Origin of the sequence: Hanstruepera ponticola (genome assembly GCF_002940745.1) — a bacterium.
In the GTDB taxonomy this organism is placed as follows: Bacteria; Bacteroidota; Bacteroidia; order Flavobacteriales; family Flavobacteriaceae; genus Hanstruepera; species Hanstruepera ponticola.
On the sequence record NZ_POTB01000001.1, the window covers coordinates 1,211,102 to 1,326,444 of the forward strand.

Below are 115,343 nucleotides of genomic sequence, written 5' to 3' on the forward strand. Positions count from 1 at the left end.
AATATTAAAAATGAAATCCCATAAATAATAGCTGAAAACTTGACTATACTTTTATCTTTAAACAGAACATACAAAATACCTAACGAAATTAGAGTATTGAGCACAAAACGTAAGCTAGTAAAAGCGGTTAATTTAAAAACTTCACGCCTTGGCGAATCAATGTATAAATAATCGTTTTTAAAAAACATCAAAAAAGGATCGTAGAACAAACTGTTTTCAAAAATGCGTATCAAAATCAACAGGCCAAACAAGAAAAAAAGCAATAATATCTTTATCCTTTTTTTCATCGTATCTGTTTTACATTAGAAAACCTATTAACCCAAAACACCCATAGCAAGCAGACCATTCCATAAATTATACCAGGAAAAATAACTGTGTGCAAAATATCTTTTCTCCATGGGTAGTGATATAGCCCAACAGACAATATCACCACACGAACCAAATTAACCACATAAATCAAAACACTTCCAGCCAATATGTAAAAAAAAGTCGTTTTAAATTTTCCTGAAAACGCAATAATAAACGAGACAAATAGAATGATGACACTTACCGAATTACAACCTTCAATAATACGCGCCACATATTTCTCATTAATTATTAATTTCATAGAAGCCTCATCAGGATGCGGAATTACTTGCACTCTATAGTCTAAATCATGTAGCAAATATGCAGTTTGATTTGCTACTGCATGTGTTAGATAATCAGGATAATATTTTTCGCCTGTTGACCATTGCAAGTAAAATTTATATGATATAGAAAGCACAAAATATACTAACAAAAAAGTTAGAATGAATTTAATAACTGATTTATATTTTATGAATAATTTCTTCATTTTGTCTATAAAATATCTGATGTTAAATTTATACAAAATGACATACTAATATAACCGCATTTTAAATACTTTTACCAAAACTTTTAAACAATGACGCTCCAAGGGTTAAAACCAGAAATAACTAAAATAGTTTCAAAAAAAGACACATCAGTTGATGATAAGTTATTTCTTATTTGCCAACTTCTTGAAAAAGAAATCTCTTATTACAATTGGGTTGGTTTTTATTTTAAAAATGGTGATAAAAACGAATTGAAATTAGGCCCATATGTTGGTGAACCTACAGACCATACCATCATCCCATTTGGAAAAGGTATTTGTGGGCAAGTTGCCATAAGTAATAAAAATTTTGTAGTACCTGATGTTTCAGCTCAAGACAACTACATTGCTTGTAGTATAACGGTTAAGGCAGAAATTGTAGTTCCAATTTTTGTTAATAGCCAAAATATTGGTCAGATAGATATTGACTCTAATACTGCCGATCCTTTTACCGAAGCCGATGAACGTTTTTTAGAATTTGTCTGCAAAAAAGTAGCAACAATTTTGTAGTTGTTAACAACTTCCGTTTTAAGTTGAAAAAACAACCATTTTCGCAGCCTTTTTAGACACTGTTTTTTGATTGAATTAACTACTTTTGCAATCATTAAACAACACATCTAAAATGAGCAACAACAAAACCATTAAATCAGCATTAATATCTGTTTTTAGTAAAGATGGATTAGAGCCTATCGTTCGTGAATTAAACAAGCAAAATGTTACTATTTACTCAACTGGTGGTACTGAAAAATTTATCAAAGATTTAGGAATTAATGTCGTACCTGTTGAAGACGTAACCTCCTACCCATCCATTCTTGGCGGTCGCGTAAAAACATTACATCCAAAAGTGTTTGGCGGTATTTTAAATAGGCAAAACAATGATAGCGATGTAGCTGAATTGGTTGATTTTGATATTCCACAAATCGATTTGGTAATTGTTGACCTCTACCCTTTTGAAAAAACCGTAGCATCTGGCGCGAGTAATCAGGATATTATTGAAAAAATAGATATTGGTGGTATTTCTTTAATTAGAGCAGCTGCAAAAAATTATGCTGATGTTGTTTGTGTTTCATCAGTTGATGAATATTCAACATTTTTAGAATTATTGCAAACCAAAAATGGTGAAACATCGGAAGATGACCGTAAACAATTTGCAGCTAAAGCATTTAATGTTTCTTCACATTATGATTCAGCGATTTTCAATTATTTTAATAGCAATCACGAAATAGCTACTTTAAAAATAAGTGAAACAAATGGCAAGGTATTACGCTATGGCGAAAACCCTCACCAACGTGGTTTTTTCTTTGGAAATTTTGATGATATGTTTACCAAAGTTCATGGTAAAGAATTAAGTTATAACAACCTATTAGACGTGGATGCTGCTGTAAATTTGATGAACGAATTTAATGGTGAAGCGCCTGCTTTTGCTATTTTAAAACACAATAACGCTTGTGGTTTTGCACAACGCGAAACTGTTCATCAGGCATACGTTGATGCTTTAGCTGGTGATCCAGTTTCAGCATTTGGTGGTATTTTAATTGCTAATACTGAAATTGATAAAACAACTGCCAACGAAATTCATTCCCTATTCTGTGAAGTGGTTATTGCTCCTTCTTTTTCCAATGAGGCTCTAGAAATCTTAAAAGGAAAAAAGAATCGTATTTTATTGATTCTAAATGATGTCGAATTACCTCAAACAACTGTAAGAACCTGTTTAAATGGTGTTTTAGTTCAAGACAGAGATAATAAAACGGATAACGTCGAAAATTTATCTTACGCCACAAACAATAAACCGTCAGAAAGCGAGTTAGAAGATTTAATTTTTGCATCCAAAATTTGCAAACACACCAAATCTAACACCATCGTATTGGCAAAAAACAAACAACTATGCGCTAGCGGAACAGGTCAAACCAGTCGTGTTGATGCCTTAAACCAAGCAATTCATAAAGCAAAATCCTTTAATTTTGATTTGAATGGAGCCGTTATGGCTAGTGATGCTTTTTTCCCATTTCCAGATTGTGTAGAAATTGCAGATAATGCAGGAATTAATGCTGTTATTCAGCCAGGTGGTTCAATAAAAGACCAGTTAAGTATTGATTATTGTAATGATAATAATATTGCTATGGTATTTACTGGAACACGTCATTTTAAACATTAATTTTATTACATTTACGAGATAGACTTAATTAACCTCAAAAATTTACTTATAGCACATGGGATTTTTTGACTTCCTAACCGAAGAAATAGCAATAGATTTAGGAACTGCCAATACATTAATTATTCATAACGATAAGGTTGTTGTTGACAGCCCTTCTATTGTTGCTCGTGATAGAGTTTCAGGCAAAATCATTGCCGTTGGAAAGGAAGCTAGTATGATGCAAGGAAAAACGCATGAGAATATCAAAACCATTAGACCTTTGAAAGATGGTGTTATTGCCGATTTTGATGCTTCAGAACAAATGATCAGTATGTTCATTAAAAATATTCCGGCGCTTAAAAAGAAATTGTTTCCACCATCCTTAAGAATGGTTATTTGTATTCCTTCAGGAATAACAGAAGTTGAAATGCGTGCTGTAAAAGAAAGTGCTGAACGTGTAAATGGGAAAGAAGTCTATTTGATTCACGAACCTATGGCTGCTGCTATTGGTATTGGTGTAGATATTATGCAGCCTAAAGGAAACATGGTTGTTGATATAGGCGGTGGTACAACTGAAATTGCCGTTATTGCTCTTGGTGGAATTGTATGTGACAAATCAGTTAAAATTGCAGGTGATGTATTCACAAACGATATCATTTACTACATGAGAACTCAACATAATTTATATGTTGGTGAACGTACCGCAGAAAAGATTAAAATTCAAATTGGTGCAGCAACTGAAGATTTAGAATTACCTCCAGAAGATATGAGTGTTCAAGGACGAGATTTATTAACTGGGAAACCTAAACAGGTATCTATTTCGTATCGTGAAATTGCAAAAGCACTTGATAAATCAATCTTACGTATTGAAGATGCCGTTATGGAGACGTTATCACAAACACCTCCTGAATTGGCTGCTGATATTTATAATACTGGTATCTATTTAGCAGGTGGTGGTTCTATGTTACGTGGATTGGATAAACGTCTATCACAAAAAACCGATTTACCAGTATATATTGCTGAAGACCCACTACGAGCTGTTGTTCGTGGAACAGGCATTACACTTAAAAACTTATCAAAATACAAAAGCGTATTGATTAAATAGCTTTTAAATCATGCAACAAATAATCAACTTCTTTTTAAGAAACAAAGTCTTTTTGTTGTATTTGTTTTTGATGTTTTTAGCTACGGTTTTTACCATTCAGTCACATTCCTACCACAAAAGCCGTTTTATAAATTCAGCCAATTTTTTAACAGGTGGTATTTATAATTCTGTTAATGATGTCCAGTCTTTTTTCAATTTAAGACATCAGAACAAACTACTTCAGGAGGAAAACAATTATTTAAAATCCATCCTATATAATTCTCAAGGTGAATTAAAAAATGCCTATGATAGCACACAAGCCCTAGGCAATTATAAGTTTACGCCTGCTAGAATTATAAAAAACAGTTATGCTTTAAGCAACAATGTTTTAACACTTAACAAAGGAAGAAAAGACAGTATTAAACAAGATTTTGGTGTTATTACCTCAAAAGGTATTTTAGGAATTATTGATAAAACCAGTAAAAATTACGCAACTGTTTTATCCATATTGAACACTAATATTAAAATAAGTGCTCAATTAAAAAACACCAATCATTTTGGTTCCTTAATTTGGGACACCAAGTCACCTAACATCGTACAATTAACAGAAATCTCTAAAATAGCGCCACTAAAAAAAGGCGATACCATTATCACTTCTGGTCGTTCTATAATTTTCCCAAAAGGCATACGTATTGGGACAATTGAAAATTTTAAACTTGATGACGCAGAAAACTTTTATACAATTAACGTTAAACTGTTTAATGACATGACCAACATTGAACATGTTTATATTATAGAAAATAGAAGCAAAGAAGAAATCAATAGTCTGCTCAATAATGAATAATATTATTTTTTCATATAGTATAAGGTTCATTGTATTGGTTTTAGTACAAGTTTTAATTTTGAACCAAATCAATTTTTTGGGCAGTATTAACCCTTATCTGTATGTTATATTTATTTGTCTGTTTCAGGTGAATAATAACCGTATGGTATTTTTGTTTTTGAGTTTTCTTTTAGGACTTACCATAGATGTTTTTTCGGATTCTGGAGGTGTTCATGCTGCTGCATCAGTGACCATTGCTTTTATTAGACCAGTTGTTTTAAAATTTTGTTTTGGATCTGTTTATGAACACCAAACCATTAAATTCAAGAATGTAGATTTTGGAGCAAAAATTTTCTATTTCATAATCATGGTCCTAATACACCATCTCATTCTATTTTTATTTGAAATTTTTAACCTTTCTGAAATACTTTTAATACTCAAAAAAACGTTATTCTCTGGAATATTCACTATTTTACTGTGTGTCGTAACATCTATAATTTTCAGTAGAAAAACATAATGCGCCAATTTTTATTATTTATCATCATCATTTTAGTCGGCTTTACTTTTTTAGGGCGATTATTCTATCTTCAAGTCTATACATTTAACACTCAAAATCTATATGAAGATAATGCCATTAGAAAGGTATATGATTATCCAAAACGAGGATTTGTTTACGATAGAAATGGCAAACTTTTAGTTGGTAATCAGCCCTCTTATGATGTTATGGTTATACCAAGAGAAGTAAAACCATTGGACACAACAGAGTTTTGTGCTTTGTTAAAAATCACAAAAGAACAGTTTATCAAGACTTATAATAAAGCCTATAATTATTCTCCAAGATTACCTTATGTCTTTATTCCTCATTTATCAAAAGAAGATTATGCCGTTTTACAGGAAAAGATGCGTAAATATGAAGGTTTTTATATTCAAAAAAGATTGTTGCGTGATTACCAGACTACAGTTGGTGCCAATGTACTAGGTTTTATTGCCGAGGTCACACCAACTCAAATAGAAAAATCTCCTTATTATAAAATGGGCGATTTAATTGGGAAGCAAGGTGTAGAACTTTCTTATGAAGAAGAGTTAAGAGGTATTAAAGGTATCAAATTTATTCAAAAAGACCGATTTAATAGAGATATTGGTCCATATAAAGAAGGTAAATTTGACACCTTACCAAAGCAGGGTAAAGACATTACAATTACAATCGACACAAAATTACAAGAATACGGTGAGTTGTTGATGCAAAATAAACGCGGCGGAATTGTAGCTATCGAACCAAATTCAGGTGAAATCCTAGCGCTAGTTTCGGCACCTTCATATAACCCTAATTTATTAGTTGGAAGAAAACGTTCACGAAATTATACAAAACTCTACAACGACTCCATCAATTTACCATTGATTGATAAAAGTTTATTACGAGTACATGAACCTGGCTCACCATTCAAATCATTAGTGGCATTGACAGCATTACAGGAAGGTGTTATAAATACTGAAACTTCAATAAGCTGTTCAGGCGTTTACAGATATGGCCGACGCGGCACAATGGGTTGCCATTGTGGTGGTGGTAGACGCAGTTTAAATTTGGGTATTGCCAAATCATGTAACTCCTATTTTGCTAACGCCTTTAGAAAAACTATTGATAAATATGATAATGCCAGTCATTCTATGGACATTTGGAGTGGTCACATAAAAAGCTTTGGCTTAGGCCAATATTTAGGAACCGATTTACCAATAGGAAAAAAAGGAAATATTCCTGATGGCGCCTATTATGATAAGTGGTATCCAGATTTCAACTGGGGAGCTACTACGATTATTTCAAACGCAATTGGACAAGGTGAAGTACAAGTTACTCCAATCCATTTGGCTAATATGACTGCAGCAATTGCCAATCGTGGTTATTATTACACACCACATATAATCAAAGATATTGAAGGTCAAGAAATAGACAACAATTTTACCACTAAACACCAAACGAGTATTGACGAAAGGCATTTCGAACCAGTTGTCCAAGGCTTGTTTGATGTGTATAACAAAGGTACAGCGCATTTTTTACAAGTCCCAGGAATTGAAATTTGTGGCAAAACAGGAACAGCCGAAAACTTCACAATAATTGATGGGACTAGAACACAATTGACAGATCATTCTATTTTTATTGCGTTTGCACCAAAAGACAACCCAAAAATTGCTTTGGCTGTTTTTGTTGAGAATGGTTATTTTGGAGCACGTTTTGCTGGTAGAATTGCCAGTTTAATGATTGAAAAATATTTGAAGGATGAAATCACTAGAAAAGATTTAGAGCATTGGATTTTAACTCATAGTCTTGAAAATGAATATGCAAAACCGTATTCTGGTGGCCCTTTCAAAATAAATGCACAATCGCAATATCAAGTAATTGATTTGCCAAAGGAGACCGAAACCCAAAATCAATCAATAGTAATTCCAGCGAATGAGACAAACAGATAGATATTTTAAATTTGACTGGATAACCATTCTTCTCTTTTTACTATTAGTTGGTTTTGGCTGGATGAATATCCTTTCAGCTTCTCACATTGGTGAAACCATTGACTATTTTGACTTTTCTCAACCTTATGGCAAACAACTTGTCTTCATTCTACTTACTTTCTTATTAATAATTGTACTACTATCCATTGAAGCTAAATTTTATGAACGTTTTTCAAGTATTATTTATTTGATTGGAATTCTCTCTTTAGTGGGACTGTTTTTGTTCGGTAAAAATGTAAATGGCGCTACATCATGGTATGGTATTGGAGGTATGACCATTCAGCCTAGCGAGTTTGCCAAAGCAGCAACAGCACTTGCTGTCGCTAAATACATTAGCGATATGAATACAGATATTAAATCTTTTAAAGATCAAATTAGGCTTTTTATCATTATTGCTCTTCCTGCTATTTTAGTATTGCTTCAAAATGATGCAGGGAGTACGCTAGTTTACGGCTCATTTTTCTTTGTATTATATCGTGAAGGATTACCTAAAATCTATTTATGGATTATTGTTATACTCGGTTTAATATCTGTTGCAGCATTAAAGTTTGGTCCCTTAATTACAATAGCCGCAACAAGTATTATTGTTTTTGGATTTCATTTATTAAGAAAAAAGAAACCTTCAATAATTCAGCCAATAGCTATGCTTATAGCAGCTATTATTTTAACGTTTGGTGTTAATTTTTTCTACCAAAACATACTGCAACCACATCAGCAGGATAGGATAAGCTTATGGCTTCGATTAGAAAAAGATCCTGATAAAATTGAACAAATGCGTCGTGATATTTTGTATAATCTCTACGAATCTGAAAAAGCTATTAGCTCGGGTGGATTTAATGGAAAGGGGTTTTTAGAAGGCACTCGAACAACTGGTAAATTTGTCCCAGAACAGCACACTGATTATATTTTTAGCACAGTTGGTGAAGAATGGGGGTTTCTGGGTAGTGCGCTGGTAGTTATTGTTTTTGTGCTACTCTTATTACGTATATTAAGACTCGCCGAACTTCAAAAGTCGCAATTCAGTCGGGTTTATGGCTATGGTGTAGCCTCTATATTTTTCTTTCATTTTTTGATTAATATTGGGATGGTTATGGGATTAATTCCAACCATTGGAATCCCACTGCCCTTTTTTAGCTATGGTGGCTCCGGACTTTGGGGCTTTACAATTTTGCTCTTTATTTTTATCAAACTTGATTCCAACAAGATTAACGAGTGGTAATCATTTTTAATTATTTTTTTACTTCGTAAATATTATTGAGACGATATTATCTCATATTTATTTTAAACCATAATATTAAGATAATATTAATCTTCCGTGATTTCATTTGATAATTGTTTCATTTACAGGATTTTTTCTTACTTTTATTAGCCATATATAATTATGGTTTTTCCATTTAAAACTAAACAACCAAAAATCATGAAAACACATCTTTCATTATTATTTTTTTTAATATTTTCAGTTAATTCGTTTTCGCAAATCAACAAAGATCACGATTCTACAGCAATTTTTATTTTAGATAAAATGGCCGATGTTATAGGAGATTTGCAATCTGTAACATTTGAATTAGATAATTCAACAGATCAATTTGATAGCAACAACAATATTGAAAAGCAATATTCTACGAGTACCATTTCTTTTTCTGGACCTAATAAATTAAGAGTGAAAATTGAAGGTACTAATGGGACAAAAGGTTTTTGGTATGATGGTAGTTATTTATCATTTTACAACTTTGATGAAAACAATTATGTTTCACTCGAAGCTCCTGAAACTACTCTAGAAATGATTGATGAAATGCATGTTAATTATGATTTTCAATTTCCAGCAGCAGATTTTTTCTATCCCAATTTTACAGATGATATGATGGAACAATTTGATTCCATTAAGTTTTTAGGAAGAAAAACTATTGATAATGAAGAATGTTATCATATTATGGCGACGAATAGCGATTTAAATGTTCAGTTATGGATATCTAATAAAACCTATCTTCTACCAAAACATTTTGTCATGATTTATAAAAACAAATCGAATTTACAATACGAATCAACTTTTAAAAGTTGGAATCTAAATCCCGATATTCCAGATGCAGCATTTGATTTTTTACCGCCTCCAAGAGCAAGATTAATTAGTATTCTTAAAAAATCGTAACGTAGTTGTTTACCATTCAAAATTTTACATCATGACAAAAGAAAACATAAATTTCAAATACATATTAGCCACTGTTTTACTATTTATAGCACTTATATTACCATCTGAAATAATGGCTCAACGCATGGGACATGGAGCATCAAGAGGTGGTGGACGAACCATGTCAAGAGGCGGAGGTCATTCTATGTCAAGACCTACAAGCAGGCCTTCAACTAATAGGGCTGCTCCAAATAGAAGTTCAAGTAGAAACAAGGCAACTACACGACCATCGACCTCAAACAGAACGCCTTCAAGATCAATTAATGGAGGGCATACCAAAAACAAAAGTCGAGATTTTTCCAAAAATAAAACGCCTAATAGAAGTACTAATAGGGCAACAAATAACACGGCACGAGATCGGTCAACTACTGGCGATAGATCTGCACGTGACAAGTCTGCTCCAAAATTAGACACGCGTAATCGCAAAACCTCAAATGTTAAAGACAGAAGTGGAAATAGAGGTAATAATATTAACAGTGGCAATAGAAGAAACATTAACATAGATAATAGTCGGACTGTAAATGTCAATAGAAGAAACACTTATGTCAGACCTAGTCCTAGACGATATACGAGACCACCTTATGCTTATGGTGGCTATCGCTATTATTGTCATAGACCATATTTCTATCATCCTTTCGTACCTTTTTATTGGGGTCCTTATTATCATCCATGGGGATATTTTGTAACCTCTTTGGCAACAACAGCAATTATTGTAAGTATTGTTAACGATAATGATGACGACGATGATGAAGAATATCACTACGAAAATGGCAATTATTATCTTAAAACTGAAGATGGTTTCGTGGCAGTTCAAGCTCCTGTTGGTGCAGAAGTACCAGACTTACCAGATGAAGCTGAAAAAGTTGAAGTCAATAACACCACAAATTATTACTATGGCGGAGCTTTCTATGAACAAAACAAAGATGGTTACATTGTAGTACCTGCAACGGCTGGAACCATTGTTCCAGGCTTACCTGAAGGTGGAGAAGAAGTAAAAATAGGCGATGTAACTTATGTGCAATTTGGAGATACCTATTACCAACCCATTCAAGTTGACGGTAAGGATATGTATGAAATTGTGGAAGTAAAAAAAGAATAACTAAACCTAAAATTTAATTAAGCTATTAATTGTTAAACAAAAACTATATGAAAAAATTAAACATTATTTTATTGCTCGTATTAATTCCAATACTTGCTATTTCTCAAAACAATAAAAAACCCAATATTCTGGTAATTTGGGGAGACGATATCGGTACATGGAACATTAGTCACAATAATCGTGGGATGATGGGATACATGACTCCTAATATCGACCGAATTGCCAAAGAAGGTGTTGGCTTTACAGATTATTATGCACAGCAATCTTGTACAGCAGGACGAGCAGCATTTATTAGTGGTAGTGTTCCGGTGCGTTCAGGAATGACTAAAGTTGGTATGCCTGGTGCCAAAGAAGGTTGGCAAAAAACAGATGTTACCATGGCTACTGTTTTAAAAAGTCAAGGGTATAAAACTGGACAGTTTGGAAAAAACCACCAAGGGGATTTAGATGAGCATTTACCAACCATGCATGGGTTTGATGAATTCTTTGGGAATCTGTATCATCTTAATGCAGAAGAAGAACCTGAAAATTTTGACTATCCAGGAGACATGGTTTTAAAAAATGGTCAAACATTTAAAGAAAAATTTGGTCCTCGTGGAGTTATTCATAGTTGGTCTGATGGTAAAGGCGGTCAGCGTATAGAGGATACAGGCCCATTGACTAAAAAACGTATGGAAACTATAGATGATGAAAGTGTTGCTGCTACTAAAGATTTTATAAAAAGAACAGTAGATTCTGGAGAGCCATTTTTTGTTTGGTGGAATGGAACACGTATGCATTTTAGAACACACGTTAAAAAAGATAGACGTCATCCAGGAAATGATGAGTATACAGATGGTATGATTGAACATGACATGCATGTTGGTCAACTTCTTGACTTTTTAGATGAGTTAGGAATAACTGACAACACTCTTGTGATGTATTCAACAGATAATGGCCCACATTATAACACATGGCCTGATGCCGGTACAACACCATTCCACGGTGAAAAAAATTCTAATTGGGAAGGTGCTTATCGCGTACCAGCTTTTGTAAGATGGCCAGGTCAATTCCCAGCTAATGTTACATTAAACGGTATTGTAGCCCATGAAGATTGGTTACCAACGTTTGCTGCCATTGCTGGAAATCCAAACGTAAAGGATCAATTAAAAAAAGGAACTACATTAAATGGTCGATCATATAAAAATCATATTGATGGTTATAATCAGTTAGACTATTTAACAGGAAAAGTGAAAGAATCTCCAAGAGAAGGTTTTATATATGTTAATGATGGTGGTTCTATTGCTGCCTTAAGATATGGCGATTGGAAGGCTACATTTTTAGAAAATAGAGCACGACAATTACAAATTTGGCTGGAGCCATTTGTAGAATTAAGAGCTCCATTATTAACTAATTTACGTCGTGACCCATTTGAAAAAGCTTATCAAGGATCTAATACGTATTACGACTGGTATATTGATCGCGCCTATATTTTAATAGCTATTCAAAGTTATGCTTTTAATTTCCTTTCTACATTTAAAGAATACCCACCTAGTCAAACCGCAGGTGACTGGAGTTTAGGTAAAGTTGAAAAACAAATTGAAGCCATGGTTACAAAAAGTAATTAAATTATAATAAAAGGCAGACGATAATGTCTGCCTTTTTCTTTAAATTGGACTTTTAATGATAGTTTATTTTTTATTAGTTATATTTAAATACATCGATATTTAGATAACATTGAAAAAAATTGATATCACACTAAACGGATATTTACCTTCATTAATTGAAGGTCTTGAATATGATGGCATCAACACTTCTCAATATTTAAAACATCCTTTTTTAAAAAAATTAAACTTATTTGACCCCAATAGCTATATTCCGAACAAACTTCTAGAAGACATTTTAGTTAATATAAAAAAAGACTTAGGGATTAAGAGTTTAGCCAACGATTTAAATCATCATTTTAAATCTACGAAAATGGGAAAATACAGTCAGCATATTTTCCAAAGCCCAAGCTTTCTCACGTTTCTCACAGAAGTAGTTAAATATCAAAAACACATCCGATCTAATTATGAAGCTAGGCTTGATATAATGGGTCCATTTTCTAGATTTTCAGTAAAAATAATTGAAAGACCAAGCCAAGGAAAACTAATCTGTGAAGAAATTGATATTATGCGAATTCTGGACGCCTTTACTATTGTTGGCGGATCAAGTTTTGTTCCTGTTGAAATTGGCATTACAGGCAAATCTGCATATTCAATTGAGCCTATCTTACCACGAGGCTATTATAAATTAAAGCTAAACCAAGATAAAAGCTGGATATTGTTTAATACCGATTTATTAAACAAAAGAATCCCTAATGTTCTTGACAATGCTCCACTTGAAACTATTATTAAATCCAAAAATCCAGAGTCTTTTAAAGTTGAAATGCTTTTGAGAAGTTTTAAATCAGGTAATATTCCAAACATGGATGAAATAGCTTTAATGTTCGATGTTTCTAGGCGTACATTAGAACGAAATCTTAACAAGGAAATGTCGAGTTTTTCTATAATAAAGCAAAAATTCTTACAACAACGAAGCATTGAATTATTACAATCTCAATCCTTAACTATTAAAGAAATTTCAGAAAATTTAAATTATTCTAATAGTCAAAATTTCATTAGGAGTTTCAAAAAATGGACTGGAAAAACTCCCGAAGTCTATAGGTCTTTGACATAAAAATTGCATTATTTGTCGTAAAATGATTATTACTAAAAGGTCATATTTTTAGTAAGTTTACAACTTTAACATTCACTAATTCAATTTTTTATAATGAAAAAGTTTACAATAATTATGGCAATGCTTGCATTGCCCTTAATTTCGTTAGCCCAATCTGAAAAACCTAATATCCTCGTAATATGGGGAGATGACATTGGTTGGTCTAATACCAGTATTTACAACAGAGGTATTATGGGTTACAAAACACCTAATATAGACCAAATTGGTAAAGATGGTATTATGTTTACCGATTACTACTCACAACAATCGTGTACAGCAGGTAGAGCTGCTTTTATAACAGGTCAATCACCTTATCGTACTGGTCTAACAAAGGTTGGACTTCCAGGAGCTAAAGAAGGTTTAAGTGAAAAAGATCCAACTATAGCTGAACTACTTAAAAATCATGGTTATTCTACTGGGCAATTTGGTAAAAACCATTTAGGAGATCGTGATGAGCACTTACCAACCAATCATGGTTTTGACGAATTTTTCGGCAATTTATATCATTTAAATGCTGAAGAAGAACCTGAACATCCAGATTACCCAAAAGATCCAGAATTTAAGAAAAAATATGGCCCAAGAGGCGTAATTCATTCCTATGCTGATGGTAGAATTGAAGATACAGGACCGTTGACCAGAAAGCGTATGGAAACAGTCGATTATGAGACGAAAGATGCTGCAATAGCATTCATGAAAAAATCAGTTGATGATGGTAAACCATTTTTTACATGGTATAATTCTACTTTAACTCACGTATGGACACATTTAAATGAAGAAGATGAAGGCCAAACTGGGTTAGGAATATATGCAGATGGTATGGTAAAACTCGATAAAATTGTTGGGGAACTTACTAAAGCAGTTAAAGATTTAGGCATTGAAGAAAACACGATTATAATTTTTGGAACAGACAACGGAGCTGAAATCGTATTTTGGCCAGATGGTGGTATGACACCTTTTAGAGGTGAAAAAGCCACAACATGGGAAGGTGGATTTAGAGCGCCTTGTTTGGTAAAATGGCCTAACAAAATTAAACCTGGACAAGTAAGTAATGCTATTTTTTCTGGTGAAGATTGGTTACCTACCTTTCTAGCTGCAGCTGGAGAGCCAAATGTTAAGGAAAAATTACTTAATGGTCATTCAGCAAACGGAAGAACATTTAAAGTTCATTTAGATGGTTACAATCAATTACCATTGTTAACCGGGCAATCTGAAGATGGAGCAAGAGAAGAAATCTTTTATTTCGATGATGATGGATCTTTAAATGCTTTTAGATACAAACGATGGAAAATCCATTTCAAAATACAAGAAAATCATGGATGGAATGTTTGGCAAAAAGAATATACAACCTTAAGATTTCCAATGCTCATTGATTTATATGGTGATCCTTACGAAAGAGCTCCACATGATTCAGAAGATTATAGACATTGGTCAGCAGATCGCATGTTTGCTTTGGTGCCTGCTCAAGCATATGTAGCTAAATTTTTAGCAACATTTAAAGAATATCCTCAAAGACAGCCTGTAGGTAGTTTTAGTTTAGATCAAGTTATGGATGCCATGAATAGAGCACAAAGAAATTAATATAGAATAAGTTTTTATAAAAAACCGAATGGTCTCATTCGGTTTTTTTATTTTTATACAAATTAATATATTATGAATTCAAAAATTCTACTTGGCATTTTAACCATATCACTAATTACATTTGGATGCAAAAATGAAAATTCAGTAGTGAATGAAGTAATAGTTGAAGAAACTATAACAGAATCAGACCCACTACCTTCGTGGAATGAAGGAGCAACCAAAGAAGCCATTGTCGATTATGTTGAAGATGTTACGAATTCTAATAGCCAAAACTTTATCCCTATTGGAGACCGTATAGCCACTTTTGATAATGATGGTAACCTTTGGAGTGAACAACCTGCTTATTTTCAATTATTCTTTGCTATAGACAGAATTAAAGCTATGGCTTCAGATCATCCTGAATGGAAAGAACAGCAACCTTACAAAGCCATTTTAGAAAATGATATGAAATCATTAATGGATATAGGAATGAAAGGTATTGTTGAAATTATAATGGCTACACATGCAGGCGTTACTGTCGCGGAATTTGATTCCGCTGTGAAAGATTGGGTTAAAACAGCAAAACATCCCAGCAAAAATGTGGGGTATAATGAATTAGTTTATCAACCTATGCTCGAATTGCTGGAGTATTTAAGAGCTAACAACTTTAAAACATATATTGTTTCTGGTGGTGGTGTAGATTTTATGCGTGCTTTTGTTACAGAAGTTTATGGAATACCTACCGAGCAAATTATTGGAAGTCGCGTAAAAACAGAATATGATTACAATAATGGAAACCCAATAATTAAACGTTTACCAGAACTGGACTTTATAGATGATAAAGAGGGAAAACCTCTTAATATTCAAAAAATTATTGGTAAAAAACCGGTTTTTGCTTCAGGTAATTCTGATGGTGATTTACAAATGCTACAGTGGACAGATTCAAATTCGTATAAATCATTTCAATTATATCTTCATCATACCGATGCTGATCGTGAATGGGCTTATGATAGAGATTCTCATATTGGTAAGTTAGACAAAGGACTTGACGAAGCAACAGAAAAAGGCTGGACAATTATTGATATGAAAAACGACTGGAAAGTAATTTATCCATTTCAAGTAGAATGATACCAAGAGCAATTGCCCTCATTTTTTCATGAAATTTTTGTTTTACATTGTTTTTATTTTTTTTGTTAGTACAAGATTACATGCGCAAGACAGCTTAGTAAACCAAGACATTAAAGTAAACAGCCAAATATGGCTGGATTATAATTTCTATAATGCTGTAAAAACCGATTTGGTTTTGCAAACACAAGTGGGTTACAGAAAAATATTTCCTGATGTTTTTAATCGATTTGTAGTAGTTTCCACCTTAAATATTCCTCACAAAAAGAGCTTGAAATTTCTTAATTTGGAAAAACCAATTATACAATCGTTTCACCTTGGTGCAGGCTTAATTTACACACAAAACTATGATTTTAATGATAATTTAGAATTTCGATTATTTCAGGGATTTAAGTTTAATATCCCTACAGTTAAAGCCATTACTTTTGGTAATTATGTGAGATTAGAAGAACGATTTCAAAATAATTTTAGTAATTCTGGTTGGACTTCAGGATTTCGATTACGGTATAGACTTTCTACTATTCTTAATTATAAAAAACATATTACTGACTTTGTAGATGGTTTTTATATACCATTAAAAGCAGAAGTGTTTTTAAATCTTATTAAATCAGATAGATACAATGACTTAATACGTCTAGAGCCTGGTATTGGTTATAAGTTTAAAAACGATTGGAAATTTGAATTGTACTTTATTTTTAACGAAACAAAAAACAATACAGCTACTAATAATACTTCTAGCGATTTTATTTTGAGACTTCGTCTTTTTAATGGAAATATTAAAAATCGTAAACTAGATTAACTCTTTGTAATAGGTGGAGGCAAAAAAATAGATGCTAAAAATACTCCAAGAATACACATGTAAACCATTACACACATATACCTCTCATTTTTAGTTGCTTAATAAAAATAAAACCCCTAATTTTAAGTAACATTAGTACAATATTGGTATCTAAATTCTTTAACTAATTAAACTAAAAATTATGAAAAAACTTATTGCTGAATTTATTGGCACACTTTGGCTTGTGCTTGGTGGATGTGGCAGCGCTGTATTAGCTGCTGGAATTCCTGAATTAGGAATTGGATTTGCAGGTGTTGCCGCTGCATTTGGTTTAACGGTTTTAACGGGAGCCTACGCCGTTGGACATATTTCAGGCGCTCATTTTAATCCTGCTGTTTCAATAGGGTTATGGGTTGGAGGTCGCTTTGAGGGGAAAGAGCTACCAGGCTATATTATTTCCCAAGTTCTCGGCGGACTTGCCGGAGCAGCTATTTTGTATGCTATAGCAAGTGGTATTGATACATTTAGCCTATCTGATGGTTTTGCCGCTAATGGTTACGGCGAGCATTCTCCTATGGGTTATAGCATGACTTCGGCTTTGGTTACAGAAATTGTTATGACATTTATGTTTTTAATAATAATTTTAGGTGCTACTCATAAAAATGCATCGCCTGGAATTGGTGGTATTGCAATTGGCTTAGCACTTACTTTAATTCACCTAATCAGTATTCCTGTAACAAACACATCGGTTAATCCTGCAAGAAGTACTAGTCAGGCCTTGTTTGTTGGCGATTGGGCTACAGGTCAACTATGGTTGTTTTGGGTAGCTCCTATTATTGGCGCTATTTTAGCAGGTATTGTTTATAAATATTTGGCTCCTGATAAGGATTAAAGCTTACATATCTCAAAATAAAAGGACCTGTAGAACAGGTCTTTTTATTTTTTTAATTCTAATTTTTCAGCAAAATAATCACAGAAATCCTTCATTGTAGCTGTCATTTTTTCATCTTGTGTCGCTTTATGAAATGTATCACTCATAGCCACCAATGTTTGATGAAAAAAAACTTTCATTTCATCAACTGGCATATCCTTTGTCCACAAATCTATACGCAACGTCTCTTGTGTTTTATGATCCCAAACTGATAAGAGCATGGCTTTTGCCTCCTCATTATTAATACCGCCATCTTGAGCTGTCCAATTCAGTTTTTCCGGAACACGATTTTCATCTAACTCCACAGTCAATTCTATCGTCGATTTTATATTTGCCATTACTTTCTGGGTTTAAACTTAGCATTATTAAAAATTTCGGTCGCTTCTTTACCTAACATATCTTTCAATGTCACATCATTATTTTTCATATATGATTTTACAATTTGCCAACCTATGTACTGACCTATTCTTCCTGGTGATTCCTTATCAATCAATTCTAGATAAAACTTTGAAAAAGGTGCAGGATTTATAAATCGTGATGAGAGCTTAGGATCTGTACTATATAAAAGTTCTTTATCCATAAAATGATTCCATATAAAAAACTCATTTGCTTCAGCCCAATCCAGCTGCTCTTGAGTGTAGCCAATTTTTTCTGCATCAGTTTTAAAGGGAATCATGATATCTTTAAAATATAGTAGTTTTCCAAAATAAATCATTTCATCAAGCAACGTTTTTCTATTAGTTTGAAAACTATATTTTTCAGCATAAGCTTTGGCCATGTCAACGACGATTTGATCACTTTCAAAATTTTGTCGTAAATAATTCTGAATGCCTTGGTAAAACTTATGATCTTTCCCTAAATATGTGTCAATAGATATTAAAACAATAGTATCCGTAACAATTACTTTATTTCTATAATCAACAGATGACGTAGTTGTGATAACTCTCGGCGTTTCAAACTCTGGAAAATAGTATTTTAAGTGTTGGAAAAGCTGCGTGATATCATCTTTCTCTTTCGAAAAATCTTCAAAAGCCTCAATACTTTCGTTCACCAATTCTTGCTGTAATGAATCATTCATTCTATCAATCCAAAAGTTGTCATCATAATGTTTAGGAAACATAAATGGGTAAGCACCTTTTAATTGTGGTAAATCACTTGCATTGGCTTCACCAAAAGCTTTATCAAAACGTTCAACGACAAAATCAATATCAATAGCATTTATGGCTTCTTCATTTTTATTTCCTTCATTACAGGACACTAATAGTATTACCAAAATAACTATGTTTAAATACCTAATCATTTATTGAATGTTTTTTATTTTATTTACTTTAGGGATTTATTTTTGTAGGGCAAAGGTACATTACTTTGATTAAAAAATTCATTAAAATGCAAACGGAAAAAATTATTGATTATATAGTAAATTGGCTTAAAGATTATGCAACTAACGCAAAAGTCAATGGATTTGTTGTGGGAATATCTGGTGGAATTGACTCTGCCGTAACCTCAACGTTATGTGCTAAAACTGGTTTGGACGTATTATGTATTGAAATGCCAATACATCAAGCAGAGAGCCATGTAAGTCGCGCTCAAGAACATATACAACAATTGAAAACACGTTTTGATAACGTACGTGATATAAGAGCCGATTTGACACCTGTTTTTGAAGAATTTAAAACTGAAATTTCTCTAGAAGGCACTCAAGCGACCGTAGATATGGCTTTGGCCAATACGCGTGCACGTTTGCGAATGACAACTTTGTATTATTATGCTGGTCTACAGAAATTATTGGTGGCTGGAACAGGAAACAAAGTCGAAGATTTTGGAGTAGGCTTTTACACCAAATATGGTGATGGTGGTGTGGATTTAAGCCCAATAGCCGATTTGTTAAAATCTGAAGTTTACAAACTCGGTGATGTTTTAAAAGTACCTGATTCCATTATGAAGGCTGCACCAAGTGATGGGTTGTTTGGTGATGCAAGAAGCGATGAAGATCAAATTGGTGCTTCTTACCCTGAATTAGAATGGGCTATGAAAATGGCTGATTTAGGGCATACATCATCTGATTTTGAAGGGAGAAAAAAAGAAGTATTTGAAATTTATAAACGTTTTAATTCATCCAACAAACATAAGATGGTACCCATTCCTATTTGTGAAATACCAAAGAATTTAAAATAATTACACAAATTCATATTGAATTTCTTATCTTTACTAAAGTGTATTTGCTAAATACTCGTTTTGCCTCAACAGTGAAAAACGTCTAAAACTCTCAAGTTATGATTAAACTGTTGGTTGCCGATAGCCACCCAATTGTAAGAAAAGGTCTAGAATTACTTTTTGTTACTTCACCACATATTCAAGTTATTGGTGGTGTAGATAATGGCGAAGCTATTTTTGACTTTTTGAAAGAACATAGAATCGATATTATTCTTTGTGAAATTGACTTACCTAAATTGAATGGTATTACAGCGTTAAGACGCTTAAAACGAGAACACCCTGAAGTAAAAACCATTATGTTTACTTCGCAACCAGAAGAAATTTATGCTATCAATACCATCAAAGCTGGTGCTGATGGATACCTCAACAAAGCCGCGAATATTATCACACTTAAAGAAGCTATTTTAAAGGTACACGAAGGAGGCACTTATTTAAGTAATGATATCGCACAACAAATGACACTTGGCAGGCGTGTGACCCGTTCAGGTTCTGTTTACAAAAAACTTTCTACTAGAGAAATTGAAGTCTTAAAGTTATTATCATCTGGGAGAAAAAATAAGGAAGTTGCCCACGAATTAAATATCAACGAAAAAACGGTGAGTACCTACAAAGCGCGATTAATGAAAAAATTGAATGTCAATAATATTGTTGATTTAATAAGCCGTGCGAAACTATTGGAATTATAACACCCTATTCAGTTTTCTTGAAAGTAACATTTTTAAACTAGAATAATCTTTTACTTCTTCTAGAATATTCTTATTTACTACATTTTTAGACTCTAATGTTTCCTGCTTAAACTCGACTACTTTTTGCTCAATCAAGTAACAACGTAAACTTAAAATTGTTTCGCTTACCAGTTGTGATATAGAGTGTTGCTTTTCCTTTGGATATATATTTTTTCGCTCCCAGTTTGCAAGCGTGTAACGCTCATCCTCCATCAAAATAGTCGTAATTTCACTTGCTATTTCAGGCTCTACTGTGTTTATGAAGTTTTCAATGGCAAAATCTGGCTTTTGATTTAATGTATCAATAATTGTATAATACAATTCTCTAAAGCGTTCGTTTGAAAATTGCATTTCATCATCTTGTAAATCCAAATAGATTTTCTCAAATACTTTGGCTTCATGTTTTACTGGTTCTAAAACCAACTCATTTTTATCATTTTCCTTTAAAATCAAATCTTCAAATTCCTCCTTTTCACTCCCATACAATAATAGGATTTGAATGATTTTTCGCTCCAATTCATACTGAATATCAACTTTTTTAACAGGCTGTTTGTGTTTTATAACCTCAAACGCTTTTCGATCTTGTTTATATTGTCTGTTACTTTCTTGAAACTCTTTTTTATCAATTTGAGCAAGGGTACTAAAAAGTACGTCTTCACTTATGTCCATTATTCGTGCACATTCCTGAATGTAAATTTCCTTTTTTATTCGATCAGGTATTTTGGCAATACTGTTTACAATGTCCCTTACCGTTTCAGCCTTTTTGATAGGGTCATTTTTTGAAAATTCAAACAATAATGAAGCCTTAAATTGAATAAAATCTTGAGCATGCTCATCTAAATAGACTGTAATTTCTTCTAGGCTATTGTTTTTTGCAAAACTATCAGGATCTTCACCATCTGGAAAGGTACAAACCTTTACATTCATACCTTGTTCTAATATCAAATCAATACCTCGCAATGACGCTCGCAGGCCAGCTGCATCACCATCAAACAAAACGGTTATGTTTTTGGTAAGCCTGTTTATAAGCCGAATTTGTTCTGGAGTTAATGCTGTTCCTGAAGAGGAAACAACGTTCTTAATACCTGATTGATACAGCTGAATCACGTCAGTATAACCTTCAACCAAATAGCAATTATCCTCTTTGGCTATACTTTGTTTAGCATGGTAAATACCGTATAACACTTTACTTTTTTGATAAATATCACTTTCGGGTGAATTAAGGTATTTGGCTGCTTTTTTGTCATTCGTTAAAATACGTCCTCCAAATCCTAGCACGCGCCCACTCATACTCTGAATAGGGAACATCACGCGACCTTTAAATCGATCAAAACGTTTCTCTTCTTTTACAATGGTCAATCCTGTTTTTTCAAGATATTCCAACTGGTATCCTTTTTTTAAAGCATCGTCAGTAAATGCTTGCCATTCACCGAGAGAGTAACCTAAATTAAATTTTTTAATAGTTTCTTCTGTAAAACCTCGTTCTTTAAAATAACTTAATCCAATGGCTTTTCCCTGATCTGTTTTATGCAAGATGTTTTGAAAATATTTACTTGCGTATTCACTAACTAAATATAAGCTCTCACGTTCATTGGCTTGTTCTTTTTCCTCGTTGGATTGTTCAGTTTCCTCTACTTCTATATTATATTTTTTTGCTAAATATTTTATAGCTTCAGGATAGGTGAAATGCTCATGTTCCATTAAAAAAGCAACCACGTTGCCACCTTTACCACTTGAAAAATCTTTCCAGATTTGCTTTACGGGCGAAACCATAAAACTTGGCGAACGTTCATCGCTAAAAGGACTTAACCCTTTGAAATTACTACCCGATTTTTTAAGCTGTACAAAATCACCAATGACTTCCTCTACTCGGGAAGTTTCAAAAACTTGGTCTATGGTGGATTTTGATATCAAGATTGGCGATAATTATGTAACCGTAAAAGTAATACAATCTTCTTGTATTTAAAATTAATAGTTCCATGAAAAAAGGCCTCAAAAATACTTGAAGCCTTTTTAACCAATTCAATATAATTAACACTAGTCCATATCAAAACGTAAACCTAATGATATGTTGTTTTGATCAATAGCTTGGTCCTTAAATATGGTTGATAAATCATATTTTGCATAAATACCTACATTTCCCCAAGAAATATAACTACTTATTCCATATACAAAGTTATTGGTGTTATAATCCTTAAACTTATCTTTCTGTTTTTGACCATCTTCATCATACTTAAGCTTTTGTAACGATTGAAGAACAAAGCCACCATACCCACCAACACCTATTTTGAATTTCTTATAGGTTGAATATCTAAAATAATCCTCTCGTTCAATTTTTTTGGAGGGTCCAAATTCAAAATGTATAGGAATCACTAAATTAGTCGTTCTAAATTTTGATTTTTTTAGATTTAATGGATACTCTTCCAATGTAACCACATCATCAGCCTCAGTAAAATACAAGTTATCTTTTATATCAAGCTTATTCCATTGGAATGACAAACCATACTTAATACGCATGGCGTTAGAATTTTTGAATACTCGAGTTTTCCATGCCCATCCTAACTCAACAAACCCTGAACCTCCAATTTTATATGGTGAATCGTTAAGTGATTGCCCCTCAATAATAGCATTATTAAAACCAATTGCAAATACTAAATCACTTGTTGTACGCCTGTCATACACACGTGGTTTACGCTTATGGTTAGGACCAATATAAATGCTTCCTATATCATATTCATCAGAGTCTTCATTCTTACCAATCTCAAGGACAAAACTTTCCAAATTGGCTCCCGTATCATAATTCACCTGCTCATTTCGCTCCAACAATGCTATCCGGTTATCAATAATAGCCAATCTGTTTTCAATATTAAGCGCATACTTTTCAGCCAATTCTTTTTTAAGTTCAGTGGCTTCTTCCAAAGTAATTTCATTATTATCCAAGCGCTCATTAATTGCCTCTACGCCTTTTTTAAGAGCCTCTTTTTCATTGCTCTCTACAAATTCTTTTTGAGATTTTAACTCTTCAATTTTGTCTTTGTTTAAATCTTCTTGCGCAGTAATTCTTTGTACTGCAAATACTAGTACGATGACTACTAGAAATCTGGTAAAATTTTGCATAACTGTTTGTTTTTTTAATTGATGATTTTAATTATTACGGTCTGCAACCGCTGTTTTTACTTTTTTGAAATTGGTTTTTAAAGCTTCAAAAACTTTATTTTTAAATGATTGATCCAAATCGTTCTCGACATCTTGTAAAAGTGTATTGGCATCTATAGTTTTTGTATTATTTGTTGCTGTTAGCGTCGTTTGAGCTTCATTTAGAAGTTTTTCAATTTCAGAATCTAAATCTGATTGGTTTACAACTACTTTTTCAGTACTATTTGCAACGGATTCTTGAACTAATTCAAATGTATTGTCTGTCTTTTCAACACCTATTTGTTCGAAATCAAAAGCAGTATTCAAAACATGTTGACTGTTTTGATTTTGAGCCAAATTATTGGTTTTAGCATCCGCTTTAATACGGTTTTGTCTTTGAGTGGTGTTCTTTGAAACCTTTTTCGAATCTGATGTTAATTCATTAGCAGATTCATGATTATTAGAATGTTCTGGATGATCTTCTAAAACAGGAGTTTCAACCAGTTTAGTATCTAATTTTTCATTATCAAAAGGAATCTTTTCGCCATCAACTACTTGTGGTAGATTTTCATCAATTTTTACTGGTGTATTGAACAACAAGCTATTCGCGACAAATAAAATACCGATAATACTGGCTGCAATGCCAACGTACCAAAATAATTTATTTGATTTTTTACTTTCATGTTCATCTAGTTTCTTTGAAAGCGCATCCCATGATTTGGGATTAGGCTTTAAAGTTCGCTTTTCTAACCTATCCTTTATATGTTCTTCAAACTTAATTGGTGCCATAATTCTGACTGTTTAATTCATTAATTTGTTTTTGCAAAACGTGTCTTGCCTTAAACAATTGTGATTTTGAAGTCCCTTCTGAAATGTTTAGTATTTCTGCTATTTCAAAATGTTTATAACCTTCAATAGCATACAGAACAAAAACCATTTTATATCCTTCAGGCAAAGCATCAATTAGACTTTGAATTTCTGCAACTTCCATATTACTCTCAATATCATTAGAAAAATCTTTTGAGGTAATTATGTTCTCTTCGAGGAATTCAACTCGTTTTTGAGCTCTTAAAAAAGATATGGACTCTCTTACCATTATTTTTCGTAACCAACCTTCAAAACTACCTTTGTCCTCAAATTTTTTAAGATTGGTAAATGCTTTAAAAAAACCATTAAGCATAGCTTCTTCTGCTTGTTGCAAATCTTTTATGTAATAACGACAAACACTTAACATTTTTGGCGCATGAACTTCATAAAGTCTATTTTGCGCATCACGATTTCCCTTTACAGCTTTACTGATAAGTTCGTTGTTATTTTTATAAAGTTGAATAACCTTCAAAATAGCTTTCATTAGACTTTCTATTTATAAAGACGCAATTATGATGCAAATGGTTGCCTGGATATGAAAAAAAATTATTTTTTACGTTCTATCACGTAATTAACCATCAACTTTAAAGATGATTTATATGTAGATTCTGGGTAAGTTTCAAGAATATTTAGCGCTTCAGCTTGAAAAGCCTTCATCTTATTAACGGCGTATTCCAATCCATTATTCGCTTTAACAAAAGCAATCACTTCTTTTACTCGTGTTTTATCCTTATTATGATTTTTTATGGAATTAATAAGCCAATTTTTTTCTTTTTTAGAAGCTTGATTGAGAACATGTATTAAAGGTAACGTCATTTTTTGCTCTTTAATGTCTATACCTGTTGGCTTACCAATTTTTTCTTCACCATAATCAAACAAATCATCCTTAATTTGAAATGCCATCCCAATTAACTCTCCAAACTTTCTCATCTTTTCAATATCTGAAGAATCAGGTTTTACAGAAGCAGCACCTAAACTGCAGCACGCTGCAATTAATGTCGCTGTTTTTTGACGAATAATCTCGTAGTATACGGCTTCAGTAATATCTAGTTTTCTAGCTTTCTCAATTTGCAGTAACTCACCTTCGCTCATTTCCCTAACGGCTATTGAAATAATTTTCAATAAATCAAAATCATTATTATCTATAGAAAGTAATAACCCCTTGGACAATAAATAATCACCTACCAAAACAGCTATTTTATTTTTCCACAAAGCATTGATTGAAAAAAATCCACGACGTCTGTTACTATCGTCGACTACATCATCGTGAACCAATGTCGCTGTATGAATAAGCTCAATAACTGATGCGCCTCGATAAGTTCGTTCGCTTACTTCTCCGTTGGCAACCATTTTGGCTACTAAAAAAACGAACATAGGGCGCATTTGCTTACCCTTTCTATTTACAATGTAGTGCGTAATGCGATTTAACAGAGCCACTTTAGAAGACATTGACAATTGGAACTTTTGTTCGAAAAGTTCCATTTCATAGGCAACAGGCTGCTTTATTTGTTCTACAATTTTCAAAAATGAGATTCTAAAAAACGGATAAACAAACGTACTAAAAAAGCCAGTGATAACATAACTCAAATAAAAATAGTCCCGATTGATATGTTAAAAATTAAAATGAGCAAAAAAAAATTTGTAACTTGATACATATTTAACTCTAAACTAAACATTTATGAAAAAAATTACTTCACTGCTTATATGCTTATCTTTTAGTTTATGCATGTATTCACAACAAACTATTTCTTTCGAAACATCAGAAGGTTTTGCACTTGGTGATATTCACAATCAAGTTGGTTGGACTTCCACTGGTTGTGGTGATGGTTGCAATGTTGAAAACCAGGTTATCTCAAATGAGCAGGCATCAGATGGTACTTTAAGTCTAAAAATAGTTCAAGAAACTGCTTTTGCGGGACAGGCCAATCCTGTTGTTGGAGGTTTCTATGATTATGCAGCTCCAATTCCAAACACCATGGCTACTTTTTCGGCTGATTTTTATATTGACACCTTTGATTCTGCCAATACTTCTGATTATTTATTTGGGTTGACAAATTTAGCTGCAGGTTCTTTTAGAACTTATATTAGATTTACTTTTGAAGGTGACATTTTTGTGCTAGTTGACGATGGTACTGGCACTGTAGATTTAATCGACACAACCGCTGACTGGACGCCACTTACTTGGTTTAACACACGAATTGAAATTGATGGTGCTAATGTAGAATTCTTTATTAATGATGTTTCAATATACTCTGGTTTGACTGCAACTGTTGGGGATATTGATAGTGCAAGATTTGTACATGACAACTTTTTAGGATTTGCTTATATGGATAATTTTAGAACCAACGACGAGGATTTATCTGTAGATAATTTTAATAAGAATCAAATTTCTCACTTTTACGATTCGCAAAGCAATAGTTTCAATATTACATCTTCTTCAGCAATAACATCAGTTAAAATTTATGATATATTAGGTAAAAATGTTGTAAACAAAACCACAAATACAACTTTAGACGTTACTGATTTATCAACCTATGGGAAAGGTGTTTACCTCGCCCAAATTCAAACTGAACAAGGTATCAAAACTGTGAAATTTGTGAAAAATTAAAATCTTAACAACTTCTATATAATCAAAAAAGAGCTACAATAATTTAGCTCTTTTTTTTAACTTTTATTTGCTAATTGCCCGCATGCAGCATCAATATCTTTCCCCCTAGATCGCCTAACAGTAACCGTGATATTATTGCGCTCTAAAACTGAAACGTAACGATCTATAGCTTCTGAATTAGCTTGCTGAAAAACACCATCGTCAATTGGGTTATACTCAATTAAATTAACCTTACTAGGTGCGAATTTGCAAAACTCCACCAAGGCTTTAATATCTTTATCCTGATCATTAATCCCTTTCCAAACCACATATTCATAGGTAATTCTGTTTTTGGTTTTCGCATACCAATATTCCAAAGCTTCCCTTAAATCTTTAAGTGGAAATGTCGCATTAAACGGCATAATGGATGTTCGCACTTCATCAATCGCCGAGTGAAGCGAAACTGCCAGTTTAAACTTAACCTCATCATCTGCCATTTTTTTTATCATTTTAGGCACACCCGAAGTTGAGACAACAATCCGTTTCGGAGACATTCCCAAACCTTCTGGAGATGTAATTTTATCAATAGCTTTTAAAACGTTATTATAATTCATAAGCGGTTCACCCATTCCCATAAATACAATATTGCTTAAAGGCTTGTTATGATACAACCTACTTTCTTTATCAATAGCAACAACTTGATCAACAATTTCATCAGGATTCAAATTACGCATACGTTTGAGCCTAGCAGTGGCACAAAATTTACAATCTAGGCTACAACCAACTTGACTAGACACACAGGCTGTTGTTCTTTTTTTGGTAGGAATTAATACTGACTCCACAATTAAACCATCATGTAATTTAACCGCATTCTTGATAGTCCCATCACTACTCTTTTGCATGGAATCAACCTTGATATGGTTGATAACAAAATTAGCTTCCAACATGGATCTAGTTTCTCTTGAGATGTTAGTCATATCCTCAAAAGAATGTGCAGACTTTTGCCAAAGCCATTCATATACCTGATTACCACGAAAAGCTTTATCACCTTCACTGACGAAGAAATCGCGAAGTTGTTCTTTTGTTAATGCACGTATGTCTTTTTTTTTGTTTTCCATTGAAGCTATAAAATAATATTAGCAACAAAAAAGCCTTGATAAACAAGGCTTTTTAATAATTGTTTTATAAAATCAGCATGGCATCACCATAACTGTAAAACTTATATTTTTCTTTTATGGCTTCATCATAAGCCTTTTTAATAAAATCGTGTCCTGCAAAAGCAGAAGCCATCATTAAAAGAGTTGATTTTGGTGTATGAAAATTAGTAATCATACAATTTGCAATACTGAACTCATAGGGTGGAAATATAAATTTGTTAGACCACCCATCAAATTCATTTAGTGTACCACTTGAGGACACTGAACTTTCAATAGCTCGCATAGCAGTTGTTCCCACTGCGCAAACACGTTTTTTATTTTTTATTGCCGTATTGATGGTATCAACGGCAGGTGTTTTTATAATAATTTCCTCACTGTCCATTTTATGTTTAGACAAATCTTCAACCTCAACTGGATTAAACGTTCCTAAACCTACATGAAGCGTAATTTCTGCAAAATTCACTCCTTTTATTTCCAAACGCTTCAATAAGTGTTTTGAGAAATGTAATCCAGCAGTTGGAGCAGCTACAGCACCTTCATTTTTAGCAAAAATAGTTTGGTATCTATCTTCATCTTCTGGTTCAACTTCCCTTTTAATATACTTTGGTAATGGTGTCTGACCAAGTTCATTTAATTTCACTCTAAAATCTCTGTAGGAACCATCATATAAAAAGCGTAAGGTACGACCTCTAGAGGTTGTATTATCAATGACTTCAGCTACTAACGATTCTTCTTCTCCAAAATACAGTTTGTTACCAATTCTAATTTTTCGAGCTGGATCAACCAACACATCCCAAAGACGTTGCTCTTCATTTAACTCTCGTAATAAAAACACCTCAATCCTAGCACCAGTTTTTTCCTTATTTCCATAAAGTCTTGCTGGGAATACTTTCGTGTTATTTAAAATCATCACATCATCTTCATCAAAATAATCAATTAAATCTTTGAAGTATTTATGTTCTATGGTTTGATCCTTTCTGTTAAGAACCATTAATCGTGCTTCATCTCTATTTTCAGATGGGTATTCGGCTAATAATTCTTCGGGAAGATCAAAATTAAAATGTGATAATTTCATTTGTTGTTATTTATTTAAAATTTATGTGTGTTTTTGTAAAGGCTGCAAATATACAATCTCAAAGTAGGGGTTGTCAAGTATTTAACCAATTATTATTGAGATACTTTTATACCAAGTGCTTTTAAATCATTCCAAAAATCTGGATATGATTTTGAAACGACCTCTGCATCCTTGATAATAATATCAGTTTTAAGACAAAGTGGCGCAAAAGCCATAGCCATTCTGTGGTCATTATAAGTATCTATTTCTACTTGATTGTTTATGTTTTTACTCGGCTCCAAACGGAGTGTATTATCTGTTATCTGAACTTGCGCTCCCAATTTCCCTAATTCTATTTTAAGTGCCAGTAATCTATCAGTCTCTTTTATTTTAAGCGTGTGCAGTCCTTTTAACGAGCAGGCAGCTCCTATAGCGAAGCAAGTTACCACAATGGTCTGTGCGATATCCGGAGCATTCACTAAATTATATTCATATAATTCTTTTGAGGGTTCTTTAGCTTTTTTTAAAACCAGAGAATCATTATCAAAATTTGAGTTCACACCAAAATCATTATAAATAGCTTTTAAAGCTGCGTCACCTTGAATACTGTTTTCTTTAAAAGATTTTATTCTAATTTCTGTCCCAGTTGGACTTAAAGCAACTAAACTATAAAAATATGAAGCAGAAGACCAATCACTTTCAACTACAACGGTCTTATCCTTAATTATATCATGATGCCGTACATGAATAATATTATCTTTAAAAGTAGCATTGACACCCATTTCAGATAATAAACTTAAGGTCATGTTTATGTATGGTCTAGAAGTAATATCACCCTCTAAAGTCAATTTCAATCCATTTTCAAGTTTTGGTGCAATAAGTAATAAGGCCGAAATATATTGGCTACTAACATCTGCTTTCAAAACAACTTCATTATTTGAAAGCAGCTTTCCATTTATTTTTAATGGTGGAAATCCTTTTTGCCCTAAATAATCAATATCTGCACCCAATTTTTTTAAGGCGTCTACCAAAATGGCAATAGGTCGTTCTTGCATTCTAGCGGAACCCGTCAAGGTAACATTTCTATCGGGCTGTACAGCAAAATAAGTAGTAAGGAAACGCATAGCTGTACCTGCATGATGCACATCAACAACTTTTAAATCATTTTGGAGTGCCTTTTGCATCACTCTTGAATCATCTGAATTAGAGAGATTCTTTATTTTTAAATTTGGATAAAGCGCCTGTAGCAACAATAATCTATTGGATTCGCTTTTTGAGCCCGTGATTACAACTTGATTTGATTGCTTCGAAATGGTCGATTTATGGAGTACGATATCCATTATTTTTTTAGCTTATCATTATTGTGGTGCCTATCGTGATCACGTTTAGTTTTCTTTGCCATCTTTTTGTCAAAAGCTTCTTGCAAATCAATTCCGGTTTGGTTAGCCAAACACAACACCACAAAAACAACGTCCGCCAATTCTTCTCCTAGGTCTTTATCCTTGTCACTTTCCTTTTCACTCTGTTCACCATAACGCCTTGCAATAATACGTGCCACCTCACCTACTTCTTCAGTTAGTTGTGCCATGTTGGTAAGTTCATTAAAATAACGAACACCATGTTCTTGTATCCAATTATCAACTATTTTTTGCGCGTTTTCTATATCCATAATTAGCCTTTTTTCAACACAACTTTTTCTGTTTCCTTTTCTATCATAAATTCAAAGAACTTTTTGAATTGTTTATATTCATTTGTCAAAATTAATGATTTATTGATATCTAAATTAATTGAGAATTGTAGCATACTACCATTTTCACGCGCTAAATACGAGAATTCTACTTGGTTACCATTAAATTCAATTTTTGAACTTTCGGGTAAACTTTCTACAATATAGCCTTCGGGCAACATAATATTAACAGTATATTTTTCAGAGATTGGGTAAATAAAATCAATAGGGTAAGATCTTGTTTCTTGTTTAAAGAAGTTCTCTTTTGGAGTAAAGAATAACATAGGCGAAAAATATAATTTATCACCTATTTCCTCTATTTCACTTTCAACATGATAATCATAAGAAAATGTTATTGGTTTTTCCACTTCGTATTGATTAGTAAATTCTAGATTCGAAATTTCAATATCGCCTTTGTCTTTTTCTAAAAGGGCTATATGTGACTCTTCATCTAATCCTTTATAATCATCTCTAAAATTATAAGCTAAATAATTCGAATACAATGTTCTTACCTTACCATCAACAGATAAATCAGCATTTAGTTTAGCATTAATTGATGTAACTTCTTTAGAACTCACACTTGGCAATAAGTTTACCCAAGCCGAACTTCCGTGCTCCCTAACAATTCTACCCTGCCAATTTAATGTGTGTATCGGCAAAATATTTGGCGAAGCATTAACATCTGTTGCATCCAACATTATGAAACCATTTGACACTTCTATGGCCGCAATAACATAATTAAACCCTTTTCGAGTGGCAACAATTGGAATACCATTACTGCGTGTACTCAACAATATAGGATTGGCATTAAGACCAGCATATCGCAACATAGCAACCAACATCAAATTAATATCTCCTACATTACCTTCACCACTTTTGTAAGCTTGTTTCACTCCTTGGTCTGAAGAATATCCAACAAAATCATTTTGTTTAACCTTACTCTTAACAAAGTTGTATACTTTGAAAGCTTTCTCCATTGGGTCTGTAACTCCTTGTAAAATATTATTCAAATCATCTTCAAAATAATTAGTTTTTTGAAGTTGACCTCCAAAGCTCTCACTATCATATATTCTTTTAACGACTTGATCCCAATCTGTTGCATAGATTTCCGATTGTCCATTTGGCCCCTTAAAATAGGCATATTCCATTATTAATTTAGCCCTGTAATTATTTATATTATCAGTAAAAGGTTCTAACTTTAATGCAGGCACATTGTTAGCATTAATCATAACAATATTCTCTTGAAATTGCCAATCAGCAGAAGATCTGTTTACACTTGCCTTTCTAATTTCAGTTCTTGAAATTGAGTTTTCTTCTATAGTGGGATAAAAAGTCGATTTTGGATTAAGCAATTTATTGAAAACAAAATATTCTGGTGTTCTAACATCTACTTCCAATACATTTATAGGTACATTGTATTGCAAAATAATATCTTCAATACCATAAAAAGGAGACTCAATCCGGTATTCATATTCAATGACAACACCATCGTTTATGCTTGGCATAGTGAATTTAGTCGTTGACCAATAATCATTCACCTTTTCCTCAAAAACACTTTCGTTTTTTAATTTATCCTTTTCAACCTTGCCGCCATCTAGATAGTAAGTGTAGGCTTTCAAGCCTTTTAATTCCTGTTTATTTGTAGCAGACTCATCATATAACCTGACTTGATGAGTTGCATAATCATAGCCATCCTTATCATAAATTTTAATTCGCTCGACTATTTCATTAACTTGAACAAAACCTTCATTCTCGCGAAAATCAAAATAAACTTTATAACTTTTATAAAGAATTGCAGCATGTGCCGATGAATCTAACGGATGAACTTTTTCTGAAAGTTCTTCTTTACTCACTTTTCCAAACTTGAAATTTTGAGCAAAACTGAAATGTATTGTTATTAGCAAAAAAATGGTTAGTATGTGTTTCATCTTTAAATTTTATTGTTTTCGTTTTAAAGCCATTTTAGATTTGTCATGTTTGATAATATCGAGCCAAAATTTTCTAAAATCTTGATAATGTTCTTGGTTATAAATTCCCTTTTTAAGAAGAAATTTTCTTTTGAATATCAATTTATTAGTTTCAACTTTCTTTATTGAGAAAGAATATTCTCCAAATTGATTTTTTATATTAACATCTTCCTGCAATGATTCCACCTCAAAAGTACTTGGAATCGATATTTCAAATTCGTCAATATCTAAAAAACCTCTATCCACTTCAATGGGATGTTTTCTATCACTATATCTAGGTGGTGCTTTCATAACTCTGTTAAAAACATTTGGCTGCAACAACAACCTATTCCCCGATTTTGACGCATAATTGGAAGCCTCTACACGAATGTTTTCCGATAATTCAATCTTTGTTTTATCGTTAATAATTTCGATCTCACCTACTGTTAATCCATTAACATAATCCCAATATTCCTTATAATACAAATCCTTATCCTTTTCTGTTTTTCCAATCACTTTTTCATGTGTGCTGTATTGTGTACCATTTGATATCATTTGCACTGAAGCTGAAATATTTCCAACTTCATCCAAAGTAATTTGCGCATTGGTCTTCAGCAAATTATCATTAGAATTATACACTCTTGTATGTACAACTTGACCACCTTGAGGAGTAATTACAAGGGCGTCCCTATCATCCGTAAAATTTGCAATATGACCAAACGGGTTTGTTTGACTAGTACATTCCAACCAAATATCTTCTCCATCCAAGGGCAAGTATAAAATGGCGTGATTCCCTTCTGTAGCTGAAAACTCTTTATCTACATTAACAATATTTCTATCACCATAAATAATTGTGTAATATGAATCTATACCTACCTCTTGCATTAATGCTTTAGTATAATTTGTAAGTGCTTTACAATCTCCATAGCCCAATCTATCAACATCTGAAGCATACATAGGCTTCCATCCTCCTATTCCAATCTGAACACTGATATAACGTGTTTTGTTTTGCATATATTCATAGACGATTTTTGCTTTTTCTAGGTCAGTAGCTGAATTAGCTGTTAATGCTTTAATTTCATCTTTAATACTTTGAGGTAATTCTGAAGTATTTGAAAGTAACTGATCATTTACCCACATTCCAAAACCTTTCCAGCCGTAGTTACTTCCTCTCACGCCTTCCATCTCAAATTCAGAAAGTGCTAATCGTAAATGAGGTGCAAAAGTTCTAAATGATGGGGCATAAGCTTCTGGTTTAAGCGAATTTAAATGAGATGCTTTAAAATATGTATCACCTAATTTTTCAATTTTGTAACCATCAAAATTTGAGGTTTTAATTTTCAAATCGACTCTAGAGGAATTAATGATTTCATAACGCGACTCTTGAGTACTAACATAATATCCTTCGATAGGCATCCAATCTGGTAAAAAAGCCGTTGATTTGAATAGTACTTCTACTTCAAAGTCCACAGTATATGGATAATTTATAGGTGTGTAGTTTAAATATTTTTGTCTGTTTTCTGAATATAATGTCCCTCCTGAAACAGCACTAACGTCATTGAAATCTTTTTCTCTAATTTTTTTTATTTGGTTTCCATTAACATCGTAAATTCTACATTCCATTTTTTTTATGACACGATTACTATTGTAACCCATAAAGGCTCTAACATGAGAATCACCATATTCATTTAAAACAGTAATGATTCTGCGTTTAGTGTAATAAACATTATTATAATCTTCTACTTCGAGTTTTTCACTATTGAAACGAATAACGGCATTAGCTTTATTTTTTAAATCTAATGGTATATTATAAGCATTAAAGACATCCTCATCTTGAGAGAACAAAATAAAAGGGAAGCTAAATAAAATGAATTGAAAAAAAATTCTAGAACTCATTATTGGAATTTATTCCATAAAAATAAAATTAATTACAAAAGATTGAGGTAGAATGTAAAAAAAATTAACCTAAACTTTTTCTTTAGAGTCAATAATGATTGTCACCGGTCCATCATTCAATAATTCTACTTTCATATCGGCTCCAAATTCACCAGATTGAACCTGTTTACCTAAATCATTATCTAGCTGTTTAATAAATGTCTCATACAACGGAATGGCCACCTCTGGTTTGGCTGCTTTAATGTAGCTTGGTCTATTCCCTTTTTTGGTACTGGCATGCAATGTAAACTGACTCACCACGATAATGTCACCATTAACATCTAAAATAGATGTATTCATAACACCTTGATTGTCAGGAAAAATTCGCATATTAACGATTTTATTGGTCAACCACTTAATGTCATCAATAGTATCTTCATCAACAATACCAAGGAAGATTAAAAGCCCATTTTGAATATTGGCAATTTTCTCATTTTCAACCGTAACGCTTGCTTTTGAAACTCTTTGAATGACTACTTTCATATTTACTCGGTATCCCAATTATCGGTTCGGTAATGCTCATCATCTCCTTCAATGATTTGCACGTAGCTCTTATACCTTGAATAGGCGATTTCATCATTATCAAGTGCCTCCTTTACCGCACATTTTGGTTCATCAATATGAATACAATTATTAAACTTGCAGTCTTGTTTCAAAGCAAAAAATTCTGGAAAATAATCACCCACTTCTTCCTTATCCATATCAACTACACCAAATCCTTTTATGCCTGGTGTATCAATAATTTTAGCACCAAAACTTAAATCAAACATTTCAGCAAAAGTTGTTGTGTGCTGACCTTGCATATGCTGATTGGATATTTCTTTGGTTTTTAAATCTAATGACGGTTCAATGGCATTAACTAGCGTAGATTTCCCAACACCTGAATGTCCAGCAAACATGCTCACTTTATCCTTCATTAAAGCTTTTACCTTATCAATATTTTTACCCGTTTTAGCAGAAATGCCTATACATTCATACCCTATTTTACGATAAACATGTGCTAGATATTTAACCTCATCTAAAGTATCGCCAAAATACGCATCAATTTTATTGAACAATAAAATTGTTTTAACATCATAGGCTTGTGCCGTAACCAGAAATCGATCAATAAAACTGGTAAACGTTGGTGGGTTATCTATGGTTATCAATAAAAACAACTGATCAATATTAGCTGCTATTATATGGGTTTGCTTTGATAAGTTTACAGATTTTCTAACAATATAATTCTCACGGTCATGAATAGATTCAATTACGCCAGTTACCTCATCATTCTTGGTTTCCAGTTCAAAATCTACGACATCGCCTACGGCAATAGGATTAGTGCTTTTAATATCTTTTAATCGAAATTTCCCTTTTATTCTACACTGGTATGTTGCACCTAATGCAGTTTTCACGGTGTACCAACTTCCTGTAGATTTATAAACGGTTCCAGTCATTTCTACAAAGATGCTAAATTTCTAATTATCATTAATAATCTTCTCCTGATGATTTATAGATTCTTGATGAACGGCTTTAAAGACTCGCAGAATAAATTCCTCACTCAAGTTTTTTTCTTCACCTTGTAAAATCATTTTTCCTAAAATTTCATTCCAACGTTTTGTTTGTAATACGGCCACATTATGGGCTTTTTTAAGTATCCCAATCTCATCGGCTACATTCATTCGTTTACCAAGAATTTCTATAAGTTGATGGTCTATAACATCTATTTGTGTCCTCAAGGTGTTTATTTTATTCTTGAATTCGGTTGCCTCCCCTGTTTCTTTTCTGATTTTTAAATCGTCCATAAACTGAATAAGGGTATTTGGTGTGATTTGCTGTGCAGCATCACTCCAAGCATTATCAGGATCAAAATGTGTTTCGACCATTAAACCATCATAGTTTAAATCTAATGCTGTTTGGCACAAATCAAAAATAATATCGCGACGACCAGCAATGTGTGAAGGATCCAATATAAGTGGTAAATCTGGAAAACGATTTTGTAAATCTATTGGTAATTGCCATTCAGGGTTATTTCTGTAACGCGTTTTTTCATAGGTAGAAAACCCTCTGTGGATAACCCCTAAGTTTTTCACATTAGCCGTATAAAATCGTTCAACAGCTCCTAACCATAGGGCTAAATCAGGATTAACTGGGTTTTTAACCAAAACGGTTTTATCTGTACCTTTTAAGGCTTCAGCTATTTCCTGTACAATAAATGGACTTACCGTCGTTCTAGCGCCTATCCACAAAATATCGACATCATGTTGCAAGGCTAAATCAACATGGTTGGCATTAGCTACCTCGGTAGTGATAAGCATACCTGTTTCTTCTTTTGCTTTTTGCAACCATTTTAGACCTAAAGCACCAACACCTTCAAAATTTCCTGGTCTTGTTCTGGGTTTCCAAATACCAGCTCGCAGTACAGTTGCATCACTATCTTTTAATTGATGAGCAATTTTTAAAACTTGCCCTTCGGTTTCTGCACTACAAGGCCCTGCAATTACCAATGGATGCTCTAATCCAAATTTATCTAACCACGTTCGTAATTCTCTTTTATTTTCCATAGTCTTTTTTTATTCTATTCCGTTTAAAATATCCTTAATATGATTGGTATTCTTCATTTCGTTGCGAATCTCTTCAAAATTATCAGCTTTAATAAAATCCTTAAAAGCAGTTAGATTTTGAATATACTCTTCCAAGGTTTCAATGACATTTGCTTTGTTTTGTTTAAAAATAGGTGTCCACATTTCTGGTGAGCTTTTTGCCAATCGTACTGTTGAAGCAAAACCACTTCCAGCTAAATCGAAAATATCGCGTTCATTCTTTTCTTTTTCAATTACAGTTTTCCCTAACATAAACGAACTGATATGTGATAAATGGGATACATAGGCAATATGTTTATCATGTGCTTCGGGATTCATATATCGAATACGCATGCCCATAATTTTAAAAATAGACAATGCCCGCTCTTGTAATTTAAATGCCGTTTTTTCCACTTCACATATTATGTTGGTCTTTCCCTTAAATAGGCCTTCCAATGCCGCTTTTGGACCAGAAAATTCGGTTCCGGCAATTGGATGCGTTGCCAAAAAATTTCGACGTTTAGGATGCTGCGCTACACTGTTACATATAGCTACTTTAGTAGAACCTGATTCCATTACTAGCGTGTCATCTGAAACCCTGTCCAAAACTTTTGGGAGCAATTCTACTGTGACATCTACTGGAATGGACACAATGACAATATCGGCTTTGTCCAAGTCGTTAAAATCTGCTTTTTCGTCAATAACTCCAAGTGATATAGCTTCATCTAAATGTTTTACATTACTATCTATGCCGTAAATTATTAAATCGGGGTTAAGCTTTTTGACATCTTTCGCTATACTGCCTCCAATTAATCCAACGCCTATTATGTAAATATTCTTCATACTTCTATTAAATTCTGGCTAATGCTTCTTCTAAATCATCAGTGGTTGCACAAAGTGAAAAACGAATATAGCCTTCACCATTTGACCCAAAAATAGTTCCGGGTGCTACAAAAATGCTCTTGTCTTTTAATAATACATCTATAAATTCTTCAGCTTTGACAAATGCAGGCAATTTGGCCCAAACAAACATTCCTGAACTGTTTTTATCAAATGTACAATTAAGTGCATTGGCAATTTTCCGCACTATTTCTCGGCGTTGTTCATAGACATTATTTAGGCTAACATACCATAATTTAGTGCATTTAAGAGCTTCTACTGCACCTTTTTGAACACCATAAAACATACCAGAATCCATGTTGCTTTTTACTTTTAAAATAGCATTAATGAATTCTGATTTCCCCAATACCATTCCTACACGCCATCCAGCCATATTAAACGTTTTGCTTAATGAATTTAACTCCAAACAAACATCTTTTGCACCTGAAACACCTAATAAACTTTTCGGTTCATTATTGAGAATAAAACTGTAAGGATTATCATTAACAATTAAAATGTTATGCCGTTTTGCAAAAGCCACCAATCTGATAAAAAAGGCTTCATTTGCTTTGGCTCCTGTTGGCATATGCGGGTAATTAACCCACATGAGTTTAACTTTTGACAAATCCTGATTCTCCAAAGCCTCTATGTCTGGCAACCAATTATTATTTTCTTTCAAATCGTAATAAACTGGTTTTGCACCAATAAGTTTTGTAACCGAAGTGTAGGTTGGATATCCTGGATTTGGAATAAGCACTTCATCTCCTTCATTTAAAAAAGCCATAGAAATGTGCATAATACCTTCTTTACTTCCCATTAATGGTAATACTTCGGTCGATGGACTTAAATACACGTCAAACATATCACGATAAAAAGCGACTATTGCTTCACGTAATTCAGGTAAACCTTGATAGCTTTGATATTTATGAGCTTGTTCACCACTTAATCCCTCAACTAAAGCTGAAATTACTTTTTGGGGTGGCATTAAATCTGGGCTACCTATACCTAAATTAATTATGGGCTTACCACTAGCTTTCAAAAAATTAACTTCTCGTAATTTTTTTGAAAAATAGTATTCCTCAACATGTTCTAGTCGTTTTGCAAATTCAATCATGGTTTTGCATTTTTATATTCTCCCAATATCTTAAATTCTTCAGTCATAATTTCCATAATGGTTTTGGCTTTTTCAAAGTTCTTATAATTATCAAAAGTGACATCTATGAAAAAAGCATACTTCCACGGTGTTTCAATTTTAGGAAGTGATTGTATTTTGGTTAAATTTAATTGACAATCACTCATTACATTCAACATAGCCGCTAAACTCCCACGTTTGTGTTCCAATTCAAACTTCAATGACGCCTTATTGATTGCTGATTGCGGAATTTCATGGTTTTCTTTTTTTACAACTACAAATCGGGTTTCATTATGTTTAATGGTTTGAATACTTTCAGAGATAATATTTAAACCATACAATTCAGAAGCTAATTGACTACCCAACGCAGCCATTTTAAAGGTTTTATTACGTGCAATACGTTTAGCAACTTCAGCCGTATCAGCATCTTCCACTATTTTAATATGTGGATACTGTTTGAAAAATTCTTTGCATTGCAGTAACGCCATTGGGTGCGAATGCACCTCTTCTATATCTTCTATTAATTGATTAGGTAATGCCATTAAATGATGTTGAATATCCAAATAATACTCACCTACAACGTGCAAATTATTAGTATCTAATAATGCATAATTTGGTATAATTGAACCTGCAATTGAATTCTCTAATGCCATGACAACAGCATCTACATCATCACACAAGAGACTTTGGACTGTTTTATCAAAAGTCAGATACTCACGTATATTAATGTGATCACCAAAATAGTTATTGGCAACAATATGGTGAAATGAGCCTTTTACGCCTTGTATAGCAACCGATTTAATCATATAAAAAAAAGTCCCGATTTTCATCGAGACTTATAGTTATAGTTTATATTAAAATTACACATACAACGTCTCGTTTCTTTTGCTAAAAAAGAAATAGTACCAGTTATAATATGTAAAATTTGTATTTGCGTTCATAATTGAATAGCTAAAGTAATTAATAAAATGAAAAAACAAAATCATTTTCAAAATCTTTTGAAAAGATAACGTTTTCGTTATTGGTTCGCCTAAAAAATAAATCCTATTTTTGAAAAGCAAATAGGAATTATGTCTATATCAGTTGAAAATATCAGTAAGCTTTATGGCGAGCAAAAAGCGCTTAACAATATATCGTTTAAGGTAAATAAGCCAGAAATTGTTGGCTTTTTGGGACCTAATGGAGCTGGGAAGTCAACTATGATGAAAATATTGACGACTTATATTGAACCAACTGAAGGAGAAGCCAAGGTTAATGATTTTAATATTGCTTTACAAAAACAACAGGTCCAACAGAGTGTAGGTTATCTTCCAGAGCACAACCCCTTGTATTTAGAACAATATGTAAGAGAATATTTAGCATTTAATGCACAAGTTTACCGCGTAAACAAAACACGAATTGAAGACGTTATTGAATTAACAGGATTGACTCCTGAAGCCCATAAAAAAATTGGGCAACTCTCTAAAGGTTACAGGCAACGTGTTGGGCTGGCCAATGCCCTATTGCATAATCCGGATGTCCTTATTTTAGATGAACCAACAACTGGATTGGATCCAAACCAATTGGTTGATATTAGGAATTTAATTAAGTCTATTGGTAAAGAAAAAACCGTGTTTTTATCAACCCACATTATGCAAGAAGTAGAGGCCATGTGCGACCGGGTTATCATTATTAATAAAGGTGAAATTGTTGCCAACAAAACACTTAAAGAATTACGAGACGACAAGGAACAAGTCGTTGTGGTTGAATTTGATTATCGCGTGGAAGATGCCTTTTTATTGAAACTTCCAAAAGTTAAGCAAGTGGTAAATACGCATGACTTTGTTTACGAAATCACCTTTACAACAACTGATGATATGCGTTCTCATGTTTTCGATTTTGCACATGATAATCAGTTAAAAATTCTTCAACTGAATCAAAAAAATGCCAGTTTGGAAAGTATGTTTAGGGAGTTGACAGCTAATTAAAAATAAGCCTGCCAGTATACAACTGCTCTACCTCAACAGTTGGTGGTCTATTAACCGAAATCAAATCACCAGTACCGACCAATTCACCACTCAAAGATTGTTGGGGATTCACTATCATATCATTACTACCTCTATGGTACACGTCTACATCTTGCGCCATTAAATGAGCACCTTCAAATCGTCCAGCACCAGAGTAAAATTGAACGGTGAGATTATTAGTTTCGCCAGAAATATAGAATGATGATATGTTATTGGAAACAACACGTAAATTGTTGGTGTTGATCTGTAAATTAAAATCACCAATGGTAAAGGTTCCTGTGGCGTTAAAATCTTCTGAAAGTAAGTTTAACGTTTCATAATTCAAAACACCATCTGATTTTACAGTGTATTGTGAAGACGTTCTAATGGTTCTAATATTGGGAGCAGACACAAACACTTTGGTAATACCGTAATCACGAACATAATTACACGTATTGTTATCTATTAATTGTAATTCATCACCTACTACTTTTGCTTCTACATCATTCAGTAAGTACTCTCCTGTTTGAATTATAACTTGATATTCTGGAGCTTCTTTGATAATCAATTCTACATCACGATTAACAAGAATTTTTTCAAAATCAGTAACGGGTATTACTTGTTGAATAATGGTACCTGCATTTTGAAAACAATCATTAGCGCTTTCTTTGCTACAGGAGGCAACACTAATCATGATTAATATGTATAAAATTTTCTTCATAATAGATTCCTGCCTTCGCAGAAATGACAAAATTTATAATCTAATACCTACACCAAATTCAACGGCTTCTGCTTTAGCGCCATGAGACTTTAATGTCAACGCACCAAACCACTTATCTCCAAAATAACGTTTTAATCCCACACGGAAATACGTTCTGCCTTCAAAATCAAACGGATAATACACGTAATAACCCAATTGGGTTAAAACAGACATTTTATTAATAAATAATTCATGACCTACAAACAATCCCACTCTTTTGTAATCTTCATCTCCAGATACATTTTCATCAGGAAATGCTACTGATTGGTAATAAATCAATTCATCTAAAAATTTAGAGAAAAAAGCATCAACACCAAATTGTACTGCACTTTTATGACTCAAGCGTTTATCGGCATATGCTGAAAGAATATAAAATGGAAATTGCCCACTACCAACAACATCACTTTCGTTCACACCACTTCTAAATACCACATTATATTTAATACGTTCGGTAAACTTTTCTTTGGTAATGGTTTTAATGTATTCAGCATCTTCTTCGTCTAAATTATAGGTCACACCAACATTAAAAGTTATGGAATTCACGCTGGTGTTTGGCGCCTTAACATTGGCATTACTATAGTGAATTAAGCTCAATCCTGCCTGCAAACCAAACTTATCAAAAATGCGTTCCTTTTTATAATTTAACATCAAATAGGTACTACTTAACAATGTAGAACCAAAGGCAATATTTTTATGGTTATCAATTTTATCATAAGGATTTGTAGTATATGCCAAACCCTGTCCAATACGAAACATCAAGTTTCGTTTAAAAAAATAGAAATTATAATGTGCGTACAACGAATAATTATTACCAAGAACCTCATTTTTTAAATTCTGATAAGCAAACGACACGCCATAATCGGGATAGCCATATCGCTGTTCCCAATCTTGATTACCAAAGGTTTTTTTATTCCAACTTAAAATAAAGCCTTCTGGGTGCCCTTTTATTAAATGTAAAATGTCATTATTATGAAGCGCAATATTACCTTTAAAGTAATTAAGGTCAATGTAGGTGTTTGACTGCTTTTCTTGCGAAAAAGCTAAAGAAATCAAACAACAAAAAAGAAATGCTAAATAATGCCTCATGAAATAGGTTGTGGCGCAAATGTATATAAATTATTAAACAGTTATTTGTTAAGTTTCAATAAGGCTGTTTCTAATAATTCAAAAATGGTATTGATGTCTTCTTTTCTGGCTGTTCCAACCGACAACCTAAACCAATTGGAATCTGTTGATGTTCCAAAGGCATAGAATGGCACAATAGCTAATTTGGCTTCATTCAATAAATAACTAGTTACCTCTTGAATGGTATTCAACTTCAAACCATCCTTAGTCGACTTTCCAATTAAATCAAATTGAACTGTCAAGTACAATGCGGCTTGAGGTTCTATTGCCTTAACTGAAAATCCTTTTTTCTGAAGTTTATTAAATCCTTCATAAAAAGTCACTAAACGTTCATGCAGTTCAGATTTAATGTGTGTTAAATATGATGAAACAGGTTTTTCTTGTTTTAAATAAGATGCCGTAGCCAACTGTTCTGCTTTTGGAGACCAAGCCCCAATATGACTTAGCAAAGCTTTCATTTTATTTATTACATGACTTGGTCCAAATGCCCAGCCCACACGAACACCAGTTGCAGCAAACGCTTTAGATATACCATCAATAAAAATGGTGTAGTCACGAACTTCAGGAACTAATCCCACAGGATTATAATGCACGGTGTCACCATAAGTTAGCTGCCAGTATATCTGATCATAAAGTACATATAACGGTTTCTCATTTAGTGATGCTCTTCGCTTATTTTCTACAACAACTAGTTGTGATATTTCTGTTAATGCTTCTTTATCAAATGTCGTTCCTGTTGGGTTTAATGGCGAACAAAGTGCTATTAAATTAACCAACTGAATATGTGGTTTGATATCTTCAACAGTTGGCATAAATTTGTTTTCTGGCTTGGTCTCAATAATCACAGCCTTGTTTCTGGACAAATATGTATAGGCATCATTGTTCCAAGAAGGTACAGGATATAAAACAGTATCTTCAAGATCTAAAATAGTTTGATAAACAGCGTAAATTAATGGTCGTGCACCTCCAGATATTAAAATTTCATCTTTAGAATAATCCAACTTAAGATTTTTGGAGAGATAATCTGAAACACTAACGCGTAAGGATTCCATGCCATTAGCCGCAGGATAATTTGTTTGATTATCATGATAAGCGTTTACAATTTCTTGCTTAAGCTCATCAGGTATCGGAAATATATTGGCATCAAAATCACCAATGGTTTGGTTATAGATAGTCTCACCTTGGGCTTTAAGTGCATTAACTTCTCCTGCAATTTTTATGATTTCTGAACCTTTTAATCCTTCAGCTAGTTTAGATGTTTTCATTACCCCGACTTTTTTTGCAAAAATACACTTTCTGAACCTATTTCTGCAATGCCTAACTTCTTTTATTAAAACACCTCTTGCGCAATGGTTTTTATATTATCACTTTTTCCCATGGAATAATAATGTAACACAGGTATGCCAGCTTTTTGAAGTTCTTTGGATTGCTGAATACACCACTCAATTCCAACTTGAGCGACTTGGCTATTGTCTTGACATTTTATTATCTCTAAAATCAACGTTTCAGGTAAATCCACATGAAAGCGATGCGGAATTAAGTTTAGTTGTTTTTTAGTGGCAATTGGTTTTAACCCAGGAATGATTGGCACTGTAATACCTTCTTTTCTGCATTTTTCAACAAACTTGAAATATTTATCGTTATCGAAAAACATTTGGGTAACAATGTATTCAGCACCTTTTTTTATTTTCTTTTTCAAAAAATGAATATCGCTATCTAAACTAGGCGCTTCTGCATGCTTTTCTGGATAGGCTGCAACACCTACACAAAAATCGGTTTTAGAAGAATTTAAAAGATCTTCGTCTAAATAGTTCCCTTGGTTTAATTCCTGAATTTGATTTACCAAATCGCTGGCATAGGCGTGTCCCTCTTTTTCTGGTTTGAAATAGGTTTCCGTTTTAACAGCATCACCTCGTAAAGCCATCACATTTTGAATGCCTAAAAAATCTAAATCAATTAAGAAATTTTCAGTATCCTCTTTAGTAAAGCCGCCACATAAAATATGGGGAATGGCATCAACACCATATTTATTTTGAATAGCTGCACAAATACCAACCGTTCCAGGACGCTTTTTTACGACTTGCTTTTTTAATAAACCATTTTCAAGTTCTTTGTAAACATATTCTTCTCTATGATAGGTAACATCAATAAATGGCGGTTTAAATTCCATTAATGGATCTATATTATCAAAAATTGATTGTACATGTTGCCCTTTTAATGGAGGTAAAATTTCAAATGAAAACTGTGTGTTTCCGTTGGCTTGTTTGATATGTTCTGTTACTTTCATATTAATGCCTGCGAAAGCAGGTATCTTTTGTTAATTTAATGTTGTCTTTTAATAGATTCCTGCCTGCGCAGGAATGACAGTTATTCTACCAAATTTGGCCTTAACCATTTTCTCGCTTCTTCATTACTAATGCCACGACGCTTGGCATAATCTTTTAACTGGTCTTGAGTTATTTTTCCTAAACCAAAATATCTGGCTTCTTTATTGCCAAAATAATAACCGCTAACACTTGCGGCAGGCCACATGGCTAAATTATCGGTGAGTTCTACACCAATATTCTGTTTGACATTTAATAATTTCCAAATGGTCTTCTTTTCTAAATGATCAGGACATGCTGGATAGCCAGGTGCCGGACGAATTCCTTTATAACTCTCAGCAATCAACTCTTCATTGCTTAAATTTTCTTCGGAAGCATAACCCCAATAATTGGTTCTGACTTCTTTGTGTAAATATTCTGCATAGGCTTCTGCTAAACGGTCTGCTAAAGCTTTTATCATTATGGCGTTATAATCATCATGGTTTTTTTCAAACTCGGCTGCCAACTCTGAAGTTCCAAAACCTGTGCTCACACAAAAGCAGCCTACATAATCTTGTTTCCCTGTATCTTTTGGCGCGACAAAATCGGCTAACGCAAAATTAGGCACGCCTTCACGTTTGTCTAATTGTTGGCGTAAGGTTAGAAATTTGTATTTGATGGTTGGTGTTTGGTTAGATGCTGAATCAGGTTCAGCATGACAATCTTCAATTGCCACCTCAATATCATCATCATGAATGGTGTTTGCTGGAAATAACCCAAAAACGGCTTTAGCTGAAAGTAGTTTTTCATCAAAAATGCGTTGAAGCAATGCTTTGGCATCTTTAAATAATTCCGATGCTTGTTCTCCTACTATGTCATCGGTTAAAATATCAGGATATTTTCCGTGCAAATCCCAACTTCTAAAAAATGGACTCCAGTCGATATATGGTTTTAGTTTTTTGATATCAAATGTATCAATAACCTGAATTCCTAAATGGTTTGGCTTTACAATTTCTGCTGTGTCCCAATCAATTTTAAACTTGCGTTTTCGCGCATCTTCTATCGTGCAATAATCCTTCTTTTTACCACGTTTTAAAAATTGCTTACGAAACTTTTCATATTCATCTCTAATTTGATCTTTATAAACCTTGTTGTCCTTCTGCAATAAATTACCAACGACGGTTACCGCCCTAGAAGCATCATTTACATGCACTACTGTATTTGAATAATTAGGAGCGATTTTCACTGCCGAATGCGCTCTAGAGGTTGTTGCACCACCTATAAGTAATGGTACTGCAATGTTTTTCTTTTCCATTTCTTTAGACACGTAAACCATTTCATCAAGCGAAGGTGTTATTAGTCCGCTCAAACCAATGATATCTGCGTTTTCCTTTATGGCAGTTTCAATGATTTTTTCTGGCGGAACCATCACTCCTAAATCGATAATTTCATAGTTATTACAACCCAAAACAACGCTTACTATATTTTTACCAATATCGTGAACATCACCTTTTACAGTTGCCAATAACACGCGACCAGCAAACTCTTGCTTACCGTCCTTTTCAGCCTCAATAAAAGGTTGTAAATAGGCAACCGCTTTTTTCATCACACGTGCTGATTTCACCACTTGAGGTAAGAACATTTTTCCGCTTCCAAACAAATCGCCAACCACATTCATCCCAATCATTAAATGACCTTCAATAACTTCAATAGGTTTTTTGCTTTCTTGACGTGCTTGCTCAACATCTTCAATAATATAGGTATCAATACCTTTTACCAAACTGTGCGTAATACGTTCTTGAAGCGATTCATTTCGCCATTCTAAAACTTTAGTTGTATCTTCTTTTTTATGGCCTTTTACAGTTTCAGCAAAATCTAATAGTCGTTCTGTAGCATCATCACGTCTATTGAAAAGCACATCTTCAACATGCTCTAATAATTCCTTTGGGATTTCGTCATAAACCTCTAACATGGTTGGGTTTACAATCCCTATAGTCATACCATGCTGAATAGCATGATATAAAAATGCCGAGTTTATGGCCTCACGAACAACGTTGTTTCCACGAAACGAAAAAGAGACATTACTGACACCACCCGAAACATTGGCATAAGGTAAATTTTCACGAATCCATTTAGTCGCGTTGAAAAAATCGAGCGCATTTAAACGATGCTCATCCATTCCTGTTGCCACTGGGAAAATACTGGGGTCAAAAATGATATCTTCAGGCGGGAAACCAACAACATCTACTAATATTTTATAAGAACGTTCACAAATTTCAATTCTACGCTCATATGTATCGGCTTGCCCATCTTCATCAAACGCCATCACAATGACTGCTGCTCCATAACGTTTTACCAATTTTGCCTGACGAATAAATTCGGCTTCGCCTTCTTTAAGGCTAATAGAGTTCACTACCGATTTCCCTTGTACAACTTGCAAACCAGCTTCAATGATTTCCCATTTGGAGCTATCAATCATAATTGGTAATCGTGCAATATCAGGTTCTGAAGCAATAAGGTTTAAAAAGGTCACCATGGCTTTTTTTCCATCAAGCATACCTTCGTCCATATTGACATCAATAATTTGAGCACCACCTTCTACTTGATCGCGTGCAACATCTAATGCTTCTTCAAATTTCTCTTCTTTTATCAACCGTAAAAACTTACGCGAACCAGTAACATTGGTGCGTTCACCAACATTAATAAAATTACTTTCTGGCGTAACAATTAAAGGCTCAAGTCCTGAAAGTTTTAGGTACTTAGTTTTTAGTGTTTGGTTTTTAGTGTTTGGTATTTGGTGTTTTGTTGAGCTCATAATTATTTTTTGCTTTTGAAATAATTAATGAATCCGTTTAATAGTTTTTTGCACGAGGTAGTTTCGTTCAGAACATTTTCAAGTTGGTCTTGTGAAATATATTCTAAATCGAAAGCTAAATATAATTGAGTCTCCAGTTCAAAAAGCGAACCTTTAGCGATATATAAAAACTGTATAGTTTCTTTATCTGATTGCCTTCCTATTCCTTCAGCAATGTTTGAAGGTATTGAAATAGCGCTTCTATTGGCCTGATTAGTTAAAACGTATAATTCTGAATTTGGAAATTGCGAGGTAATACTATAAACCGACTTTACTAATTTTCTAGCTATTTTCCAGACATCTAACTCTGTATAATTCTTCATAATTCTATCTTGTTTAATACTAAACACTATCACCTAAACACCAACAACTTTCTGTCTAGGTTTATATTTAGCTGCCACTTCTGCAATGGCTTTGATGTGTTCTGGTGTAGTGCCGCAGCAACCACCAATAATGTTTACCAAACCATCTTTTAAATAATTTTCGATAAGTTGTTGCATTTGCTTTGGACTTTGGTCATATTCACCAAATGCATTGGGCAATCCAGCATTAGGATGTGCTGATGTGAAAAATTCAGTTTCATGTGATAAACGCTGTAAATAGGGTTGCAATAAATCGGCTCCTAAAGCACAATTGAAACCAACGCTTAATAATGGTATATGAGAAATTGAGGTCAAAAATGCTTCAACCGTTTGCCCAGATAGTGTTCGTCCTGATGCGTCTGTAATGGTTCCTGATACCATAATTGGCGCTTGAATATTTAGCTCTTCTTGCACCTCATCTATGGCGAATAAAGCTGCTTTGGCATTTAAGGTGTCGAAAATAGTTTCAACCAATAGAATATCAGCGCCTCCATCCAACAAGGCTTCGGTTTGTTGTTTGTAAGCTATTCGAAGTTCTTCAAACGTTACAGCGCGATATTCGGGTCTGTTAACATCTGGCGACAAACTTGCTGTACGGTTTGTTGGCCCAATACTTCCAGCTACAAAACGCGGTTTTTCAGGATTGGCTTTTGTGAATTCATTAGCTACTTGTTTGGCTATTTTTGCCGATTCAAAATTGAGCTCGTACACCAAATCTTCCATATTATAGTCAGCCATTGCAATAGTTGTCCCTGAAAAGGTGTTGGTCTCAACAATATCAGCTCCAGCCTCAAAATACTTACGGTGTACTTCGGCTATAGCATGCGGTTGCGTGATTGAGAGTAAATCGTTGTTACCTTTTAATGGTGACAGGTAGTCTTTGAAACGCTCACCACGATAATCCTCTTCTGAAAAATTATAGCGTTGTAACATAGTTCCCATGGCGCCATCAAGAACTAGTATTCTATTTTGTAATGTTTTGAAAATATCAGACATTTTATAATATTTAAAATGCCATCATGAAAAGAGAGAGTGAATCATTCTCGAGTCATCTTTCCCAAATTACTTGGGTAGAATTTAGCACCTTCTTTAAAAATAAAGGGTTGCTAAGGCTTCAACGGGTCTATTCCCTCTGCCTTTCGTGATAACAAATCAGTAAAATTTTGAACTTCTTGAAAACAAATATTGCAACACAAAAAGATAAAATCCAAATTAATTACTAAAAAATTTGAAAACAATTTGTGTTCTATTTTATTTTTTTACATTTGCCAAACAAATATTACAGAGGAAAAATTTGTCTGATTGCAACCTCAATAAAAAATGCTAAAGCAGTTTCAATTACTTCTCTAGCAGTCTGCAATTTCATATTTTTTCCTTAATTTCAACCAAATTAAAAATTTAGGATTTATGCCATATTTATTTACTTCAGAAAGTGTTTCTGAAGGACACCCAGACAAAGTAGCAGACCAAATAAGTGATGCCTTAATTGATCATTTTTTAGCATTTGATAAAGATTCAAAAGTAGCCTGCGAAACACTTGTAACAACAGGTCAAGTTGTATTGGCTGGAGAAGTCAAGTCTGACACCTATTTAGACGTTCAAAAAATTGCTAGAGATACGATTAATAAAATTGGTTACACCAGAAGCGAGTATATGTTTGATGGTAATTCTTGTGGCGTGTTTTCTGCCATTCATGAGCAATCGGAAGACATTAATCGTGGTGTAGATAGAGCCAGTAAAGAGGAACAAGGTGCAGGCGACCAAGGCATGATGTTTGGTTATGCCACACGTGAAACGGACAACTACATGCCATTGGCTTTAGATTTGGCTCATAGAATATTAATTGAATTGGCCGAACTACGACGCGAAAATAAAGATATCACCTATTTGCGTCCTGATTCTAAAAGCCAAGTCACTATTGAATATAGTGATGATAATATCCCGCAACGTATTGATGCTATTGTCGTTTCAACGCAACATGATGATTTTGATAATGATGAAGCCATGCTTGCAAAAATCAGAAAAGATATTGTAGATATTTTAATTCCTCGCGTAGTTGCAAAACTACCAGAGCATTTACAAGTTCTATTCAACAGCGATATTAAATATCATATTAACCCAACAGGAAAATTTGTAATTGGAGGACCTCATGGAGACACAGGATTAACTGGTCGTAAAATTATTGTAGATACTTATGGTGGTAAAGGTGCTCATGGAGGTGGTGCATTTTCAGGTAAAGACCCAAGTAAGGTAGACCGCAGTGCCGCTTATGCCACAAGACACATTGCTAAAAACTTGGTTGCAGCTGGTGTTTGTGATGAAGTATTGGTGCAAGTTAGTTATGCTATTGGTGTGGTAGAGCCTATGGGAATTTTTATTGATACCTACGGTACTTGCCCGTTTAATATGACTGATGGCGAAATTGCACAAAAGGTATCTGAAATATTTGATATGAGACCATCTGCTATTGAAGACCGCTTAAAACTGCGTCAGCCTATGTATAGCGAAACAGCTGCTTATGGCCATATGGGACGCAAACCCGAAACCGTATCTAAAACATTTTCACAACCTAATGGCGAGGATGTCACGTTAGATGTGGAATTATTTACTTGGGAAAAGCTAGACTATGTCGATAAGGTCAAAAAAGCCTTTGATTTATAAACGTTTTAACAACAGAACTAAAAGCCTCGTAATGAATTTACGAGGCTTTTTAGTTTTATAAATTATATATCACCCTAAAGGTTAAAAAACGTGGTTGTATAAAATATTCATTGGTACTTACACTCAAGCCACCAGCATTCACCTGTGTTTGTGATTGGGTATTTAATAAGTTGGTTGCCTTGAGTTCAAACTCCCATTGGGCATCGGCATCTTTTCGGTAAGCTAACGAAGCATCCCAAAAATCAAAACTGTTAGAACCACCAACTTCACGACTTACGTTGGTATAGGCATACTCTGAGCGCAGTGTAAATGATTTCCAAATAAGCGCATCAAACTCAATAGTTGGTGCACTGGTATAAGCTTTAGTTCGGCTAGATCCTTGGTCTATATCTTGTATTCCATAGCGATAACCCACTTCAAAATTTGGCGCTTCTTTAAAATTGGTGCGTAGTTCTGCACGATACGTTTGATTATAGTTCTCATTCACCGATCTTACTAACTCATTTGGATTTTGACTGGTGGCAATAAATTGATTAAACTTACTGTAGTTAAAGTTTGCATTCACGGAAGCCCTAAACTTACCAAAACTACGCTGAAAGCGGCCAAAGGCTGTAAATGTTTCGTCAGAAAAATTAGAATTAAACGGATCAGACACTCTAATTACACTACCTTCTTGGAAACGCGATACGGTACGGATATTATCAATGTTTTTGGTATAATTTACCCTAGCAAACACATTGGTGTAATTAAACATATTAAAACTGAAATAGTTTAAACTTATATTGTGCGCCAATGAACTTTCTAATTGCTGATTACCAGTAAAAAACGAATCATAGTTATTTAATACCAATCCTTCAGCCAATTGGTTGACATCTGTAAACTGGGTTTGCATACGGTAATCAAAAACTATTTGCTCACTCTTTTTAAGCTGAATTCTTGCGTTAAAATCTGGTAAAACTCTAAAGAAATTATCAGTATAATTAAAGCCAAATTGGTCATTTTTCATAGAATAAGCATGAGCAGATAGACCAGGTGTAAATGTAAAAATGCCTGCTTTCAATCGGTAATGAACACCTAAGTAAAAATCGGTAAATGTATAATTGGTATCATTAAGCGGATTATAGTCTGCTGGATTATTATTAAAAATAGAACCATCATCTAATGTCTGAAAAATTTCTGAATTGAACTTTTGGTTACTGTAAATGGTTCCTAAAGTAAAGTTGATATTACTTTTGGCATTTAGCACATTCCAGTAATCTAATTTAGCATCCAATTGATTAGATTTTACACGCTTATTCTGTGATAAATCATAAGCAAACTGCCCTCTGTCCATACCCAACTCTTCTGCTGTATCGTCATACGGATCATTAGGATCATCACCATTGTTAAATGGGTCATTCGCTAGAATAGCATTGTAAAACGGATCTTCGTCTTTGATAACATGTGTGGCTTCAAAAGCAAAGATATTCGTCTCATTTAATGTATAGTAATAGTTTAAACTTTGATTGATGCTAAACGGATTGGTTTCTTCGTACTCACTGATATCGCCAACAACCGTAGAAAATACATTTTGCTCTTGAGTCTCTTGAGACATACGCCCTAGAATCTCATAATCTAATTGATTATTGGCATTTGGCTTGTAAGTGGCATTCAATTTTAGCATGCCTAAATCACTACGTTGTGTTGTTTGGCTTTCGGTACGTTCATCTGGAATACCTCTATTGGCATCTGTATAAACTCTATCATTATTTTCTTGAAGTAAAATTTTATTCCCTGTATAAATTCCAAACCCACCAATATCCAGTTTGTCAGTTGGTGAATAGCTAAAATTCGCTGCACCAAAACGTGCATTAATTTGTTTGGCATTATTATTTTGTAAAGCCAAGAAACCTAAACCATTATCACCTAGGTTAATATTGGTTCCACTACTTTGGCTGGGTTGCCTAAAACCACCTGAAAAGTTAAAATAATCTCTTCGCGAAAATGCTAATTCCCCAATATTATTAATATCACCAATAACATTCACACTGTATTTAGGACTGTAATAAAACAATTTTGGTTGTGCTAAATACAAGCCATTATCATCTGAAAATCCTCCTCCAGCTGTTACTGTTCCAAACCAGAAACTCTCTTTTCCTTCTTTCAACTTTATGTTTAAAGCTATATTATCCTGATTATTTTGCACACCACTTAATTGGCCTACTTCAGCATAGTTCTTAAGTACCTGAACCTTATCTACAGCATTTGCAGGAATATTTTTGGTTGCCAATTTGGAATCGCCATCAAAGAAATCTTTTCCTTCAACCATAACCTTTGAGACAACCTTCCCTTCTACTTCTATTTGACCATCATCATTAATCTCTACTCCTGGTAGGTTTTTAAGAACATCTTCCAATTTTCTTTCTGTACCTGTATTAAATGAATCTGCATTATAGACTAAAGTATCTCCCTTAATGGTTACAGGCATTTCATAAATCAATTCTACCTCATCTAAACTGTTGTCATTGGCTAACGTAAAATCTTTTGTGATGTCTGCTTCTTTAGTAGAAATGGCTTCATCAGTCGTTTTCATACCAATATAGCTTACTTGAATGTTATAATTAGTGTTCTTTTCAAGAGATAATTTATAACGTCCTTGATCATTGGTTATACCATAAGAATCTAATTTATTGGTTGTTTGATTGATGGCAATAACATTAGCTAGTTCCAGAGGATTACCAATACTGTCTTTTACAACACCTTCAATTTTAACTTGAGAAAAAGTTAAACAGGTTACAATTAGTGCTGCAAGGGTTAAGGTATTTTTCATTTAGTTGTTTTGATTGATTTTATACTTTATTATGGGCTAACGACCCCTTCGACCGCTATACATATTTCGCATTTCGGCCATTTTGGTTTTTATGATTTCTTGATATTCTGATTTAGTTACTTGTTTTCCTTTTTCTGGCGGAGTAATCTCTGTTTTATCTTTTGGATTGAGTACAATTTTGGAACATAACATAGTAGTATTATCGGCACTTACCTCTAAAATCAATCCAGGTAGTCCCCAATATTCAGAAGGACCATGACTAACAGGTATTTGTGGAGTGTACCAAGCTTCAACTTGAGTCATTTTAATTTCTGTAGTATCTTTAGATTCTTCATTACTGCGCAATTTCCCCCAAGAAAAATCAAACCATGTTAAAGAATCTGATGGCACCAAGGCTACAGCTTTCATACACATATACTCTCCAATTTTTTTTGACTCACTAGTCATATTCCATTCAAATTTTAATAACTTATCACTTACAAGAAACTTTTTTCCGTAAAATTCCTGTTCTTGTAGAAGCGTGTTATTTTTTACATTTTTATATTTATCACCAGGTGCAAAATTCTTGCCCCATGAATCTGTAGCTCCTGAAATGGCATCAAGTTTCTCTTCTTCAACAAACAGAGATTCTTCAACATTAAACTTTAAAATGTACGTTTTTTCTAATCTATTTTTTAAACGATCTTGGATTTGTTTTTTTTGTGCTTCACTCATAGTTGCTCCCCAAGTGCCAAGCTCTAATCCTGATTTGGCAAAGTATTCAGCTTGTCCTTGAAATTCTTGTGCAGCAACCTTTACAGTTGTCATTATTAGCAAAATGAGACATATTTGCTTTGGGATTGGAAAAAAAAGATTGGTTTTCATAATAAGTATTAATTTGTGTTGTCTAACAAATATAGGTTTTTTGTTAGACAAATAACCTTCTTTATGAATAAATTGCTATTTGCAAATATTATCTGCCGCGACCTCCACCTCTTCGACCTCCATACATTTCCCGCATTTCTTCCATTTTATTTTTTACAATTTCGTTGTATTCTTTTCTTGTGACTTCTTTACCTTTTGATGGCTTTTTTATCTCATCCTTTTCTTCTGGGTTCAGTACAATTTTTGTACACAGCATGGTTGTTCTATCAGCATTAATTTCCAAAATTAATCCAGGCAACCCTGAATATTCTCCTGGACCATTGTTTACTGGTATTTGTGGTGTGTACCAAGCTGTAACAATAATTTCTTTAGGAACTTCAATCTCATCCATAGGGTTTTTATTTTCTGCATCAGCCGATTCCGTAGAATCCTTTTTCTTTTCCGCATCATCCTTATCTCTGTTCCTTCTTCTCATACTACTCCAATCAAACTCGTCCACTTTTTTTACAGCAGTTGCTTTAAAACAGGTGTATTGACCAATCTGTTTGGTTTCAGTGCCCATTTCCCATTGTAAATCTGGTAAAGAATCTTTTATTAAAAATTGTTTTCCAAAAAACTCCTGTTCTTGCAAAATTTCCTGCTCTTTTACATTTTTATACTGCGCGCCACCTGTAAAACTACTCATCATACTAAATCCGCGGCCGCCACCAGCGCCTGGAGCCTCTAGTTTTTCATCTTCTTTATAAATAGATTCTGATTGTGTGAAGGTCAGAATGTATTGCTTTTCCAAAAAGCTCTTCATACGTTCCATGATTTGCTTTTTTTGTTGTTCACTCATTTGACCTCTTCCCCAATTATCCAAATCCATAGTTGTTTTGGTTTGATAATAGGCTTTACCTTGAAAGTCTTGTTGCGCAATTGAAATAAATGGAATTACCATTAAAAGGCAAATGGCAATCATTTTTTTTGGAAATAGTCTCATTGATAGTAGTCTTAATTATTATTTAAAGATACCTAATAATTACTATAAGACTCATAAACCCATAAAATGTTTAATGCATAACTGTTAAAATTATCACAAAAAATTAACCGCCTATTCTGATTTCTACATTTTCACCTCGCCTATCCTCATTCCAATTCGACTTCATGCGCTCTTGCATTTCCTTTACTTTTTTGTCCATAATAGCATCATATTCTTCTTGATTAATCTCCTTGCCTTTTTTAGGCTCCTCAATATCTAGTTGCTTCTCTGGATTCAAAATAATTTTACTACATATCATGGTCGTGGTTCCATCATTAACTTCTAAAATCAAACCAGGTAAACCATGATAATTTGCAGGCCCATTGTTTACAGGAATTTGAGGTGTATACCAGGCTGTTACAGTCACTTTTTTCATTTCTGGTTCTTCACCAACTTCAGCATCCAGATCTCTATCACCATTAATACTAATTCCGCTTTGAACAACTTCAACTTCACGTATTTTGGTTGCTTTTAAACATTCATATTCTCCAATAAATTTCTTTTCATTAGTCAGCTCCCAGTCATGCTCCTCAAGTTTGTCTTTAATTAAGAATAACTTACTAAATGACTCATTTTGATTGGTGTAACGATTTTCTTTTAAATTTTTATAGAGCAAATCTGCACCTCCAGTATTAATGACCATTAATTCAACACCCGCTGGTTGTGGTGCCTCTAATTCTTCATCTTCTTTATACGTTGAAGCTTCTCTATTAAAACTTAATATATAAGTTTTTTGAAATTGCTTTTTCAACATATCCATCATTAGTTGATGTTGTTCTGAATTAACTTGTGTACTATCTAACTGAATATCTATCTTTCTAGATGTTTTGTAGATAGCTTTGCCTTGAAATTCTTGTGCCATGATAATAGTTGTCACAAATGTAAAAGCAAGTAAAATAACTATTCGTTTCATAATTTGATGTTTAATGATTTTTACTTTACAAATATGCTTCACGCAAATCCTTTTTTAAGTTAACCAGTGTTAACGTGTGTTAACCGATTAGTTATAATAAATTTTAACATATACATTTGAAACATGAATGACGTTCGCTATAAATGGATTCTCAATACAATAGTAGTGGTGATTTTATGTACTATTGCTATTCAAGTGTATTGGAATTATAAAAACTACTTGAATAGTAAACAGCAGCTTATTAACGATGTCCAAGTGAGTCTTGACAACGCTGTTGACAATTACTATGCGAAAATGGCAGAACACAACACCCTTGCTTTTGCTTTTAGTTTAGACGATTCAACAAGTATTCATGATCACAATCAAAAAATAGACAGTATCATTGAAAAATTTGATTTTTCATCAAAAAACGATTCTATAAAAATCGAAATATTTGACGATGTTTCAATTTTAAATGATTCTAAATCCATTCAAAAGAAAACTTTAAAAAAATGGCAACCTATTAAACTTGAAATGGGAGTCAATGACCATTTATCAATAGATTCCTTGACCACAGACTCTTTTAAACTATTGACTTCCAAAGTCATTTATTCAATGACAAATGATAGCTTAAAAATTGACCGATTAGATTCACTAGTGCAATTAGAACTTTTAAGAAAAAATCTTAATATTGATTACGGATTATTGTTTAAATCTCCATTCAATAATCTTGAATCAAAAAAATTCAAATCCCTAAAAAATCCAAATTTAAGAACAGCTTCAAAATCAGCTTATCTACCAAATTCCAGCGAGTTAGAAATACATTTCGCAAATACCACCATCCTTATTTTAAAACGAATTATGCTGGGGATTTTTATATCGCTGTTATTAATTTTGGCAGTGATAGGGTGTTTGTTTTATTTATTAAAAATAATCAAGCATCAAAAACAATTAGCTGAAGTAAAAAATGACCTTATTAGCAATATCACTCATGAATTTAAGACACCTATAGCAACCATAAGTGTGGCCATTGAAAGCATTAAAAACTTTAACACACTTAAAGACCAAGCAAAGACCAAAAGCTATCTCGATATGTCATCCAATCAATTAGATAAACTAACTATTATGGTAGATAAACTGTTGGAAACGGCGACATTAGATAGTGAGAACCTAGACTTGAATAAAGAAAGTTGTAATATAACAGAGCTTTTAGAAAATCTTGTTACTAAATATCAAATGCAATCAGATGACAAGACCATCACCTTAATAAAACCGGAACAGACTATTCATGCTCAAGTGGATATTTTTCATTTTGAAAATGCAATAAGCAACGTTATTGATAATGCCGTAAAGTACGGCGGAAGAAATATTTCTGTAGAACTCATTCAAACAGCAATCTCTTTCTCAATTATCATTTCTGATGATGGAAATGGATTAGACAAACATTTAAAAGATCAAATATTTGATAAATTTTATCGTGTTCCTAAAGGGAATACACATGACATTAAAGGTTTTGGAATTGGATTATATTATACCAAGAAAATAATTGAAAAGCATAATGGCGTTATAACTGTTGCTGTTGAATTGAATAAAACACTATTTAAAATGACTTTGCCTAATGCATAAAAAAATAACTATTTTATTGGCCGAAGATGAACCTGCTCTGGGACTGATAATCAAGGAAAGTCTAGAAACACGGCATTTTCATGTTTTACTATGTGAAAATGGAGAGAGAGCTTTTCAGGTATATCAGGAACATCAACCAGAATTATTGGTTTTAGATGTCATGATGCCGAGAAAAGATGGTTTCACACTTGCTAAAGAAATCAGAGCCATTGATGACACCATTCCTATTATTTTTTTAACTGCAAAATCACAAACTCAAGATGTTGTTGAAGGTTTTACAATTGGTGGTAATGATTATCTAAAAAAACCTTTTAGCATGGAGGAATTAATTGTGCGAATAAATAATCTTATAAAAAGAAAAGAAATTCAAAACACTACTGAAATCATATCATTGGGGCAATTTACTTTCAATTTTCCCAAGCAGCTTCTTCAGTTTAATTCTGAAGAACCACTGCAACTAACCCATAGAGAAGCGCATTTGCTTTTTCATTTAATAAAAAACAAAAATCAAGTCTTGGACCGCTCATTAATCTTAAACAAACTTTGGGGAAATGATGATTTTTTTAGTGCGAGAAGTATGGATGTGTTTATATCCAAACTTCGAAAAAAACTTCACCAAGATGAATCCATTCAAATTCTAAACGTTCGTGGTTTTGGATACAAATTAATCTGCTGATTTTTGGATTGATTTTTGTACTTTTCAAGTCTAATGAAATGGCTTAACTATATTCTTATTTTTTTCTCTATTACGGTCTATTCGCAAGACAGTATTATTCCAGTTATAAAACAGCAACGAAAACTAGATGTTTCAAAAATTATTGGCATTGACAATTTTGGCACCGAGTATTATGTAACAAATAATATTCTTTACAAGAAAACTCCCGAAACCACCATTAATTATAGCAATGTACAATTGGGTAACATCACAACGGTGAATACTTACAATCCTTTAAAAATTGTTTTATTCTATCAGGACTTTAACACCGTTATTATTTTAGACAATAGATTGGCTGAAGTATTTAAAATTGATTTTAACACAACACAAACTTACAGAAATGTTAGTCATGTCTCTATTGGTAATGATAATACCATTTGGATTTTTAATAGAGATATTCAACAATTAGAACTTTACGATTACAAGCTTAAACAAGTGCGTGCCACGACACTTCCTGTTACTTCTGAGGTCTTGGATTTAAAAAGTAATTATAACTACTGTTGGTTACTAACTGAAAACTTTGTCTATAAGTACAATTACTTTAGCAGTCTGCTTTATAAAATAAAAAATGAAGGCTACCAGAAATTAGCTGAAACAAATGATAATATTCTTTTACAAAGAGAAAATGAGCTACTTTATTTAGATGACAAAACACAAAAAATCCTACCACTAAATTTACCGGAATTGTTAATAAAACAGTTTTTAGTAACCACCGAAACCTTGTATATTTACGATTCCAAAATTCTACATGAATTCCAACTAAAAAATTAATTGATATATGCACGTTGCAGTAGCCGGAAATATAGGCGCAGGAAAAACTACGCTCACAAAATTATTAGCTAAACATTATAAATGGGAACCTCAATTAGAAGATGTAGTTGACAATCCCTATTTAGATGATTTTTACAATCAAATGGAACGCTGGAGTTTTAATTTACAGGTGTATTTTTTAAATAGCCGTTTTCGTCAGGTTGCTCAAATACGTGAAAGTGGCAAAGATATTATTCAGGATAGAACCATTTATGAGGATGCTCATATTTTTGCACCAAACCTTCATGCGATGGGTTTAATGACTAATCGTGATTTTGAAAATTACCGTTCGCTTTTTGATTTAATGGAATCCTTTGTGCAAGGACCTGATTTACTGATATATTTAAGAAGCTCTATTCCAAATTTGGTAAATCAAATTCATAAACGCGGACGCGATTATGAAAACTCTATTAGCATTGATTATTTAAGCAGATTAAATGAGCGCTATGAAGCTTGGATTCACGGTTACGATAAAGGAAAATTATTGATTATTGATGTGGACAACATGGACTTTGTCTCTAACCCAGAAGATTTAGGGACAATTATTAACAAGATTGAAGCTGAAATACACGGCTTATTTTAATCATTATCTTATAAAACCGTGTTCTCGTGCATGCGCAACAGCTTGTTCGCTAGAATCTACCAACAGTACAGGAGTTGTTTTGTAAGATTCAAACAGCCCTCTTATACGAAGCATTTTTTCTTCATGCTTAACGCTTCGCAAATAAATAGCTTTTACTCGGTTTGGATATGATTGGGCAATCTCTATATAAATATCAGCATCATGTTCGCCACTATCGCCAATTAGGATGAAATTTAAATCCGGATAGGTTTTAAGGATATGCATTATTTCCAATTGCTTTTGTGGTTTTTCATCAGTCGTATTTCTTTTGAAAACGGTCGACATACTCCTCAATAAAATAGGCCCTTTTGGAAAATTATGCTTCTTTAAAAAGTACTCCAAATATCTGTACATGTTCCAGGGGCTATGACTTACATAAAAAATTGGATTGGCATTTTTGCCTGATTTCCCTCTGTGAAGTAAATGATAAAATTCAGCAGTTCCTTTGAGAGGCTCTCGCCTAAATGCTCCTTTAAAAATAGTGTTGTAAAGAACACGCCATTTTAGTTTAGAAACCACACCTGTGTGTAATATGGTATCATCAATATCACTTATAACTCCAAATTCTGATGCTTCAGAAGGAATTAACATTTCAGCAGGAAAACGATTTTCATTCTGAATAACTCGTTGTATGTTGACATCTTTGTAAGAAGCCACTATTGGAAGCCAACCTTCGCTATTACACAATAACTGTAAATTGGTTAAATTTTCTTCTACTCTAAAATAACCATGCTCATCAGTAGTCGTAGAAATCACCTTATCATTTGGCAGCCTTAAGTTGATAGCCACATGCTTAACTTCGTCACTTTCAAAACGCTTAAAAGAATTGATAAACAAATTAAACCACCCCTTTGCTTCAAGGTTTATTGATTCGTCTTCGAGTGCTCTACCGCGCAGATAAAAATGGTTTTGCGTGCCATAACTCTGAAAAGTAATTATTTGAAATGGATCTTTTTTTATCATTTTCTCAAAATTAATGTGTAATAAATAAAAAACCACGCTAATTAGCGTGGTTTTTCAATTCAAATATTATCGCAATATCTATTCTTTAATAACTTCTTCCTCAATGGTCATGTCCGTTATTTTTTCTTTAAATTGAGTTGAAGAAGCTTTTAATTCTTCAATCTTTTCCTGTACTTCATTACGAGTACCAGTTATAATGCGCTCATCAATAACAGGTTTATCATTTTCAAAAGTAGTTGTTTGCACTATAGCTTTCACAATATCATCACCCACAATTTGCATATCTACAAACACTTTTTTTACAACTTCTTCATTAACAACCTCATCATTTAAGGCGACCCCTTCCTCAATAGCATGCCCTCCTAAAATTGGTGCAATTACTAAACCAATTAAGCAAGTTAATTTAATTAATATATTCATTGATGGACCAGATGTATCTTTGAACGGATCTCCAACAGTGTCACCAGTTACAGCCGCCTTATGAGCGTCTGATCCTTTATATGTCATTTCACCATTAATTTCAACACCAGCTTCAAAAGACTTTTTAGCATTATCCCATGCACCTCCTGCATTGTTTTGGAAAATTGCCCATAACACACCAGAAACTGTAACACCAGCCATATAACCACCTAACATTTCCGCAATAGCAACATGACTCATTCCAAATAACATGGGCACAAAGGCAATTACTAATGGGAATCCAATAGTTAATAAACCTGGTAACATCATTTCTTTTAAAGATGCTTGTGTAGAAATCGCCACACATTTATCATATTCTGGCTTACCAGTTCCTTCCATAATTCCTGGAATATCTCTAAACTGACGACGTACTTCTTCTACCATTTCCATAGCAGCTTTACCTACAGCATTCATTGCTAAAGCAGAAAATACTACAGGTACCATACCTCCAACAAATAACATGGCTAATACTGGTGCTTTAAAAATGTTAATACCATCTATACCAGTAAACGTTACATAAGCAGCAAATAATGCTAAGGATGTTAATGCTGCAGAAGCAATAGCAAATCCTTTACCAGTTGCGGCAGTAGTGTTACCAACTGAATCTAAAATATCTGTACGCTCTCTTACAATTGGTTCTTGTTCGCTCATTTCGGCAATACCACCTGCATTATCAGAAATTGGTCCAAAAGCATCAATAGCTAACTGCATTGCAGTTGTGGCCATCATTGCAGAAGCTGCTAATGCTACACCATAAAATCCAGCAAATGCATAAGATGCCCAAATGGCTCCAGCAAATAATAATACTGAAGGGAATGTAGATATCATACCTGTTGCTAAACCAGCAATAATGTTAGTTCCAGCTCCAGTAGATGATTGTTGTACAATATTTAATATTGGCTTTTTACCTAATCCTGTATAGTATTCAGTAACTGAAGAAATAACTGCTCCAACAAATAAACCAACTAAAGTGGCATAAAATACACGCATTGAAGAAATCTCTTGCAAACCTTCTCCGAAGAAATTCATCTTCATAGTTTCAGGAAGCATATACATACATAATCCGAAACAAGACAATGCAACTAAAGCAATAGATGTCCAGTTACCAATGTTTAAAGCACCCATTACTTGAGCTTCTTTAGCATCGTTAGATTTAATTTTAACTAGCATCGTACCTATTATAGAGATAATGATTCCTGCACCTGCAATTGCCATTGGTAATAAGATTGGTCCAATACCTCCAAAGGCTTCACCAATGTTACCACCCATATCTTTAATTACATAGTTACCAAGAACCATTGCTGCTAATACTGTTGCAACATAAGATCCAAATAAATCAGCTCCCATACCTGCAACATCACCAACATTATCTCCCACGTTATCTGCAATAGTAGCAGGATTACGAGGATCATCTTCTGGAATTCCAGCCTCTACTTTTCCAACTAAATCAGCTCCAACATCAGCAGCTTTTGTGTAGATTCCTCCACCTACTCTTGCAAATAATGCAATAGATTCTGCTCCTAAAGAAAAGCCAGCTAAAGTTTCTAATACAATTGTCATATCCATTGTATTAGTCCAAGCCCCATCCATAAATACATGGAAAAAAATAATAAAGAAAACTGTTAAACCTAAAACGGCTAAACCTGCAACACCAAGTCCCATTACAGTTCCACCTCCAAAAGATATATTTAATGCTTTTGGTAAGCTGGTACGTGCAGCTTGCGTAGTTCTAACATTCGTTTTTGTGGCAATTTTCATCCCGATGTTTCCAGCAAAAGCAGAAAATATAGCTCCAAAAACAAAAGCTATTACAATTAGCCAATGCGTTGTAGGTACAATAAAAGACACAACAGCTAATAATGCTGCAACAATTACAACAAAAACTGTTAATAATCTATATTCTGCATTTAAAAATGCTAGGGCTCCTTCGTAGATATGATCTGAAATTTCTTTCATCTTTCCATCTCCAGCATCTTGTTTCATTACCCAAGATTTCTTTACAAGCATGTAAATTAATCCTAAAAGTGCCAAAGCTATTGGCATGTAAATCATCATTGATTCCATATTATTTAGTTTATATTTTTAATAATTAGCTGGGCAAAAGTAGTGAAATCGATTTTAATAGAAAAACCCTACTAAACAATACATTTAGTAGGGTTTTAAATTTATTATTTTACCTTAAACTATATAGTGAAATTACCTTTGGCTTTGTGTTCGCTATTTTCATAGCGTTCTACACATTTGTTGAATATATCATAGGCTTCTTGGGCATTTCCCCAACCACCTACATCTACTTTCTTTTTTTCTAAATCTTTATAGACTTGAAAAAAATGGGTAATTTCTTTTTTTCTATGCGGATTTAAATCTTCAATATCATTATAACTGTTCCAAATAGGGTCACTAACTGGTACACAAACCAATTTTTCATCTGGTCCTTTTTCATCTGCCATGTGAAAAACACCAATAGGCTTTACCTCCATAACGCACATAGGAAACGTAGGTTCTGTACCCATTACCAAAACATCTAAAGGATCGCCATCTAATGCCAAGGTTTCTGGAATAAATCCATAATCACCTGGATACATCATAGAAGAAAACAACATACGATCAAATCGTATTTTATTTAATTCAAAATCGTATTCATATTTATTACGGCTACCTTTTGGTATTTCAATCAGTACATCAAATGTCGTTTTACCCTTATTTGTCATTGTTAATTTTTTAGGACTGCAAAGGTACGGAAGTGTTTGCGTTTGGGCAACATTATGAATTGACTTTATACTTTTTTCTAATTAACTAGTTACCAACAATTAATGTTAAAATAAAAATCCTCATTTCATTTTTTTATATCTTTCAACTCCAATCAAAAAACCAAAACAACATATTTAGCATGAGACTTCTATTAATCATTCTCGTTTCTCTTTTTAGCTTTCCAAATATCCAATCGCAAACCCAACCTTGGCAAGGTAAGTTTGAACCCATTGATAATATGATAGCACCTCCAAACAGTTATCGCACAGCTAGTGGTGCACCAGGAAAAGCCTATTGGCAACAACGTGCCGATTACAAAATAAAAGCGACGCTTGACGAAAAGAATAATATGCTAACAGGTGAAGAAACTATTACGTATTATAACAATTCTCCAGATAACTTAAGTTACCTCTGGATTCAATTAGAACAAAATGTCAACAAAAAAGGAAACCCAGATTTTGGTGATGCTTTTGGTGGTGTTCGTGATAATATGACTACCAGACAAATGCAAAGCTTAACGCGTGCTATTGATTTTCCTGCTGGTTATACTATAAAATATATAAAAGACAGTTCAGGTAAAGACATGCAAGCCTTGGTAAATAATACCATGATGAAGGTCATGCTAAAGGAACCCTTAAAATCTGGCGAATCTATGAGTTTTTCTTTGGCATGGTCTTACCCAATTACTGATAGAAGTATGTTCTTACTGTCTCGTGAAGGATATGAATATTTTCCCGAAGATAACAACACAGTGTACTTAATTGCACACTGGTTCCCGAGAATGGCCGTTTACAATGACACTGAAGGGTGGCAAAATCAACAATTTCAGAGATTAGGTGAATTTGCTTTAGAATTTGGTGATTATGATGTTGAAATTTCTGTTCCTGAAGACCATATTGTAGCTTCAACAGGACGACTTCAAAATAGTGAATCGGTTTTAACCAAAACACAAAGGCAACGTTTGGAACAAGCGGAAAAAACATTTGACAAACCTGTGATGATTGTTACTATAGATGAAGCTATAGCCAATGAAAAATCAAAAGCATCCAAACTAAAAACTTGGAAATACACGGCTAAAAATGTGCGTGATTTTGCTTTTGCTTCGTCTCGTAAATTCATTTGGGATGCTCAAGCAGTTCAGTTAGAGACTAATAAGGTTATGGCTATGTCATTTTACCCAAAAGAAGGCTTGCCTGTTTGGAAAGATGAGTCAACAAAAGCGGTAAAAGCTGCATTAGAAGTGTATTCCGAAGCTACTTTTGAATATCCATATCCTGTAGCTATTTCGGTTAACACCTCGAACATTGGTATGGAATTCCCAATGATTAGCTTCAATGGTGGGCGCCCTGATAAAAATGGGAAAATTAGCGATCGTGCTAAACAAGGTATGATAGGCACCATTATTCACGAAGTTGGTCACAACTGGTTTCCCATGATAGTTAGTTCTGATGAGCGTAAGTGGATGTGGATGGACGAAGGACTGAACACCTTTTTACACCAACGAACTGTTGCCGAACGCTATCCAGAATTTCATAGTACCGAACCAAAAGATATTGTTCCGTTTATGCAAGGTGATAAGAATATTTTACGCCCAATTATGACGACTTCTGACAGTGAGTTATTAACCCAATTTGGTGCTAATTTCTATCAAAAACCGACTGTTGGATTACAAATGCTTCGTAACTCTATTATTGGTAAAGAACTGTTTGACCAAGCGTTTAAAGAATATGCCAATCGATGGAAATATAAGCACCCTAATCCAGGTGATTTATTTAGAACTCTAGAGGACGCAACAGCGACAGATTTAGACTGGTTTTTTAGAGGATGGTTTTTTACAACGGATAATGTTGATATGGAGTTAACCGATGTAAAATGGTATAAGGTTTATGAAGAAGATTTGAATATTGAAGACCAACAGAAAAAAGTGAAAATTGCGGCGACTGTTGAAGGCACTGAACAAAAAGCAAAAGATTTTTCCAGTGGACTAGATATGATTAAACTATCAGAAACACCAGATCAAGCTTATGGCGGATTTCTATCACGTTTAGATGAAGATGAATTACGCAAACAAGTTTCAGGAAAAAATATTTACGAAGTAACTATCAAGAATATAGGTGGATTAGTCATGCCTGTAAAAATTGAATGGGTTTATAAGGATGGTTCAAAAGAAACAGATGTACTACCAGCAGATATTTGGAGAAGAAACGAATATCAGGTTTCTAAAACATTTCTAAAGGACAATGAAGTTGAAAAAGTGAATTTAGATCCAAACTTTGAATTTGCCGATACTAATATGACTAATAACAGTTTCCCAAAAGTTGAGGAAACATCTCAATTTGATGAGTTTAAGAGCAAAAAAAGTGATTAGAATACAAACCCAAAACTTCCTGTAATTCCAAAATCTCGAGCTCCAGGATTATCCAAGTAATTACCTCTAAAATTAAAGTCAATTCTAAAAACCTTGAAAATATTGCCAATACCAAAACTGTATTCGTAATATATTTCATCAGTTGGAGCTACCAACGGAATATTAGAAGGTGCACTTAAAGCTATGTTTTCATCAGAAATTTGTCCCCAAACGCCTCTTATTCCAATTATTTCACGCCAATTTAGTTTACGCAGTAATGGTATTCTTGAAAATAACCTACCGTTAAAATTGTGTTCTAAATGAAGTGACGCATAAGTGTCAGTTACAAATTCATAAAAATTTAATTGAGAAAAGGATTTATAAATCGAGAAATAGGACTGGTTACCAGGAACTACACTTAATAATCCCAAAGGCACTTCTCCAAATGTTTTACCTACCTCAATAGTAGAATACAATCTTCCAAATCCTCCTAAAATCCATGGTTGTATATATGAAAATTGCCATTTTGTATAGGTGAAATCACTTTTAAACAAATCATCCCTACCAACACTTAATTGTGCAAAGATTGAAGCATAGGTATCATTAGCGTTACGTCGTTCTACTCCGTAACCAGACATTTTTCTGCCAGGAAAATAAGAAACTGATAATGTACTTTCAAATTGTTTTACTTCAGATGAAATTCCAGTTGGCGACTCTGGGTCAATATAATCTAAACTGAATGTTGGTGATGCCGATGAAAGCGTTCTATAATCGCCACCTACACGGAACATCACATTCTTAATAGGCTCTATTTCAATAGCTAAAGCTGTTAAATTTATATTTGAAAGTTTATCATTTGGTGCTGTAGTAAAAACAGCATTAGATGCTAAACTACGCCCTAAAACGTCCGTTGAAGTGGTTAAACTAGCTCCAATTTGTTCTATATCACGTCTATGTCCTGCCGAAATGATGAGACGATTTCGTTTATTCAACAACCATTTAGCCGAAAAACCATACTTAAACTTATCATCATTAAAACCATATGCAATAAATCCTTGTAAGCGCCATAAGTCGTTTGGACCAAAGTAAGTCCTTCCTCCTGTTCTTAACCTGATGCCTTCAACATCATTATATCCAACAGTTGAAAAAATGGGTCCATAATCCAAATTCCAATCATCAAATTCAATATATCCTGAAGCCAATATACTACCAACATTATAGAGACGCTTGAATTTTTTGACTGTTTTAAGGGTATCTAGCATTTTATAAACCCCTTTCTCATCCTTACTCAAGGCTTCCATGCGATTAGCTTCCCAAAAGGCATCTTCACGATTGTAGGCATCTTTATCGTAGTCAAAAACTTCTTCTTTATAAAACTTTTCATCTTTGACCTCATCAAAAACATAATTATCATAAAGCGTCGTACGCTTTCCATAAACACCTCGAGACTTTTCCTTTTTATTAAACGTAAAATCGGACATAAAATAATCACGCTTAATCAAAAAAACCGAGTCATTTACAACATCAAACTCTTGTTCAATATAAATTTCCTTAACCCAGTTAATATTAGCACTTTTGGAGGCTTGTAAATTGATTTCCTTTATGGCATAAGTAGTATCATTCACCCAAAAATCACCTTTAAATGTCAGTTCATTCTTTCGCCTTGGGTAATAAATGATGTTATAACACCATTTATCGCCAATGAAAGCACTATCTGCCAACACATAATTATAGGTGTTAATACCAGTTTTAGACAAAGGGCTAACAAAACTTTTATCAAAGAATTTTAGATAATTCTCATACACATCATATTGTGAATACAAGTCTTTAATGAAGTCTATGATAGCTTGGTTGTTACTAAAACCTGAATTTTTATTTCCCTTAAGCACTAGTTTTTCTTTATCCAAAATATTGTCTCCGTAAACCTTTGCTGCTTCTTCATTTATAAAAATGGGTAAATAGGTTTTTCCTGTTACTTTTGAAGTGTCTACCTGTTCAAAAACAAACTCCATACCCTTAAACAGGTTACTTTTTATAAGTGAACTGTCAATAGTATTCAAATCGAATTCTACCTTTTCATATCTATCATAAGCATATTGATTAAATTGCCTAAGGCCATTCTGACGTTTTCGTTCCCATATTTTCTGTAATATGGCTATTGCTGGATTTTCTTCGGCTTTTTTGGATTGTTTTCCTGAAACAATGACTACTTCATTTAAAGCTGCAGCTTCTTCTTCAATAACGAAATTTAAATCGTAATTAACTCTTTTAGTTAGTGGAAATTCAATGGTTTTATATCCTACAAATGATACGATAAGTGTATCCCAAGTTTCATCAGATTCTAAATAAAATCGCCCATTTTCATTGGTGATAGTTCCTTCTGAAGAGTTTTTAAAAATAATATTGGCATATGCTACTGGCTCATTGCCTTCATCAATAACATGCCCACTAACTTTAGTTTGGGCAAAAACGGATGAGCATCCGATAAAGAGCAATGTAATAAGTAGATTAAACTTCATAATTATAAAAAAACTTCATCAACAATGTTGCCAATGAAGTTTATTTAACGTAGAAAACGCCATTTTATTTATACATAACCTTTTTGACTGCCTTTATAACATCGTTACTGTTTGGCAACCATTCTTCCAATAATACAGGAGAATATGGAGCAGGTGTATCTGCCGTATTTATCTTTATAATGGGCGCATCTAAATAATCAAAAGCTTTTGATTGCACCTGATAAGTAATTTCAGTGGCAACATTACCAAATGGCCAAGCTTCCTCAAGAATTACCAATCTATTAGTCTTTTTTACTGAATTTAGAATAGCATCATGATCCATTGGTCTTACCGTTCTTAAATCAATAATTTCACATGAAATACCTTCTTTTTCAAGTTCTTCAGCAGCTTTATAAGCTTCCTTTATAATTTTACCAAATGACACGATTGTAACATCAGTTCCTTCTCGTTTGATATCAGCTACACCAATAGGAATAACATATTCGCCTTCAGGAACTTCACCTTTATCACCATACATTTGCTCACTTTCCATAAAAATGACCGGATCATCATCACGAATAGCTGATTTTAATAAACCTTTTGCATCATAAGGATTAGACGGTACTATTACTTTTAAACCAGGCGTATTAGCAAACCAACTTTCAAAAGCTTGCGAATGTGTTGCTGCCAATTGACCTGCTGAAGCAGTAGGTCCTCTAAAAACAATTGGGCATTTGAACTGGCCACCTGACATCTGTCTTATTTTAGCAGCGTTATTAATTATTTGGTCTATTCCAACCAAGGCAAAATTAAACGTCATAAACTCAACGATTGGTCTGCATCCTGTCATTGTAGATCCTACCCCAATTCCTGCAAAACCTAATTCGGCAATAGGCGTATCAATTACGCGTTTGGGTCCAAATTCATCCAACATACCTTTACTGGCTTTGTATGCACCATTGTATTCAGCTACTTCCTCACCCATTAAATAAATGCTGTCATCTGCACGCATTTCTTCACTCATGGCTTCACAAACAGCTTCCCTAAATTGAATTGTCTTCATGTAATTACTTATTATGATGAGCAAAAATAGGAATAAATGAAAAACTTTACTTAATTGTTGTGATTAAAAATTTACTATGCGCGCATAGTAAAAATTCAGAATAAAATAAGTAACTTCGTAACCTCAAAAAATTATACGTTTTATTAAAAAATATCGATATGAAAATATTAGTATGTATTAGTCATGTTCCTGATACGACTTCCAAAATTAATTTTACAGAGAACGACACTAAATTTGACACTAACGGTGTTCAGTTTGTGATAAATCCTAACGATGAATTTGGACTAACCAGAGCCATGTGGTTTAAAGAAAAACAACAGGCAAATGTTACCGTTGTAAATGTAGGAGGTCCTGAAACTGAACCTACCCTTCGAAAAGCTTTAGCTATTGGAGCAGATAGTGCTATACGTGTTAACACAGCTGCAAAAGATGGTTTTCAAGTTGCAAAGGAACTAGCCAAAGTTGTTCAAGATGGTGGTTATGATTTAGTGATTGCTGGTCGAGAGTCAATCGATTATAATGGTGGTATGGTTCCAGGTATGTTAGCTGGTTTAACAAACGCCAACTTTGTAAATAATTGTATAAGCCTTGAAGTAGACGGTAACAATGCCAAAGCAACAAGAGAAATTGATGGTGGTAAAGAAACTGTCTCTACTGCTTTACCATTAGTTATTGGCGGACAAAAAGGTTTAGTAGAAGAAAGTGATTTGCGTATTCCAAACATGCGAGGTATCATGATGGCACGCCAAAAACCATTACAAGTTGTTGAGCCCGTTGATGCTCAAGCAGAAACTGATTCGGTAAAATTTGAAAAGCCAGCTCCAAAAGGTGCAGTAAAGTTAGTTGATGCAGATAATGTTCAAGAACTTGTGGACTTACTACACAACGAAGCCAAAGTAATTTAATTAACGTTCAAAAAAGAAAAAAATGTCAGTTTTAGTTTATACAGAATCAGAAGGCGGGAAATTTAAAAAAACCGCATTAGAAGTGGCCTCATATGCCAAAGCAGTGGCCGACAAAATGGGAACATCTGTTACAGCAATTACTTTTAACGCTGATGACACTAGTGTTCTTGGAAATCATGGAGTAGATAAGGTTTTAAAAGTGACTAATTCACAATTAGAGTCTTTTAATGCCAATGCTTATGCAAGCGTTATTGCGCAAGCAGTAAGAAATGAAAATGCTAAAGTGGTTATTATAAGCTCAAGTGCAGACAGTAAATATCTGGCACCACTTTTAGCCGTTGATTTAGAAGCAGGATATGCTTCAAACGTGGTTGAAGCACCTTCAAACACGGCGCCTTTTACAGTTAAAAGAACAGCCTTTACCAATAAGGCATTTAACATGACAACTATAAATACAGATGTGAAATTAGTGGGTGTTTCAAAAAATGCTTTCGGAGTTGTGGAGAACACTGCTTCGGCAACAGCTGAAGATTTTTCACCAAGTATTCCAGAATTAGGTGTTTCTGTTGAATCTGTGGATAAGGTAACAGGCAAAGTAACTATTGCAGATGCTGAAATAGTTGTATCAGGTGGTCGCGGATTAAAAGGCCCAGAAAACTGGGGAATGATAGAAGAGCTTGCCGATGTTTTAGGCGCAGCTACAGCCTGTTCTAAACCAGTGAGTGATTTAGGTTGGAGACCACATAGTGAACACGTTGGGCAAACTGGAAAACCCGTAGCTTCAAACTTATACATTGCCGTTGGTATTTCAGGTGCTATTCAACATTTGGCGGGAATTAATGCTTCAAAAGTAAAAGTAGTTATCAATACAGATCCTGAAGCACCTTTCTTTAAAGCTGCAGATTACGGGATAGTTGGTGACGCTTTTGAAGTAGTTCCAAAGCTAATAGAGAATTTAAAAACGTTTAAGGCACAACAATAAATATATTTTTTTTAAATTGTATTTATAAAGGGCTGTTTAAATTAGTTTAAAGTACCAAAAACTGTGTGTAACGGTTTGGTAAAGTCCTAATTTAAACAGTTCTTTGCTTTTTAATAGCCTATGAGTTTAGTACGACTGAAAATAAAAGGTATTTCCTATAGCCAAACACAAAATGGTGCTTATGCCTTAATATTGAATGAAGTAGATAGTGACCGTAAATTACCTATAGTTATTGGAGCTTTTGAAGCCCAATCTATAGCCATTGCCCTTGAAAAGGAAATCAGGCCACCTAGACCACTAACTCACGACCTTTTTAAAAATTTCGCCGATCGTTTTGACATCGTCGTAAAACAAGTGATTATCCACAAATTGGTTGATGGCGTTTTCTATTCCAGTATTATTTGTGAGCGGGATAAAATTGAAGAAATCATTGATGCACGAACTAGTGATGCCATTGCGTTAGCTCTGCGTTTTCAGGCACCTATTTTTACATACAAAAATATCCTTGACAAAGCAGGTATTTATCTCAAAATAAATCCGGAAACCGAAGACGAATCAGAAGAGGACAGCGTCCTAGTTGATGATTTAATTGCTGAAGAGCTTGAAACAGGATCGGTTCAGGAAAGCTATAAAAGTAAGTCTTTAGAAGAATTGCATAATTTACTTGATGAAGCTGTAGCCAACGAAGATTACGAGAAAGCAGCAAAAATAAGAGACGAAATTTCAAAACGCTAAACAGCATTTAAAATGAAACAATTTTTATTAGCTATTACGGCTATTTTTTTTGGACTAACCACAATAAGTGCTCAAAGTATTGAAAAAAAATGGCAGTTTCAGGCTATAGAAAATGATACGGTTTCAAATCTTTTTGAATTATCAGAGTCAGATATTTTTGTTTTAGATAAAGGTAATTTTAAATATAATATTCAATCTCGAAATTTACAAGCTTCAGGAGATTACATGCACCAAAATAATCTTTTGGTATTTTACTACAATCAACCAAATGATACTATAAGAAGGTATAAAATATCTGAACTCACTGATTCCACTTTGGTTTTTAGTGAAAACAATACGCGTTATCATTTTAATTCGGTACCAGAGTCACAAACAGCTGAAACAGCAGTAGTTCCTTCGAGCACAAAAGATACTATTATACCTAGTCAAGGATTTTCAATGAATAGTCTTTGGCGAGGCGTTTTAGGGATGATTTCCTTGATTTTTATTGCTTTTTTATTCAGTAGTAATCGTCGTGCAGTGAACTGGAAAACAGTTGGTATTGGATTAGCGTTTCAACTCGTGATTGCTGTAGGTGTGCTCAAAGTTCCTATCATTCAAAAAATATTTGAAACCATAGGGAAGCTTTTCATAAAAGTACTTGATTTCACTAGAGCTGGTAGTCAGTTTTTATTTGAAGGATTAGTGGTTGATATGGATACCTTTGGATTTATTTTCGCCTTTCAAGTACTACCAACCATATTATTCTTTTCAGCTTTAACATCTGTTTTATTCTATTTAGGTATCATTCAACGTGTGGTTAAGGCTTTTGGATGGTTGCTTTCTAAACTACTCAAAATTTCAGGTGCCGAAAGTTTAAGTGTTGCTGGAAACATCTTTTTAGGACAAACTGAAGCACCATTATTAATAAAAGCCTATTTAGAAAAAATGACTAAATCTGAAATGCTTTTGGTCATGATTGGTGGCATGGCAACAGTAGCTGGTGCAGTACTGGCAGCATATATTGGCTTTTTAGGTGGTGATGACCCAGTGTTACGATTGGTTTACGCAAAACATCTTCTTGCTGCATCTGTAATGGCAGCTCCAGGCGCCATTGTCATTTCAAAAATATTATACCCACAAACTGAAAAAATAAATACTGATGTTTCAGTAGAATCCGAAAAAATTGGGTCTAACTTTTTAGACGCCATTGCAAATGGCACCACTGAAGGTTTACGTTTAGCTGTTAATGTTGGTGCAATGTTATTGGTTTTTGTAGCCTTTATTGCTATGCTAAATTATGGATTCTTTAAAATAGGTAGTTTCTCTGGTCTTAACACGTGGATTGCTGCTAATACACCTTATCCAAATTTATCTTTAGAACTTATTTTGGGTTATATTTTCGCACCTCTTATGTGGCTTATTGGTGTAGCTAAAGAAGATATGATGATGATGGGACAATTGTTAGGTATCAAATTGGCTGCTAGTGAATTTGTTGGCTACATTCAATTAGCCGATTTAAAAAATGTGGCGAATGCAACCCATTTAAATTACAACAAATCGATTATTATGGCAACCTATATGCTATGTGGGTTTGCAAACTTTGCCTCTATTGGTATTCAAATTGGAGGTATCGGTTCTTTGGCTCCAGGGCAACGTAAAACATTATCTGAATTCGGTATAAAAGCACTAATTGGTGGAACCATAGCGTCATTAATTTCAGCTACAATAGCTGGTATGATAATTGGGTAAATTAGTTAATAACTTTTAATATAATTTTAGGGTTGAATCGCTTTGATTTGACCCTTTTTTCTATTTTTATTTTTCATAAAATTAAGTTGAAGATGAAGCAATATCACGACCTTGTTAAGCATGTTTTAGAAAACGGAAATGAAAAGGCAGACCGCACAGGTACTGGAACAAAAAGTGTTTTTGGTTATCAAATGCGTTTTGATTTAAGTGAGGGATTTCCAATGGTAACTACCAAGAAATTACATTTAAAATCGATAGTATACGAATTACTTTGGTTTTTAAAAGGTGATACTAATATCAACTACTTAACAGAAAATGGTGTGCGTATTTGGAATGAATGGGCTGATGAAAATGGTGATTTAGGTCCTGTTTACGGTCATCAATGGCGCAACTGGAATAGTGATGATATTGATCAGATAAAAGATATTATTCAGACTTTAAAAACGAATCCTGATAGCCGTCGTATGTTGGTTTCGGCTTGGAACCCTTCGGTGCTTCCAGACACATCAAAATCCTTTTCAGAAAATGTAGCCAATGGCAAAGCAGCATTACCACCTTGTCATGCTTTTTTTCAGTTTTACGTTGCTAATGGCAAATTATCATGTCAATTATATCAACGTAGTGCCGATATCTTTTTAGGCGTGCCTTTTAACATTGCTTCTTACGCCTTATTTACCATGATGATGGCGCAGGTTTGCGGTTATAAAGCAGGTGAATTTATACACACGTTTGGTGATGCGCATATTTACAGTAATCATTACGAGCAATTAGAATTACAACTATCACGCGATATCAGACCGCTTCCAAAAATGATTTTAAATCCGAAAGTAAAAAATATTTTCGATTTTAATTTCGAAGATTTTACATTAGTTGACTATAATCCACATCCACATATTAAAGGGGTTGTTGCTGTTTAGACTTATGAAAATTAAACTTATTTTTCTTGCATTCTTTTTATTTTTAAACACTCTATTTTCTCAAAATAATAATCAACAAGATAATACAATTGAGACAGGAATTGAAGATATAGAAAAGCTAGATCGTGTTCCTATTTACCCAGGTTGTGATAATAATATGGGTAATCAAGCTCTGAAGGAATGTATGAATGAGATGTTGGTAAATCATGTAAAAAGTAATTTTAATTTAAATGCCGTTAAAAATATAGGCTTGAATAATGGCACTTACCAAATTAGAGTTTTTTTCAAAATTGATACAGTAGGTAATATTTCAGATATGATAATAAAAGGAGAATCTCCAAAAGCAAATAAAGAGGCAAAACGCGTTATGGACCTTCTACCAAAACTTGAACCTGGTACCATTGATGGAAAACCTGTTCGAGTACCTTATTTTTTACCTATAAAATTTAAAGTAGATAATGAAAATGACTTAAAAACTAGATTTCCAATTTATAGAGGCTGTAAAGAAAGTATCAATAATGTCGCTTTAAAAGAATGTACCACACAAAAGATTATGGATTACATTAAAGTTAGCATCAATTATGAATTGGCAGACAAATTATTTCCTTTAGATAAAACCACACAATTTTTGGTGAGTTTTACTATTAATAAAAAAGGCAAATTAGAAAACATAACAGCCAAAGCACATAAACGTGAAATGGCAGCCGAAGCCATCAATGTTCTAAAACGTATGCCAAAACTAAAAAGTCCTGGGTATAAAAATGGTAAGCCCATTAATACAGACATGGAAATACTTATGACTATTTATTTTTAGCAATTAATCACTAACTTGTAGAAAAAGGTTAAATTTACTAGAGATAATTACTAAAGATGTTCGGAAAGAAAAAAAGCAATAATCCAGAAATAGACAAAGAGCAATTAGAACTCATTAAGCATGCCCAAAAGCGCATCAAACAAAAAAAGCGTTTGTATGCGCATTTTGTAGTATTCCTCATTGGCGCTGTTTTTTTAATAGTCGCCAACCTTGTTTTAAACATTGGTAAAGACGTCACGTTTTTTGGAATTAACTGGTTTGTTTTTGCCATTTTAGCTTGGTTATTTCTATTTATTTATCATCTTTTTAATGTATTTGTGACTTCCAAATTATTAAGTAAAAAGTGGGAAGAAAAACAACTCAATAGTTTAGTTACCAAACAAAAAGAACGTATTGCCGAAATCCAAAAACAAATTGATAAAGATTACCCGCTTCCTAAAGTTTCAAAAACACCAACAAAGGCATTAAAAAATTCCGAAATAACACTTATAGTTGCGGCTGGTGAAGATAATGCCATAGGCAAAGACAATGACCTTATCTGGCATTTGAGTGACGACCTTAAACGTTTTAAAAGTTTAACAAATGGTCATCATATTATTATGGGACGCAAAACTTTTGAAAGCTTTCCGAAACCTCTTCCAAATAGAACGCATATTGTTATAACGAGACAAGATAGCTATCAAGTTCCTGATGGCGTGATTGTCGTAAATAATCTAGAAGATGCTTTTGATGCCGCTAGAAGTGATAAACAACCATTTGTAATTGGTGGTGGCGAAATCTATAAACAAGCCATGCCATTTGCTGATAAAATTGAATTAACTCGTGTGCATGAAAGCTTTGAAAATGCGGACACCTTTTTCCCTGAAATAGACTTGTCATTGTGGAATGAGTCGCAAAAAACTTTCCATGATAAAGACGAAAAACACCAATACGCGTTTTCATTTATTACCTATTTACGCAGTTAAAAAAGTGTAATTCATTACAATTTAGTACATTAGCTTTATTAGAATCCCAAATCTAAACATTATGAAACGATTTCGTTTTAACATTCTGATTATAGCAACTACTGCTGCTATGCTCCTATTTTCATGCCAATCCATGAATAATTTAACCATGAGCGTTACAGAGCCTGCACCTGTTTATGTGCCTTCTTCCTTACAAAATATTGGTCTACTTAATCGAAGTTTAGCATCAAAGAAAAACAAACCATTAGACGATATTGACCAAATTCTATCTATTGAAGGGAGAAATCTGGATAAAGAAGGTGCAGAATATACCATTCAAAGCATAAAAGACACGTTTGAAAAAGACAGTCAATATAATACTGTTGAAATTATAACTACTGAAAAAATAGAGAATCCTGGTTTAGGTATTTTTCCAAGTGCTTTACCTTGGGAAACTGTTGATATGCTTTGTAAAGAAAATCAACTAGATGCTATTGTTACTTTATCTTTTTACGATACTGATGCTAAAGTATCCTATAAAACGAGAACCGTTGAACAGCTAAATGCGTTTGGTGTTAAAATACCCATGATTGATCACGAAGCTACTATTTCGACGCATATTAAAGCCGGATTTAGAGTTTATGACAATATCAATAAGGTGATTCGTGATGAGATTACTCTAGATCGTTGGATTACGTCGGTTGGTAAAGGCATTAATCCCACTAAAGCCATTGAGGCTATAGTTGGACGAAAAGAATCCCTATTGCAAGCCAGTACGGTAATTGGTCAGGATTATGTATATAGAACCTATCCGTTTAAGATTCGCGTAACCAGACAATATTACGTGAAAGGCACCAACAACTTTGAAATTGGAAAACGTCGCGCGCAAACAGGCGATTGGGATGGCGCTGCGGAACTGTGGGAGCAGGAACTTAACAATCCAAAAGGAAAAATTGCTGGTCGTGCTTGTTACAACATAGCTATAATTAATGAAATTAATGGCGATTTAGAAACTGCTATGTCTTGGGCTTCCAAAGCCTATACCGATTATGAAGATAAAAATGCCTTACGCTATTTAAATATCCTTAAAAACAGACAAAACAAGAACAATTTACTTCAACAGCAATCACAATAAATAATGGTAAGATGGCTTTGCATATTGAGTATTGCTTTTATTTCCAAACTGGGAATTTCTCAATCGGCCATTGACATCCCGATTGAAAACGGCAATATCCATGTTACTACCTTCGGTATTGGCAAACCCATTCTAATCATAAATGGTGGTCCAGGTATGAACAGCGAAGGCTTTACTTCATTGGCTCAAGAACTCGGAAAAACGAATCTGGCCATTCTATACGATCAACGTGGCACAGGGCAATCGACTATTTCTGAAGTTAATTCTGAAACCATGACTATGGACCTCATGGTGTCAGATATTGAAGCTATTAGAAAGTATTTTGGCTTTAAAGACTGGGTAGTTTTGGGTCACTCATTTGGCGGCATGCTGGCTTCATATTATCTCAAAAAACATCCCGAACGCCTATCAGGTTTAATTCTTTCTGGCTCGGGAGGTTTTAATTTAAGTATCACCAGAAATTTGAATTTACTATCGCGACTATCTAAAAACGAACGCGATTCGCTTAACTATTGGAATAGACAAATTAGCCGTGGTGATACCAGTTATCAAGCTCGCTATAATCGTGGGAAATATTTAGCACCAGCTTATGTGTATGATAAAAAACATGCACCTGTAATTGCCGAACGCCTGACGCAAGGCAACCGCACCATAAACAGCCTAATCTGGCAGAACATTCGTACTATTAATTTTGATTGTAGTGAAGCCTACAAAAACTTTGAGAAACCTGTATTAATTATTCAAGGTAAGCAAGATGTTATGGGAGACCACATCGCAAAAGAAGCTTATAACTTATTACCGAACTCTACGTTGGTTTTTATGGATAAATGTGCGCATTATGGCTGGCTCGAACAACCGAGAGACTATTTTGAAGCATTATCCAACTTTCTAAATCAATTTGACTAAACTGAAATTCTAATTTTTAGAAAAAAAATCAAATTTTAACGCAACCTTTTAGAGTTTTTTGCATCTAGTAAATAAACTAGCCAATGAAATCTTTACTATCCTTTATTATCATTTTTGTAATTCTCTCTTGTTCAGAGGATGATTCATCAAATAACAACCCATTAAGCGTAGTCCCAATTTTTGAATTTGTTGAAGGTTTGGGTAATAATACATTCGAGTCCAATGGTTCTACATATACTGATATAGTCAGTTTACATATTGTCAATTACAATCAAATTCCTGCAAATACTAATGTTGAAATAAATATCACCATAGATAATGAAAACTCTACAGCTATTGAAGGAGTTGATTTCAATTTTAATTCAGGCATATATATCTTTAATAGTAGTAACAATTTTATTCAACCTATACCTGTAGATATTATTCCTAACCTGGCATTTGAGGATTACTCCAAAACCATAGCGTTTGTTGCCAATTTAGTAGGTTCAGAACTTAAGGTAAGTAAATCCTACACCATAAGTTTTAATTGCCATGTTGACTTAACGGGAACGTATCACGCTTCGAATGATTGGGACTCTGAAGATGGCATTGCAACTATTTCGCTTGCAGAAAATGGTAAATGGTATATAAGCGATATTGGAGGCTATTGGCAACCTTATGATTTAACTATAAATCCTGGTTATATTGTAGTTGAAGATTGCAACCGAGTGCCATTTTCGGATGACACAGCTTTGGCACAATTTGATACAGGAGTTGTTCTTAGCGGTACTTGGGATCAAGAAAATGGAATATTAATAATGAATCATGTAGATAACTTCTTTAATGGAGGCCCTTATTATTGGACATCAACCTATGTTAGACAGTAATGTTTAAAAACGGTTTGGGTAATACCACTAATTGAAATTTCCGATAAACAATTCAGCATTCATCACGCATTTTTCCCTAATTTCGCCACATGATAAAAGAGCTTCAGTTGCGTGTGACTCTCAAAGAAGAAACCATTCCAGATATTCTTCTTAAGAAGTCTGCAGAATCGTTAAGTCTTTCTCACCATGACATTTCTGGCATTAAGGTGTTACGCAAATCTATTGATGCACGTAAACCTAAAATTATATTCAATTATAAAGTTGCTGTTTACATAAAGGAACCTCTTCCTGAAAAGTCTGAATATCAATTTCACTATAAAGATGTATCTAAAGCCAAGCCTATTCACATTATTGGTTTTGGACCAGCTGGGATGTATGCGGCTTTGCGTTGTATCGAATTAGGTTTTAAACCCATAGTTTTAGAACGCGGTAAAAATGTACGTGACAGACGTCGCGATTTAAAAGCGATTAACCAAGACCATTTTGTAAACGAAGATTCTAATTATTGCTTTGGCGAAGGCGGAGCTGGCACGTATAGCGATGGCAAATTGTACACACGAAGTTTAAAACGTGGCGATGTGCGTCGCATTTTTGAGAATCTGGTGTATCATGGAGCTACAGACCAAATTTTGGTTGACGCTCATCCACATATTGGCACGAATAAACTCCCCAAAGTGGTTCAGAATATTCGAGAAACTATTTTAAAATATGGTGGTGAAGTTCATTTTGAAACCCGCGTTGTAGATTTTGTAATCAAGAACAATGAAATTAAAAGTATCCAGTTACAAAATGGCGAAGAGCTTGCAGCCAATCGTGTCATTTTAGCTACTGGACATTCAGCTAGAGATATTTTTTATCTCTTAAACAACAAGAAAATAGCATTAGAAGCCAAATCATTTGCCATGGGAGTTCGTGTAGAACATCCGCAACATATTATCGATTCTATTCAATATCATTGCCAAGGATTACGTGATGAATTGCTTCCAGCCGCATCTTACAGTTTGGTGCAACAAGTTAATGACAGAGGTGTCTATTCCTTTTGCATGTGTCCAGGCGGCTTTATTGTACCTGCCGCTACCGCTAATGGCGAAGTAGTCGTGAATGGTATGTCGCCTTCAAAACGAAATAATCTGTTTGCTAATTCTGGAATTGTTGTCGAAATAAACGTGGATAAAGACTTGCCCAAATATGAATCATTTGGCGTGCTGAAAGGATTAGAATATCAAAAAGATTTAGAACGTCTCGCGTTTACTTCTGGGGGCAGAACGCAAACAGCTCCTGCGCAACGCTTAACAGATTTTGTTGAAGGCCGCTTATCGGCAGATTTAAATCCATGTTCTTATCAACCGGGATTAAAAAGTGCGCCTTTACACTCCTTACTTCCTAAATTAATAGGTAGCAGATTGCGCAAAGGCTTTCAAGCTTTTGGTGAAAAAATGCATGGTTATTATACCGATCAAGCTAATGTTGTAGGTGTAGAATCTAGAACTTCCTCTCCTGTTAGTATTCCAAGAAATGAAAATTTAGAGCACATTCAAATTAAAGGCTTATACCCTTGCGGCGAAGGTGGCGGTTATGCTGGTGGTATTGTTTCTGCTGCAATGGATGGTGAGCGTTGTGCCGAAGCTGCCATTAAAGGCTTATAAGTTTAATATTATTGCTATTTTTGCAGCAATAAAAATTAGAAACACATGAACGCATATATATTTCCAGGTCAAGGGGCTCAATTTTCAGGAATGGGTTTAGACCTTTATGAAAACTCACCATTAGCACAAGAATTATTTGAAAAAGCCAACGATATATTAGGTTTCAACATTACCGATATTATGTTTGAAGGTTCGGCTGAAGACTTAAAAGAAACTAAAGTTACCCAACCTGCTATCTTTTTACACTCCGTTATTTTAGCTAAAACATTAGGAGACAGCTTTAAACCAGATATGGTAGCTGGACACTCGTTAGGTGAATTCTCGGCATTGGTAGCCAATGGTGCTTTGACGTTTGAAGATGGTTTAAAATTAGTGTCACAACGTGCTATGGCCATGCAGAAGGCCTGTGAATTACAACCAAGTACTATGGCAGCTGTTTTAGGTTTAGATGATGATGTGGTTGAAAAAATATGTGCTACAACAGAGGGAGTTGTTGTTGCAGCAAATTATAACTGTCCTGGACAATTAGTGATTTCAGGAGAAGTTGATGCTATCAATTTAGCTTGTGAATCGTTAAAAGCTGAAGGTGCACGTCGTGCTTTAGTCCTGCCTGTTGGAGGTGCATTTCACTCACCACTTATGGAGCCAGCTCGAGAAGAATTAGCAGCCGCAATAGAAAATACAACATTTAGTAAGCCTAATTGCCCAATATATCAAAATGTTACTGCAAGCGCAATAACAGATGAAACAGAAATTAAAGCCAATTTAATTTCTCAATTAACGGCTCCAGTAAAATGGACACAATCCGTACAACAAATGATTGTAGATGGCGCAACTTTATTTACTGAAGTTGGTCCAGGTAATGTATTGCAAGGTTTGGTTAAGAAAATTAATCGTGAGGCTCAAACGGCTTCTGCTACATTTGAAAAAGAAGCTTAATGAAATTATCTCGTACAGCTTTTATAATTGTATTGATTGTTTTCAATATAGCCATAGATCAAATTTCTAAAGTTATTGTTAGAGCGCAAGTAATTCCTGGAAGTGAATCAGAAATTTTAGGTGATTACTTGACGCTTCATAATGTTGAAAACACTGGTGCCTTTTTAGGCATGGGTAGTGATTTCAATCCTACATTACGATTAATACTTCTGTTAATTCTACCCATTGGCGTTTTAGGGTATGTTCTTTATTATATCATAAAAAATAAAACATTAGACAGATTATCCTTGATAGGATTTTGCTGTATTATTGGTGGAGGTATTGCCAATGTTTACGATAGAATTATGTATGGTTCTGTAACCGATTTCTTGCATATTGATTTAGGAGGTGTGTTTAGAACAGGAATTTTTAATGTAGCCGATATGTCGGTTATGCTCGGTATGGGACTGTTACTTTACAGTAATTTTAAAACCAATAAAAAAGAAAAAGCCTCAAATTAATTTGAGGCTTTTTTATGTTTTATCTTGCTAATTCACAAGATTCACAGTCTTTTATCTCACCATAATAGGTTTCTCGATACTTATGTACTGTTTTAAAAGGAATACTTAAAAATTGCTTTTTAATGTAGGTCACTTTTGTTCGTAATTCACCCATTTTTGGAGTAAATCTTTTTTCAATTTGCGTGGCGCGTTTTACTGTAATCAATTTCATAATATCATTTATCATTTGATACAAAGTAACAAAGGATATAACGCTTATCCAAAAAATCACTATTAAACCTTTGTTAATCAAATAATTAATATAAATATGTTAATGATATCGCCATATGATTAAGAGATTCGTAATGATTTTTACGAATTATTAACAGTCTTAAAATGCTATTTTTTATAAATTTTACCTGATTTCATGACAAAAACAACATTCTCGGTAGTTTTGATATTTTCAACAGGGTTTTCATTTGTTGCTATAATATCGGCAAAATAACCCGCTTTTAACTGACCGATTTCATGTTCCATATTCAATATTTTAGCATTGGTCACAGTAGCACTTTGAAGTGCTTTTATTTCTGGCATACCAGCTTCAACCATATAGCCAAATTCTTTAGCATTTTCGCCATGTAGAAATACCCCAGCATCCGTACCAAATGCAATACCAACGCCTTTTTTGTATGCTTTGCTAAAAGTATTCTGAATTTTTGGACCAATATCTAACGCTTTACCAACAACAACATCTGGATAATAACCCGGTATTTTAGCCTTTTCGGTAACTGATTTTCCTGCTGTAATAGTAGGTACTAAATACGCATCATGTTCTATCATAAGTGCCATAGTTTCTTCGCTCATAAGTGTTCCATGTTCAATAGTTTTTACACCACCCAAAACTGCACGTTGCATTCCTTCATCACCATGCGCATGAGCCGCTACATGAAAACCGTAATCTTTTGCTGTTTCACAAATAGCTTTAATTTCTTCAATTGTAAATTGTGGGTTTTGCCCACTTTTGGCCACACTCAACACACCTCCAGTTGCTGTGATTTTTATTAAATCAGCGCCATTTTTATAGCGTTGACGAACTGCTTTTTTAGCATCTTCAACACCATTAACTACACCTTCTTTTGGTCCAGGATCTCCTTTTAATTCATCTTTCACACCATTAGTCGGGTCGGCATGACCACCTGTGGTTGCCAATGCTTTTTCTGCGGTAAAAATCCGTGGACCTATCACCTTTCCATCATCAATCGCATTACGTAACGAAACATTAATACCACTTCCACCTAAATCCCTAACAGTTGTAAAACCAGCTATAAGCGTTCGTTTTGCAAAATCTAACGTATTGTACGCGACATCCGCATCATTTAAAGTGAACCCTTGAATATAACGCTTTGGATTTGTTTCGCCTTCTAAATGCACATGCATATCAATGAATCCAGGCATAACAGTTTTGTCTTTTAGGTCAACAACTATATCCTCTGATGCAGTAGGTTGGACATAACCATCATTAATCGATAAAATTTTATCACCTGAAATGATAATAGTTTTTGTTTCTATAACTTTCCCGTTTTTGGTGTCAAGAAGTTTTCCGCAATGTAAATAGGTGTTCTGCCCTATTACCGTGGTTGTCAGTAAAAGGGTTAAAAAATAAATGAACTTTTTCATTATGATAGTTTTATAAATTTCTAATCTGTTTTTCCCATAACCAGGCAGACTTCATGGCATCATCTAAAGTAGATTGCGCTTTCCAACCTAGCACATTATTTGCTTTGGTTGTATTGGCATAAGCTTGGATTACATCACCTTCACGTCTAGGTGCTATTTTATAGTTTAAAGATAATCCGGAAACGCGCTCAAAAGACTGTATAACTTCTAAAACCGAACTACCAACGCCTGTTCCCACATTAAACGTTTCGTAATTGGCTTCATTATTACCTGATAGTAATCGTTGTAAGGCAACAACATGTGCTTTTGCCAAATCGACTACATGAATATAATCACGAATACAAGTACCATCTGGTGTAGGATAATCATCTCCAAAAACCGAAAGACAATCACGCAAGCCAGCAGCTGTTTGCGTAATAAAAGGTACTAGATTTTGAGGCACGCCAATTGGTAATTCACCTATTTTGGCCGTTGGATGGGCTCCAATAGGGTTAAAATAACGCAATGAAATGGCTTTTAGATTAGGCACTACGTTGCAGGTGTCTTGAATAATTTCCTCTCCTATTTGCTTGGTATTTCCATAGGGAGATTCGGCGGATTTTACGGGAGCATTTTCAGTAATGGGCATCACATCGGCCTGACCATAAACCGTACATGAAGAACTAAATATGAAATTAGACGTTGGCAAAACACTTAATTCTTGCAGTACATAAACCAGTGTGTTTAGATTATTTTCATAATACTTCAATGGATTTTGTACAGATTCGCCAACAGCTTTGCTTGCCGCAAAGTGAATAACACCCTTAATATCTTGATGATTTTTAAAGAAACCTTGAACTTTTTGTATATCCTTTAAATCCAGTATCTCAAAAACAGGAGATTTCCCCGTAATTGAGGTAATACCGCTTAAAACATCTATTGAAGAATTCGATAGATCATCAATTACAACAACTTCAAAACCTTCATTTTGTAATTCAACAACGGTATGGGAGCCAATAAAACCTAATCCACCCGTGACAAGTATTTTATCCATCAATAAATTCTAAAACTTTAGTCGTAATAAAGGCAATTTGTTCATCATCTAATTCAGTATGCATAGGTAATGAAATGACCTCTTTTACCAATTGATTAGTAACCGTGAAATCGGCTTCATTGTAACGATCATCTTGATAGGCTTTTTGCTTATGCAATGGTATTGGATAATATACACCACATGGAATATCATTGGCATTTAAAAACTTCACCAGCCCATCGCGATCAACACCATTCAATTTTAAAGTGTACTGATGAAATACATGACAATCACAAGTATCACAATTACCTGAACAGCCATTACTTTTTCTAAATGGTATTTCAATTTTTGAATGATTTTTAAACGCAGCATCATATTTCGAAGCGGCTGCTTGCCGTGCTTTGTTATACGCATCCAAATGAGGTAGCTTCGCATCCAAAACTGCTGCTTGAATGGAATCTAAGCGTGAATTCACACCAACCACATCGTGATGGTACCGTTCATACATCCCATGATTTACAATACCTCTAATAACATGGGCCAATTCATCATCATTGGTAAAAATAGCACCACCATCTCCATAACATCCTAAATTTTTTGAAGGAAAAAACGATGTCGAAGCAACATGGCCAATAGTTCCCGTCTTGGCTTTGTTACCGTTACTATACGTATAATCTGAACCTATACCTTGTGCATTATCCTCAATAACATATAAATTATGCTCTTGGGCTATATTCATGATTGCTTCCATGTCTGCAGCTTGACCAAATAAGTGCACAGGTACAATGGCTTTTGTTTTTGGTGTAATCGCTTTTTTTATGGCTTCAACGCTAATATTGAAATCGTCTGGGTTTACATCAACCAAAACTGGAGTTAATTGCAGTAAGGCAATAACCTCAACAGTGGCCGCAAAAGTAAAATCAGCTGTGATAACTTCGTCACCTGGTTTTAAATCTAATCCCATCATGGCTATTTGTAGCGCATCAGTACCATTGGCACAAGGAATGACATGTTTAACACCTAAATAGTTTTCAAGATTTTTTTGAAACTCATGAACCTTTGGTCCATTGATAAATGCTGTAGTTTCTATAACTTCCTGAATGGCAGGATTAACAACATCTTTTATACCGGAATATTGACCTTTGAGGTCAACCATTTGAATTTTTCTCATACGTTACGAAATTACAAAATTCAAGGTTGCCAACCAATGAAAGATAGTTGATAAATATCAATTTTATAAAGAAAATATTTTAAAGAAATGTATTTTAGCAACAAAGTACAGAATTTGAATATCATTTATAACATTGCTATTGGTTTAACAGAACGTCTATTGAAGTTCATTGTTTTATTCAATCAAAAAATTAAGTTTGGAGTCGAAGGTCGTTCACAAACTTTTTCAACTTTAAGAAATACGATTCAAGCCACTGACAAGTGTATTTGGTTTCACTGTGCCTCACTAGGTGAATATGAACAAGGTCTTCCCGTTTTTAAAGAAATAAAAAAACTTTATAAAAGTCATAAAATCATTCTGACGTTTTTTTCACCTTCAGGTTATGAAATTCGTAAAAACACAGAAATAGCTGATGCTGTCTTGTACTTGCCAATTGACACTAAACAAAATGCTAAACGTTTTGTGAATCACATAAATCCAGAACTTACTGTTTTTGTGAAGTATGATATTTGGCCTAACTATTTAAATGAACTAAAAAAAATAAAGGGGAGAGCCATTTTAATTTCAGCACTTTTCAGAAAAAATCAATCTTATTTTAAATGGTATGGACGTTTTATGCGTGACACCTTATTTGCCTTTGAACATATTTTCACGCAAGATGACAAATCAAAGAAATTATTGAAGACCATAGGTTATCACAATACATCTGTTTCTGGCGACACCAGATTTGATCGTGTTTATAGTCAGCTTGAACAAAACAATAGCTTGGATTTCGTTTCAGAATTTAAAGCTGAAAATCTCTGTTTTGTTGCTGGTAGCACGTGGCCAGAAGATGAGGATATACTTGTAGATTATATAAATATTTCAACTGATACAACCAAGTTCATTATTGCGCCTCACAATATAAAATCAGCTCAAATCCAAAAACTAAAGCAAAGCATTAAGAAGAAAACCATCCTGTTTTCAGAAAAAGAAGGAGCTTTACTGCACGATTTTCAAGTATTAATTGTTGACACCATTGGCTTGCTTTCTAAAATATACTTTTATGCTGATATAGCTTATGTAGGTGGAGCAATTGGCACAACTGGTTTGCATAACATTTTGGAACCTGCTGTTTTTGGCGTACCCGTTATAATTGGTAATAATCATAAAAAATTTCCAGAAGCCGCTCGAATGATAAAAAATGCTGGTGTTTTAGAAATAAAAGATGTGGAAGGATTTAAATTGATTATGAGCACATTATACGAAAACAAGACGTTTTTAAGCGCGCTTGGCGAAAAAAATTCAGATTTTATAAAAAAAAATACAGGAGCCGTAGTCCAAATCATGGACTACCTACGTATATAGTCCTGAAAGTGTCGTTGATAACAATGTTAAAAAATGTTAATTATTTTATTTAACATTCAAAATTAGTTGTTAAATTCGCACTATTAATTAACACTAAAACTTTAAACTAATGAAAAAATTATTATTAAGTGTTGCTTTCTTATTGGCATTGAGTATTTCTTTAACATCTTGTAGAGATGAGAAAAAAGCTGATTCAGCTGAAGACGCTATAGAAAATGCTGCTGATGCTACTGAAGACGCTATGGAAGACGCTGCTGACGACGCAGAAGGTGCTATGGAAGAAGCAGGAGAAGCAATTGACAATGCTGCTGAAGATGTAGAAGACGCTGTAAATAATGCAGTTGATGAAACTGGTGAAGCTCTTGATGATGCAGCTGACGCTGTTGAAGGTGCTGCCAATGATGTTAAAGACAAAGTTGAAGACGCAACTGATGACAATTAATTAGTTTACCAACTAATTATAAAAAAGTGCTCACCAAATGAGCACTTTTTTTATGCATAAAGGTTATGTTTTCACAAAATACTTAATAAATTATAGATATTTTATAATTTGTTTAGACCATGAGAAGTTATCCTCTTCGCACTATTTTACTCTTATGCCTGGCAATTTTAATAGTAGATTGCATAGCTTTTTATTGGCTACAACCTATTACAAGTTTATTATCTAGTTCTGTTTTAAGTTATATCATCAATATTTTATTTTGGTTTTTCTCTATTGGACTTATAACAGCTATTATTATCTTAAAAGTTAGACTAGATGGCATTCAACCTAGAAGAAAACAATTGTTAATATCCTCACTTTATGGTTTAACAATATCCTCTTTTATCCCTAAAATTATATTTGTAATCATTATTTCTGTTTTCTTTTTTGGAAACCATATGATTTCAAACAAGGAGTCTTTACTAATTATACCACTTATAGGTCTTTTTTCTGGATTCTTGCCTTTTTTTGTTATTGCCTATGGAATTTTCAAGGCAGCTTACCGCTTTAAAATCCATCACCTAGAATTGCCATTTGATAATCTTCCGGCAACTTTTAATGGTTTAAAAATTGTTCAAATTTCTGATTTACATTTAGGAAGTTTTAATCATCGTTTCAAAATATTAAAACGTGCATTTAAACTAACTAATGAACTAAATCCTGACATCATATGCTTTACTGGTGATTTGGTAAACAACTATGCCTGGGAATTACGTGGCTGGAGTAGAGTATTTAGAATATTGCAAGCCAAAATAGGCATGTATGCTGTTTTGGGAAATCATGATTATGGCGACTATAGCAAATGGCAATCAGAAGAAGAAAAAGAGAAAAATTTCAATCGGATAAAAAGTTTTTTAACAGAAAATGGTTTTAATCTATTACTGAACGAATCGGATTTGATTAAGATAGACCAAGACAAAATAGCCATTGTAGGTGTTGAAAATTGGGGGAACCCACCATTTAAGCAATATGGCGACTTGAACAAAGCCTTAAAACATGTTGAGAATAAAGACTTTAAAATCTTACTTTCTCATGACCCATCACATTGGAGTCAAGAGGTTATAACCCAAACAAACATAGCATTAACCCTTTCAGGGCACACACATGGGATGCAAGCAGGCATTCAATTAAAAAAGAAACAATGGAGTCCTATCAAATACAAGTACAAACATTGGGCTGGCTTGTATGAGCATGACAAACAATTTCTGTATGTAAATCGTGGTTTGGGCTGGATGGGTTTTCCTGGCAGATTAGGTATGCGACCTGAAATAACCTGTATTACTCTTAAAAGTGGTGAAGGTTAAAAAGATAAAAGCCTCTATCAAAAAAGATAAAGGCTTTTGTACTGAAGGCGGGACTTGAACCCGCACGGCCATAATGGCCATTGGATTTTAAGTCCAACGTGTCTACCAATTCCACCACTTCAGCTTACTTCGACATGCTCAGCACATCGCTTGGTATATTTTCAAGAAAGTTTTCAGAGCGAAAGACGGGATTTGAACCCGCGACCCTCACCTTGGCAAGGTGATGCTCTACCCCTGAGCTACTTTCGCAGTTTTTTAATGAACATACAACCTCTCGATTGCGGATGCAAATTTAAAATATTTCTAGGAATTGCAAAGCCTTTTTAAAAAAATAATACAATTTATTTTAGGCGTGTTTTTTCTTAACCAACATGCGTTTTATTTCATTGAGTTTCATTAAAGCCTCAACTGGTGTTAGTGTATCAATATCAATATGTAAGATTTCTTCCTTGATATTTTCAAGTAAGGGATCATCTAAATTAAAGAAGCTTAATTGTAAGTCATCATCTTTCAACGCTTTTACTTTATCGGTTAATTCTTCACTAGAATGCGATTTTTCCAACTTCTTTAATATTTTATTGGCCCGATTAATAACCTGTTGTGGCATTCCAGCCATTTTAGCCACATGAATTCCAAAACTATGCTCACTGCCACCTTGGACCAGTTTACGTAAAAAGAGTACGTTATCTTTCAATTCTTTTACCGAAACATTATAGTTTTTAATACGCTCAAATGTTTCTGTCATTTCGTTGAGCTCATGATAATGCGTAGCAAACAAGGTTTTAGCTTTTGCTGGATGCTCATGTAAATATTCACTGATTGCCCATGCAATAGAGATTCCATCATAAGTACTTGTACCACGACCAATTTCATCAAGCAAAACTAAACTGCGTTTTGAAATATTATTTAATATGGAAGCAGTTTCATTCATTTCAACCATAAATGTCGATTCGCCCATAGATATATTATCGCTTGCTCCTACTCTCGTAAATATCTTATCAACTAAACCAATTCTAGCCGATTTAGCTGGCACGAAACTTCCGGTTTGTGCCAATAACACGATTAATGCCGTTTGACGAAGAATTGCAGATTTACCAGACATATTAGGTCCAGTAATCATAATCATTTGCTGCTTCTCTCTATCTAGATAGACATCATTCGCGATGTATGCCTCACTAGGTGGTAATTGTTTTTCAATAACAGGATGACGCCCATCTTTAATATCTAAATCAAATGAATCGTCAATATTAGGATACACGTAATTATTATCGGTTGCTAATTGGGCAAAACCACATAAACAATCTAATTGCCCAATTAATAGAGCATTTTGTTGTACTGGTTTTATATACTGGGTCATCCAAAGAATGAGTTCTGCAAACAACTGTTGCTCTATAGCCAAAATGCGCTCTTCTGCTCCCAGTATTTTGGCTTCATACTCTTTTAACTCTTCCGTAATATAGCGTTCAGCATTCACTAATGTTTGCTTTCGTATCCATTCTTCTGGCACCTTGTCCTTGTGCGTATTACGTACTTCAATGTAGTAACCAAACACATTATTAGATGCTATTTTAAGCGATGTAATTCCTGTACGTTTGGTTTCGCGTTCTAGCATTTGATCTAAATACGCTTTTCCAGAACTAGACAAGCCGCGTAACTCATCTAATTCAGATGAAAAACCTTTAGCAATAGTATTGCCTTTTAGCACATTAACCGGCGCATCTTCGTTTAAAGTTTCCTTAATTTTTTCGCGAAGCACATCACAGCTTTGAAGGGTATCGCCAATAATTTTTAAGGCTTCATTATCACAATTAGATGCCAAAGCTTTAATGGGTACAATAGCTTCTAGAGAATTCTTAAGCTGTATAACTTCTCTTGGGCTGACTTTACTCGTGGCAATTTTGGAAATCAAGCGTTCTAAATCCCCAATGTGCTTGATATGGTTTTGAATTTTTTGATGAATGGATTTATGTTTACTCAAAAAATCAACTACCTCATGACGCTGTTTGATTTTTGTAATATCTTTTAACGGCAAAGCTAACCAACGCTTTAATAAACGCCCACCCATTGGCGAAATCGTTTTATCAATAACATTTAATAAGGTTACTGCATTATTATTGGTAGAATGGTACAACTCCAAATTTCGAATGGTGAATTTATCCATCCACACATAATCATCTTCTGCTATACGACTTATTGAGGTTATATGCTGCAATTTATTGTGTTGCGTTTCACCTAAATAATGCAAAATGGCACCAGATGCTATAATGCCTTCATATAAATCTTCAATGCCAAAGCCTTTTAAAGTTTTAGTCTTAAAATGTTTAATAAGTGTTTCGTTGGCATAATCGGTTTGAAAAACCCAATCTTCCAAATAAAAGGTGTGAAAATTCTGACCAAAAACCTCATTAAAATGCATGCGTTTTTGTTTAGACACTAATACTTCACTCGGATTAAAATTCTGAAGTAACTTATCAATATATTCAGCATTACCTTGTGCGGTTAAAAATTCACCCGTTGAAATATCTAAAAATGAAATTCCAATAAAAGTCTTAGCAAAATAAACCGAGCACAAAAAATTATTAGATTTTGAATTGAGAACCTCATCATTTAATGCCACACCTGGCGTCACTAATTCGGTAACACCACGTTTTACTATAGTTTTAGTTTGCTTAGGATCTTCCAGCTGATCACAAATAGCCACGCGCTCACCAGCTTTTACCAATTTGGGCAAATAGGTATTTAAGGAATGATGCGGAAATCCAGCCAACTCCGTTTCGCTCTCACTTCCTGCACCGCGTTTGGTTAAAATAATATCTAGAATTTTAGCGGCACGCACGGCATCTTGGCCAAAAGTTTCATAAAAATCGCCAACACGAAACAACAATAAAGCATCAGGATATTTAGCCTTAATGGTATTATATTGTTTCTTTAACGGTGTTTCTTTCTTTCCTTTTTTAGCCAATGTTCAACTGATTTTTATATATTACTTTTGCATAAAATGTAGGATTGCTAAAGTACTTATTAATTTAAGTTTTTTAAAGCCTGAAACTTATAAGTTATCTACAATTATCACAAGAAATTAACATGCGTAAATTAAAAAATAGCGAACTGGACCGATTGAGTGTTGACGAATTTAAAAACACGGTTAAAACACCAATTATTATTGTTTTAGACAACATTCGAAGTTTGAACAATATTGGATCAGTATTTAGAACAAGTGATGCCTTTTTAATAGAAAAAATATACCTCTGTGGTATAACCGCCAAACCACCGCACAAAGATATTCATAAAACAGCTTTAGGCAGCACAGATACGGTTGACTGGGAATATGTAGAAAACACTATGGATTTAGTTAAGCAATTACAAGAGGAAGATATTCACGTCGCATCAATTGAACAAGCTGATAATGCCACCATGCTAAATAATTTCACCCCAGAACGCAATAAAACATACGCATTGGTATTTGGTAACGAAGTCAAAGGCGTGCAACAAGAAGTTGTTTCTGCCAGCGATGTTGTTTTAGAAATTCCACAATACGGCACCAAACATTCGTTGAATATTTCTGTAAGTTGTGGTGTTGTGATTTGGGATATTTTTAGTAAAATCCAAACCCTAACATAAAGCCCTCTGAATTCGATTGATTAAATTTTAATATATTTTTATTGTTTTTCAATAAATATTTATCGTTATTTGTGTCTGAAAATTAAATCATGTTTTATTATGAAAACAAATTCAGACCGCATTTTATCCATCATGAAGTTTTTATTTTGGTTCATTTTTATTGGGCTTTGTGTGCAAACAGGAAGTCTCATACTAACATTTATATTAAGTTTGACTGGCCATATTGAAACTGCCTCAGATTTATATTTAGGCTTAAATTTAACTTCGCTCTATGAGTTTAGCACTTGGCAGTTTGTCAATCTCATGACATTAATTATAACCTTATCCGCACTAAAAGCTTATATAGCCTATTTAGTGGTTCAAATTTTTACCAAAATAAATTTTGATTCTCCTTTTAATGGTTTAACAGCCATGCGTCTTGGACAAATTAGTCATGTGGCGCTAGGAACTGGTATTTTAGCATTAATTGCAAACGGATACAACATGTATTTGTTTAAACGAAGTTTAATAGACTTATCGGCTCAACCGTTTGTTGAAGGTAGTCGTGAGTTTCTATTTCTTGCAGGAATTATATTTGTAATGGCTCAAATATTTAAAAAAGGTGTTGCTCTACAAAACGAAAACGAACTAACCATTTAAGTTATGCCCATAATTGTAAATTTAGACGTCATGATGGCGAAGCGAAAAATGTCTTTAAACGAACTCTCTGAACGTGTTGGTGTAACGCTCTCAAACCTTTCTATACTTAAAACAGGTAAAGCCAAAGCCGTTCGTTTTAGTACTTTAGAAGCGATTTGCAAAACCTTGGATTGCCAACCTGGTGATATTTTGGAATTTGAAAACGATTAACAGCTAATGGATTCCTGCCTACGCAGGAATGACAATTATGAGTAAGAAGTACAAAAAACCCTGGCCAACCAAAGCCGTTATGGAACAAATCTATGACCAGCATCTTTGGGGTGGGCACGATTTTGATTTTTATTCAGGTGAAGGTTCTCACAAACCTGAAATTATTAAGCCATATTTAGAACGTGTAATTTCGTTCTTGAAAACGCATCATGCAGCGTTAGAGGTATGCGATTTGGGTTGTGGCGATTTTAACATAGGTAAACAGCTCACACCATACACCAAAAAATATATAGCCATTGATATTGTTGAAGACCTCATTGAAAGAAATAAAAAGCTTTACCATGAAGTACATCTAGAATTTCATTGCTTAGATATTTCAAAAGATAAACTTCCAGCAGCAGATTGTATTATTCTGCGTCAAGTTTTACAACATCTCTCCAATGCTGAAATTCTAGATATCACAAAAAAACTAGAGGATTACAAGTATGTTATTCTAACCGAGCACTTACCAAATGATGACTTTACGCCAAACCTAGATATTATTTCTGGCCAAGGTATTCGGCATAAACACAATAGTGGTGTTAATCTTTTAAAATCTCCCTTTCATTTAAAAGTTAAGAATCAAAGCGTTTTGCATGAGCATATCTTGCCTAATGAAAACGGCTGTATAAAAACTATTCTCTATACAACGTATTAAATTACTTTGGTTTTAAATGCATAAAAAGCCTAACTTCGTTAGCGTAAAATTAAAACCAAAGTCATGAAAACCAACCTTTTTATTTTAGTATTTACACTCGCCTCGCTTTCTAGTTATGGACAAACACGAGCTAGAGATTTAGGCATTCCGTTTAAAGGTGAAACCGGAGAATTTAATGCCATAACAGATGTAAAAGGTGTAGAAGTTGGCTATAGCACCATAATTTCTGGTGAAGGTGAAAACATTGTTGGCAAAGGTCCTGTTAGAACTGGTGTGACTGCCATTTTCCCAAGAGGCAAAGCCAAAAAATTTAGTCCTGTTTATGCCAATTGGTACAGCTTAAATGGTAATGGCGAAATGACTGGAACCACTTGGATTACCGAATCTGGTTTTTTAGAAACACCTATTATGATTACCAATACCAATAGCGTTGGCGTAGTTCGTGATGCTGTATTAAAATATTATGTTGACAACGATTGGTATAAAGGCGAAGATTGGTGGTACACCTATCCTGTTGTTGCCGAAACCTATGATGGTTTTTTAAATGATATTTATGGCTTTCATGTAAAAGAAGAACATGTACTGGAAGCTATAAACGATGCCAAAACAGGTAAAATAAAAGAAGGTAACGTAGGTGGCGGAACTGGAATGATGTGTTTGGGTTATAAAGGCGGCACCGGAACATCATCACGCGTTATAAAAGTTGGACCAAAAGAATATACCATTGGTGTTTTAGTACAATCTAATTTTGGGGCAAAAAAAAATCTCACCATTGCAGGTGTGCCAGTAGGTGTTGAATTAAAAGACACTTTAAATTATGTGTATAAAGCACCACCAAAATCTAGACGACAAGAAGGTGATGGCTCCATAATTATTGTTTTAGCGACAGATATTCCGCTGTTACCACACCAATTAAAACGTGTGGCACAACGCATTCCATTAGGTGTTGGATTGGTTGGTGGACGTGGCAGTAATGGCTCTGGAGATATTTTTATAGCTTTTTCAACTGCCAATGAAGAAGCCTTTAATCGTGACGATTTTGCAACGGTTGAAACCTACCCTAACGACCAATTATTTCCTGTATTTGATGCAACCGTTAATGTGGTTGAAGAAGCCATTATTAATGCCATGATAGCAGCCGAAACAATGGAAGGCATTAACAACAACAAAGCTTATGGCATACCTCATGATCTTTTAGTAGAAACTTTAAAAAAATATAACCGTATTAAGGAATAAGGTGTTGTTAATTTGATTTGATTCTTAAGGTTTAAAAGTTAATTTATGCAGGTAATAAAGATTTAATATGAAAGATAGTTTTATTATTCTTTTATTTCTTCTAATTTATTTTTCTCCAGTTTTTTATCAACTACATTTTGTATTAAAAGAAAGAAAAAAAGGAAACCTTATTCCATTAAGGAAAGCAATTCGAATATTGAAAATCAGTATTTATATACTTCTTCCAATTACACTCTTTTTCACAATCCTTATGTATATTAATTTTTTAAACTACGAAAAACCAATTCCTTACAACAAAATAAATGATATATCTTTTAAAAATTTTAGAGGTCTTGAATTCTTTAAAAAATCACTTTATGGAAATAAACGATTTGCTTACATCGTAACTAATATTAAATCTGAAATCAATCGTGACGATGTAAAAATAGAATCCTATTTCCATCCCTCACGCTCATTTGTCTACAATTCTCATACAGCAAATGAAGAGCTTTTAACTCATGAATTATATCATTTTAAAATCACAGAACTATACTCTCGCTTGATTAAAAGTGAAATATCTAAATATGACACTTTAAACATAAAAAAAGTAAAAAACATAATTAATACATTTAAAAACAAAGAAAATGATTTTCAAAAAAAGTACGATTACGATACTTTTCATAGTTATGTTTTATCTGAACAAAAAAAATATGAAAGAACTGTAGATAGTTTATTACTTTTACTTTCAAATTTTAAAACACCAAAAATTAATATACATGTCAAAAATTAAGATTGTTTTATTTTCTATTATATGCTTATTAATATTGAATTGTAACAATAATGAATCTGAATTCCCATTAGATAAAAGATATTGGGATGCTATGGATTATTCAAATGCAATTCGAACTATTAAACTTAATTATACAACGAAAGAAACATTGCCAACTTTCAGCGACTCACAAACTCGTCCTATAATTGAAAAGTTGACCGATGAACAAAATTATTTGGTCGTATTAAATGACAGAGAACTTGGATTAAAGCATAGATCCAATGTAGCCACTGACTTCTTCAATAGATGGAGAGACATGAGCAGTATATATTTTATTAGAGATAGAAAAGACAATTTTATTTATGAGGAAGAATACTTAAAAGTTTTCCATTTTGGCTTAGGGTTACAGATAATGTACTTTAAGATTGGAAATGAAGAAATTCTTGAAAGAGTAGATGATCCTGATGCTTATCAAACAAAGAAGGTCATAAGATCTAACGCTCAAACGATAGTTAATAACTTCAATCATTATTTAGATGAAATTAACGATGAAAATTCTTATTCAGAAAAAGGCATCTTTCTTTTTTGTGATGGGATTGATAAATACTTTCCTAAACTAATAAATGAATTTCCTGAAGCAGATTATAGTGGTATGATTAAAAAAATAGATTTAATGGATAAAAAAAGTAATTCTCAAAAGGTAAAAGAGTCATTAACTAAACTCAAAGATTTAATAAACAACCAATAATTGAATAATTACAAAAATCATAGAACTAATTACTTTTTTCCAAGTGCTGCTCGAATCCTAGGGTTTGTAATGATAATTATTGGTCTTATTGGTATCTTTTCTAGAGGAATTGAAACTATATTAATTTCTTTCATTGGGTTTGGTATTTGCTTTACCAGATATGGAGTTTTAATTGATACTACAAATCATAAACTTAAGGATTACAACCAAGTATTTGGAATTAAATTCGGCAAGTGGGAATTATTTAAAAACTACCCATATATAACAGTACTTACTATAACTGAAAAATCCACTACTTATAGTCAATCCAATCTTGAAAATTCAACACGAAGAACTGTTTATCGAATTACTTTGCTAAATGAAAACCATTATAAAAAGCTTCTTCTAAAAAAATTAAAAAATGAGAAAGAAGCAAATAAGCTAGCTGAAGATTATGCTAAACTATACAAGCTAGAGAAAGTTGTTTACAGCCCAGGTTAATCTTTAAAGTCTATTCACAAACATTTGACACTTTTTTGACATTTTTTATACCGCAATAAGGAGGTCTTACCGCTACATTTGACTAAACGTAAAAAACAAAACCCATGAAAAAGCGTCTAATTATTTTTGGTCTAATTGCAGTAACCGTTAGTTTAGCTGCCTACAGTTTTATAAATCGAGAATCTAAAGTTTTAGTCAAAACAACAGAAGTTAAAAAAGACTTACCAGATACTTCAGTTAGTTTTGCAGACAAAAAACCATTAGAGTTTTTCTTTTATGTTGGATCACGTTTTGAGAGTATTAAAAAAAGTGAGATTGAAAACGCAACATCAATCTACGATTTCATTTCGGCTGAAGACAAAAAACAAATTAAAAAACTACATGCTACAGAGCTAATTTTAGTTATAAACGATAAGCGAACCCATATGCGCGAATATGGCACAGAAGAAAACCTCACAAGCGAACAATTAAAACTATTACAATCTATAGATTACTCAAAACATTTTGTAATGAAAGCGCTTTATGAGAATTATGACTCTGAGCATCACGATTTTAATCCGCATTATACCGTAGTTCCTGAAACGCAAGCATCGTATGAAGCAGGAAACAAGGCTCTATTAAAATACCTAAAGGAAAACAAATCTAAAGACTCACGTTTTATTGATGAAAAGAAATTACAAGCGGTTAAAGTGTCCTTCACCATTACAAAGGACGGCATCATGGAAAACGTGAATCTAGACAGAACCACGGGTTATCCACAATTAGATTTAGAATTAAAGGAACTCATTACGAATGCACCTGGAAATTGGATTCCAGCAAAAAATCAAGACGGCAATCCGGTTGACCAAGAGTTAGTCATGTCATTTGGATTGGCGGATATGTGCTAATTCACTTTACTGGTACCCAAACTTCCTCTTTAGCGTTTGAATCCATAGGATTATAGCCTTCAGGTAATTTTTCAAAATGCGGTCTGTTGTCTAATTCAAATTCTGAATTTGGCAACCAGTCTCCATGCAGGTGTTGCCAAAATTGCGGAAAGCCTTGAGCAGAACCTTGATACTTAAAAACCAAATAATTTCCAGCTGGAATAGTGAACAATTCCATGCCTTCAGGAACACTAGAAGCATCAGAAACCGCAACACCCACCCACTTTTCAAATGTAATTGATGGGTGGAATGCTTTAAAATCAAAATGATTATAATTTTGAAGTGAAAACGAATGAGTCCCTACACGGTTTTGAATGTCATGACGTCTCGGCATAAATAAGCGTGCTAACTTTCCTGTTTCCGCATTTATATTTTGAAATGACATTTTGGCTTTCATGCCAATCATAAAAACGTCTTCAGATTTCACCAATTTATAGTTCATTATACTACTTGCTATAGATTCCTGCCTACGCAGGAATGACAGTTAAATAATTTTGTCATGTTGAGCTTGTCGAAACATCTCAAAAAGATTTGTGAATTACTTCACCTATGATTTATTACAAATCTCATTTAAAATCCACAGATAATCTTCACGATTCTTTACAAAATCCCTATCCGAAATATCAATAGTTTTCACATTCAATTCGGTTTGATTCTTTAAGAATTCCAGATATCCAGAATTTATTTTATCTAAATAATCGTTGTCAATATTTTGTTCGTAATCGCGACCACGCTTTTTTATGTTTTCTTGCAAGCGCTCTGTGTTTTGATATAAATACACATACAATTCAGGCTTGGCAATATCTTTATACATTAAATAGAACAAACGTCTGTAGAGTTTAAATTCATCTTCTGGCAAGGTGATTTTTGAGAATATAAGCGATTTATAAATATCGTAATCACTAACAATAAAATCCTTAAACAAATCCAGTTGCGATAAATCGTCACTAATTTGCTGATACCTATCGGCCAGAAAACTCATTTCTAACGTAAAGGCATAGCGTTTGGCATCTTCATAAAACTTGGGTAAAAACGGATTATCTGCAAAACGTTCTAATATGAGTTTCGCATTAAAATCGTTTGAAATTTTAGTTGCTAAACTCGTTTTACCTGCACCAATATTACCTTCTATAGCTATATAGTTATATTGTGATAAATTAAATTGCTTACTTGGGTTTTTTAACCAAATATTGATAGGTTCAAGTGTGCTTTTATCTTCACAATTTTCTAATAATTCTGAAATAGTTTGATTTAGAGTTGGATGTACTTGTTTTGGTCCAATTTCAAATAAGGGTTGTAAAACAAATTTCCGGTTAGGCATTTGTGGGTGAGGCACCATCAACGCTTTGGTATGAATAATATCATTGTTAAAAAGCAGAATGTCTAAATCAATAATACGTGACTCGTAACCGCCAGATTTTAAGCGCTCACGACCCATTTTGGTTTCTATTTCCAATAAATTTTCTAATACCTCTTGAGCAGACTTCTCTGTTGAAGCCACCAAACAGGTGTTTAAAAAATCAGGGCCTTCAAAACCTAATGCAGGTGTATTATAAACCTTGGCTATAAGTTGTACGTGGCCTACTTTCTTAAAAATAGCATCAACAGCTTCTTGAAGATTTTTTAACCTATCCCCTTGGTTACTCCCTAATGATATATAAACGGTATTTTGTTGACTCATAGCGCAGGCCAAAATAACTAAAAGAAAATTTAATAGTTTATATTTACAAAGCCTATTTATTCACAATTTTCAATGACCGTAAAAGATAAACTTCTCGCACATCGCATCTACCTACTATTAGCCGCTTTATTTATTACCTCATTAGTTGTTTCAAATTTAATATTTCAGAAGTTTTTTTATTGGTATCCTATGGATATCGAAGTGTTTGATACTAAATTATTTGAAATATCAGTTGGTATATTACCTTATCCTATCACCTTTTTAATAACAGACTTAATTAGTGAGATTTACGGAAAAAAAGCAGCTAACCAAGTTGTAGTTACAGGAATATTTGCCTCTATTTTCTCAATGGCAATTATTTATACAGCCAATGCAGTTCCTGCTACTTCCTGGTCTCCAGTGTCAGATAAACTTTTTACAACTGTTTTTGGAAGCACTGCCATAGCCGTTATGGCTAGTATGTTGGCTTATTTGTTTGCGCAATTTGTGGATATTCAAATTTATCATTTTTGGAAAAACCTGACTAAAGGGAAACATTTGTGGTTACGCAATAACTTTTCTACGTTCTTCTCGCAATTTGTTGATACTTGCACCATTTTATTGCTACTTTGCTCATTTCAAATTATAGCTTGGGACAAATTCTTCGGTTTATTAGTGGCAGGATTTCTTTTTAAAGTCCTTATTGCGGTTTTGGACACACCTTTTTTGTATTTGAGCACATATCTGTTTCGAAAAAGATTTAATTTGAAAATCAACGAAGAGATTAGTCTTATTTAGTATTAAAGTTTTATTAAACTTCTGACATTCAAAGTCTAATCAATCTCAACAAACGTATATACCTACAAACCGATTACTATCACTTATGAAAAAAGCATTTAAAATAATTGGAATAACATTACTCATCATTTTAGCAATTTTATTGGCAATTCCTTTTGTGTTCCAATCACAAATAGAAAAAATAGTCCAACGCTATGCCGACGAAAATCTAAATGCCAAAGTATCTTTTAGTTCAGTTAACTTAAGCTTTATTAGAAGTTTTCCAAATGCACAAGTTGATATCAATGATTTGGTTATTACAAATTTTAAACCTTTTGAAGGAGAAACATTGGCAACATCGAAATCCATTTCACTTGCCATGCCAATAAAAGAAGTTTTCAAAAGCTCAAGTGATGAACCTCTTACTATCAACTCGATTAATTTAGACGAAACACTTCTGACTCTTAAAACCAATACACTTGGTGATGTAAATTATGATATTTTAAAGGAATCTGAAACTAAAAACAATGATAGTTCTGATGCACAAGGTTTTACATTTGATGTCAAGGACTACAGTATAAACAATAGTGCCATAACTTATATAGACGAATCATCAAATACCTCTTTTTTTATAACCGAATTCAACCACAATGGAAAAGGAACTTTTTCAGGCGAGCTTTCTGAACTGGATACAAAAACTGAAGGAAAAATCAGTTTAAACATAGATAGCACTAATTATTTAGATAATAATACGCTAAAACTAGATGCGTTAATTGATTTAGATTTAAACAAAAATAAATACACCTTTAAAGAAAACAAAGGTCTCATTAATCAATTACCAATTACATTTAATGGGTTTGTTCAACAAATTGAAAACGGTCAATTAATTGATATTACGTTTGAAAATCCAGGCTCGTCGTTTAAAGATTTCCTAGCTGTTATTCCCAAAACCTATAGCAAAGATTTAGAAAATGTGGAAACAACAGGTGATTTTAAATTAAATGGTATGGTAAAGGGCGAGATTACTGATAACTCAATCCCTAATTTAGATATAAAAATCAACTCCAACAACGCTTCGTTTAAATATCCAGATTTAGCAAAACGTGTAGAGAATATCAATATTGATGTAGCTATCAAAAACACAACTGGTAATACCGATGAAACCTACGTGGACATAAATGCTTTAAATTTTAAAATTGACCAAGATGTCTTTAAAGCATCAGGTACACTTAAAAATATTACAGATAATATGCTGGTTAACCTTGATATTGACGGTGTTTTAAACTTATCAAATCTGAAGCAAGCCTATCCTATAAATTTGGATCAAGACTTAAGCGGTATTCTTAAAACAAAACTTAATACGGCCTTTGATATGGAGGCTATTGAAACAAATGCCTACAGTAGAATAAAAAACACAGGAACGGCTTCAATTACTGGTTTTACTTACTCTTCAGAAGACATGGTAAACCCTATTCAAATTTCTAATGCTGATATGACCTTTAAACCAGGTACCGTTTCATTAAACAGTTTTAATGCCAAGACCGGAAGTAGTGATTTGGCCGCAACGGGTTCGATTAATAATTTGTTAGGATATTTATTAAGCGATAAAAAGCTTCAAGGCAATTTTAATGTTAGTTCCCAACAGTTTTTAATCAGTGATTTTATGGAAGCTGATGATAACGCCAAAGAAAAAAACAAAACAACGGCAGATAGTGAATCATTGAAAATACCAGATTTTCTTGATTGTACAATATATGCCAATGCTAAAACTGTTGTTTATGATAACCTCAATTTAAAGAATGTTGTTGGTAAATTGGTCATTAAAGATCAACGAGCAACTTTAAGCAATATGACTTCAGATATATTTGACGGAAAAATGTCTATATCTGGCGATGTTTCAACACAGGGTACAAAACCATCATTTAATATTAATTTGGGAGCTGATGGATTTGATATTGCACAATCATTTACGGATCTTGATTTATTAAAAAATCTTGCGCCCATTGCAAAAATTTTAGATGGTACATTGAACACCACGATCAACTTAAAAGGAGATTTAAATGAATCCTTCTCTCCAGATTTGCAAACTGTTTCAGGTGACGCTTTTGCTGAAGTTTTAACTCGGGAATTAAATGCTGAAAACAGTAAATTATTGACGGCATTGGAATCTAACCTCAACTTTATTGATTTTAACCAATTAGATTTAAAAGATTTAAAGACCAATTTAACGTTTGATAATGGTAAGGTTAATATCAAACCATTTTATATAAAATACAAAGATATTGACATTGGTATTGCAGGAAGTCATGGTTTTGATAAATCACTGGATTACAATTTGGTTTTCAACGTACCTGCTAAATATTTAGGAAGTGATGTAAACCGCTTAATAGGTAAAATAAACGATCCAGAAGTCAACAAAATAAGCATACCTATTTCGGCCAATATTGCAGGCTCTTTTACGAACCCTAAAGTTAGTACCGATTTAACTTCCGGTGTTTCCAAACTCATGAAACAACTCGTTGAGATTCAAAAGCAAAAACTTTTAAGTCAAGGAGAAAATACTATAAAAGATATTTTAAGCGATGTCATGACTGGTAATTCTGGAAATTCCAATACACCAAAAGACTCTACTGTTATAAAAACAGACACCACAAAAACAAATACACCCAATACAGAGCAAACCATAAAAAACATACTTGGTGGTTTACTAAATAAGAATAAACAAAAGAAAGATACTGTTAATTTAAAATAATAATAGTAACTTTGTCGTCCTTAAAATTTAAAACGAATTATGTTAAGAATAGAAATTAAAGAAGGTGAAAATATAGAACGTGCATTAAAACGTTACAAGCGTAAGCATAGAAATGTTAAGGTTATGCAGAATTTAAGAGAAAAGCAATTTTTCACTAAACCTTCAGTTAAACGAAGAAGAGAAATACAAAAAGCAGCTTATATTCAAGGTTTAAGAGACGCTGAAGACATATAGGCTTTTGCTTAAAATATATATAAAAACACGCTTTTAATAAAAAAGCGTGTTTTTTTATTTAGACTACCTTAATATTTACAACGAGACCTTCGTTAGAGCGAATATTAAAAACGGTTTGATCCTCAAAAATTAAGTACTGCCCTTTAATGCCCACTAATTTTCCGTTATAAATCTTTGCCTTTTCCAGATTTAAACTTTTTGGTTTTTCTGGATATTTTTCAACCGGAAAATTCAAATTAGTTTCCGTGTTGTTGGCAATGTAGTAATCAGAAGCTTCTTCAGGAATATAATCCTTTAAACGCTCACGCCATTCAACCAAATTCTCATCTTGAATATCATTTTTTAGCATAGTTCGCCAATTGGTTTTATCACTTACATGATCTTTTAAAGCTACTTCTGTAACACCCGCTAGATAGCGATTAGGAACCTCAACAATTTCTATAGCTTCATGAGCTCCTTGGTCAATCCAACGTGTAGGTACTTGACTCTTTCTGGTAACACCCACTTTTACATTACTACTATTTGCCAGATATACAATATGTGGTTGCAGTTGCACTTTCTTTTCGTATTCTAAATCACGATCCTCCTTATCTAAATGCGCTGTACTTAATTCTGGACGCATAATCCAATCGGCAGCTTGAGGAATATCAAAAAAACAACTTTTACAAAAACCCTGTCGGTAAATTGGCTTATTTAAACCACAATTTAAACATCGATAACCAACAAATTCAATTTCAATGGTTTTATTCAATAATTGATTTATATTAATAAAATCGTTTTCAAACACCAAATAGTACTGAATGGGTTCCAAAAATTCAGTTTCCATTTTTGTCAAAACACCTTGGTAGGTCATAAAAAAAAGTATTATTTTTAGTTTTTTTAAAGATAATGCAAATATGCCAATTCCTATAGTAAATTCTATTGCTTCGTGGTTTTTAAAAAAACGATTTCATCAAATTGATTTGTTTTTAAAATACCCTAACGAAGTTCAAACCGAATTACTAAACAATCTACTATTAAAGGCAAAAGACACTGAAATTGGGAAAAAATATGATTTTGAATCGATAACAAATTATGAGACGTTTTCAAACAGAATTCCCATTTCAACCTATGAAGATTATCACGAACTAATTGAACGTTCTCGACAAGGTGAAAATAATATTTTCTGGCCACAACCTATAAAGTGGTTTGCAAAATCCAGTGGCACGACTAATGCGAAAAGCAAATTCATTCCTGTGAGCCAAGACTCTCTTGAAGATTGTCATTATGCAGCGAGTAAGGACTTACTTTGTATGTATTTAAACAATAATGAAAACTCACAATTATTTACAGGGAAAAGTCTGCGATTAGGCGGCAGCAAGGAACTTTATAAAGAAAATGGAACCGTTTTTGGGGATCTTTCAGCTATACTTATAGACAACATGCCTTTCTGGGCCGAGTTTAGCAGCACACCGAGTAGCAAGGTATCTCTAATGAGTAACTGGGAAGAAAAAATGCAAGCTATAGTTGAAGAAACCATTCAGGAGAATGTTACAAGTTTGGCAGGTGTTCCTTCTTGGATGCTGGTGTTATTAAACAATGTTTTAGAAAAAACTGTTAAGGATAATCTTTTTGATATTTGGCCAAATTTAGAAGTTTACTTTCATGGAGGCGTTAGTTTTCTACCCTATGTGGATCAATACAAAAAAATATTACCAAAAAAAGATTTTAGGTATTACGAAATATATAACGCTTCTGAAGGCTTTTTTGCTATACAAGACCAGAATAAATCTAGCGAATTACTACTCATGTTAGATTATGGTATTTTTTATGAATTTATACCAATGGATACGTATGGAACAAAAAATGAGAAAGTTATTCCATTGAGCGAAGTTGAAACCAATAAAAACTATGCCGTAATAATTACGACAAATGCTGGATTATGGCGCTATAAAATTGGTGATACAGTTAGATTTACATCAACCAATCCCTATCGCATTAAAGTTTCTGGACGCACAAAACATCATATCAATGCCTTTGGAGAAGAACTCATTATTGAAAATGCCGAAGACGCCTTGAAAAAAGTTTGCAAAAAAACCAAAGCCGAGATTGTAGATTATACAGCCGCACCTATTTTTATGAATGGTAACGAAAAAGGTGCTCACGAGTGGCTTATTGAATTTAAAACACCACCTAAAGACATCAACTATTTCAATGAATTATTTGACAATGCATTAAAAGCGTTAAATTCGGATTATGAAGCCAAACGCTACAATAATATGACACTAAATAAACCAACTATTCATATAGCTAGAAATCATCTTTTCTATGATTGGTTAAAACAACATAATAAATTAGGTGGCCAACATAAAGTGCCAAGACTTTCCAACACAAGAGATTATTTAGATGACCTTCTTAAGCTTAATTGCTAATGCTTTTAAACGAAGATATTTGTTTTCAAAAAACACTTAACGAGATTAAATGTTAGTTGGTCTAAAAATCGTTACAGTCATTTTTTTCTTACAGAAAATAGTATAGTTTTACAGAGCTATTAATCATAAACAAGATAATTTATCATAATGTTGAATTATTAATTAACATCCATACAACCTAATAAAAAAGCCACTCAAATGAGTGGCTTTTTTTTCAACTAACTCGTTAATTTTCCTTTTTCAAAAACTCTATAAAATCTTCTGGTCGTGATAAGTAAGTCACACGATTATCTTCAATAATTTCTTCTAAATTCTCAGGATTACCAGAAACGCACAGCGGAATATCAGAATAAGAACACAAATCATCTACTTTAGGTAGTACCGTTTTATGTATAGGCGTCACAAACATGGTAAGCATCGCATCAGGGTTTACATCTTTTATAACTTGCTTTAAATTTATGACAGGTACATTTTGACCTAAATAATAGACTTTCCAACCCATTTCTCTAGCAATGTAATATGCCAAGAGCAAACCCAATTCATGATGTTCATACTCCGTTAAAAACATCACAATTGATTTAGCATTATCTTTGGGATAAGACAATTGATCAATGGATGAAAAAAAACGCTTCTTAATCAAGCTTGAAATAAAATGTTCTTGAGCTGGCATAACTTTATCAACACCCCAAAGTACTCCAACCTGATTTAGAAATGGATAAATGATTTCTACAGTTGTCACTAGCAGACCTCTTTTTACAATCTGCTCCTTGACAACTTTATCAAAAGCCATCTCATCCATGTCTAACATAGAAGCAATAAGTGCATTTATTTCAACTTCATGATTTTCGTCAGTTATCTGGCTCGTAACAGCATCGTGAATTTCGGTTTCAGACATTTTATCAATTTTAGATATTCTAAAACCATTCTTTGTCAATAAACTAATATTCAATAGTTTTTTTAATTGACTATCTGAATAATATCTGATGTTCGTATCTGTTCGCTCTGGATCAATAATACTATAACGGGTTTCCCATTTTCTCAAAGTATGAGCATTAATACCAGTTAGAGTGACTATTTGTGCCATTGTATATTTACTCATGTCTAATAATTTACAATGCAAAGTTATACAAAATAATTCACTTTTCAAGAAATCATAAAGAAATTTTTGTCCAATTTTTTTTTATTTTAATTTGACAATAACAAATTTATTTATATATTTGTCCAATCTTAAACATAAAACAATAGACAAAATGAAAACAACGAAATTATTATTGCTATTTGTAAGTATTGCTTTTTTAAGTTTATCTTGCAGTAGTGACGACGACAATTCGACTCCGTCGAATCCAAGCCCTCAACAAAAGAATATTGTTGAAATTGCTTTGGAAACTCCAGAACTTTCAACTCTTGTAGCTGCTCTTACAAGAGCAGATGGCAATTTAGTTGCTGTTCTTAATGGTGATGGACCATTCACGGTATTGGCTCCAACTAATGCTGCATTCACAGCTTTTTTAAATCAAAACGGATTTGCATCTCTTGACGATGTTCCAACTGACGTGCTATCTCAAGTGCTTTTAAACCATGTTATTATGGCTGATGTTACTTCTAGTGATTTAGCGTCTATGGGAGCAGGATATGCTTCAGGGAGCGCAACAAGTAGTGTTGGCTTACCTATTAGTATCTTTTTTGATACTTCTAATGGCGTAAGATTTAATAACGCAGGTGCAGTAACAACAGCAGACATAGACGCCTCCAATGGAACCATACACATTATTAATGGTGTACTAGGGTTACCAGATATTGTAGATCATGCTATTAACAATCCATCATTTACTAGTTTGGTGACAGCTTTAGGAGCTGCTGATGGTGATTTAGTGTCTGATTTAAGATTAGATGGTCCATACACAGTTTTAGCACCAGATAATGATGCTTTTGAAACGTTTCTTGATGGCACTCCTTTAGGAAGTGTAGATACTGCAGTTTTAAGAGAAATTTTATTAAATCATGTTTTAGGTGGCGCTATCAATTCAGAATTTTTGATTGATGCTGGAGCAGGTTACACTATAACTTCAGCTACAGGAGCCGGTGGAAATGCCATGAGTTTATATTACAATACTAGCAGTGGTGTCATGTTTAATGGGATCTCAACTGTTTCTGAAGCAGATGTTGTTGGAACTAATGGAATTATTCATGCTGTTGACGCTGTTATTGGCTTACCAACAGTTGTGACATTTGCAGCCGCAGATCCTAACTTTTCTACGCTTGTTTCGGCATTAACTGATTTAACTCCTGGAACTGATTTTGCTGAAATTTTATCTAGAACTACAGGTAGTAATGCAGATGGCATTAATCCAGATTATACGGTTTTCGCTCCTACCAATGGTGCGTTTGAGGCACTAATTGAAGATTTAGGAGGCGTACCTGATGAGGCAACATTAACAACTGTATTATTGTATCACGTAGCTAGCGAAGCTAATGTGACTTCTGGAGATTTAATGGTAGGTGCTAACCCAGTAACATCTCTACAAGGAGGTGTCTTTACTTTAAACGTACCAGGCACAGGCGATAATATTGCTGATATTACAGACGGTTCTGGCGCCACAGATATAGGAGTCATTGCAGTTGATGTGCAAGCATCTAATGGTGTCATTCACGTTCTTAACAAAGTAATGTTACCAAACTAAAAGATTTTACTAATAGATATAGACAATTTAAAACGGACTAATTTCAGTTGTTTTAAGTTAGTTAGATAGTGAGCCGGTAGCTAATTTTGGTTACCGGTTTGCTTAATTAAAATTTATTGTAAATTTAAAAGAATGAACTCAAGTAAAATTATTGTTATTGGCTCTGGATTTTCGTCCTTATCTGCTGCATGTTATTTAGCAAAGCAAGGTCATCAAGTTACCGTTCTTGAAAAGAATAAAACCGTTGGCGGACGTGCCAGACAATTCAAAAAAGATGGGTTTGTTTTTGATATAGGACCGACATTTTATTGGATGCCAGACGTTTTTGAACGCTTCTTTAATGATTTCAATAAATCGACATCAGATTATTACAAGCTAGAGAAACTCAATCCGGCCTATCAAATTTATTTTGGTAAAAATGACTCCATAAGTATTTCTGACAACCTTGATGACATAAAAAAAACATTTGAAGCTATTGAATCTGGTAGTGGCAACAAACTTCAAAAATTTATTGATAAAGCACATGCTAATTATAATATCGCAATAAAAGATTTGGTTTATAAGCCTGGTGAGAACGTATTTGAAATCATCAATGGCAAAACATTTCTAAAACTGCATGAGTTTATACTAACCATTAAAAATCAGGTATCTGGATATGTTAAAAATGAGAAGTTGCGAAAAATACTAGAATTCCCAGTACTATTCCTTGGAGCTAAACCGAGTAACACGCCTTCATTTTACAACTTCATGAATTATGCTGATTTTAAACTTGGAACATGGCATCCCAAAGGCGGCATGTATGAAGTAGTTAAAGCTATGACAACGTTAGCTAAAAGTCTTGGTGTAAACATCATAACAGATAGTGAAGTAATCAATATTGAACTAAACAACAAAAAAGTAACAGGAGTAAATACTAATAACGGTTTACTGAAATGCGATATTCTTTTGAGTGGTGCCGATTATCATCATACCGAATCACTATTGCCTGAAAATTACAGGCAATATTCTGAGACCTACTGGGACAAAAAGACCTTTGCACCTTCAGCATTACTCTTTTACGTTGGTTTTAATAAAAAACTAAAAAACGTTTCACATCATACCTTATTTTTTGATACTGACTTTGAGGAGCATGCCAAAACTATTTATGACACAAAAAAATGGGCTGAAAAACCACTATTTTATGCAAGCTTCCCAAGTATAACTGATGACTCTAGTGCTCCACAAAATAAGGAATCTGGTATATTCTTAATCCCTATTGCTCCAGATATTGAGGATACAAATGACATTAGAGAACATTACTTTTCTCAACTCATACAACGTGTTGAAAAAATTACTGGAGAATCCTTAAAAGAGCATATTCTTTTTAAAGAATCCTACTGCGTAAATAACTTTAAAGAAGACTATCATTCTTATAAAGGCAACGCTTATGGTTTGGCAAACACCCTATTACAAACACATGTTTTAAGGCCGAAACTCAAAAGCAAAAAAATTAATAACCTATATTTCTGTGGACAACTTACTGTACCAGGACCAGGTGTACCACCATCACTTATTTCAGGCAAAATAGTGAGTGATTTAATAAAAAAATATCATCAAAAATGAAAGCATTATTTGACACATCTAGTTTAAAGTGCAGTAAGGTTGTAACCAACGCCTACAGCACATCATTTTCATTAGGAATTAAACTATTTGCCCCTTCAATCAGACCTGCTATTTATGCCATCTATGGCTTTGTACGTTATGCCGATGAAATTGTTGATTCATTTGAACATTACAATCAAAAAGAACTGTTTAATGATTTTATGGTAGATTATCACAAAGCTTTGGAGCGTAAAATAAGTTTGAATCCTATTATAAATTCATTTCAAGAAGTGGTTCATAAATACCATTTGCAAACCTATGCTGAAGACTTTTTAAAACGTATGGAATCTGATTTGTATATTACAGAGTATGACACGAAAGAAGCTTATGAAAATTACATTTATGGTTCGGCAGATGTTGTTGGTCTCATGTGTTTGCGCGTTTTTGTAAACAATGATGAAAACAAGTTTAATGAATTAAAATTATCTGCCAAGCATTTAGGATCAGCCTTTCAAAAAATAAACTTTTTACGTGACTTTAAGGACGATACTGAAAAACTAGGACGTTCGTATTTTCCAAATTTATCGCATAATAACCTAGACAACATAACTAAACAAGAAATCATTGAAGATATTGAGGTAGATTTACTAGAAGCCTACAACGGTATTATACAATTACCAATGGAAAGTAAATTAGGTGTTTACATAGCATATAGATATTATTTGAAATTACTTAAAAAACTAAAAAAAGCTGACTCAAAAAAAATATTAAATGAGCGCATACGAATTTCTAATGGCATTAAATTGTTTATTCTAACCAAATCTTACATTCGTTATAAATTTCATGCTTTTTAATGTTTAATTAAATTCTTAACTTACAATATGAAGATTATACTATATATCATAATAACAGTTGCTACATTTTCAATTATGGAACTCATCACTTGGTTGACTCATAAATATGTGATGCATGGATTTTTATGGTATTTACATGAAGACCATCATCAACCCAAATACCCTCACGTTTTTGAAAAGAATGATGCTTTTTTTGTCATTTTTGCCATACCTAGTGTTTTGTTATTCTATTTCGGTCTCGTTCCTGAACTCAATTTTTTATTCTTTATAGGATTGGGTATATTTTTCTATGGCGTAACTTATTTTTTAATTCATGATGTTCTCATTCATCAACGTTTTAAATGGTTTAAAAACACAAAAAATAAGTTCTTATTAGGATTACGTAAAGCCCACAAAGTACATCACAAACATTTGGATAAAGAAGATGGTGAATGTTTTGGAATGTTGTATGTGCCTAAAAAATATCACGATCAGTACAAATAAATGGAATCATACACCTACTTGTTAGTTAATCTGGCGTGTGTGAGCATCCCTTTAATTGCCAGTTTCTATCCTAAACATGCATTTTACAAAAAGTGGTTTGCTTTTATAAAAGCTAGTTTAATAGTTGCTATTATATTCTTAATCTGGGATTATTGGTTTACTAAAATTGGCGTTTGGGGTTTTAATGAATATTATTTAACAGGGATCTACTTATTAAATTTACCATTAGAAGAGGTCCTGTTTTTTATATGTATTCCCTATTGCTGTGTGTTTACCTATTTTACATTTCAATATTTATTTAAGAAAAATCTGTTTGACAAAACTTTTCCAATTATAAATTATAGCTTGATAATAGTATTATTTATTGCAGCTATATTAAATTATAATAAACTTTATACTTCAATAACTTTTTTTAGTACCAGTGCTTATTTAAGCTACTTGGCATTTAGAAAAATAAATTTATCTTATTACTATTTAAGCTATTTATGTATTCTACCTTTCTTCCTTTTGAGCAATGGTATTTTAACAGGTAGTTTTCTTGTTGATCCGATTGTTTGGTATAATGACACTGAAAATTTAGGTATCAGATTGTTCAACATCCCAATTGAAGATAGTATATATGGGTTACTCTTGATTTTTATGAATATTCAATTGTTTGATTATTTCAATTCCAAAGCATAAAAAAAACCACTTTTACAAGTGGCTTTCAATATCTTATTTTCTAATTTCTTATGAGACTGCTTTCAATTTCTTGAGGGTTGTCTTGGTAATCTTATCTTCAGCATACGCTTTAGTAACCTTCAGTTCTTTATCATCACTTCCTGGCATTTCAAACATGGCATCAGTTAAAATCTCTTCACATAAAGAACGTAATCCACGAGCACCCAATTTATACTCTATAGCTTTTTCAACAATAAAATCTAATGCACCATCAGTAATACTAAATTCAATATCATCCATTTCAAACAACTTTTTGTATTGTTTAATAATGGCATTTTTAGGTTCAGTTAGAATAGCTCTTAAGGTTTGTGCATCTAGAGGATCCATATAGGTTAGTACGGGTAAACGACCAATAATTTCAGGTATTAATCCAAAATCCTTTAAATCTTTAGGAATAATATACTGCAATAAATTATCTTGATCTACGCGTTCATCAGACATGGAAGCACTATAACCAACCGCTTGCATGTTTAAACGCTTCGATATTACTTTTTCAATTCCATCAAAAGCACCACCTGCTATGAATAAAATATTCTCCGTGTTAACCTCTATAAATTTTTGATCTGGATGCTTACGACCTCCTTTTGGTGGTACATTCACTGTTGTTCCTTCTAATAACTTTAATAAAGCTTGCTGAACACCTTCACCTGAAACATCTCTTGTT

The 115,343-nt window shown here is 33.6% G+C and carries 106 protein-coding genes, 2 tRNA genes and 1 riboswitch (2 of these 109 running past the window's edge); of the genes, 59 read left to right on the forward strand and 49 right to left on the reverse strand.

All coding sequences use genetic code 11. The features are described from left to right. A protein-coding gene (locus C1S72_RS05545; RefSeq protein WP_104734647.1) for an exosortase F system-associated membrane protein crosses the window boundary here: on the reverse strand, positions 1–287 show its 5' portion. It extends 142 nt beyond the left edge of the window; only the first 287 of its 429 coding nucleotides appear in the window; it begins with the start codon at positions 285–287; the stop codon falls past the left edge of the window. Then, positions 284–832 carry an exosortase family protein XrtF gene (gene xrtF / locus C1S72_RS05550; RefSeq protein ID WP_104734648.1) on the reverse strand — a complete coding sequence of 183 codons (549 nt, stop codon included), beginning with the start codon at positions 830–832 and terminating at the stop codon, positions 284–286. The genes C1S72_RS05545 and xrtF overlap by 4 nt, the downstream gene beginning before the upstream one ends. 90 nt (positions 833–922) lie before the next feature. On the opposite strand from xrtF, the gene C1S72_RS05555 reads away from it, so the two are divergent. From C1S72_RS05555 to aqpZ, 15 genes are all read left to right on the forward strand, one after another. Further along, a complete protein-coding gene (locus tag C1S72_RS05555) occupies positions 923–1,378 on the forward strand; it encodes a GAF domain-containing protein (RefSeq protein ID WP_104734649.1) in 456 nt (151 codons plus the stop codon). Between the two features lie 112 nt (positions 1,379–1,490). After that, a complete protein-coding gene (gene purH, locus C1S72_RS05560; protein ID WP_104734650.1) occupies positions 1,491–3,023 on the forward strand; it encodes a bifunctional phosphoribosylaminoimidazolecarboxamide formyltransferase/IMP cyclohydrolase in 1,533 nt (510 codons plus the stop codon). 55 nt (positions 3,024–3,078) lie between these two features. Further along, positions 3,079–4,107 (forward strand): rod shape-determining protein, encoded by a 1,029-nt coding sequence (locus C1S72_RS05565; RefSeq protein WP_104734651.1) that lies wholly within the window; start codon positions 3,079–3,081, stop codon positions 4,105–4,107. Positions 4,108–4,117: 10 nt separating this feature from the next. Then, positions 4,118–4,930, forward strand: coding sequence for a rod shape-determining protein MreC (gene mreC, locus C1S72_RS05570; protein WP_104734652.1), 813 nt, complete (start codon positions 4,118–4,120; stop codon positions 4,928–4,930). Between the two features lie 142 nt (positions 4,931–5,072). Then, complete coding sequence (locus C1S72_RS05575) at positions 5,073–5,426, forward strand: rod shape-determining protein MreD (RefSeq protein WP_317045755.1); 354 nt, start codon at positions 5,073–5,075, stop codon at positions 5,424–5,426. Next, the gene (locus C1S72_RS05580) at positions 5,426–7,372 is read left to right on the forward strand and encodes a peptidoglycan D,D-transpeptidase FtsI family protein (RefSeq protein WP_104734654.1); all 1,947 of its coding nucleotides are present in this window, start codon (positions 5,426–5,428) and stop codon (positions 7,370–7,372) included. The genes C1S72_RS05575 and C1S72_RS05580 overlap by 1 nt, the downstream gene beginning before the upstream one ends. Further along, positions 7,356–8,630, forward strand: a complete 1,275-nt coding sequence (gene rodA / locus C1S72_RS05585) for a rod shape-determining protein RodA (protein WP_104734655.1) — start codon at positions 7,356–7,358, stop codon at positions 8,628–8,630. The genes C1S72_RS05580 and rodA overlap by 17 nt, the downstream gene beginning before the upstream one ends. Positions 8,631–8,828: 198 nt before the next feature. Further along, a complete protein-coding gene (locus C1S72_RS05590) occupies positions 8,829–9,557 on the forward strand; it encodes a DUF2092 domain-containing protein (RefSeq protein ID WP_162919935.1) in 729 nt (242 codons plus the stop codon). A gap of 31 nt (positions 9,558–9,588) precedes the next feature. Next, on the forward strand, positions 9,589–10,695 hold the full coding sequence (locus tag C1S72_RS05595) for a DUF6515 family protein (RefSeq protein WP_104734657.1): 1,107 nt from the start codon (positions 9,589–9,591) through the stop codon (positions 10,693–10,695). A 47-nt stretch (positions 10,696–10,742) separates the two neighbouring features. Then, on the forward strand, positions 10,743–12,302 hold the full coding sequence (locus C1S72_RS05600; protein ID WP_104734658.1) for an arylsulfatase: 1,560 nt from the start codon (positions 10,743–10,745) through the stop codon (positions 12,300–12,302). Between the two features lie 109 nt (positions 12,303–12,411). Next, complete coding sequence (locus C1S72_RS05605) at positions 12,412–13,392, forward strand: helix-turn-helix domain-containing protein (protein ID WP_104734659.1); 981 nt, start codon at positions 12,412–12,414, stop codon at positions 13,390–13,392. A gap of 93 nt (positions 13,393–13,485) precedes the next feature. Next, complete coding sequence (locus C1S72_RS05610) at positions 13,486–15,009, forward strand: arylsulfatase (RefSeq protein ID WP_104734660.1); 1,524 nt, start codon at positions 13,486–13,488, stop codon at positions 15,007–15,009. A gap of 72 nt (positions 15,010–15,081) precedes the next feature. Further along, the gene (locus C1S72_RS05615; protein ID WP_104734661.1) at positions 15,082–16,116 is read left to right on the forward strand and encodes an HAD family hydrolase; all 1,035 of its coding nucleotides are present in this window, start codon (positions 15,082–15,084) and stop codon (positions 16,114–16,116) included. Positions 16,117–16,144: 28 nt separating this feature from the next. Continuing rightward, entirely contained in the window at positions 16,145–16,912 is a 768-nt protein-coding gene (locus C1S72_RS05620; protein WP_104734662.1) for a DUF2490 domain-containing protein, read from the forward strand. 181 nt (positions 16,913–17,093) lie between these two features. Continuing rightward, positions 17,094–17,783 (forward strand): aquaporin Z, encoded by a 690-nt coding sequence (gene aqpZ, locus C1S72_RS05625; protein WP_104734663.1) that lies wholly within the window; start codon positions 17,094–17,096, stop codon positions 17,781–17,783. 44 nt (positions 17,784–17,827) lie between these two features. On the opposite strand, the gene gldC is transcribed toward aqpZ, so the two are convergent. Together gldC and gldB are read right to left on the reverse strand one after the other, a co-directional pair. Next, entirely contained in the window at positions 17,828–18,160 is a 333-nt protein-coding gene (gene gldC, locus C1S72_RS05630) for a gliding motility protein GldC (RefSeq protein WP_104734664.1), read from the reverse strand. After that, positions 18,160–19,122, reverse strand: coding sequence for a gliding motility lipoprotein GldB (gene gldB / locus C1S72_RS05635; protein ID WP_104734665.1), 963 nt, complete (start codon positions 19,120–19,122; stop codon positions 18,160–18,162). The genes gldC and gldB overlap by 1 nt, the downstream gene beginning before the upstream one ends. Positions 19,123–19,208: 86 nt before the next feature. Here gldB and nadE point away from each other — a divergent pair, with 86 nt between their 5' ends. Next, the gene (gene nadE / locus C1S72_RS05640) at positions 19,209–19,997 is read left to right on the forward strand and encodes an NAD(+) synthase (protein WP_104734666.1); all 789 of its coding nucleotides are present in this window, start codon (positions 19,209–19,211) and stop codon (positions 19,995–19,997) included. A gap of 98 nt (positions 19,998–20,095) precedes the next feature. Then, positions 20,096–20,722 carry a response regulator gene (locus C1S72_RS05645; RefSeq protein ID WP_104734667.1) on the forward strand — a complete coding sequence of 209 codons (627 nt, stop codon included), beginning with the start codon at positions 20,096–20,098 and terminating at the stop codon, positions 20,720–20,722. On the opposite strand, the gene dnaG is transcribed toward C1S72_RS05645, so the two are convergent. The 5 genes from dnaG to C1S72_RS05670 form a co-directional block, all read right to left on the reverse strand. Further along, entirely contained in the window at positions 20,717–22,675 is a 1,959-nt protein-coding gene (dnaG, locus tag C1S72_RS05650) for a DNA primase (protein WP_104734668.1), read from the reverse strand. The two genes, C1S72_RS05645 and dnaG, sit on opposite strands and share 6 nt — an antisense overlap. Before the next feature lie 123 nt (positions 22,676–22,798). After that, positions 22,799–23,878: a coiled-coil domain-containing protein gene (locus tag C1S72_RS05655; protein WP_104734669.1), complete on the reverse strand. Its 1,080-nt coding sequence runs from the start codon at positions 23,876–23,878 to the stop codon at positions 22,799–22,801. A 27-nt stretch (positions 23,879–23,905) separates the two neighbouring features. Next, positions 23,906–24,685 (reverse strand): hypothetical protein, encoded by a 780-nt coding sequence (locus C1S72_RS05660; RefSeq protein WP_104734670.1) that lies wholly within the window; start codon positions 24,683–24,685, stop codon positions 23,906–23,908. Then, the gene (locus tag C1S72_RS05665) at positions 24,672–25,247 is read right to left on the reverse strand and encodes an RNA polymerase sigma factor (protein WP_230401584.1); all 576 of its coding nucleotides are present in this window, start codon (positions 25,245–25,247) and stop codon (positions 24,672–24,674) included. The genes C1S72_RS05660 and C1S72_RS05665 overlap by 14 nt, the downstream gene beginning before the upstream one ends. Before the next feature lie 62 nt (positions 25,248–25,309). Further along, positions 25,310–26,287 (reverse strand): polyprenyl synthetase family protein, encoded by a 978-nt coding sequence (locus C1S72_RS05670; protein ID WP_104735799.1) that lies wholly within the window; start codon positions 26,285–26,287, stop codon positions 25,310–25,312. A 154-nt stretch (positions 26,288–26,441) separates the two neighbouring features. Here C1S72_RS05670 and C1S72_RS05675 point away from each other — a divergent pair, with 154 nt between their 5' ends. Further along, positions 26,442–27,371: a T9SS type A sorting domain-containing protein gene (locus tag C1S72_RS05675; RefSeq protein WP_104734671.1), complete on the forward strand. Its 930-nt coding sequence runs from the start codon at positions 26,442–26,444 to the stop codon at positions 27,369–27,371. 56 nt (positions 27,372–27,427) lie between these two features. Here the strand turns inward: C1S72_RS05675 and rlmN are convergent, their stop codons facing one another. From rlmN to C1S72_RS05735, 12 genes are all read right to left on the reverse strand, one after another. Next, complete coding sequence (gene rlmN / locus C1S72_RS05680; RefSeq protein WP_104734672.1) at positions 27,428–28,468, reverse strand: 23S rRNA (adenine(2503)-C(2))-methyltransferase RlmN; 1,041 nt, start codon at positions 28,466–28,468, stop codon at positions 27,428–27,430. A 64-nt stretch (positions 28,469–28,532) separates the two neighbouring features. Next, positions 28,533–29,582 (reverse strand): tRNA preQ1(34) S-adenosylmethionine ribosyltransferase-isomerase QueA, encoded by a 1,050-nt coding sequence (gene queA / locus C1S72_RS05685; protein WP_104734673.1) that lies wholly within the window; start codon positions 29,580–29,582, stop codon positions 28,533–28,535. A gap of 92 nt (positions 29,583–29,674) precedes the next feature. Next, entirely contained in the window at positions 29,675–30,901 is a 1,227-nt protein-coding gene (locus C1S72_RS05690) for a 3-phosphoshikimate 1-carboxyvinyltransferase (protein WP_104734674.1), read from the reverse strand. After that, positions 30,901–31,230, reverse strand: coding sequence for a nucleotide pyrophosphohydrolase (locus tag C1S72_RS05695; protein ID WP_104734675.1), 330 nt, complete (start codon positions 31,228–31,230; stop codon positions 30,901–30,903). Before C1S72_RS05695 ends, C1S72_RS05690 begins: the two co-directional genes overlap by 1 nt. 2 nt (positions 31,231–31,232) lie before the next feature. After that, the gene (locus C1S72_RS05700) at positions 31,233–33,215 is read right to left on the reverse strand and encodes a transglutaminase domain-containing protein (RefSeq protein ID WP_104734676.1); all 1,983 of its coding nucleotides are present in this window, start codon (positions 33,213–33,215) and stop codon (positions 31,233–31,235) included. Positions 33,216–33,224: 9 nt separating this feature from the next. Further along, positions 33,225–35,129: a DUF3857 domain-containing protein gene (locus C1S72_RS05705; protein ID WP_104734677.1), complete on the reverse strand. Its 1,905-nt coding sequence runs from the start codon at positions 35,127–35,129 to the stop codon at positions 33,225–33,227. Between the two features lie 69 nt (positions 35,130–35,198). Beyond that, positions 35,199–35,651 (reverse strand): D-aminoacyl-tRNA deacylase, encoded by a 453-nt coding sequence (gene dtd, locus C1S72_RS05710; RefSeq protein WP_104734678.1) that lies wholly within the window; start codon positions 35,649–35,651, stop codon positions 35,199–35,201. A 2-nt stretch (positions 35,652–35,653) separates the two neighbouring features. Further along, positions 35,654–36,604: a ribosome small subunit-dependent GTPase A gene (gene rsgA, locus C1S72_RS05715; RefSeq protein ID WP_104734679.1), complete on the reverse strand. Its 951-nt coding sequence runs from the start codon at positions 36,602–36,604 to the stop codon at positions 35,654–35,656. Positions 36,605–36,625: 21 nt separating this feature from the next. Continuing rightward, complete coding sequence (locus C1S72_RS05720) at positions 36,626–37,711, reverse strand: bifunctional 3-deoxy-7-phosphoheptulonate synthase/chorismate mutase type II (RefSeq protein WP_104734680.1); 1,086 nt, start codon at positions 37,709–37,711, stop codon at positions 36,626–36,628. Positions 37,712–37,720: 9 nt separating this feature from the next. Next, positions 37,721–38,572: a prephenate dehydrogenase gene (locus C1S72_RS05725; RefSeq protein WP_104734681.1), complete on the reverse strand. Its 852-nt coding sequence runs from the start codon at positions 38,570–38,572 to the stop codon at positions 37,721–37,723. 7 nt (positions 38,573–38,579) lie between these two features. Next, a complete protein-coding gene (locus tag C1S72_RS05730) occupies positions 38,580–39,722 on the reverse strand; it encodes a pyridoxal phosphate-dependent aminotransferase (RefSeq protein ID WP_104734682.1) in 1,143 nt (380 codons plus the stop codon). Then, positions 39,719–40,546 carry a prephenate dehydratase gene (locus C1S72_RS05735; protein ID WP_104734683.1) on the reverse strand — a complete coding sequence of 276 codons (828 nt, stop codon included), beginning with the start codon at positions 40,544–40,546 and terminating at the stop codon, positions 39,719–39,721. Before C1S72_RS05735 ends, C1S72_RS05730 begins: the two co-directional genes overlap by 4 nt. A 264-nt stretch (positions 40,547–40,810) precedes the next feature. Between C1S72_RS05735 and gldA the strand changes: the two genes are divergently transcribed. After that, positions 40,811–41,707 carry a gliding motility-associated ABC transporter ATP-binding subunit GldA gene (gene gldA, locus C1S72_RS05740; protein ID WP_104734684.1) on the forward strand — a complete coding sequence of 299 codons (897 nt, stop codon included), beginning with the start codon at positions 40,811–40,813 and terminating at the stop codon, positions 41,705–41,707. Here gldA and C1S72_RS05745 read toward each other — a convergent pair. From C1S72_RS05745 to C1S72_RS05775, 7 genes are all read right to left on the reverse strand, one after another. After that, a complete protein-coding gene (locus tag C1S72_RS05745; protein ID WP_104734685.1) occupies positions 41,700–42,446 on the reverse strand; it encodes a head GIN domain-containing protein in 747 nt (248 codons plus the stop codon). The genes gldA and C1S72_RS05745 overlap by 8 nt on opposite strands. Before the next feature lie 33 nt (positions 42,447–42,479). Continuing rightward, complete coding sequence (locus C1S72_RS05750; protein WP_104734686.1) at positions 42,480–43,571, reverse strand: acyloxyacyl hydrolase; 1,092 nt, start codon at positions 43,569–43,571, stop codon at positions 42,480–42,482. A 41-nt stretch (positions 43,572–43,612) separates the two neighbouring features. Then, positions 43,613–44,875 carry a pyridoxal phosphate-dependent aminotransferase gene (locus C1S72_RS05755; protein ID WP_104734687.1) on the reverse strand — a complete coding sequence of 421 codons (1,263 nt, stop codon included), beginning with the start codon at positions 44,873–44,875 and terminating at the stop codon, positions 43,613–43,615. Positions 44,876–44,940: 65 nt separating this feature from the next. Then, complete coding sequence (gene metF / locus C1S72_RS05760; RefSeq protein ID WP_104734688.1) at positions 44,941–45,897, reverse strand: methylenetetrahydrofolate reductase [NAD(P)H]; 957 nt, start codon at positions 45,895–45,897, stop codon at positions 44,941–44,943. Between the two features lie 80 nt (positions 45,898–45,977). After that, entirely contained in the window at positions 45,978–48,728 is a 2,751-nt protein-coding gene (metH, locus tag C1S72_RS05765) for a methionine synthase (protein WP_104734689.1), read from the reverse strand. A gap of 2 nt (positions 48,729–48,730) precedes the next feature. Further along, the gene (locus C1S72_RS05770) at positions 48,731–49,090 is read right to left on the reverse strand and encodes a four helix bundle protein (protein ID WP_104734690.1); all 360 of its coding nucleotides are present in this window, start codon (positions 49,088–49,090) and stop codon (positions 48,731–48,733) included. A gap of 33 nt (positions 49,091–49,123) precedes the next feature. After that, positions 49,124–50,125, reverse strand: coding sequence for a homocysteine S-methyltransferase family protein (locus tag C1S72_RS05775; RefSeq protein ID WP_104734691.1), 1,002 nt, complete (start codon positions 50,123–50,125; stop codon positions 49,124–49,126). A 49-nt stretch (positions 50,126–50,174) separates the two neighbouring features. After that, positions 50,175–50,280, reverse strand: a riboswitch (SAM riboswitch). Positions 50,281–50,536: 256 nt separating this feature from the next. Here C1S72_RS05775 and metK point away from each other — a divergent pair. Continuing rightward, entirely contained in the window at positions 50,537–51,790 is a 1,254-nt protein-coding gene (gene metK / locus C1S72_RS05780; RefSeq protein WP_104734692.1) for a methionine adenosyltransferase, read from the forward strand. Positions 51,791–51,845: 55 nt separating this feature from the next. Here metK and C1S72_RS05785 read toward each other — a convergent pair whose 3' ends face one another. The 4 genes from C1S72_RS05785 to C1S72_RS05800 form a co-directional block, all read right to left on the reverse strand. Beyond that, positions 51,846–54,599 carry a TonB-dependent receptor gene (locus C1S72_RS05785; RefSeq protein WP_104734693.1) on the reverse strand — a complete coding sequence of 918 codons (2,754 nt, stop codon included), beginning with the start codon at positions 54,597–54,599 and terminating at the stop codon, positions 51,846–51,848. Positions 54,600–54,635: 36 nt separating this feature from the next. Next, a complete protein-coding gene (locus tag C1S72_RS05790; protein WP_104734694.1) occupies positions 54,636–55,463 on the reverse strand; it encodes a GLPGLI family protein in 828 nt (275 codons plus the stop codon). A gap of 88 nt (positions 55,464–55,551) precedes the next feature. Then, a complete protein-coding gene (locus tag C1S72_RS05795; RefSeq protein ID WP_104734695.1) occupies positions 55,552–56,445 on the reverse strand; it encodes a GLPGLI family protein in 894 nt (297 codons plus the stop codon). Positions 56,446–56,548: 103 nt separating this feature from the next. Then, positions 56,549–57,397 (reverse strand): GLPGLI family protein, encoded by an 849-nt coding sequence (locus C1S72_RS05800; protein WP_104734696.1) that lies wholly within the window; start codon positions 57,395–57,397, stop codon positions 56,549–56,551. A gap of 123 nt (positions 57,398–57,520) precedes the next feature. Here C1S72_RS05800 and C1S72_RS05805 point away from each other — a divergent pair, with 123 nt between their 5' ends. Genes C1S72_RS05805 through C1S72_RS05820 form a run of 4 tightly spaced genes read left to right on the forward strand, consistent with a single transcriptional unit; the run spans position 57,521 to position 61,110 of the window. Beyond that, a complete protein-coding gene (locus C1S72_RS05805) occupies positions 57,521–59,002 on the forward strand; it encodes a sensor histidine kinase (RefSeq protein WP_104734697.1) in 1,482 nt (493 codons plus the stop codon). Continuing rightward, positions 58,995–59,678, forward strand: coding sequence for a response regulator transcription factor (locus C1S72_RS05810; protein ID WP_104734698.1), 684 nt, complete (start codon positions 58,995–58,997; stop codon positions 59,676–59,678). The genes C1S72_RS05805 and C1S72_RS05810 overlap by 8 nt, the downstream gene beginning before the upstream one ends. A 33-nt stretch (positions 59,679–59,711) precedes the next feature. Next, positions 59,712–60,488, forward strand: a complete 777-nt coding sequence (locus C1S72_RS05815) for a hypothetical protein (RefSeq protein WP_104734699.1) — start codon at positions 59,712–59,714, stop codon at positions 60,486–60,488. Between the two features lie 7 nt (positions 60,489–60,495). Further along, positions 60,496–61,110, forward strand: a complete 615-nt coding sequence (locus C1S72_RS05820; protein ID WP_104734700.1) for a deoxynucleoside kinase — start codon at positions 60,496–60,498, stop codon at positions 61,108–61,110. A 3-nt stretch (positions 61,111–61,113) separates the two neighbouring features. Here the strand turns inward: C1S72_RS05820 and C1S72_RS05825 are convergent, their stop codons facing one another. The 3 genes from C1S72_RS05825 to C1S72_RS05835 all read right to left on the reverse strand — a co-directional run bounded on the left by C1S72_RS05825 (position 61,114) and on the right by C1S72_RS05835 (position 65,282). After that, a complete protein-coding gene (locus C1S72_RS05825; protein ID WP_104734701.1) occupies positions 61,114–62,112 on the reverse strand; it encodes an App1 family protein in 999 nt (332 codons plus the stop codon). A 78-nt stretch (positions 62,113–62,190) separates the two neighbouring features. Continuing rightward, positions 62,191–64,635, reverse strand: coding sequence for a sodium-translocating pyrophosphatase (locus tag C1S72_RS05830; protein WP_104734702.1), 2,445 nt, complete (start codon positions 64,633–64,635; stop codon positions 62,191–62,193). A 119-nt stretch (positions 64,636–64,754) separates the two neighbouring features. Next, positions 64,755–65,282 (reverse strand): inorganic diphosphatase, encoded by a 528-nt coding sequence (locus C1S72_RS05835; protein WP_104734703.1) that lies wholly within the window; start codon positions 65,280–65,282, stop codon positions 64,755–64,757. A gap of 179 nt (positions 65,283–65,461) precedes the next feature. Between C1S72_RS05835 and C1S72_RS05840 the strand changes: the two genes are divergently transcribed. Continuing rightward, complete coding sequence (locus C1S72_RS05840) at positions 65,462–67,690, forward strand: M1 family metallopeptidase (RefSeq protein WP_104734704.1); 2,229 nt, start codon at positions 65,462–65,464, stop codon at positions 67,688–67,690. Here the strand turns inward: C1S72_RS05840 and C1S72_RS05845 are convergent. Together C1S72_RS05845 and C1S72_RS05850 are read right to left on the reverse strand one after the other, a co-directional pair. Further along, on the reverse strand, positions 67,687–70,188 hold the full coding sequence (locus tag C1S72_RS05845; protein WP_104734705.1) for a DUF5686 and carboxypeptidase-like regulatory domain-containing protein: 2,502 nt from the start codon (positions 70,186–70,188) through the stop codon (positions 67,687–67,689). The genes C1S72_RS05840 and C1S72_RS05845 overlap by 4 nt on opposite strands. Positions 70,189–70,252: 64 nt before the next feature. Beyond that, positions 70,253–71,230 carry a pyruvate dehydrogenase complex E1 component subunit beta gene (locus tag C1S72_RS05850; RefSeq protein WP_104734706.1) on the reverse strand — a complete coding sequence of 326 codons (978 nt, stop codon included), beginning with the start codon at positions 71,228–71,230 and terminating at the stop codon, positions 70,253–70,255. 158 nt (positions 71,231–71,388) lie between these two features. Here C1S72_RS05850 and C1S72_RS05855 point away from each other — a divergent pair, with 158 nt between their 5' ends. The 13 genes from C1S72_RS05855 (at position 71,389) to lspA (ending at position 84,250) form a co-directional block, all read left to right on the forward strand. After that, the gene (locus tag C1S72_RS05855; RefSeq protein ID WP_104734707.1) at positions 71,389–72,135 is read left to right on the forward strand and encodes an electron transfer flavoprotein subunit beta/FixA family protein; all 747 of its coding nucleotides are present in this window, start codon (positions 71,389–71,391) and stop codon (positions 72,133–72,135) included. A gap of 22 nt (positions 72,136–72,157) precedes the next feature. Beyond that, entirely contained in the window at positions 72,158–73,117 is a 960-nt protein-coding gene (locus C1S72_RS05860) for an electron transfer flavoprotein subunit alpha/FixB family protein (protein WP_104734708.1), read from the forward strand. A gap of 120 nt (positions 73,118–73,237) precedes the next feature. Further along, on the forward strand, positions 73,238–73,852 hold the full coding sequence (locus tag C1S72_RS05865) for a bifunctional nuclease family protein (protein ID WP_104734709.1): 615 nt from the start codon (positions 73,238–73,240) through the stop codon (positions 73,850–73,852). A 12-nt stretch (positions 73,853–73,864) separates the two neighbouring features. Then, a complete protein-coding gene (locus C1S72_RS05870) occupies positions 73,865–75,583 on the forward strand; it encodes a NupC/NupG family nucleoside CNT transporter (protein ID WP_104734710.1) in 1,719 nt (572 codons plus the stop codon). A 92-nt stretch (positions 75,584–75,675) separates the two neighbouring features. Continuing rightward, positions 75,676–76,500, forward strand: coding sequence for a thymidylate synthase (locus C1S72_RS05875; RefSeq protein ID WP_104734711.1), 825 nt, complete (start codon positions 75,676–75,678; stop codon positions 76,498–76,500). A 4-nt stretch (positions 76,501–76,504) separates the two neighbouring features. Continuing rightward, complete coding sequence (locus tag C1S72_RS05880) at positions 76,505–77,314, forward strand: energy transducer TonB (RefSeq protein ID WP_104734712.1); 810 nt, start codon at positions 76,505–76,507, stop codon at positions 77,312–77,314. Between the two features lie 56 nt (positions 77,315–77,370). Then, a complete protein-coding gene (locus C1S72_RS05885) occupies positions 77,371–78,279 on the forward strand; it encodes a dihydrofolate reductase (protein WP_104734713.1) in 909 nt (302 codons plus the stop codon). A 61-nt stretch (positions 78,280–78,340) separates the two neighbouring features. Then, positions 78,341–79,393 carry a DUF6340 family protein gene (locus tag C1S72_RS05890; RefSeq protein WP_104734714.1) on the forward strand — a complete coding sequence of 351 codons (1,053 nt, stop codon included), beginning with the start codon at positions 78,341–78,343 and terminating at the stop codon, positions 79,391–79,393. Positions 79,394–79,396: 3 nt separating this feature from the next. After that, positions 79,397–80,299 carry an alpha/beta fold hydrolase gene (locus C1S72_RS05895; RefSeq protein WP_104734715.1) on the forward strand — a complete coding sequence of 301 codons (903 nt, stop codon included), beginning with the start codon at positions 79,397–79,399 and terminating at the stop codon, positions 80,297–80,299. Between the two features lie 83 nt (positions 80,300–80,382). After that, complete coding sequence (locus C1S72_RS05900; protein ID WP_104734716.1) at positions 80,383–81,165, forward strand: hypothetical protein; 783 nt, start codon at positions 80,383–80,385, stop codon at positions 81,163–81,165. Between the two features lie 89 nt (positions 81,166–81,254). After that, positions 81,255–82,811 carry an NAD(P)/FAD-dependent oxidoreductase gene (locus C1S72_RS05905; protein ID WP_104734717.1) on the forward strand — a complete coding sequence of 519 codons (1,557 nt, stop codon included), beginning with the start codon at positions 81,255–81,257 and terminating at the stop codon, positions 82,809–82,811. Positions 82,812–82,856: 45 nt separating this feature from the next. Continuing rightward, positions 82,857–83,750 carry an ACP S-malonyltransferase gene (fabD, locus tag C1S72_RS05910; protein ID WP_104734718.1) on the forward strand — a complete coding sequence of 298 codons (894 nt, stop codon included), beginning with the start codon at positions 82,857–82,859 and terminating at the stop codon, positions 83,748–83,750. Then, positions 83,750–84,250 carry a signal peptidase II gene (lspA, locus tag C1S72_RS05915; protein WP_104734719.1) on the forward strand — a complete coding sequence of 167 codons (501 nt, stop codon included), beginning with the start codon at positions 83,750–83,752 and terminating at the stop codon, positions 84,248–84,250. Before fabD ends, lspA begins: the two co-directional genes overlap by 1 nt. 19 nt (positions 84,251–84,269) lie before the next feature. Here lspA and C1S72_RS05920 read toward each other — a convergent pair whose 3' ends face one another. The 4 genes from C1S72_RS05920 to C1S72_RS05935 form a co-directional block, all read right to left on the reverse strand. Beyond that, positions 84,270–84,461 carry a hypothetical protein gene (locus tag C1S72_RS05920; protein ID WP_104735800.1) on the reverse strand — a complete coding sequence of 64 codons (192 nt, stop codon included), beginning with the start codon at positions 84,459–84,461 and terminating at the stop codon, positions 84,270–84,272. A gap of 167 nt (positions 84,462–84,628) precedes the next feature. Continuing rightward, positions 84,629–85,906: a metal-dependent hydrolase family protein gene (locus C1S72_RS05925; RefSeq protein ID WP_104734720.1), complete on the reverse strand. Its 1,278-nt coding sequence runs from the start codon at positions 85,904–85,906 to the stop codon at positions 84,629–84,631. Positions 85,907–85,916: 10 nt separating this feature from the next. Next, positions 85,917–86,939 (reverse strand): UDP-glucose 4-epimerase GalE, encoded by a 1,023-nt coding sequence (gene galE, locus C1S72_RS05930; protein WP_104734721.1) that lies wholly within the window; start codon positions 86,937–86,939, stop codon positions 85,917–85,919. Then, positions 86,932–88,089, reverse strand: a complete 1,158-nt coding sequence (locus C1S72_RS05935; RefSeq protein WP_104734722.1) for a DegT/DnrJ/EryC1/StrS family aminotransferase — start codon at positions 88,087–88,089, stop codon at positions 86,932–86,934. The genes galE and C1S72_RS05935 overlap by 8 nt, the downstream gene beginning before the upstream one ends. A gap of 87 nt (positions 88,090–88,176) precedes the next feature. Here C1S72_RS05935 and C1S72_RS05940 point away from each other — a divergent pair, with 87 nt between their 5' ends. From C1S72_RS05940 to C1S72_RS05950, 3 genes are all read left to right on the forward strand, one after another. Continuing rightward, positions 88,177–89,436, forward strand: coding sequence for a 3-deoxy-D-manno-octulosonic acid transferase (locus tag C1S72_RS05940; protein ID WP_104734723.1), 1,260 nt, complete (start codon positions 88,177–88,179; stop codon positions 89,434–89,436). Between the two features lie 109 nt (positions 89,437–89,545). After that, positions 89,546–89,878, forward strand: coding sequence for a hypothetical protein (locus C1S72_RS05945; RefSeq protein WP_104734724.1), 333 nt, complete (start codon positions 89,546–89,548; stop codon positions 89,876–89,878). A gap of 119 nt (positions 89,879–89,997) precedes the next feature. Further along, positions 89,998–91,221, forward strand: coding sequence for a metallophosphoesterase (locus tag C1S72_RS05950; protein WP_104734725.1), 1,224 nt, complete (start codon positions 89,998–90,000; stop codon positions 91,219–91,221). 39 nt (positions 91,222–91,260) lie between these two features. On the opposite strand, the gene C1S72_RS05955 is transcribed toward C1S72_RS05950, so the two are convergent. From C1S72_RS05955 to mutS, 3 genes are all read right to left on the reverse strand, one after another. Continuing rightward, positions 91,261–91,345, reverse strand: a tRNA-Leu gene (locus tag C1S72_RS05955). A gap of 53 nt (positions 91,346–91,398) precedes the next feature. Beyond that, positions 91,399–91,470: transfer RNA gene (locus tag C1S72_RS05960), tRNA-Gly, on the reverse strand. Positions 91,471–91,567: 97 nt separating this feature from the next. After that, entirely contained in the window at positions 91,568–94,183 is a 2,616-nt protein-coding gene (gene mutS / locus C1S72_RS05965; protein ID WP_104734726.1) for a DNA mismatch repair protein MutS, read from the reverse strand. Positions 94,184–94,305: 122 nt separating this feature from the next. Here mutS and C1S72_RS05970 point away from each other — a divergent pair, with 122 nt between their 5' ends. The 9 genes from C1S72_RS05970 to C1S72_RS06010 all read left to right on the forward strand — a co-directional run bounded on the left by C1S72_RS05970 (position 94,306) and on the right by C1S72_RS06010 (position 100,487). Continuing rightward, on the forward strand, positions 94,306–94,842 hold the full coding sequence (locus C1S72_RS05970) for an RNA methyltransferase (protein ID WP_104734727.1): 537 nt from the start codon (positions 94,306–94,308) through the stop codon (positions 94,840–94,842). Positions 94,843–94,941: 99 nt separating this feature from the next. Continuing rightward, positions 94,942–95,481, forward strand: coding sequence for a DUF2975 domain-containing protein (locus tag C1S72_RS05975; protein ID WP_104734728.1), 540 nt, complete (start codon positions 94,942–94,944; stop codon positions 95,479–95,481). A 3-nt stretch (positions 95,482–95,484) separates the two neighbouring features. After that, a complete protein-coding gene (locus C1S72_RS05980) occupies positions 95,485–95,691 on the forward strand; it encodes a helix-turn-helix domain-containing protein (protein WP_104734729.1) in 207 nt (68 codons plus the stop codon). Positions 95,692–95,728: 37 nt separating this feature from the next. After that, positions 95,729–96,388 (forward strand): class I SAM-dependent methyltransferase, encoded by a 660-nt coding sequence (locus C1S72_RS05985; RefSeq protein WP_104735801.1) that lies wholly within the window; start codon positions 95,729–95,731, stop codon positions 96,386–96,388. 63 nt (positions 96,389–96,451) lie between these two features. Continuing rightward, positions 96,452–97,624 (forward strand): DmpA family aminopeptidase, encoded by a 1,173-nt coding sequence (locus C1S72_RS05990; RefSeq protein ID WP_104734730.1) that lies wholly within the window; start codon positions 96,452–96,454, stop codon positions 97,622–97,624. A gap of 67 nt (positions 97,625–97,691) precedes the next feature. Continuing rightward, positions 97,692–98,393 carry a hypothetical protein gene (locus C1S72_RS05995; RefSeq protein WP_104734731.1) on the forward strand — a complete coding sequence of 234 codons (702 nt, stop codon included), beginning with the start codon at positions 97,692–97,694 and terminating at the stop codon, positions 98,391–98,393. Further along, positions 98,380–99,120, forward strand: a complete 741-nt coding sequence (locus C1S72_RS06000) for a hypothetical protein (protein ID WP_104734732.1) — start codon at positions 98,380–98,382, stop codon at positions 99,118–99,120. Before C1S72_RS05995 ends, C1S72_RS06000 begins: the two co-directional genes overlap by 14 nt. Beyond that, positions 99,121–99,600: a hypothetical protein gene (locus tag C1S72_RS06005; RefSeq protein WP_104734733.1), complete on the forward strand. Its 480-nt coding sequence runs from the start codon at positions 99,121–99,123 to the stop codon at positions 99,598–99,600. It begins immediately after the preceding gene. Between the two features lie 104 nt (positions 99,601–99,704). Further along, positions 99,705–100,487: an energy transducer TonB gene (locus C1S72_RS06010; protein ID WP_104734734.1), complete on the forward strand. Its 783-nt coding sequence runs from the start codon at positions 99,705–99,707 to the stop codon at positions 100,485–100,487. A 1-nt stretch (position 100,488) separates the two neighbouring features. Here C1S72_RS06010 and C1S72_RS06015 read toward each other — a convergent pair whose 3' ends face one another. Both C1S72_RS06015 and folK read right to left on the reverse strand, forming a co-directional pair. Further along, positions 100,489–100,968 carry a GyrI-like domain-containing protein gene (locus tag C1S72_RS06015; RefSeq protein WP_104734735.1) on the reverse strand — a complete coding sequence of 160 codons (480 nt, stop codon included), beginning with the start codon at positions 100,966–100,968 and terminating at the stop codon, positions 100,489–100,491. Between the two features lie 105 nt (positions 100,969–101,073). Next, positions 101,074–102,207: a 2-amino-4-hydroxy-6-hydroxymethyldihydropteridine diphosphokinase gene (gene folK, locus C1S72_RS06020; RefSeq protein WP_104734736.1), complete on the reverse strand. Its 1,134-nt coding sequence runs from the start codon at positions 102,205–102,207 to the stop codon at positions 101,074–101,076. A 72-nt stretch (positions 102,208–102,279) separates the two neighbouring features. Here folK and C1S72_RS06025 point away from each other — a divergent pair, with 72 nt between their 5' ends. The 3 genes from C1S72_RS06025 to rpsU all read left to right on the forward strand — a co-directional run bounded on the left by C1S72_RS06025 (position 102,280) and on the right by rpsU (position 105,949). Continuing rightward, on the forward strand, positions 102,280–102,984 hold the full coding sequence (locus C1S72_RS06025; protein WP_104734737.1) for a queuosine precursor transporter: 705 nt from the start codon (positions 102,280–102,282) through the stop codon (positions 102,982–102,984). A gap of 85 nt (positions 102,985–103,069) precedes the next feature. Further along, positions 103,070–105,715, forward strand: a complete 2,646-nt coding sequence (locus tag C1S72_RS06030; protein ID WP_104734738.1) for an AsmA-like C-terminal region-containing protein — start codon at positions 103,070–103,072, stop codon at positions 105,713–105,715. A 39-nt stretch (positions 105,716–105,754) separates the two neighbouring features. After that, a complete protein-coding gene (rpsU, locus tag C1S72_RS06035; RefSeq protein ID WP_104734739.1) occupies positions 105,755–105,949 on the forward strand; it encodes a 30S ribosomal protein S21 in 195 nt (64 codons plus the stop codon). A 58-nt stretch (positions 105,950–106,007) separates the two neighbouring features. On the opposite strand, the gene C1S72_RS06040 is transcribed toward rpsU, so the two are convergent. Continuing rightward, positions 106,008–106,802: a DUF2797 domain-containing protein gene (locus C1S72_RS06040; RefSeq protein WP_104734740.1), complete on the reverse strand. Its 795-nt coding sequence runs from the start codon at positions 106,800–106,802 to the stop codon at positions 106,008–106,010. A gap of 43 nt (positions 106,803–106,845) precedes the next feature. On the opposite strand from C1S72_RS06040, the gene C1S72_RS06045 reads away from it, so the two are divergent. Further along, positions 106,846–108,360: a GH3 auxin-responsive promoter family protein gene (locus C1S72_RS06045; RefSeq protein WP_104734741.1), complete on the forward strand. Its 1,515-nt coding sequence runs from the start codon at positions 106,846–106,848 to the stop codon at positions 108,358–108,360. 226 nt (positions 108,361–108,586) lie between these two features. Here the strand turns inward: C1S72_RS06045 and C1S72_RS06050 are convergent, their stop codons facing one another. Then, complete coding sequence (locus tag C1S72_RS06050; protein WP_104734742.1) at positions 108,587–109,459, reverse strand: MerR family transcriptional regulator; 873 nt, start codon at positions 109,457–109,459, stop codon at positions 108,587–108,589. A 151-nt stretch (positions 109,460–109,610) separates the two neighbouring features. Between C1S72_RS06050 and C1S72_RS06055 the strand changes: the two genes are divergently transcribed. The 5 genes from C1S72_RS06055 (at position 109,611) to C1S72_RS06075 (ending at position 114,640) form a co-directional block, all read left to right on the forward strand. Beyond that, positions 109,611–111,041 (forward strand): fasciclin domain-containing protein, encoded by a 1,431-nt coding sequence (locus tag C1S72_RS06055; RefSeq protein WP_104734743.1) that lies wholly within the window; start codon positions 109,611–109,613, stop codon positions 111,039–111,041. 132 nt (positions 111,042–111,173) lie between these two features. After that, a complete protein-coding gene (locus C1S72_RS06060; RefSeq protein ID WP_104734744.1) occupies positions 111,174–112,643 on the forward strand; it encodes a phytoene desaturase family protein in 1,470 nt (489 codons plus the stop codon). Continuing rightward, entirely contained in the window at positions 112,640–113,476 is an 837-nt protein-coding gene (locus C1S72_RS06065; RefSeq protein WP_104734745.1) for a phytoene/squalene synthase family protein, read from the forward strand. Before C1S72_RS06060 ends, C1S72_RS06065 begins: the two co-directional genes overlap by 4 nt. 27 nt (positions 113,477–113,503) lie before the next feature. Next, positions 113,504–113,959, forward strand: a complete 456-nt coding sequence (locus C1S72_RS06070) for a sterol desaturase family protein (protein ID WP_205527084.1) — start codon at positions 113,504–113,506, stop codon at positions 113,957–113,959. Next, the gene (locus tag C1S72_RS06075; protein WP_104734746.1) at positions 113,960–114,640 is read left to right on the forward strand and encodes a lycopene cyclase domain-containing protein; all 681 of its coding nucleotides are present in this window, start codon (positions 113,960–113,962) and stop codon (positions 114,638–114,640) included. Between the two features lie 48 nt (positions 114,641–114,688). Here the strand turns inward: C1S72_RS06075 and clpX are convergent, their stop codons facing one another. After that, on the reverse strand, positions 114,689–115,343 hold the 3' portion of the coding sequence (gene clpX, locus C1S72_RS06080; RefSeq protein ID WP_104734747.1) for an ATP-dependent Clp protease ATP-binding subunit ClpX. 578 nt of this gene lie beyond the right edge of the window; 655 of the gene's 1,233 nt are visible here — the last part of the coding sequence; the start codon falls outside the window, past its right edge — the gene reads right to left on this strand; its stop codon occupies positions 114,689–114,691.

Excerpts from the sequence above, each read along its gene's own strand:
- C1S72_RS05920 (WP_104735800.1), bottom strand. The coding sequence starts at position 84,461 with ATGAAATTGATTACAGTAAAACGCGCCACGCAAATTGAAAAAAGATTT.
- C1S72_RS06010 (WP_104734734.1), top strand. The coding sequence starts at position 99,705 with ATGAAAAAGCGTCTAATTATTTTTGGTCTAATTGCAGTAACCGTTAGT.
- C1S72_RS05885 (WP_104734713.1), top strand. The coding sequence starts at position 77,371 with ATGTTCGGAAAGAAAAAAAGCAATAATCCAGAAATAGACAAAGAGCAA.
- lspA (WP_104734719.1), top strand. The coding sequence starts at position 83,750 with ATGAAATTATCTCGTACAGCTTTTATAATTGTATTGATTGTTTTCAAT.
- galE (WP_104734721.1), bottom strand. The coding sequence starts at position 86,939 with ATGGATAAAATACTTGTCACGGGTGGATTAGGTTTTATTGGCTCCCAT.
- C1S72_RS05950 (WP_104734725.1), top strand. The coding sequence starts at position 89,998 with ATGAGAAGTTATCCTCTTCGCACTATTTTACTCTTATGCCTGGCAATT.
- C1S72_RS05935 (WP_104734722.1), bottom strand. The coding sequence starts at position 88,089 with ATGAGAAAAATTCAAATGGTTGACCTCAAAGGTCAATATTCCGGTATA.
- C1S72_RS05860 (WP_104734708.1), top strand. The coding sequence starts at position 72,158 with ATGTCAGTTTTAGTTTATACAGAATCAGAAGGCGGGAAATTTAAAAAA.
- C1S72_RS05575 (WP_317045755.1), top strand. The coding sequence starts at position 5,073 with ATGGTATTTTTGTTTTTGAGTTTTCTTTTAGGACTTACCATAGATGTT.
- C1S72_RS05665 (WP_230401584.1), bottom strand. The coding sequence starts at position 25,247 with ATGAAAGCTATTTTGAAGGTTATTCAACTTTATAAAAATAACAACGAA.
- C1S72_RS05985 (WP_104735801.1), top strand. The coding sequence starts at position 95,729 with ATGAGTAAGAAGTACAAAAAACCCTGGCCAACCAAAGCCGTTATGGAA.
- metK (WP_104734692.1), top strand. The coding sequence starts at position 50,537 with ATGCCATATTTATTTACTTCAGAAAGTGTTTCTGAAGGACACCCAGAC.
- dtd (WP_104734678.1), bottom strand. The coding sequence starts at position 35,651 with ATGAAAGTAGTCATTCAAAGAGTTTCAAAAGCAAGCGTTACGGTTGAA.
- C1S72_RS05595 (WP_104734657.1), top strand. The coding sequence starts at position 9,589 with ATGACAAAAGAAAACATAAATTTCAAATACATATTAGCCACTGTTTTA.
- C1S72_RS05900 (WP_104734716.1), top strand. The coding sequence starts at position 80,383 with ATGAAATCTTTACTATCCTTTATTATCATTTTTGTAATTCTCTCTTGT.
- C1S72_RS05750 (WP_104734686.1), bottom strand. The coding sequence starts at position 43,571 with ATGAGGCATTATTTAGCATTTCTTTTTTGTTGTTTGATTTCTTTAGCT.
- gldB (WP_104734665.1), bottom strand. The coding sequence starts at position 19,122 with ATGATTAGGTATTTAAACATAGTTATTTTGGTAATACTATTAGTGTCC.
- C1S72_RS06045 (WP_104734741.1), top strand. The coding sequence starts at position 106,846 with ATGCCAATTCCTATAGTAAATTCTATTGCTTCGTGGTTTTTAAAAAAA.
- C1S72_RS05755 (WP_104734687.1), bottom strand. The coding sequence starts at position 44,875 with ATGAAAACATCTAAACTAGCTGAAGGATTAAAAGGTTCAGAAATCATA.
- aqpZ (WP_104734663.1), top strand. The coding sequence starts at position 17,094 with ATGAAAAAACTTATTGCTGAATTTATTGGCACACTTTGGCTTGTGCTT.
- C1S72_RS05840 (WP_104734704.1), top strand. The coding sequence starts at position 65,462 with ATGAGACTTCTATTAATCATTCTCGTTTCTCTTTTTAGCTTTCCAAAT.
- C1S72_RS05675 (WP_104734671.1), top strand. The coding sequence starts at position 26,442 with ATGAAAAAAATTACTTCACTGCTTATATGCTTATCTTTTAGTTTATGC.
- xrtF (WP_104734648.1), bottom strand. The coding sequence starts at position 832 with ATGAAGAAATTATTCATAAAATATAAATCAGTTATTAAATTCATTCTA.
- C1S72_RS05880 (WP_104734712.1), top strand. The coding sequence starts at position 76,505 with ATGAAAATTAAACTTATTTTTCTTGCATTCTTTTTATTTTTAAACACT.
- metF (WP_104734688.1), bottom strand. The coding sequence starts at position 45,897 with ATGAAAGTAACAGAACATATCAAACAAGCCAACGGAAACACACAGTTT.
- C1S72_RS06075 (WP_104734746.1), top strand. The coding sequence starts at position 113,960 with ATGGAATCATACACCTACTTGTTAGTTAATCTGGCGTGTGTGAGCATC.
- C1S72_RS05555 (WP_104734649.1), top strand. The coding sequence starts at position 923 with ATGACGCTCCAAGGGTTAAAACCAGAAATAACTAAAATAGTTTCAAAA.
- purH (WP_104734650.1), top strand. The coding sequence starts at position 1,491 with ATGAGCAACAACAAAACCATTAAATCAGCATTAATATCTGTTTTTAGT.
- gldA (WP_104734684.1), top strand. The coding sequence starts at position 40,811 with ATGTCTATATCAGTTGAAAATATCAGTAAGCTTTATGGCGAGCAAAAA.
- C1S72_RS06060 (WP_104734744.1), top strand. The coding sequence starts at position 111,174 with ATGAACTCAAGTAAAATTATTGTTATTGGCTCTGGATTTTCGTCCTTA.
- C1S72_RS05865 (WP_104734709.1), top strand. The coding sequence starts at position 73,238 with ATGAGTTTAGTACGACTGAAAATAAAAGGTATTTCCTATAGCCAAACA.
- C1S72_RS05645 (WP_104734667.1), top strand. The coding sequence starts at position 20,096 with ATGATTAAACTGTTGGTTGCCGATAGCCACCCAATTGTAAGAAAAGGT.
- metH (WP_104734689.1), bottom strand. The coding sequence starts at position 48,728 with ATGAGCTCAACAAAACACCAAATACCAAACACTAAAAACCAAACACTA.
- rodA (WP_104734655.1), top strand. The coding sequence starts at position 7,356 with ATGAGACAAACAGATAGATATTTTAAATTTGACTGGATAACCATTCTT.
- C1S72_RS05800 (WP_104734696.1), bottom strand. The coding sequence starts at position 57,397 with ATGAAACGAATAGTTATTTTACTTGCTTTTACATTTGTGACAACTATT.
- C1S72_RS05600 (WP_104734658.1), top strand. The coding sequence starts at position 10,743 with ATGAAAAAATTAAACATTATTTTATTGCTCGTATTAATTCCAATACTT.
- C1S72_RS05620 (WP_104734662.1), top strand. The coding sequence starts at position 16,145 with ATGAAATTTTTGTTTTACATTGTTTTTATTTTTTTTGTTAGTACAAGA.
- C1S72_RS06050 (WP_104734742.1), bottom strand. The coding sequence starts at position 109,459 with ATGAGTAAATATACAATGGCACAAATAGTCACTCTAACTGGTATTAAT.
- C1S72_RS06070 (WP_205527084.1), top strand. The coding sequence starts at position 113,504 with ATGAAGATTATACTATATATCATAATAACAGTTGCTACATTTTCAATT.
- C1S72_RS06055 (WP_104734743.1), top strand. The coding sequence starts at position 109,611 with ATGAAAACAACGAAATTATTATTGCTATTTGTAAGTATTGCTTTTTTA.
- C1S72_RS05940 (WP_104734723.1), top strand. The coding sequence starts at position 88,177 with ATGTATTTTAGCAACAAAGTACAGAATTTGAATATCATTTATAACATT.
- C1S72_RS05660 (WP_104734670.1), bottom strand. The coding sequence starts at position 24,685 with ATGGCACCAATTAAGTTTGAAGAACATATAAAGGATAGGTTAGAAAAG.
- C1S72_RS05980 (WP_104734729.1), top strand. The coding sequence starts at position 95,485 with ATGCCCATAATTGTAAATTTAGACGTCATGATGGCGAAGCGAAAAATG.
- C1S72_RS05905 (WP_104734717.1), top strand. The coding sequence starts at position 81,255 with ATGATAAAAGAGCTTCAGTTGCGTGTGACTCTCAAAGAAGAAACCATT.
- C1S72_RS05730 (WP_104734682.1), bottom strand. The coding sequence starts at position 39,722 with ATGATTGAATTTGCAAAACGACTAGAACATGTTGAGGAATACTATTTT.
- rsgA (WP_104734679.1), bottom strand. The coding sequence starts at position 36,604 with ATGACTGGAACCGTTTATAAATCTACAGGAAGTTGGTACACCGTGAAA.
- C1S72_RS05895 (WP_104734715.1), top strand. The coding sequence starts at position 79,397 with ATGGTAAGATGGCTTTGCATATTGAGTATTGCTTTTATTTCCAAACTG.
- gldC (WP_104734664.1), bottom strand. The coding sequence starts at position 18,160 with ATGGCAAATATAAAATCGACGATAGAATTGACTGTGGAGTTAGATGAA.
- C1S72_RS05925 (WP_104734720.1), bottom strand. The coding sequence starts at position 85,906 with ATGAAAAAGTTCATTTATTTTTTAACCCTTTTACTGACAACCACGGTA.
- C1S72_RS05995 (WP_104734731.1), top strand. The coding sequence starts at position 97,692 with ATGAAAGATAGTTTTATTATTCTTTTATTTCTTCTAATTTATTTTTCT.
- C1S72_RS05975 (WP_104734728.1), top strand. The coding sequence starts at position 94,942 with ATGAAAACAAATTCAGACCGCATTTTATCCATCATGAAGTTTTTATTT.
- C1S72_RS05790 (WP_104734694.1), bottom strand. The coding sequence starts at position 55,463 with ATGAAAACCAATCTTTTTTTTCCAATCCCAAAGCAAATATGTCTCATT.
- C1S72_RS06065 (WP_104734745.1), top strand. The coding sequence starts at position 112,640 with ATGAAAGCATTATTTGACACATCTAGTTTAAAGTGCAGTAAGGTTGTA.
- C1S72_RS05590 (WP_162919935.1), top strand. The coding sequence starts at position 8,829 with ATGAAAACACATCTTTCATTATTATTTTTTTTAATATTTTCAGTTAAT.
- nadE (WP_104734666.1), top strand. The coding sequence starts at position 19,209 with ATGCAAACGGAAAAAATTATTGATTATATAGTAAATTGGCTTAAAGAT.
- C1S72_RS05970 (WP_104734727.1), top strand. The coding sequence starts at position 94,306 with ATGCGTAAATTAAAAAATAGCGAACTGGACCGATTGAGTGTTGACGAA.
- C1S72_RS05830 (WP_104734702.1), bottom strand. The coding sequence starts at position 64,635 with ATGGAATCAATGATGATTTACATGCCAATAGCTTTGGCACTTTTAGGA.
- C1S72_RS05815 (WP_104734699.1), top strand. The coding sequence starts at position 59,712 with ATGAAATGGCTTAACTATATTCTTATTTTTTTCTCTATTACGGTCTAT.
- rlmN (WP_104734672.1), bottom strand. The coding sequence starts at position 28,468 with ATGGAAAACAAAAAAAAAGACATACGTGCATTAACAAAAGAACAACTT.
- mreC (WP_104734652.1), top strand. The coding sequence starts at position 4,118 with ATGCAACAAATAATCAACTTCTTTTTAAGAAACAAAGTCTTTTTGTTG.
- C1S72_RS05945 (WP_104734724.1), top strand. The coding sequence starts at position 89,546 with ATGAAAAAATTATTATTAAGTGTTGCTTTCTTATTGGCATTGAGTATT.
- C1S72_RS06025 (WP_104734737.1), top strand. The coding sequence starts at position 102,280 with ATGACCGTAAAAGATAAACTTCTCGCACATCGCATCTACCTACTATTA.
- C1S72_RS05775 (WP_104734691.1), bottom strand. The coding sequence starts at position 50,125 with ATGTCTGATATTTTCAAAACATTACAAAATAGAATACTAGTTCTTGAT.
- C1S72_RS05695 (WP_104734675.1), bottom strand. The coding sequence starts at position 31,230 with ATGGATATAGAAAACGCGCAAAAAATAGTTGATAATTGGATACAAGAA.
- C1S72_RS06000 (WP_104734732.1), top strand. The coding sequence starts at position 98,380 with ATGTCAAAAATTAAGATTGTTTTATTTTCTATTATATGCTTATTAATA.
- C1S72_RS05705 (WP_104734677.1), bottom strand. The coding sequence starts at position 35,129 with ATGAGTTCTAGAATTTTTTTTCAATTCATTTTATTTAGCTTCCCTTTT.
- C1S72_RS05890 (WP_104734714.1), top strand. The coding sequence starts at position 78,341 with ATGAAACGATTTCGTTTTAACATTCTGATTATAGCAACTACTGCTGCT.
- C1S72_RS05580 (WP_104734654.1), top strand. The coding sequence starts at position 5,426 with ATGCGCCAATTTTTATTATTTATCATCATCATTTTAGTCGGCTTTACT.
- C1S72_RS05725 (WP_104734681.1), bottom strand. The coding sequence starts at position 38,572 with ATGAAGAATATTTACATAATAGGCGTTGGATTAATTGGAGGCAGTATA.
- C1S72_RS05610 (WP_104734660.1), top strand. The coding sequence starts at position 13,486 with ATGAAAAAGTTTACAATAATTATGGCAATGCTTGCATTGCCCTTAATT.
- C1S72_RS05835 (WP_104734703.1), bottom strand. The coding sequence starts at position 65,282 with ATGACAAATAAGGGTAAAACGACATTTGATGTACTGATTGAAATACCA.
- C1S72_RS05990 (WP_104734730.1), top strand. The coding sequence starts at position 96,452 with ATGAAAACCAACCTTTTTATTTTAGTATTTACACTCGCCTCGCTTTCT.
- C1S72_RS05565 (WP_104734651.1), top strand. The coding sequence starts at position 3,079 with ATGGGATTTTTTGACTTCCTAACCGAAGAAATAGCAATAGATTTAGGA.
- C1S72_RS05795 (WP_104734695.1), bottom strand. The coding sequence starts at position 56,445 with ATGAGACTATTTCCAAAAAAAATGATTGCCATTTGCCTTTTAATGGTA.
- C1S72_RS05690 (WP_104734674.1), bottom strand. The coding sequence starts at position 30,901 with ATGGATATCGTACTCCATAAATCGACCATTTCGAAGCAATCAAATCAA.
- C1S72_RS05735 (WP_104734683.1), bottom strand. The coding sequence starts at position 40,546 with ATGATTAAATCGGTTGCTATACAAGGCGTAAAAGGCTCATTTCACCAT.
- C1S72_RS05875 (WP_104734711.1), top strand. The coding sequence starts at position 75,676 with ATGAAGCAATATCACGACCTTGTTAAGCATGTTTTAGAAAACGGAAAT.
- C1S72_RS05770 (WP_104734690.1), bottom strand. The coding sequence starts at position 49,090 with ATGAAGAATTATACAGAGTTAGATGTCTGGAAAATAGCTAGAAAATTA.
- C1S72_RS06030 (WP_104734738.1), top strand. The coding sequence starts at position 103,070 with ATGAAAAAAGCATTTAAAATAATTGGAATAACATTACTCATCATTTTA.
- C1S72_RS05655 (WP_104734669.1), bottom strand. The coding sequence starts at position 23,878 with ATGCAAAATTTTACCAGATTTCTAGTAGTCATCGTACTAGTATTTGCA.
- C1S72_RS05720 (WP_104734680.1), bottom strand. The coding sequence starts at position 37,711 with ATGGAAAATAAAAGAGAATTACGAACGTGGTTAGATAAATTTGGATTA.
- rpsU (WP_104734739.1), top strand. The coding sequence starts at position 105,755 with ATGTTAAGAATAGAAATTAAAGAAGGTGAAAATATAGAACGTGCATTA.
- C1S72_RS06040 (WP_104734740.1), bottom strand. The coding sequence starts at position 106,802 with ATGACCTACCAAGGTGTTTTGACAAAAATGGAAACTGAATTTTTGGAA.
- C1S72_RS05805 (WP_104734697.1), top strand. The coding sequence starts at position 57,521 with ATGAATGACGTTCGCTATAAATGGATTCTCAATACAATAGTAGTGGTG.
- C1S72_RS05810 (WP_104734698.1), top strand. The coding sequence starts at position 58,995 with ATGCATAAAAAAATAACTATTTTATTGGCCGAAGATGAACCTGCTCTG.
- C1S72_RS05825 (WP_104734701.1), bottom strand. The coding sequence starts at position 62,112 with ATGATAAAAAAAGATCCATTTCAAATAATTACTTTTCAGAGTTATGGC.
- C1S72_RS05700 (WP_104734676.1), bottom strand. The coding sequence starts at position 33,215 with ATGAAACACATACTAACCATTTTTTTGCTAATAACAATACATTTCAGT.
- fabD (WP_104734718.1), top strand. The coding sequence starts at position 82,857 with ATGAACGCATATATATTTCCAGGTCAAGGGGCTCAATTTTCAGGAATG.
- C1S72_RS05870 (WP_104734710.1), top strand. The coding sequence starts at position 73,865 with ATGAAACAATTTTTATTAGCTATTACGGCTATTTTTTTTGGACTAACC.
- C1S72_RS05845 (WP_104734705.1), bottom strand. The coding sequence starts at position 70,188 with ATGAAGTTTAATCTACTTATTACATTGCTCTTTATCGGATGCTCATCC.
- queA (WP_104734673.1), bottom strand. The coding sequence starts at position 29,582 with ATGAAATTATCACATTTTAATTTTGATCTTCCCGAAGAATTATTAGCC.
- folK (WP_104734736.1), bottom strand. The coding sequence starts at position 102,207 with ATGAGTCAACAAAATACCGTTTATATATCATTAGGGAGTAACCAAGGG.
- C1S72_RS05850 (WP_104734706.1), bottom strand. The coding sequence starts at position 71,230 with ATGAAGACAATTCAATTTAGGGAAGCTGTTTGTGAAGCCATGAGTGAA.
- C1S72_RS05785 (WP_104734693.1), bottom strand. The coding sequence starts at position 54,599 with ATGAAAAATACCTTAACCCTTGCAGCACTAATTGTAACCTGTTTAACT.
- C1S72_RS06015 (WP_104734735.1), bottom strand. The coding sequence starts at position 100,968 with ATGAACTATAAATTGGTGAAATCTGAAGACGTTTTTATGATTGGCATG.
- C1S72_RS05745 (WP_104734685.1), bottom strand. The coding sequence starts at position 42,446 with ATGAAGAAAATTTTATACATATTAATCATGATTAGTGTTGCCTCCTGT.
- C1S72_RS05615 (WP_104734661.1), top strand. The coding sequence starts at position 15,082 with ATGAATTCAAAAATTCTACTTGGCATTTTAACCATATCACTAATTACA.
- C1S72_RS05855 (WP_104734707.1), top strand. The coding sequence starts at position 71,389 with ATGAAAATATTAGTATGTATTAGTCATGTTCCTGATACGACTTCCAAA.
- C1S72_RS05820 (WP_104734700.1), top strand. The coding sequence starts at position 60,496 with ATGCACGTTGCAGTAGCCGGAAATATAGGCGCAGGAAAAACTACGCTC.